At 34.6% G+C, this 115,343-nt stretch carries 111 protein-coding genes and 1 tRNA gene (2 of these 112 cut by a window edge); 71 read left to right on the forward strand and 41 right to left on the reverse strand.

Features of this window, described 5'->3' with window-relative positions; genetic code table 11:
- The 5 genes from ABJD27_RS13100 to ABJD27_RS13120 all read left to right on the forward strand — a co-directional run.
- Positions 1 to 237: the 3' end of a helix-turn-helix domain-containing protein gene (locus tag ABJD27_RS13100; protein WP_348165491.1), read on the forward strand. It extends 912 nt beyond the left edge of the window; 237 of the gene's 1,149 nt are visible here — the last part of the coding sequence; its start codon lies beyond the left edge, outside the window; the stop codon is at positions 235 to 237.
- A gap of 83 nt (positions 238 to 320) precedes the next feature.
- Positions 321 to 2,198, forward strand: coding sequence for a S8 family peptidase (locus ABJD27_RS13105; protein WP_348165494.1), 1,878 nt, complete (start codon positions 321 to 323; stop codon positions 2,196 to 2,198).
- 220 nt (positions 2,199 to 2,418) lie between these two features.
- Positions 2,419 to 3,972: a glycoside hydrolase family 32 protein gene (locus ABJD27_RS13110; protein ID WP_348165497.1), complete on the forward strand. Its 1,554-nt coding sequence runs from the start codon at positions 2,419 to 2,421 to the stop codon at positions 3,970 to 3,972.
- Positions 3,973 to 4,006: 34 nt separating this feature from the next.
- The gene (locus ABJD27_RS13115) at positions 4,007 to 5,374 is read left to right on the forward strand and encodes a sugar porter family MFS transporter (RefSeq protein ID WP_348165500.1); all 1,368 of its coding nucleotides are present in this window, start codon (positions 4,007 to 4,009) and stop codon (positions 5,372 to 5,374) included.
- Positions 5,367 to 6,260: a carbohydrate kinase gene (locus ABJD27_RS13120; protein ID WP_348165503.1), complete on the forward strand. Its 894-nt coding sequence runs from the start codon at positions 5,367 to 5,369 to the stop codon at positions 6,258 to 6,260. The genes ABJD27_RS13115 and ABJD27_RS13120 overlap by 8 nt, the downstream gene beginning before the upstream one ends.
- Here ABJD27_RS13120 and ABJD27_RS13125 read toward each other — a convergent pair.
- From ABJD27_RS13125 to ABJD27_RS13135, 3 genes are all read right to left on the reverse strand, one after another.
- Positions 6,257 to 6,484 (reverse strand): hypothetical protein, encoded by a 228-nt coding sequence (locus ABJD27_RS13125; RefSeq protein ID WP_348165506.1) that lies wholly within the window; start codon positions 6,482 to 6,484, stop codon positions 6,257 to 6,259. The genes ABJD27_RS13120 and ABJD27_RS13125 overlap by 4 nt on opposite strands.
- Positions 6,485 to 6,595: 111 nt before the next feature.
- Complete coding sequence (locus tag ABJD27_RS13130; RefSeq protein ID WP_348165509.1) at positions 6,596 to 7,417, reverse strand: M23 family metallopeptidase; 822 nt, start codon at positions 7,415 to 7,417, stop codon at positions 6,596 to 6,598.
- Positions 7,418 to 7,482: 65 nt separating this feature from the next.
- Positions 7,483 to 8,673, reverse strand: a complete 1,191-nt coding sequence (locus tag ABJD27_RS13135; RefSeq protein ID WP_348165512.1) for a hypothetical protein — start codon at positions 8,671 to 8,673, stop codon at positions 7,483 to 7,485.
- 221 nt (positions 8,674 to 8,894) lie between these two features.
- On the opposite strand from ABJD27_RS13135, the gene ABJD27_RS13140 reads away from it, so the two are divergent.
- The 11 genes from ABJD27_RS13140 to ABJD27_RS13190 all read left to right on the forward strand — a co-directional run bounded on the left by ABJD27_RS13140 (position 8,895) and on the right by ABJD27_RS13190 (position 17,914).
- Complete coding sequence (locus ABJD27_RS13140) at positions 8,895 to 9,911, forward strand: histidine kinase (RefSeq protein WP_348165515.1); 1,017 nt, start codon at positions 8,895 to 8,897, stop codon at positions 9,909 to 9,911.
- Position 9,912: 1 nt separating this feature from the next.
- A complete protein-coding gene (locus ABJD27_RS13145) occupies positions 9,913 to 10,680 on the forward strand; it encodes a LytTR family DNA-binding domain-containing protein (RefSeq protein ID WP_348165518.1) in 768 nt (255 codons plus the stop codon).
- A gap of 141 nt (positions 10,681 to 10,821) precedes the next feature.
- Positions 10,822 to 11,340 (forward strand): hypothetical protein, encoded by a 519-nt coding sequence (locus tag ABJD27_RS13150; protein WP_348165521.1) that lies wholly within the window; start codon positions 10,822 to 10,824, stop codon positions 11,338 to 11,340.
- 44 nt (positions 11,341 to 11,384) lie between these two features.
- Positions 11,385 to 11,825 (forward strand): pYEATS domain-containing protein, encoded by a 441-nt coding sequence (locus tag ABJD27_RS13155; protein ID WP_348165524.1) that lies wholly within the window; start codon positions 11,385 to 11,387, stop codon positions 11,823 to 11,825.
- 114 nt (positions 11,826 to 11,939) lie between these two features.
- Positions 11,940 to 12,506 (forward strand): TetR/AcrR family transcriptional regulator, encoded by a 567-nt coding sequence (locus tag ABJD27_RS13160; protein ID WP_348165526.1) that lies wholly within the window; start codon positions 11,940 to 11,942, stop codon positions 12,504 to 12,506.
- A gap of 9 nt (positions 12,507 to 12,515) precedes the next feature.
- Positions 12,516 to 12,926: a nuclear transport factor 2 family protein gene (locus ABJD27_RS13165; protein WP_348165529.1), complete on the forward strand. Its 411-nt coding sequence runs from the start codon at positions 12,516 to 12,518 to the stop codon at positions 12,924 to 12,926.
- Positions 12,927 to 12,936: 10 nt separating this feature from the next.
- Entirely contained in the window at positions 12,937 to 13,926 is a 990-nt protein-coding gene (gene gap / locus ABJD27_RS13170; RefSeq protein ID WP_348165531.1) for a type I glyceraldehyde-3-phosphate dehydrogenase, read from the forward strand.
- 185 nt (positions 13,927 to 14,111) lie between these two features.
- Entirely contained in the window at positions 14,112 to 15,401 is a 1,290-nt protein-coding gene (locus ABJD27_RS13175; protein WP_348165534.1) for an amino acid permease, read from the forward strand.
- Positions 15,402 to 15,410: 9 nt separating this feature from the next.
- Positions 15,411 to 16,499 (forward strand): aromatic ring-hydroxylating dioxygenase subunit alpha, encoded by a 1,089-nt coding sequence (locus ABJD27_RS13180; protein ID WP_348165537.1) that lies wholly within the window; start codon positions 15,411 to 15,413, stop codon positions 16,497 to 16,499.
- Between the two features lie 557 nt (positions 16,500 to 17,056).
- A complete protein-coding gene (locus ABJD27_RS13185; protein WP_348165540.1) occupies positions 17,057 to 17,410 on the forward strand; it encodes a hypothetical protein in 354 nt (117 codons plus the stop codon).
- Positions 17,411 to 17,440: 30 nt separating this feature from the next.
- Positions 17,441 to 17,914 (forward strand): YHS domain-containing (seleno)protein, encoded by a 474-nt coding sequence (locus ABJD27_RS13190; RefSeq protein WP_348165543.1) that lies wholly within the window; start codon positions 17,441 to 17,443, stop codon positions 17,912 to 17,914.
- 219 nt (positions 17,915 to 18,133) lie between these two features.
- Here ABJD27_RS13190 and ABJD27_RS13195 read toward each other — a convergent pair whose 3' ends face one another.
- Positions 18,134 to 18,757, reverse strand: a complete 624-nt coding sequence (locus ABJD27_RS13195) for a hypothetical protein (protein WP_348165546.1) — start codon at positions 18,755 to 18,757, stop codon at positions 18,134 to 18,136.
- 235 nt (positions 18,758 to 18,992) lie between these two features.
- On the opposite strand from ABJD27_RS13195, the gene ABJD27_RS13200 reads away from it, so the two are divergent.
- The 3 genes from ABJD27_RS13200 (at position 18,993) to ABJD27_RS13210 (ending at position 22,215) form a co-directional block, all read left to right on the forward strand.
- Positions 18,993 to 19,973 (forward strand): alpha/beta hydrolase, encoded by a 981-nt coding sequence (locus ABJD27_RS13200; protein ID WP_348165549.1) that lies wholly within the window; start codon positions 18,993 to 18,995, stop codon positions 19,971 to 19,973.
- A 134-nt stretch (positions 19,974 to 20,107) separates the two neighbouring features.
- Complete coding sequence (locus ABJD27_RS13205) at positions 20,108 to 21,070, forward strand: DJ-1/PfpI family protein (protein WP_348165551.1); 963 nt, start codon at positions 20,108 to 20,110, stop codon at positions 21,068 to 21,070.
- 80 nt (positions 21,071 to 21,150) lie between these two features.
- Complete coding sequence (locus ABJD27_RS13210) at positions 21,151 to 22,215, forward strand: DJ-1/PfpI family protein (protein WP_348165554.1); 1,065 nt, start codon at positions 21,151 to 21,153, stop codon at positions 22,213 to 22,215.
- A gap of 228 nt (positions 22,216 to 22,443) precedes the next feature.
- Here the strand turns inward: ABJD27_RS13210 and ABJD27_RS13215 are convergent, their stop codons facing one another.
- From ABJD27_RS13215 to ABJD27_RS13230, 4 genes are all read right to left on the reverse strand, one after another.
- Positions 22,444 to 25,449 carry a M43 family zinc metalloprotease gene (locus ABJD27_RS13215; protein ID WP_348165557.1) on the reverse strand — a complete coding sequence of 1,002 codons (3,006 nt, stop codon included), beginning with the start codon at positions 25,447 to 25,449 and terminating at the stop codon, positions 22,444 to 22,446.
- A 472-nt stretch (positions 25,450 to 25,921) separates the two neighbouring features.
- Positions 25,922 to 26,563 carry an MOSC domain-containing protein gene (locus tag ABJD27_RS13220; RefSeq protein ID WP_348165560.1) on the reverse strand — a complete coding sequence of 214 codons (642 nt, stop codon included), beginning with the start codon at positions 26,561 to 26,563 and terminating at the stop codon, positions 25,922 to 25,924.
- A gap of 217 nt (positions 26,564 to 26,780) precedes the next feature.
- Positions 26,781 to 26,862: transfer RNA gene (locus ABJD27_RS13225), tRNA-Leu, on the reverse strand.
- Between the two features lie 108 nt (positions 26,863 to 26,970).
- On the reverse strand, positions 26,971 to 27,657 hold the full coding sequence (locus tag ABJD27_RS13230) for an aspartyl/asparaginyl beta-hydroxylase domain-containing protein (RefSeq protein ID WP_348165563.1): 687 nt from the start codon (positions 27,655 to 27,657) through the stop codon (positions 26,971 to 26,973).
- 71 nt (positions 27,658 to 27,728) lie between these two features.
- Here ABJD27_RS13230 and ABJD27_RS13235 point away from each other — a divergent pair, with 71 nt between their 5' ends.
- The 12 genes from ABJD27_RS13235 (at position 27,729) to ABJD27_RS13290 (ending at position 42,534) form a co-directional block, all read left to right on the forward strand.
- Entirely contained in the window at positions 27,729 to 29,120 is a 1,392-nt protein-coding gene (locus ABJD27_RS13235) for a dipeptidase (RefSeq protein ID WP_348165566.1), read from the forward strand.
- Positions 29,121 to 29,210: 90 nt separating this feature from the next.
- Positions 29,211 to 30,464, forward strand: a complete 1,254-nt coding sequence (locus tag ABJD27_RS13240) for a hypothetical protein (RefSeq protein ID WP_348165569.1) — start codon at positions 29,211 to 29,213, stop codon at positions 30,462 to 30,464.
- Position 30,465: 1 nt separating this feature from the next.
- Positions 30,466 to 31,188 (forward strand): DNA alkylation repair protein, encoded by a 723-nt coding sequence (locus ABJD27_RS13245; RefSeq protein ID WP_348202051.1) that lies wholly within the window; start codon positions 30,466 to 30,468, stop codon positions 31,186 to 31,188.
- Positions 31,172 to 32,059, forward strand: coding sequence for a radical SAM protein (locus tag ABJD27_RS13250; RefSeq protein WP_348165575.1), 888 nt, complete (start codon positions 31,172 to 31,174; stop codon positions 32,057 to 32,059). The genes ABJD27_RS13245 and ABJD27_RS13250 overlap by 17 nt, the downstream gene beginning before the upstream one ends.
- Positions 32,060 to 32,134: 75 nt before the next feature.
- Positions 32,135 to 32,695: a TetR/AcrR family transcriptional regulator gene (locus ABJD27_RS13255; protein WP_348165578.1), complete on the forward strand. Its 561-nt coding sequence runs from the start codon at positions 32,135 to 32,137 to the stop codon at positions 32,693 to 32,695.
- Between the two features lie 67 nt (positions 32,696 to 32,762).
- Positions 32,763 to 33,500, forward strand: coding sequence for an SDR family oxidoreductase (locus ABJD27_RS13260; protein WP_348165581.1), 738 nt, complete (start codon positions 32,763 to 32,765; stop codon positions 33,498 to 33,500).
- Between the two features lie 229 nt (positions 33,501 to 33,729).
- Positions 33,730 to 34,101 (forward strand): BlaI/MecI/CopY family transcriptional regulator, encoded by a 372-nt coding sequence (locus tag ABJD27_RS13265; RefSeq protein WP_348165584.1) that lies wholly within the window; start codon positions 33,730 to 33,732, stop codon positions 34,099 to 34,101.
- A complete protein-coding gene (locus ABJD27_RS13270; protein ID WP_348165587.1) occupies positions 34,098 to 37,397 on the forward strand; it encodes a M56 family metallopeptidase in 3,300 nt (1,099 codons plus the stop codon). Before ABJD27_RS13265 ends, ABJD27_RS13270 begins: the two co-directional genes overlap by 4 nt.
- Positions 37,398 to 37,654: 257 nt before the next feature.
- Entirely contained in the window at positions 37,655 to 39,370 is a 1,716-nt protein-coding gene (locus tag ABJD27_RS13275; protein ID WP_348165590.1) for a serine hydrolase domain-containing protein, read from the forward strand.
- Between the two features lie 33 nt (positions 39,371 to 39,403).
- Positions 39,404 to 40,579 (forward strand): heparan-alpha-glucosaminide N-acetyltransferase domain-containing protein, encoded by a 1,176-nt coding sequence (locus tag ABJD27_RS13280; RefSeq protein ID WP_348165593.1) that lies wholly within the window; start codon positions 39,404 to 39,406, stop codon positions 40,577 to 40,579.
- Between the two features lie 40 nt (positions 40,580 to 40,619).
- Positions 40,620 to 41,237 carry a DUF2306 domain-containing protein gene (locus tag ABJD27_RS13285; RefSeq protein WP_348165595.1) on the forward strand — a complete coding sequence of 206 codons (618 nt, stop codon included), beginning with the start codon at positions 40,620 to 40,622 and terminating at the stop codon, positions 41,235 to 41,237.
- Between the two features lie 193 nt (positions 41,238 to 41,430).
- Positions 41,431 to 42,534 carry a DUF4407 domain-containing protein gene (locus ABJD27_RS13290; RefSeq protein ID WP_348165598.1) on the forward strand — a complete coding sequence of 368 codons (1,104 nt, stop codon included), beginning with the start codon at positions 41,431 to 41,433 and terminating at the stop codon, positions 42,532 to 42,534.
- Between the two features lie 106 nt (positions 42,535 to 42,640).
- Here ABJD27_RS13290 and ABJD27_RS13295 read toward each other — a convergent pair whose 3' ends face one another.
- Together ABJD27_RS13295 and ABJD27_RS13300 are read right to left on the reverse strand one after the other, a co-directional pair.
- On the reverse strand, positions 42,641 to 43,606 hold the full coding sequence (locus ABJD27_RS13295; protein ID WP_348165601.1) for a type I phosphomannose isomerase catalytic subunit: 966 nt from the start codon (positions 43,604 to 43,606) through the stop codon (positions 42,641 to 42,643).
- A gap of 49 nt (positions 43,607 to 43,655) precedes the next feature.
- Complete coding sequence (locus ABJD27_RS13300) at positions 43,656 to 44,477, reverse strand: dolichyl-phosphate beta-glucosyltransferase (RefSeq protein WP_348165604.1); 822 nt, start codon at positions 44,475 to 44,477, stop codon at positions 43,656 to 43,658.
- Between the two features lie 194 nt (positions 44,478 to 44,671).
- Between ABJD27_RS13300 and ABJD27_RS13305 the strand changes: the two genes are divergently transcribed.
- Genes ABJD27_RS13305 through ABJD27_RS13315 form a run of 3 tightly spaced genes read left to right on the forward strand, consistent with a single transcriptional unit; the run spans position 44,672 to position 50,525 of the window.
- Positions 44,672 to 47,782, forward strand: a complete 3,111-nt coding sequence (locus ABJD27_RS13305) for a hypothetical protein (protein WP_348165607.1) — start codon at positions 44,672 to 44,674, stop codon at positions 47,780 to 47,782.
- Entirely contained in the window at positions 47,779 to 49,017 is a 1,239-nt protein-coding gene (locus ABJD27_RS13310) for a hypothetical protein (protein WP_348165610.1), read from the forward strand. The genes ABJD27_RS13305 and ABJD27_RS13310 overlap by 4 nt, the downstream gene beginning before the upstream one ends.
- On the forward strand, positions 49,014 to 50,525 hold the full coding sequence (locus tag ABJD27_RS13315) for a cellulase family glycosylhydrolase (protein WP_348165613.1): 1,512 nt from the start codon (positions 49,014 to 49,016) through the stop codon (positions 50,523 to 50,525). Before ABJD27_RS13310 ends, ABJD27_RS13315 begins: the two co-directional genes overlap by 4 nt.
- 160 nt (positions 50,526 to 50,685) lie before the next feature.
- Here ABJD27_RS13315 and ABJD27_RS13320 read toward each other — a convergent pair whose 3' ends face one another.
- The 4 genes from ABJD27_RS13320 to ABJD27_RS13335 all read right to left on the reverse strand — a co-directional run bounded on the left by ABJD27_RS13320 (position 50,686) and on the right by ABJD27_RS13335 (position 55,046).
- Positions 50,686 to 51,591 carry a trypsin-like peptidase domain-containing protein gene (locus tag ABJD27_RS13320; protein ID WP_348165616.1) on the reverse strand — a complete coding sequence of 302 codons (906 nt, stop codon included), beginning with the start codon at positions 51,589 to 51,591 and terminating at the stop codon, positions 50,686 to 50,688.
- Positions 51,592 to 51,978: 387 nt separating this feature from the next.
- On the reverse strand, positions 51,979 to 53,181 hold the full coding sequence (locus ABJD27_RS13325) for a glycosyltransferase (protein ID WP_348165619.1): 1,203 nt from the start codon (positions 53,179 to 53,181) through the stop codon (positions 51,979 to 51,981).
- A gap of 89 nt (positions 53,182 to 53,270) precedes the next feature.
- On the reverse strand, positions 53,271 to 53,567 hold the full coding sequence (locus ABJD27_RS13330; protein WP_348165622.1) for a hypothetical protein: 297 nt from the start codon (positions 53,565 to 53,567) through the stop codon (positions 53,271 to 53,273).
- A 408-nt stretch (positions 53,568 to 53,975) separates the two neighbouring features.
- Positions 53,976 to 55,046, reverse strand: a complete 1,071-nt coding sequence (locus ABJD27_RS13335) for an aminotransferase class V-fold PLP-dependent enzyme (RefSeq protein WP_348165625.1) — start codon at positions 55,044 to 55,046, stop codon at positions 53,976 to 53,978.
- Positions 55,047 to 55,096: 50 nt separating this feature from the next.
- Here ABJD27_RS13335 and ABJD27_RS13340 point away from each other — a divergent pair, with 50 nt between their 5' ends.
- The 7 genes from ABJD27_RS13340 (at position 55,097) to fabD (ending at position 59,341) form a co-directional block, all read left to right on the forward strand.
- Positions 55,097 to 55,543, forward strand: coding sequence for a 2TM domain-containing protein (locus ABJD27_RS13340; RefSeq protein ID WP_348202052.1), 447 nt, complete (start codon positions 55,097 to 55,099; stop codon positions 55,541 to 55,543).
- The gene (locus tag ABJD27_RS13345; RefSeq protein ID WP_348162134.1) at positions 55,540 to 56,022 is read left to right on the forward strand and encodes a dihydrofolate reductase; all 483 of its coding nucleotides are present in this window, start codon (positions 55,540 to 55,542) and stop codon (positions 56,020 to 56,022) included. Before ABJD27_RS13340 ends, ABJD27_RS13345 begins: the two co-directional genes overlap by 4 nt.
- 61 nt (positions 56,023 to 56,083) lie before the next feature.
- Entirely contained in the window at positions 56,084 to 56,701 is a 618-nt protein-coding gene (locus ABJD27_RS13350; protein ID WP_348162132.1) for a class I SAM-dependent methyltransferase, read from the forward strand.
- Between the two features lie 85 nt (positions 56,702 to 56,786).
- Positions 56,787 to 57,005: an immunity 17 family protein gene (locus ABJD27_RS13355; protein ID WP_348162130.1), complete on the forward strand. Its 219-nt coding sequence runs from the start codon at positions 56,787 to 56,789 to the stop codon at positions 57,003 to 57,005.
- Between the two features lie 133 nt (positions 57,006 to 57,138).
- Complete coding sequence (locus ABJD27_RS13360; protein ID WP_348162128.1) at positions 57,139 to 57,606, forward strand: Dps family protein; 468 nt, start codon at positions 57,139 to 57,141, stop codon at positions 57,604 to 57,606.
- Positions 57,607 to 57,611: 5 nt separating this feature from the next.
- Entirely contained in the window at positions 57,612 to 58,178 is a 567-nt protein-coding gene (locus ABJD27_RS13365) for a cysteine hydrolase family protein (protein WP_348162126.1), read from the forward strand.
- Between the two features lie 275 nt (positions 58,179 to 58,453).
- The gene (gene fabD / locus ABJD27_RS13370) at positions 58,454 to 59,341 is read left to right on the forward strand and encodes an ACP S-malonyltransferase (protein WP_348162124.1); all 888 of its coding nucleotides are present in this window, start codon (positions 58,454 to 58,456) and stop codon (positions 59,339 to 59,341) included.
- Positions 59,342 to 59,410: 69 nt separating this feature from the next.
- On the opposite strand, the gene ABJD27_RS13375 is transcribed toward fabD, so the two are convergent.
- Entirely contained in the window at positions 59,411 to 59,851 is a 441-nt protein-coding gene (locus ABJD27_RS13375) for a hypothetical protein (protein WP_348162122.1), read from the reverse strand.
- 252 nt (positions 59,852 to 60,103) lie between these two features.
- Here ABJD27_RS13375 and ABJD27_RS13380 point away from each other — a divergent pair, with 252 nt between their 5' ends.
- The 5 genes from ABJD27_RS13380 (at position 60,104) to ABJD27_RS13400 (ending at position 63,408) form a co-directional block, all read left to right on the forward strand.
- Positions 60,104 to 60,874, forward strand: a complete 771-nt coding sequence (locus ABJD27_RS13380) for a LexA family transcriptional regulator (protein WP_348162120.1) — start codon at positions 60,104 to 60,106, stop codon at positions 60,872 to 60,874.
- A gap of 7 nt (positions 60,875 to 60,881) precedes the next feature.
- Positions 60,882 to 61,538 carry a DUF2461 domain-containing protein gene (locus tag ABJD27_RS13385; RefSeq protein ID WP_348202053.1) on the forward strand — a complete coding sequence of 219 codons (657 nt, stop codon included), beginning with the start codon at positions 60,882 to 60,884 and terminating at the stop codon, positions 61,536 to 61,538.
- Positions 61,539 to 61,739: 201 nt separating this feature from the next.
- Positions 61,740 to 62,411 (forward strand): 50S ribosomal protein L21, encoded by a 672-nt coding sequence (rplU, locus tag ABJD27_RS13390; RefSeq protein ID WP_348169996.1) that lies wholly within the window; start codon positions 61,740 to 61,742, stop codon positions 62,409 to 62,411.
- A gap of 36 nt (positions 62,412 to 62,447) precedes the next feature.
- The gene (gene rpmA, locus ABJD27_RS13395) at positions 62,448 to 62,708 is read left to right on the forward strand and encodes a 50S ribosomal protein L27 (protein WP_348169999.1); all 261 of its coding nucleotides are present in this window, start codon (positions 62,448 to 62,450) and stop codon (positions 62,706 to 62,708) included.
- 151 nt (positions 62,709 to 62,859) lie between these two features.
- The gene (locus ABJD27_RS13400) at positions 62,860 to 63,408 is read left to right on the forward strand and encodes a hypothetical protein (RefSeq protein WP_348170002.1); all 549 of its coding nucleotides are present in this window, start codon (positions 62,860 to 62,862) and stop codon (positions 63,406 to 63,408) included.
- Between the two features lie 19 nt (positions 63,409 to 63,427).
- Here ABJD27_RS13400 and ABJD27_RS13405 read toward each other — a convergent pair whose 3' ends face one another.
- The 10 genes from ABJD27_RS13405 to ABJD27_RS13450 form a co-directional block, all read right to left on the reverse strand.
- A complete protein-coding gene (locus ABJD27_RS13405) occupies positions 63,428 to 65,440 on the reverse strand; it encodes a T9SS type A sorting domain-containing protein (RefSeq protein ID WP_348170005.1) in 2,013 nt (670 codons plus the stop codon).
- Positions 65,441 to 65,610: 170 nt separating this feature from the next.
- Positions 65,611 to 66,309 (reverse strand): DUF6503 family protein, encoded by a 699-nt coding sequence (locus ABJD27_RS13410; RefSeq protein WP_348170008.1) that lies wholly within the window; start codon positions 66,307 to 66,309, stop codon positions 65,611 to 65,613.
- A 112-nt stretch (positions 66,310 to 66,421) separates the two neighbouring features.
- Positions 66,422 to 66,892, reverse strand: a complete 471-nt coding sequence (locus ABJD27_RS13415; protein ID WP_348170011.1) for a RidA family protein — start codon at positions 66,890 to 66,892, stop codon at positions 66,422 to 66,424.
- The gene (locus tag ABJD27_RS13420) at positions 66,879 to 67,967 is read right to left on the reverse strand and encodes an asparaginase (protein WP_348170014.1); all 1,089 of its coding nucleotides are present in this window, start codon (positions 67,965 to 67,967) and stop codon (positions 66,879 to 66,881) included. Before ABJD27_RS13420 ends, ABJD27_RS13415 begins: the two co-directional genes overlap by 14 nt.
- Complete coding sequence (locus ABJD27_RS13425) at positions 67,957 to 68,571, reverse strand: YbaK/EbsC family protein (protein WP_348170017.1); 615 nt, start codon at positions 68,569 to 68,571, stop codon at positions 67,957 to 67,959. The genes ABJD27_RS13420 and ABJD27_RS13425 overlap by 11 nt, the downstream gene beginning before the upstream one ends.
- Positions 68,571 to 69,704: a TIR domain-containing protein gene (locus ABJD27_RS13430; protein WP_348170020.1), complete on the reverse strand. Its 1,134-nt coding sequence runs from the start codon at positions 69,702 to 69,704 to the stop codon at positions 68,571 to 68,573. Before ABJD27_RS13430 ends, ABJD27_RS13425 begins: the two co-directional genes overlap by 1 nt.
- Before the next feature lie 15 nt (positions 69,705 to 69,719).
- Positions 69,720 to 71,021, reverse strand: coding sequence for a TIR domain-containing protein (locus tag ABJD27_RS13435; RefSeq protein WP_348170023.1), 1,302 nt, complete (start codon positions 71,019 to 71,021; stop codon positions 69,720 to 69,722).
- Between the two features lies 1 nt (position 71,022).
- Positions 71,023 to 71,739, reverse strand: coding sequence for a DUF6879 family protein (locus tag ABJD27_RS13440; protein WP_348170026.1), 717 nt, complete (start codon positions 71,737 to 71,739; stop codon positions 71,023 to 71,025).
- The gene (locus ABJD27_RS13445; RefSeq protein ID WP_348170029.1) at positions 71,729 to 73,084 is read right to left on the reverse strand and encodes an FAD-dependent oxidoreductase; all 1,356 of its coding nucleotides are present in this window, start codon (positions 73,082 to 73,084) and stop codon (positions 71,729 to 71,731) included. Before ABJD27_RS13445 ends, ABJD27_RS13440 begins: the two co-directional genes overlap by 11 nt.
- Before the next feature lie 10 nt (positions 73,085 to 73,094).
- Entirely contained in the window at positions 73,095 to 73,616 is a 522-nt protein-coding gene (locus tag ABJD27_RS13450; protein ID WP_348170032.1) for a TIR domain-containing protein, read from the reverse strand.
- 181 nt (positions 73,617 to 73,797) lie between these two features.
- Between ABJD27_RS13450 and ABJD27_RS13455 the strand changes: the two genes are divergently transcribed.
- The 7 genes from ABJD27_RS13455 to ABJD27_RS13485 all read left to right on the forward strand — a co-directional run bounded on the left by ABJD27_RS13455 (position 73,798) and on the right by ABJD27_RS13485 (position 80,590).
- Complete coding sequence (locus ABJD27_RS13455; RefSeq protein WP_348170035.1) at positions 73,798 to 73,995, forward strand: hypothetical protein; 198 nt, start codon at positions 73,798 to 73,800, stop codon at positions 73,993 to 73,995.
- Positions 73,996 to 74,174: 179 nt separating this feature from the next.
- A complete protein-coding gene (locus ABJD27_RS13460) occupies positions 74,175 to 76,136 on the forward strand; it encodes a sensor histidine kinase (protein WP_348170038.1) in 1,962 nt (653 codons plus the stop codon).
- Positions 76,129 to 76,770 carry a response regulator transcription factor gene (locus ABJD27_RS13465; RefSeq protein WP_348170041.1) on the forward strand — a complete coding sequence of 214 codons (642 nt, stop codon included), beginning with the start codon at positions 76,129 to 76,131 and terminating at the stop codon, positions 76,768 to 76,770. The genes ABJD27_RS13460 and ABJD27_RS13465 overlap by 8 nt, the downstream gene beginning before the upstream one ends.
- A 177-nt stretch (positions 76,771 to 76,947) precedes the next feature.
- A complete protein-coding gene (locus ABJD27_RS13470) occupies positions 76,948 to 78,207 on the forward strand; it encodes a tetratricopeptide repeat-containing protein (protein WP_348170044.1) in 1,260 nt (419 codons plus the stop codon).
- A 7-nt stretch (positions 78,208 to 78,214) separates the two neighbouring features.
- Complete coding sequence (locus ABJD27_RS13475; RefSeq protein ID WP_348170047.1) at positions 78,215 to 79,174, forward strand: caspase family protein; 960 nt, start codon at positions 78,215 to 78,217, stop codon at positions 79,172 to 79,174.
- Between the two features lie 3 nt (positions 79,175 to 79,177).
- Positions 79,178 to 79,762 carry a TIR domain-containing protein gene (locus ABJD27_RS13480; RefSeq protein ID WP_348170050.1) on the forward strand — a complete coding sequence of 195 codons (585 nt, stop codon included), beginning with the start codon at positions 79,178 to 79,180 and terminating at the stop codon, positions 79,760 to 79,762.
- Between the two features lie 66 nt (positions 79,763 to 79,828).
- Positions 79,829 to 80,590, forward strand: coding sequence for a hypothetical protein (locus ABJD27_RS13485; RefSeq protein ID WP_348170053.1), 762 nt, complete (start codon positions 79,829 to 79,831; stop codon positions 80,588 to 80,590).
- Positions 80,591 to 80,736: 146 nt separating this feature from the next.
- Here the strand turns inward: ABJD27_RS13485 and dnaE are convergent, their stop codons facing one another.
- Both dnaE and ABJD27_RS13495 read right to left on the reverse strand, forming a co-directional pair.
- Positions 80,737 to 85,122: a DNA polymerase III subunit alpha gene (gene dnaE, locus ABJD27_RS13490; protein ID WP_348170056.1), complete on the reverse strand. Its 4,386-nt coding sequence runs from the start codon at positions 85,120 to 85,122 to the stop codon at positions 80,737 to 80,739.
- Positions 85,123 to 85,286: 164 nt separating this feature from the next.
- Positions 85,287 to 86,105 carry a DUF6252 family protein gene (locus ABJD27_RS13495; RefSeq protein WP_348170059.1) on the reverse strand — a complete coding sequence of 273 codons (819 nt, stop codon included), beginning with the start codon at positions 86,103 to 86,105 and terminating at the stop codon, positions 85,287 to 85,289.
- A 139-nt stretch (positions 86,106 to 86,244) separates the two neighbouring features.
- Between ABJD27_RS13495 and ABJD27_RS13500 the strand changes: the two genes are divergently transcribed.
- From ABJD27_RS13500 to ABJD27_RS13520, 5 genes are all read left to right on the forward strand, one after another.
- Positions 86,245 to 86,766: a 30S ribosomal protein S16 gene (locus ABJD27_RS13500; RefSeq protein WP_348170062.1), complete on the forward strand. Its 522-nt coding sequence runs from the start codon at positions 86,245 to 86,247 to the stop codon at positions 86,764 to 86,766.
- Between the two features lie 18 nt (positions 86,767 to 86,784).
- Entirely contained in the window at positions 86,785 to 87,309 is a 525-nt protein-coding gene (gene rimM, locus ABJD27_RS13505) for a ribosome maturation factor RimM (RefSeq protein ID WP_348170065.1), read from the forward strand.
- A 17-nt stretch (positions 87,310 to 87,326) separates the two neighbouring features.
- On the forward strand, positions 87,327 to 88,115 hold the full coding sequence (locus ABJD27_RS13510) for a methyltransferase (RefSeq protein WP_348170068.1): 789 nt from the start codon (positions 87,327 to 87,329) through the stop codon (positions 88,113 to 88,115).
- A gap of 60 nt (positions 88,116 to 88,175) precedes the next feature.
- Positions 88,176 to 89,354, forward strand: a complete 1,179-nt coding sequence (locus tag ABJD27_RS13515; protein WP_348170071.1) for an acyl-CoA dehydrogenase family protein — start codon at positions 88,176 to 88,178, stop codon at positions 89,352 to 89,354.
- Between the two features lie 70 nt (positions 89,355 to 89,424).
- The gene (locus ABJD27_RS13520; protein WP_348170074.1) at positions 89,425 to 90,333 is read left to right on the forward strand and encodes a serine/threonine protein phosphatase; all 909 of its coding nucleotides are present in this window, start codon (positions 89,425 to 89,427) and stop codon (positions 90,331 to 90,333) included.
- Between the two features lie 11 nt (positions 90,334 to 90,344).
- Here ABJD27_RS13520 and ABJD27_RS13525 read toward each other — a convergent pair whose 3' ends face one another.
- The 4 genes from ABJD27_RS13525 to ABJD27_RS13540 all read right to left on the reverse strand — a co-directional run bounded on the left by ABJD27_RS13525 (position 90,345) and on the right by ABJD27_RS13540 (position 93,395).
- A complete protein-coding gene (locus tag ABJD27_RS13525) occupies positions 90,345 to 90,674 on the reverse strand; it encodes a 2Fe-2S iron-sulfur cluster-binding protein (RefSeq protein ID WP_348170077.1) in 330 nt (109 codons plus the stop codon).
- A gap of 223 nt (positions 90,675 to 90,897) precedes the next feature.
- Complete coding sequence (locus ABJD27_RS13530) at positions 90,898 to 91,950, reverse strand: NAD(P)/FAD-dependent oxidoreductase (RefSeq protein ID WP_348170080.1); 1,053 nt, start codon at positions 91,948 to 91,950, stop codon at positions 90,898 to 90,900.
- Between the two features lie 62 nt (positions 91,951 to 92,012).
- Entirely contained in the window at positions 92,013 to 92,255 is a 243-nt protein-coding gene (locus tag ABJD27_RS13535) for a NifU family protein (protein ID WP_348170083.1), read from the reverse strand.
- Between the two features lie 3 nt (positions 92,256 to 92,258).
- A complete protein-coding gene (locus ABJD27_RS13540; RefSeq protein WP_348170086.1) occupies positions 92,259 to 93,395 on the reverse strand; it encodes an Mrp/NBP35 family ATP-binding protein in 1,137 nt (378 codons plus the stop codon).
- Positions 93,396 to 93,670: 275 nt separating this feature from the next.
- Between ABJD27_RS13540 and ABJD27_RS13545 the strand changes: the two genes are divergently transcribed.
- Both ABJD27_RS13545 and ABJD27_RS13550 read left to right on the forward strand, forming a co-directional pair.
- A complete protein-coding gene (locus ABJD27_RS13545) occupies positions 93,671 to 95,470 on the forward strand; it encodes a T9SS type A sorting domain-containing protein (RefSeq protein ID WP_348170089.1) in 1,800 nt (599 codons plus the stop codon).
- A gap of 142 nt (positions 95,471 to 95,612) precedes the next feature.
- Positions 95,613 to 96,467, forward strand: a complete 855-nt coding sequence (locus tag ABJD27_RS13550) for a CPBP family intramembrane glutamic endopeptidase (protein ID WP_348170092.1) — start codon at positions 95,613 to 95,615, stop codon at positions 96,465 to 96,467.
- Positions 96,468 to 96,539: 72 nt separating this feature from the next.
- On the opposite strand, the gene ABJD27_RS13555 is transcribed toward ABJD27_RS13550, so the two are convergent.
- The 3 genes from ABJD27_RS13555 to trmB are packed head-to-tail and all read right to left on the reverse strand — an operon-like array spanning position 96,540 to position 98,220.
- The gene (locus tag ABJD27_RS13555; protein WP_348170095.1) at positions 96,540 to 96,887 is read right to left on the reverse strand and encodes an MGMT family protein; all 348 of its coding nucleotides are present in this window, start codon (positions 96,885 to 96,887) and stop codon (positions 96,540 to 96,542) included.
- Positions 96,888 to 96,906: 19 nt separating this feature from the next.
- Positions 96,907 to 97,536 carry a LysE family transporter gene (locus tag ABJD27_RS13560; RefSeq protein WP_348170098.1) on the reverse strand — a complete coding sequence of 210 codons (630 nt, stop codon included), beginning with the start codon at positions 97,534 to 97,536 and terminating at the stop codon, positions 96,907 to 96,909.
- 9 nt (positions 97,537 to 97,545) lie between these two features.
- Positions 97,546 to 98,220, reverse strand: a complete 675-nt coding sequence (gene trmB, locus ABJD27_RS13565; protein WP_348170101.1) for a tRNA (guanosine(46)-N7)-methyltransferase TrmB — start codon at positions 98,218 to 98,220, stop codon at positions 97,546 to 97,548.
- 72 nt (positions 98,221 to 98,292) lie between these two features.
- Between trmB and ABJD27_RS13570 the strand changes: the two genes are divergently transcribed.
- On the forward strand, positions 98,293 to 99,354 hold the full coding sequence (locus ABJD27_RS13570) for a glycosyltransferase (protein ID WP_348170103.1): 1,062 nt from the start codon (positions 98,293 to 98,295) through the stop codon (positions 99,352 to 99,354).
- Here ABJD27_RS13570 and ABJD27_RS13575 read toward each other — a convergent pair.
- The gene (locus ABJD27_RS13575) at positions 99,319 to 100,371 is read right to left on the reverse strand and encodes an ATP-binding protein (protein ID WP_348170106.1); all 1,053 of its coding nucleotides are present in this window, start codon (positions 100,369 to 100,371) and stop codon (positions 99,319 to 99,321) included. The two genes, ABJD27_RS13570 and ABJD27_RS13575, sit on opposite strands and share 36 nt — an antisense overlap.
- Positions 100,371 to 101,054 carry a response regulator transcription factor gene (locus tag ABJD27_RS13580; RefSeq protein ID WP_348170109.1) on the reverse strand — a complete coding sequence of 228 codons (684 nt, stop codon included), beginning with the start codon at positions 101,052 to 101,054 and terminating at the stop codon, positions 100,371 to 100,373. Before ABJD27_RS13580 ends, ABJD27_RS13575 begins: the two co-directional genes overlap by 1 nt.
- A gap of 208 nt (positions 101,055 to 101,262) precedes the next feature.
- Between ABJD27_RS13580 and ABJD27_RS13585 the strand changes: the two genes are divergently transcribed.
- The 4 genes from ABJD27_RS13585 (at position 101,263) to ABJD27_RS13600 (ending at position 106,123) form a co-directional block, all read left to right on the forward strand.
- Positions 101,263 to 103,818: a DUF5689 domain-containing protein gene (locus ABJD27_RS13585; protein ID WP_348170112.1), complete on the forward strand. Its 2,556-nt coding sequence runs from the start codon at positions 101,263 to 101,265 to the stop codon at positions 103,816 to 103,818.
- Between the two features lie 115 nt (positions 103,819 to 103,933).
- On the forward strand, positions 103,934 to 104,911 hold the full coding sequence (locus ABJD27_RS13590; RefSeq protein ID WP_348170114.1) for an acyl transferase: 978 nt from the start codon (positions 103,934 to 103,936) through the stop codon (positions 104,909 to 104,911).
- A gap of 81 nt (positions 104,912 to 104,992) precedes the next feature.
- Positions 104,993 to 105,442 (forward strand): YHS domain-containing (seleno)protein, encoded by a 450-nt coding sequence (locus ABJD27_RS13595; RefSeq protein WP_348170216.1) that lies wholly within the window; start codon positions 104,993 to 104,995, stop codon positions 105,440 to 105,442.
- Between the two features lie 228 nt (positions 105,443 to 105,670).
- Positions 105,671 to 106,123 carry a YHS domain-containing (seleno)protein gene (locus tag ABJD27_RS13600; RefSeq protein ID WP_348170117.1) on the forward strand — a complete coding sequence of 151 codons (453 nt, stop codon included), beginning with the start codon at positions 105,671 to 105,673 and terminating at the stop codon, positions 106,121 to 106,123.
- Positions 106,124 to 106,201: 78 nt separating this feature from the next.
- Here ABJD27_RS13600 and tyrS read toward each other — a convergent pair whose 3' ends face one another.
- On the reverse strand, positions 106,202 to 107,497 hold the full coding sequence (tyrS, locus tag ABJD27_RS13605) for a tyrosine--tRNA ligase (RefSeq protein WP_348202054.1): 1,296 nt from the start codon (positions 107,495 to 107,497) through the stop codon (positions 106,202 to 106,204).
- An 83-nt stretch (positions 107,498 to 107,580) separates the two neighbouring features.
- On the opposite strand from tyrS, the gene ABJD27_RS13610 reads away from it, so the two are divergent.
- Positions 107,581 to 108,579 (forward strand): NAD-dependent epimerase/dehydratase family protein, encoded by a 999-nt coding sequence (locus ABJD27_RS13610; protein ID WP_348170123.1) that lies wholly within the window; start codon positions 107,581 to 107,583, stop codon positions 108,577 to 108,579.
- Here the strand turns inward: ABJD27_RS13610 and ABJD27_RS13615 are convergent.
- From ABJD27_RS13615 to ABJD27_RS13625, 3 genes are read right to left on the reverse strand one after another with little or no spacing between them, the layout of a single operon-like run.
- On the reverse strand, positions 108,563 to 109,081 hold the full coding sequence (locus ABJD27_RS13615; RefSeq protein ID WP_348170126.1) for a DUF4296 domain-containing protein: 519 nt from the start codon (positions 109,079 to 109,081) through the stop codon (positions 108,563 to 108,565). The genes ABJD27_RS13610 and ABJD27_RS13615 overlap by 17 nt on opposite strands.
- Entirely contained in the window at positions 109,081 to 110,421 is a 1,341-nt protein-coding gene (locus tag ABJD27_RS13620; RefSeq protein WP_348170129.1) for a dihydroorotase, read from the reverse strand. Before ABJD27_RS13620 ends, ABJD27_RS13615 begins: the two co-directional genes overlap by 1 nt.
- A gap of 2 nt (positions 110,422 to 110,423) precedes the next feature.
- Complete coding sequence (locus ABJD27_RS13625) at positions 110,424 to 111,152, reverse strand: polyprenol monophosphomannose synthase (RefSeq protein WP_348170219.1); 729 nt, start codon at positions 111,150 to 111,152, stop codon at positions 110,424 to 110,426.
- A gap of 108 nt (positions 111,153 to 111,260) precedes the next feature.
- On the opposite strand from ABJD27_RS13625, the gene ABJD27_RS13630 reads away from it, so the two are divergent.
- The 5 genes from ABJD27_RS13630 (at position 111,261) to ABJD27_RS13650 (ending at position 115,141) form a co-directional block, all read left to right on the forward strand.
- The gene (locus ABJD27_RS13630) at positions 111,261 to 111,917 is read left to right on the forward strand and encodes a DUF4271 domain-containing protein (RefSeq protein WP_348170132.1); all 657 of its coding nucleotides are present in this window, start codon (positions 111,261 to 111,263) and stop codon (positions 111,915 to 111,917) included.
- A 28-nt stretch (positions 111,918 to 111,945) separates the two neighbouring features.
- Positions 111,946 to 112,692 (forward strand): uroporphyrinogen-III synthase, encoded by a 747-nt coding sequence (locus ABJD27_RS13635; RefSeq protein WP_348170135.1) that lies wholly within the window; start codon positions 111,946 to 111,948, stop codon positions 112,690 to 112,692.
- 161 nt (positions 112,693 to 112,853) lie between these two features.
- Positions 112,854 to 114,602 (forward strand): aspartate--tRNA ligase, encoded by a 1,749-nt coding sequence (aspS, locus tag ABJD27_RS13640; RefSeq protein ID WP_348170138.1) that lies wholly within the window; start codon positions 112,854 to 112,856, stop codon positions 114,600 to 114,602.
- The gene (locus tag ABJD27_RS13645) at positions 114,595 to 114,855 is read left to right on the forward strand and encodes a hypothetical protein (RefSeq protein WP_348170140.1); all 261 of its coding nucleotides are present in this window, start codon (positions 114,595 to 114,597) and stop codon (positions 114,853 to 114,855) included. The genes aspS and ABJD27_RS13645 overlap by 8 nt, the downstream gene beginning before the upstream one ends.
- 94 nt (positions 114,856 to 114,949) lie before the next feature.
- Positions 114,950 to 115,141: a cold-shock protein gene (locus ABJD27_RS13650; protein ID WP_121917541.1), complete on the forward strand. Its 192-nt coding sequence runs from the start codon at positions 114,950 to 114,952 to the stop codon at positions 115,139 to 115,141.
- Positions 115,142 to 115,214: 73 nt separating this feature from the next.
- Here the strand turns inward: ABJD27_RS13650 and ABJD27_RS13655 are convergent, their stop codons facing one another.
- Positions 115,215 to 115,343, reverse strand: partial view of a nucleoside deaminase gene (locus tag ABJD27_RS13655; protein ID WP_348170144.1) — the 3' portion only. It continues 321 nt past the right edge of the window; the window shows 129 of its 450 coding nt (coding positions 322-450); its start codon lies beyond the right edge, outside the window; its stop codon occupies positions 115,215 to 115,217.

Genomic DNA, 115,343 nt, shown 5'->3' on the forward strand with positions numbered 1-115,343 from the left:
AAAAGTTATCTTTCTAGAATTATTAATCATGAACTTGGCACTAGTTTTTCAGAATATATCAATTCCCTGCGTGTTGAAGAAGCCAAAACACATCTTAGAAATCCTGAATTTTCAAGATACACCGTAGTTGCTATTGGTCTTGAAGCTGGTTTTAATTCAAAGACCACCTTCAATAATGCTTTTAAAAAATTTACAGGGCTTACCCCTTCTCAATTCAGAAAAAACCCTACAAATTAGTTCCAATAATTGCGTACTAGCAATAAATGAAACGTCTTAAACAGAAACAATATATACATTGGATTCAATTATAAAACTATAATATGAATCGTCTTCTTCTATTTATCGTAATCTTTTTTTGTTTCATTTTACATAGCAATGCTCAAGGTATTCCACCTAGAGAAGAAGTTAATCTAGATGACGTTTACACACAATATGATCTTAATGGTGAAGCTGTTCTAGTTATAATGCTAGATAGAGGTATTGATTATCGTCATCCAGATTTTATTGATGAAAACGGAAATACACGTATTGCATATATCTATGATATGATTGATCCCACAGGAGCAAGCGATCCAGAAAATCCTTATGGAGTAGGAACTATTTTTACTCAGGATCAGATTAACACTTCGTTAGATACTGGTGGGGATCCTCTGTCTACAGACCGAGGAGGTCATGGAACAGCAACGACAGGCATTATTGCAGGTGACGGGAGTGGGACTACTTCTGGAGAATTTCAAGGAGTTGCGCCTAATGCTACCATTATAAGCATAAAGATTGTACTTGATGGCTTTCCTGCTTTTGGAGATCAACCTGCACAACAAGGGTTTTATAATCCAGCATATATTCCTATTGCCTTAGCGTTTGCCGCAGATAAAATTCAGGAACTTAACCTCCCATCTGTAACACTTATGAATATTGGTTCTATAGGAGGCCCTACAGATGGAACGAGTTTATTGTGCCGTTCTATAGACGATTTTGTAGCCTTAGGAAATACTTTTGTATGTGGCGTAGGTGATGATGGCGGTAGTGATAATGCTGCCTCTGGTGATATTACACAAGGACAATCTGTTGATATTGAAATTCAGAAAGGAGAAGCGGGAAATCTACGTTTTGATATGTGGTATAGTGAGTCTGATCGCTTTACAGTGAGTCTAGAACGTCCTGATGGAACTATAGAGGGACCGTTTGCAGCTCCCGCAAATGCATCTACTGCGGTCGATCAAACCCTGGGAGATATAAGTATGTTTCACAGAGGTGCCGATGTTGAATTTTTTGGAGCAACCAGCAATAGACGTGAATTATTAATTGATTTTTCTGGTGCCATAGGTACCTACAAAGTTATTCTGGAAGGAACTCAGGTAAATGACGGTAATTTTAAAGCCTCTTTGAATCCTGCTCTTTACAGTAATGAAAATAAATTCTTAAGTTTTGTAACCGCCGGGGCAAGCATTAATGACTTTGCCAGTGCAAATTCACTCATCACTCCAGGGGATTATGTAGTCCAGAATGACTGGACAGATATCAATGGAGTATTTAGGGATATTACTGGTCAAGGAGAAACAGGAGAACTTTGGATAGGCTCTAGTGAAGGCCCTACACAAGATGGCCGTTTAGGAATTGACTTTGTAGCACCAGGAGAAGTATGTCACGCACCATACGCAGCAAATACATTTTACGAAAGCTTTAGTTTTAATATACTCCAAAACAGTAACGGATTATATGGTATTCAAAATGCAGTAAGTGCTTCTGCACCATTATCTACAGGTGTTATTGCACTGATGTTAGAAGTAAATCCTGAACTAACACCCAATCAAATCAGAGACATTTTAAGAGACACGAGTCGAGCAGATTCCTTTACAGGAAGCGTTCCTAACAATACTTGGGGGTATGGAAAATTAGATGCCTTAGCAGCCATAGATGCTACTTTTGAAACGCTAGCTCTTGAAGACAATACCGTAAACATATCTCCCCACTTATTTCCTAATCCCACACAAGGAGACATCCGTATAGATTTGGGCAAAACCTATCCAGAAATAGATCTTACAGTTACTAATATCCTTGGACAATTTATCTCACTAGAACAATTTGTAAATACCAACACCCTTGATCTCACGATCAAGGGGAGTTCGGGAATTTATTTTGTGTCTATAGTAGATCCTCAAGGAATGCATACTACATTAAAGGTTATTAAAAAATAGAAAAGAATCTTCCTACTATATAAAAGTAATGCTACTCGCTCGAGCGTTGTCAAAACTCCCTTTAATCAACAGATTGTTAATTAAGTTTTCGACCACGCTCAAAGGAGTATTTTGAAAGAGTCAATCTTGTAGACACTTACTTTTATCATTCCGAAACGTTATTTTATATAGCAATTTTACAAGTTCGAATGGTATTGTTATATTTAGACAAACAAAACCCATGCGATTTCTATCTCTTTTATTTCTTTTATTAGTGTGTGTCGGTTGTAAAAAAGAAAAAACTCCCGCTATAGAAAAAGAAGAAATCACAGTAAAAAATGACGTCGTACGCTTTCGCGAAAGCTACCGCCCACAATACCACTTTACACCGCCAGAAAAATGGATGAATGATCCTAACGGTCTTTTATTTTACAAAGACACCTATCATCTATTTTATCAATATTACCCAGACGATATTGTTTGGGGGCCGATGCATTGGGGGCATGCAACCAGTAAAGATTTAGTCTCTTGGAAACATCAACCTATTGCTTTATATCCTGATGAACTAGGTTATATATTTTCTGGAAGTGCAGTGATGGATCTTGAGAATACTTCTGGACTTGGCACCAAAGACAACCCACCTATGGTGGCTATTTTTACACATCATGAACCCAAAGGAGAAAAAGAAGGTCGTAATGACTTTCAATATCAAAGTATCGCATACAGTTTAGATGAAGGTACAACGTGGACCAAATATGAAGGAAATCCCGTCATTGGGAATCCAACGAGTATCCGCGATTTTAGAGATCCAAAAGTAATGTGGCATGAAACCTCTCAGAAATGGATTCTTACACTCGTTGCTGGAGATCATGCAAAATTTTATAGCAGCCCTGATTTAAAATCATGGACATATCTTAGTGATTTTGGCAAAGACAAAGGTGCTCATGGAGGTGTTTGGGAATGTCCTGATTTGTTTCAAATTGCTGTCGAAGGAACCGATGAGAAAAGATGGGTGTTACTTGTAAGCATCAATCCTGGTGCACCTAATGGAGGTTCAGGGACACAATACTTTATAGGAGATTTTGATGGCACAACCTTTACCACAACACAAAAAGAAAATAAATGGATAGATTATGGCACCGATAATTATGCGGGTGTTACTTATAATGGATTGCCAGATAGCGATCGTACTTTTATAGGATGGATGAGCAACTGGAATTATGCTCAAATAACCCCTACCGAAAATTGGAGAAGTGCAATGACGCTTTCGCGAAAGCTTACCCTACATAAAGACAATTCTTATTATCTTAAGAGTTATCCTGTACCAGCGATAGATAAATACACCTATGCGACACAGACCTATGATAGCATCACCAATAACTACTCTCTTACATCCGAAAATTTTAATGAGATGCGTATTGATTTTGAGATCGAAGGGGAGTTGCAAGATTTTAAATTAAAGTTTTCAAACATTCCTAATGACCAGTTATTTGTAGGTTATCATAAAGACAACAATGCATTTTACATAGATCGTAAGAAATCTGGAAAGATCGATTTTGAACCTAGATTTGCCGAAAAAGTGCATATGGCTCCTGCTATTATAGAAGGAAACGGTAAGACAACATTCAGTATTTTTATGGATACCTCATCACTTGAATTTTTTGTAGATCGGGGAGCTACGGTTATGACAGACCAACTATTTCCGAATAAACCCTATACGGTGATGACTTTTATGAGTAAAGATCATAAAATGACAAATGTGAAGGTTTCAAAAATGAAACGTATCTGGAAGTAAAACAAGACCACTAACCATTAAAAAGACCTCCCTTTTGGAGAGGCTCATAAACCAAATGAAAGAAATTACAAAATGGAGTATTACGGTTGCCCTCGCTGGGTTTCTGTTTGGATTTGACACTGTTGTTATAAGTGGTGCCAACCAACCTATAAAAGACATCTGGGAACTATCTCCTCTTTTTCATGGGACGTTTATTATGAGTATGGCTTTATGGGGAACCGTAGCTGGTTCTCTATTTGGCGGGATTCCAACCAAGAAATTAGGACGTAAGAAGACGTTGTTTTGGATAGGGATTTTATTTTTTGTTTCTGCTATTGGTAGTGCTGTTGCACCAGATCCTTATTCGTTTTCCTTATTTAGGTTTATAGGAGGTGTTGGTGTTGGTATTTCATCTGTGGCAGCTCCAATTTATATTTCTGAAATTACCACAGGTGCCAATCGTGGTAAGATGGGAGGGCTCTATCAGTTTTGTTTGGTATTTGGAATCTTAATTGCTTTTGTATCCAATTATCTTCTTAAAGGTTTTGATGGTGCCAATGACTGGCGATGGATGCTCGGTATAGAGGCTGTTCCTGCATTAGTATATACCCTTATGGTATTAAAAGTACCTAATAGTCCTAGATGGTTAGCCCTACAGAAAAAAGATGATCAAGGTGCATTAGCCGTACTTAATGAAATATACACTCCTGAAGATGCACAAGCACAACTAGATGAGATCAAAACAGATCTTATAAAACCAAAAAGTGGTGATAATTTATTCCAGAAAAAATACAGTCGTGTATTATGGTTAGGGTTTCTGATTGCATTTTTTAATCAGTTATCTGGGATTAACTTTGTATTATACTATGCACCAGAAATTCTTGAAAACGCAGGACTTGGAGGTTCCGAATCTTTATTTAACTCGATTGCTATTGGAATTGTAAATTTAGTATTTACCATTATAGGGGTTCGATTATTAGATAAATTAGGTCGTAAACAGCTTATTATTATTGGTTCTATAGGTTATATCTTTAGTTTGATTATGGTAGGTGTTTGTTTCCAACAAGACTTAGGTCCAACATATACATTATTCTTTATTTGCTTATTTATAGCTTCTCATGCCATTGGTCAAGGTGCAGTGATTTGGGTATTTATTTCAGAAATATTCCCAAATCGTGTTCGCGCTTATGGACAATCTTGGGGGACGAGTACCCACTGGGTATTTGCTGCAATCATTACCTTAATTACTCCTTTCTTTTTAGATGATAAAGAAGGTGTTTTAAAAGATGCTGTATGGTATATTTATTATTTCTTTGCAGGAATGATGGTGCTACAATTGATTTGGGCATTTACAAAAATGCCAGAAACCAAAGGGGTTTCTTTAGAAGCACTTGAAAAAGAACTAATACCCGAAGATGAGTAAAACACCCCATATTGCCAGTTATGGCGAAGTACTCTGGGACGTATTTCCAGATAAGAAAAGACTTGGTGGAGCACCTCTTAATGTAGCGTTGCGTTTGCATTCGTTTGGTGCAAAAATGACCATGATTAGTGCTATAGGAAAAGATACATTAGGCACAGAAACCTTAGAAGAATTAAAAGCGACTGGCTTAGACATTTCTCATATTCAAAAGAACAAGCACGCTACAGGACAAGTTATTGTTTCTCTAAACAGTCAAGGTAGTGCTACCTATGATATTAAAAAGGGTGCTGCGTGGGATCATATAGAAGCAACGCCTGAAGCCATTGAGGAAGTAAAAAAAGCCGATGCCTTTGTATTTGGAAGTCTTGCGTTGCGAGAAGGTTATAATCAAGAACAATTTGAAGCCTTAGTATCTGAAGCAAAATATACAGTATTTGACCTCAACTTGAGAGATCCACATTATGATATAGATATTATTGGATCTTTAATGGAAATCGCTGATTGTATCAAGCTTAATGACGAAGAGTTAGAACTCATTGTTATCTTATTGGGTATTGAAGGAGAAAGTCTAGAGGACGAGCTAAAAGCAATTGCCAAAGCAACTCATACGGATACGATCTGTGTTACTCTGGGCGCCGATGGTGCGATGCTCTTTCATAAAGAAAAAATATATACTCAGGTAGGTTTTCCTACCAAGGTAGTAGATACCGTAGGTGCTGGTGATTCTTTTCTCGCTGGACTTATTTATGGATTACTAACAGAACAATCTCCAGAAGAGACCTTAGAGGTAGCTGCAGCTTTAGGAAGCCTCGTTGCTGGAAAAGCAGGCGCTAATGCTACAGTAACTAATGATGAGATAGATGATTTGTTGTTTGAGGATGACTAAAACAAAGTCATCTCGACCTTAGGAGAGATCGCAGAAGTAACTCCTTTTTTAAGTTCAAATTCGATTTCAGGTTCAGATTCAAGTTCAAATATGTGTGATTTCTCGTCACTCGTGCCTCGCTCTGTCGAAATGACGACTGTCATCTCGACCTTAGGAGAGATCGCACATATATTTAGTAGACGGTAATTTCGATACAATTTTCGCGAAAAGCGAAAACTACTCAATCACCTTGCATTCGTTAAAAACAAAAATAGAGTAATGCTCTATTTACACACAACTACATTCACTCCATAACAGTTCCTTCTCCCTCTGGGAGAAGGTTAGGATGAGGGGTTTTAATGCTTTCTTTTATATCTCTTACCTCGTTTTAAAACTAGCCCTTCATATCCTTCAAAATAGATAGGTACAGAAATATCTCCAGGCTCGCGTACCACAAAATGTAAGTGAGGGCCTCCACTGTAACCTGTACTTCCAGAGTAGCCTATATGTTGTCCTTTAGTCACGCTATCTCCTTTCTTAACTAGTGTACCTTTATGCATTAAATGAGCATATGCTCCTAGTGTTCCATCTGCATGGAGAATGACAATTTTATTGGCCTTTCTTGTAAGTTCTTTTCGTTTACCTCCTTCTGTAAAATGGTCTAGTGCAAAGACAACAATTCCTTCTCGAGCTGCATATACTTTATCTCCTGTACGCATGCCGAAATCAATGGCATATCGGGACGCAATACTTTTGTGTGATGATTTTCCAAAAAAAGTTTGTTGTATTTCTACCTTCTTGCCTTTCTTAAAAGGAAACGTATACACATAAGTACTGTCATGTTTTGCGTTTCTGCGATCGCCATAATGTGCTTCGACTGTATAAATGTCTCGCTCTCTTCTGGCTTGTTTTAATTTTTCAAAATCATCTATGTGTACTCTAATGAACCCTCGCACACTGTCATAAGGTTGTACAGTTACTAGTTCTTTATAAACTACTTTTGAAAAAAGGGTATCTACTTGTTTACTCACCACATCTATAGGGATTATGGCAGTGCTTTTTACTTGAAAAATAATAGAGTCATTTTCTTCAACATATTGTAATTCTACCTCAGTATTTTGTGCATAGATATAATTACATAGAAACGAAAGTAATAGTGCTAGAACAACCTTGGTCATGTATTTGTGTATTAATATATAAAGACTTTGTTTACCAAATTTTCGCTACAATTAGGATACCAAGCTTAAAACGAAGTTAGTGCTTTTGCATCTTTCACAAGAATAATCACATCATACTTAAAAATAATGTCTCTCACCTCTTCTGAAAATGTACGTGCCTCTGGTCGCAATGCCTTGGTATTTATAATTTGATACTTATGCGCTGTCGTGATCGCAAGATCAATAAATTCTTTGGGAAGTGTCTTAGAGGCATCTATAGGTTGTACTGCTTTTTCTGGTTCAAAAGGATTGGCAACATTTTGAGTCCCCGAAATTCCCATACACAATATATGAAGGGATTCCATACCATTAGTAATAGCAAGTTCTGATCCTAGATTTGCAATATCATATACTTTTGTTCTTGTGAGTCCTCTTGCGGCATGATTCCCTCCTAATTTAAACAATACTTTAGGTGTTGGTTCTACCTTTTGAGCCTCCTTATAATACTTCATAAAATTACGTTTCATAAGGCGTGCTCTCACTTCGTTATTTAGATAATATTGCCCTCTAAAATTGTATTCATAAATCTCTTTTGTATTCTTGAAATTTTCTAAGACTTCTTTCTCTTCTGCCATCGTAGCAACTGCTATTAAATCCTGATGTGTTTGCGTATCATACTTAAAAATATAAGGCGCCATAAAATCTTTTTCGGCAATTGTTTTTTCAAAAGCTGTCATTGCTTTTTCTTTTAATGGAATCAATTTTGATTTGAATGCTTCGCTTTTTGTATGAGTAATCATATAGTCAAAATTTAAGCGAAACTGCGTCATTAATGTTTGATCAATACCCCATAGTGTTCCTCCAGAACGCAACACATTTTCAAACATTTTAAAATCTTCTTCATTTGCATAGAATGGAATAGAAAAGGGATATTTTATATTCAGTTGTTGTGCTGTTTTTACAGCATCTTCTGTATCAAAAAAAGAAGTAATTGTCTTGGCTGCAATAGCATCCGTCTCAATACAAAGGGTATGATAGCCAAAAGGACGTGCCATATCATATAGGACGTGTGTGGCTTGTCCTACTTCTATAATGCCATGTTGTTCTCCAAAGAAAATGAATTGACTTTCTTGTATTTGAGGTTGTATAAAATCCTTAAAGGCTACATCAGAAAGGTTTGAAACCGAAAAACTATGCTTCTCAATTCCTTCACTATTTTGTGCTTGTATAGATACTACACTTAGATAAATAAACAGGCGGCTTATAAAATACTTCATAGGAGAATTGTTTCCTCAAAACTAGGAATTCATAGCGGTGAATATCTCTCCAGTTTTGGTGAACGTTAAGAAATCATATATGAATATATAGTAACGTATAATGAATGTGCATACAAGCCTGATGAACCAACTTTAAAACCTTTATAAATCATACAAATCAAGACGATTTCAAGATTCTTAGTTTAAAAAATAGCCTACTTTTGATATAATCAGCTAGGCATATGAAGCGTTTTTCAATATATAAAAGACTCCTTATCTCTATAGTCATCTCGACTATTTTAGTAACTACGATATGGCTTAGCTCTCAGTTTAAAGAACCTCCACAAATAAACTTCTTGACTGTAGTTTGGTTTTTTATGATCTATCTTACTTTTGAGAGTATATTCTCTTTTCAAAAAAGTAAGCGTGTTACAATATGGTTACAGAAGGGTACTACATATCAATTGCTAGTATTACTAAGTAGTATCCTGATCGGAACAATCATTTATGTTATACAATTCTATGGTTTTAAATGGATAGATCACTGGTATTATTATAGTGAAGCACCAAGATTAAGACATATGACGTTGGCATTTCTAATAGGCTTGTCGGTATCTATTATCTTTTCTCTTATAGAGTTTTTATCCAACTTAAGGAGTAAACATTATACAACCTTAGTCGAAAACGAAAAGTACAAACACGAGATTACAGAAGCTAATCTTAGTATTTTAAAAAATCAATTAGATCCGCACTTTCTCTTTAATAACCTCAACACATTGTACTATCTAATAGATGAAGACACCACACTTGCTAAAAGTTTTTTAAAAAACATTTCAGGAATATATCGGCAGATATTACAAAACAAACAACATATCACTATAGATGCTATAGAAGAATATACCATGGCACAACAATATGTAAACATCATAAAACAACGATATCAAGATGCTTTATTGATTAAAAATACGATTTCGGAAACAATATTAAAGGGCAAAAAACTTCCTCCTTTGGTATTGCAACAATTAATTGAGAATGCTATAAAGCATAATAAGATCGATGTGCATACAACCCTAACGATTGCTTTTTCAAATACATCTGACACACTCACACTCACCACTATTGGGCATAAAAAAAGTGTAACAAATACCAATGGTACGGGTCTTATAAATATCAAAAAAAGATATCAATATCTTACGCATCAAGAAGTCATTATTGTTTCAGAAAGTAATACCTTTAAAGTAACTCTCCCTCTTTTATAATATGAAGATCAAAACCCTTATTATCGAAGACGAAATCATTGCTACAAAGCATCTTTTAAAGATGCTCACTTCCTTACCTCAAGCGTTTGACATTCTCAACACAGTGACTTCTATTCAGGATGCAGTGCATTGGTTAGAACATAATGATATGCCTCAGTTAATCTTTATGGACATTCATCTATCTGATGGGAATTCTTTTGATATCATCGCTCAAACCACCATAACGTGTCCCATTATCTTTATCACTGCTTATGATCAATATGCCATACAGGCCTTCAAAACAACTGGTATTGATTATTTATTAAAACCCATCTCTGAAGAAGATGTCTCGCTAGCTATTCAAAAATTCCTTAATCAAAGAAAAGAACCTACCATCGACTGGCTTATAAAAAATACAGATCTTTTACATCACCTTACTCCCCAAAACACTACTGATTACAAACAACGATTTCTTTTAAAAAGTGGTAAAAAACACATTCCCGTACATATAGATCAAGTTGCTTATTTTTATAGAGATGACCTTGTATTTGTAACTCTTTTTGATGGTACTTCCTACATTATAGATGAATCCTTAGAACAGATTCACAAAACCATAAATCCCACACATTTCATACGATTGCACAGGAAAATTATTGCACATACAACAGCTATAAAAAGTTTAAAAACTTATAAACCTGGCAGGTTTATTGTCGAGTTACAACCACCTTTTACAGAACCTATTTACCTAAGTCAAGAACGTTCTAGCTGGATTCGTACATACTACAAATAATATGGTTAGAGTATGTTGTTAAGTACGCTTTCGCGAAAGCGGAAACAACAAACATCCCATGTGTTATTTACAAAATAGACTCTCTACCAATCCTTTATCTTAATTTTACTATCTTTAAAAATCGCATTAAACTTTTTTTAAATGGAAGCATTTTTTACCTTCTTAGAAACCCATAGCACGGGTGTTATGTTACTTATCTTATTGCTTGTTACTTTTGTGGTAATCATTAGGTGGTTATTTCAAATCTTTGCTATTGGAAAATATAGCAATAGAAAAATAGATAGAGAACAGGACACAAGTATTACGTATATTATAACACGCTCTCTAGTAAACATTGTAGATGACTTTAGGCATTTCTTGGCATTACTTATCGTTATCCTATTTGTTATTTTAATTATTGCTTCTATGTGGGCAGGAAGGGGTAATTTTGATAATGTCATGGAAGCGATGCAACTCGTTATTGCTTCATTAGGAGGTTTATTAGGATCTATTATTGGATACTATTATGGTGAATCTGCAGCTAGAAGCAAAGATAAAACTGGCGTCACTACCGATGCCGGTGCCGAAGAAATTACAAATGAAGGAGGAGAAATTGTAGAACCCGAAGTAGAAGAAGTGATAGAAGAAATTGTAGCGCCCGATGTAGAAGAGACTGAATAATTCCCTTTAATAAAAAGATACGTACTCAACGATATTATAACCCTATGAAACTAAGAACGTACAGCCTTAAAGTAAATGACATGTTATTGGATTCTGAAGAACCCATAGATGATAATAGCAATAACACTAATAGTAGCGGAACTCGCTCTCGTACTCGAATTATATATTATAAAGAAAGTACACGAAGTAAGAAGAAACTCTATAAAGTAAAAATCTATGTAGAAGGCAAAGACTTACCCTATGTTAAGCAAGTAAAGTATACCCTTCACAGTACTTTTGGAAAAAACAGAGTCAAGATTATTACAAGAAAACCAGGCAATTTACAATGTGGTTTGGTTATCTGGACTTGGGGTGTTTTTACAGTACAGGTTGAAATAGAAGATATCAGAGGGAATATTATAAAAATGGACCATCGCTTAACCTTTGGAGATCAGCTTAGAGAAACCAGTGTAAAGGTTAGAAACATTATTCATAAAAAGAGCTAATACTAGCCTTTTAATTCAACATGAGATACGCATACATTCCTTGCAAATGAGGCATCATTCGTAAGGAATTTTATTTTTTCAGACTATTATACCGAACGTTAATTAATTACTGTTATGAGACCTCAAAAAATTGAGAACGCCGTTCTTTTAGAAAGGCTTACTGAAGTATTCAGATCCAAGGGGTATGAAGGCTCAAGTCTTAATGATCTTGCTACATCGGCAGGTTTAAAAAAAGCAAGTCTCTATCATAGATTTCCTGGCGGAAAAGAAGAAATCGCTGCCGCTGTATTACAATTTACAGAAGTTTGGAGTAAAAAACACGTAGAAGATATTATACGTGACACGAAGAAACCTGCTAGACAACGTTTACAAGAAGTAGTACACAATATAGATATCTTATATGCTCAAGGAGAAAAAACGTGTATTTTACGTGCATTATCTACAGATACAGGTATTGACTCCTTAGGAGAACTTATTCAAGAAACTATGAATAAGTGGTTAGGTAGCTTTGCATTTTTTGCAGAAGACATAGGATATACTCCCAAAGAAGCAACACAAAAGGCTACTCAGACATTAATAAATATACAAGGCTCTTTGATCATTTCAAAAGGACTTAATGATAGACGCATTTTTAAAAATGCATTAAATAGCATAACAACTTTATATTATCCAATTACATAATAAATCAATATGGAACAGAAACATCCTTTGCCTCCTTTCACTCTTGAAACTGCAAAACAAAAAATACAAATGGCAGAAGATGCCTGGAATAGTAAAAATCCTGATAAAGTAGCCATGGCCTACACGATAGATAGTGAATGGCGCAACAGGTCTCAGTTTGTTAACGGACGTGAAGAAATACGTCAATTCTTATCTGGAAAATGGGACCATGAACTGGATTACAAACTCAAAAAAGAATATTGGGCACATGCAGGAAACCGTATCGCAGTACGTTTTGAATATGAATATCATACTCCAGAAGGTAACTGGTATAGAGCTTACGGAAATGAAAATTGGGAATTTGATGCCAATGGATTAATGGCCAAACGATTTGCAAGTATTAATGATGTAGCTATCAAAGAACAAGATAGAAAATTATAAAAGGAACACTATGAAAAAAATTGCTATCAATGGGATGGGCCGCATAGGACGTGCTGCTCTAAAAGTTATTTTAGACACCCCAGAACTAGATGTCGTTGCTGTAAACGATCTTGTTACTGTAGACAATATTGCTTATTTACTTAAATACGACTCTGTATATGGTGTCTATGAAAAAGAGATAACACATGATGAAAACCATCTTATTATAGATGGAAAGAAAATCAAATACTACTCTAATCGCAATCCAGAAGAACTCCCATGGTCGGAAAATAAGATTGATATTGTGATAGAAAGTACGGGTTTCTTTACCAATACTGATGATGCTACAAAACATATCACAGCAGGAGCAAAAACCGTAGTGATCTCTGCACCTACAAAAAGTGTAGATGTGCCAACCATTGTACACGGTGTAAATTCAGATCAAGGGAAAACGTCTGTTTTTTCTTGCGCTAGTTGTACGACTAATAATATAAGTCCGGTCGTTGAAGTATTAGGAAGGCGTATTGGAATTAAAAAGGCCATTATGACTACTGTACATGCGTATACAGCTTCTCAAAACATGGTGGATTCTGTATCTAAAAAGAATTATAGAATGGGACGCGCGGGCGCTGCAAATATTGTCCCTACCTCAACAGGTGCCGCTATTGCTACCACAAAAGCATTACCAGAATACAAAGGTAAATTTGACGGTGTTGCTTTACGAGTTCCTATTCCTGTAGGTTCTATTTCTGATATGACGTTTGTGACAGAAAGACCGGTTACGGTAGAGGAGGTAAATGCCATCCTAGAAGAAGAAGCACAAACAGATCGATATGCTAAGGTATTAGACACTACGTATGCACCCATTGTTTCTTCTGATATTGTAAAAAGTCCATATGCTTCTACAGCCGATTTAAGTATGACTCGTGTTGTAGACGGAGACTTATTAAAAGTCATGACATGGTATGATAATGAATGGGGATTCACTAATCAAATGATACGTCAGATTCTGGAAATCTAATGTATATATACGCTTTCGCGAAAGCGTAAAAAACCTACTAAAACGGAGTCATTGTACTCCGTTTTTTATGTCAAAATAAATGCTCAAGAGACAACTCAACAAACCTCTTTTTATATCACTTAAATACAAAATGTCATTTTCCGATAGTTTATACGTACATTACAAAGACGTAGAAAACAATCATATTGAGTACAAAAAAAATAGGGTTTTGGTCTAGCACATCACTTGTCGTAGGAAACATGATTGGGTCTGGTGTCTTTCTATTACCAGCATCTCTAGCTGCTTATGGTGCTATCAGTATTGTGGGTTGGATTTGTTCTTCTTTAGGAGCGATTGTACTTGCCATTATTTTTGGAAACTTAGGAAAACTTGCTCCAGAAACAACAGGAGGCCCTTATGCATACACTCGATTAGGGTTGGGTAGATTTCCAGCGTATCTGGTGGCTTGGGGATATTGGATCTCTATTTGGTGTACAAATGCGGCCATTGCTGTTGCATTAGTTGGATACTTAGAAGTATTCTTCCCTATTCTTGGAAAAAACCAACTCCTCGCTGTACTTACAGGGTTGGGCTTTATATGGTTATTTACCTGGGTAAATTCTAAACCTATAAAAACAGTCGCCTTTGTTCAGTTAGTGACCACAATTCTTAAAATTGTTCCTATACTCCTTATTGCTTTTATTGGGATCGCTTATATAAAAATGGATCATTTTACGCCATTTAATCTCAGTGGAGAGTCTAGCTTATCTGCTATCACAGCAACAACAACACTAACACTCTTTGCGTTTTTAGGAATGGAAACGGCTACTGTACCTAGTTCATCTATTAAAAATGCCGCGAGTACCATAAAGAGAGCTACCGTTTTTGGTACGTTGATTACCATTATCGTATACATTTTGAGTTCTGTGGCTATTATGGGAATTATTCCTCCTGACGTTCTCGTTACTTCAAATGCTCCTTTTGCAGATGCTGCTGCCTTATTTTGGGGAGAATCTGCCAAGTATATCGTAGCTGCCGGTGCGGTTATCGCAACCTTAGGCGCCTTAAATGGTTGGATCTTAATACAAGGACAAATCCCAATGGCGGCATCTCAAGACAAGCTCTTTCCAAAAATATTTGGAAAAATAAATAAGAACAGATCCCCTATTATAGGGATTGTACTATCAAGTATTTTGGCTTCTATTTTAATGGGATTAAACTATACAAAAAGTCTTGTGGACGCTTTTACATTTATGATGAAACTCTCTACACTTTCTGTACTAACCCCCTATATATTGTCGACCATAAGTTTATTGATTTTACTTCACAAAAAGGAAGGGTTTATCCCTTTACCTAAAATGATTCTATCCAGTCTAAGTATCTTATTTTGTATATGGGTTATTATAGGTTGTGGTACCGAAACAATACTTTGGGGACTTGTTTTATTAATTATAGGAATTCCATTTTATGTATATCTAACCAAAAAAAGTTCTTAATTTAGTGATATGGAACAGTTTTACATTCACCCAGATATTGCTCAAGCCGAAACATTACCAGCCTCTTTTTACCGTAGTCAAGAAGTTTTTGATGCTATAAAAGAAAGGATATTTGAAACAACTTGGCAATGGATAGGTGATGCAAATACGTGTATCCCATTAACAGAAAGTGTCTACCCTTTTGTGTTGTTAGACAATTACCTTACAGAACCTATGATGGTTGTAAGAGATAAAGACAATACCATTATATGTCTTAGTAATGTATGTACGCATCGTGGAAATATTGTAGTACATCACCCAGGAAAAGCAAAAAACTTTATGTGTATGTACCACGGAAGGCGATTTGAGTTAGACGGAAGTTTTAAATCAATGCCTGAGTTTACAGAAGCTCAAGATTTTCCTAGACCTTGTGATAGTTTACATACATTTAAACTACGAGAATGGGGGTCACATCTATTTGTGGGGCTCAATCCTGCTTTTGACTTTTCTGAAGTTATTGACGTGATGAAAGAGCGTGTTGGTTTTTTGCCTCTTAACGAGTTTAAGCTTGATGCTACACTTAATAAAGATTATATCATTAATTGTCATTGGGCTTTGTATTGTGACAACTATTTAGAAGGGTTTCATATTCCATTTGTACACGAAGATTTAAATGATGCTTTAGACTATGGGCAGTATAAGACAGAAATCTATGATCACGTAAATCTACAAATCGGATATACAGATGGAGGTGAAGAGGTTTTTACACTTCCCGAAGGGCATCCAGATCAAGGAAAACATGTAGCCGCCTATTACTACTGGATATTCCCAAATATGATGTTTAACTTCTACCCATGGGGGTTATCTATAAACATTGTGAAGCCTTTTAGCCTCAATAAAACAAAAGTGTCTTTTATCACCTATGTATATGATGAGACAAAACTACATGCTGGTGCTGGTGCTTTATTAGATAAAGTAGAGCGTGAAGATGAGTTTGTTGTAGAAGGAGTACATAAAGGGTTACAATCTAAGTTTTACAAAGCAGGAAGGTTCTCACCAACACGCGAAAAAGGCGTACATCATTTCCATAGTTTACTTGCAAAGTATCTTAATCAGTAAACATTCTGAGATACATTAGCCTTCAAAAAATAGGTCATACAATTCTTAATTTATGAATTGATAATTAGTAATATTTATATGTACATTATACTATAAATAAAGATTATTGACATGTAAAAAAGAAGAATCGAACATGTCCTTTACTTCATCTACCCATCTTATCAGAAAACAACAATGATAGATTATTTTTAAAATAAATATCACATGCTACGATCTGCTCTAAATCTTAAAAAATAAAGGTGCATTTTAATAGAATTATATGTTTTCCTAAAATAATTAGTAATAATCAAGATTTCTTTTTTGATTAAATAAAGGCGTATTTACAAAGTATAATAATCATTTACTTAATAAATCATTATCTACTTATAATCAGATATCTATATTTATTTATGCATACCTATTTTGTGTAGCAATCTGATACTACCTCTTCAGTTTTCATTTTAAAAAGTACAATTTTTCGTGTTTTTTTGGTAGCATTCATAAGGGAAACCCGTGGTAAGTTTGTACCATAATTATTCGCAAAAACATAAATAATTTAATCTAATAAAACATTTAAAATGAACATTAAAGATCAAGCAACAAAAATGGATAGCATCGTAGCTCAAGGAGCAATTGTAGATGCTGTAAAACAATTTTTCGCAGACAATGCAACAACTTCAGATTACAATGGTGGAGGAACATCTGACAAACAACAGATGATTGAAAAAATGGAAGGATTTGCAGGAAGCATTGCTGCTGTAAATGGAATTACGCATCATCATACACTTGTAGATGGTAATGTATCTGCTTCAGAATTTACGTTCGATTTTGATATGAAAGACGACAGTAAAATCTACTGGCACGAAATCATTCGTCGTGTATGGAATGACAACGGCGAAGTAGTACAAGAAGAATATTTTAACGCACAATAACACAATAATTAATTTATAATACTTAATAACATGAAGAATTTAATAAAAACCTCAGTATTAATACTTGCACTCGTAGTAAGTACAGTAACATTTGCTCAAGATAGAATGGCAAACAACGTAGATAACAGTACTATTCATTTACAAGGATATAGTCCAGTATCTTACTTAGATTTAGGAATTGCTCAAAAAGGATTAAAAGAGTTTAAATCTGTGCACCAGAAAATAACATACTACTTTACATCTGCTGAGCAAAAAGCAACTTTTGACAAGAATCCAGAAAGGTATAAGCCTCAATATGGTGGGTTCTGTGCCTTTGGAACATATGCAGGTGCTAAATTCAGACCAGATCCGAATAAATTTATTGTAAAAGACGGAAAGTACTTCCTATACTTATATGATCTAAACTTAGATGCTCAACAGTTATGGTTAAATGAAAAAAACCACAATAAACTTGTTGCAGGAGCAGATAAAAACTGGAAAAAACTAAGTAAGACACATAACTAAATATTTGGTTACAGTTGATGTTTATCTATAAATGCCTTCGTTCATAATAGCGAAGGCATTTTACATTTCTATAATCTTTGATTCATGAGTTGTAGTTTCTCATATACATACTTAATTAAGCATATAATCTATGTGAGTCTGCTTTCGCGAAAGCGAACTTATTATTTTTATTTATCTCTAGGATAACGTATCTCGTTACTGTGTTATCAATGATCTACATTAACTTTGAATAATAAACATTCCTGTTTGTGTATCATAAGAAACAGACGTCTGACTTATACCTCCTCCAAATACTAATTCAGTCATTGGGGAAGTCACTGTAGTAACCACAGAATTACCTGTTACTTGAGATTGTAACCAAATATACAATGTTATACTAGGAGTCATAATAGTTGTACTGGCCAATAACACGGGTGCAGCAGACACTGCGTTTCTTATAATCTCAATGCCATTTACTATAGCATCTTGGTAAAGACCTACTGTGATATAATCTTGATTACTATACTGATTAAGTAACGCAAATGCATTTGCCATTCCTCCAGTATCTGGTCCTGAAATTACTCCTGATGGCTCCAAAGTATATAATTTCCCTGTAGCCGCTCCAATAGGTATACTTGAGAGTTGAGTCAAGGCTGCTCCATGTTGAGCTTGTGTATTAGACACATAAATTCCATATTCCTCAATCCAGTTCACTTGATTACTCTGAAAAGGGTTAAAACTTTGCCAAGCAACATGTGGTTCTCCTCCTCCTGCTTGCTTCCCTAAAATTACTCGTGTGTCCGTATTGTAGATGTCATTTAACTGTTCGTCTGTAAAATTAATAGTAAGTATGTAATCTGACATGATGCTTGTTTTTTTAAATAATGAGACTTCTATTATAATTGTTATTTGGATAGTACAAAAAACCCTAGCATTTAAAAATAATTAGAAACTTCATTTTAAATTCACGTGTTTTCACGTGATTATATCACTAATTGACAATTAATTATAAAAAAAAAATTCATATTGTAAGGAGTGAAAAAAGCTTCGACTTATTTACCGAACGATCGGTAAATTAATATTATTAAAATCAAATATCATGAAAACTAAAATTTCACTTATCATTATGGTTGCTGCTCTAGCAACATTTATACTCTCTTCCAACTCAAAAAAAGAAGAAGTCAACACTATTGTAAAAGAAAACACTTCTCTTAAATACCCTACTACTTATAACACCATAGAGGTTAACGGACTAGAAATATTTTACAGAGAGGCAGGACGTAAAGATGCCCCTACTCTTGTATTACTACACGGATATCCGACTTCTTCGTATATGTTCCGTAATCTTATAAAAGAACTGTCTTCAGAGTATCATTTAATCGCACCAGATTACCCAGGATTTGGACGTAGTGAACAGCCAGCTATGAAAGATTTTGAATATACTTTTGATGGAATGGCAGACATTGTAGATGGGTTTTTAGAAAAACTAAACATTCAAAAATACAGTCTTTATGTAATGGATTATGGAGCGCCTGTAGGTTATCGCGTATTTGCAGAACATCCAGAGCGTGTCACATCTTTTATTGTACAAAACGGAAATGCGTATGAAGAAGGTCTTACCGACTTCTGGAATCCATTAAAAAGTTATTGGAAAAAAAGAACTCCTGAACTAAGTAGTGCTTTAGAAAAATTTCATCAAGTAGATGGTTTAAAATGGCAATACTTACACGGTGTACAAGACAGTTCTAAAGTCAGTCCTGACAACTGGCTTCTGGATTTACAACATTTAAAAAGACCAGAAAACAATGAAATTCAGCTTCAGTTATTTTATGACTATGGAACTAATGTAAAGCACTATGCATCTTGGCAAAAGTTATTTAAACAACATCAACCTCCTATGCTTATTGTTTGGGGTAAAAATGATGTTATTTTCCCTCCATCTGGTGCCCATCCATATAAAGAAGATCTTAATAATATAGAATTCCATTTATTAGACACTGGACATTTTGCGCTGGAAGAAAAAGGGGATGAAATTGCAGGATATATTCAAGGTTTCCTAAAAAAGAATAAAATCAAGTAAGTATTACTAAACAAAAGCAAAAGAGCTAACTGATAGGAGTTGGCTCTTTTGTCAATACAAAGGAAGGTTCAAAAACTTGAAAACACAATTGCCTATATTTATCCTATTGTAGTGTATGCTTTAAATAAATTGTAATGCGAAAAATCATTTTTGTCATTCCTCCTAAAGTCCATTTGTTGGATATTAATGGCCCAGCCCATATCTTCTATGAAGCTAAAGAATATGGAGCAGATGTTGAACTACAATTTATCTCCTTAAACAATAAAACTGAAATTGAAAGTAGCGCTGGTCTGTACTTTAATCAACTTGTTACATTTAATCAGATAGAACTTCAAGAAAATGATGTGCTTTTTATTCCAGGGTTTGAGTTTAGTTTAATTTCAAATAAAACTTTTCTAGAAAGCATACAACCATTCTTAGATTGGGTTACTACTCAATATCATAAAGGTGTGCATATTTGTTCGGTATGTACGGGGAGCTTTATTCTTGCTGAAACGGGTTTGTTAAACCAAAAAATAGCTACTACTCATTGGAAATATTTTGATCAGTTTTCAAAAAAGTTTCCATACGTTGTATTGGCAAAAGATCGATTATTTACAAGTTCTAAAAACATCCATTCTAGTGCAGGAGTATCTTCTGGCATTGACCTTTCTCTTTTTCTAATTGAACAATTCTTTGGAACTAAATTTGCTTTAGATATAGCAAAAGAAGCTGTGGTTTATTTTAGAAGAAGTACTTCAGATCCACAATTGAGTATTTTTCTTCAATATCGAAATCATCTAGACCAACGCATACACAATGCGCAAGATTATTTGATGCATAATTTATCTAAAGCACCCACAGCAGAGGAGTTGGCCAACCAAGTCCATATGAGCAAGAGGAACCTAACGCGCTTGTTCAAAAAAACAGTTGGTATTACTATTGGAAAATACCTTGAAAAGTTGCGTGTGGAAAAAGCGATATCATTATTATCTGAAGGAAATAAGGTTGATTTTGTCGCTAAGCAGATCGGTTTTAAAAGTCCCAATCAAGTGCGTTTTATCTTAAAGAAGCACCAGGACATCTTACCTACTGAAATTTCTTCCCTTGATAAATAGTCCTTATTCTGCGTACTGTTGTCCTTTTCTTGCTATGTAATTAAAACTAGTTTTACAGCTCATCATTAAATCAACGAGCCATGCAACGAATAATCCTTTTTATGTTTTTACTTACCCTCCAATTAGCTTCTTCTCAAGAAGGTAATGGAGAAAAGCCAATATATGTTTGTATACCTTGCAATAATGAATGTGATGCGCTTCAATTTGATAAACCCGGAATATGTAATCATTGTTCTATGGAACTTATCAAAAAAGAAACGTTGAATACACATACTGAGAATAGAAATAAAAAAATTGCATTTTACCTTCAAGATGGTGTTGAAGTTCTGGATTTTGCTGGACCCATGGAAGTCTTTTCCTATGCTGGATTTGAAGTTTTTACAGTTTCAAAAACAAAAGCCCCTATCATATCACAAGGGATTCTTAAAATTATTCCTGATTATAGCTTGGCAGATGCACCGCAAGCAGATATTATAGCTTTTTTTGGAGGAAATGCTTCTAGAGCTTATCAAGATACTGAAGTCATTAATTGGGTTAAACAACAGGAAAATATTGAATATTATTTTTCAGTCTGTACTGGCGCTTTTATTCTTGCTGAAGCCGGACTATTAGAAAACAAAACAGCTACCACCTTTCATTCTGCCTTAAACGACTTGGAAAACAACTATCCAAAAATTAAAGTGCTTAAAGGTGTTCGGTATGTGGATAATGGGAATATTATTACCACGGCTGGGATTTCAGCAGGAATGGATGGAGCATTACATCTCGTTGCCAGAATTCAAGGATTTAACAATGCCAGAAAAGTTGCTTATAACATTGAGTATGATAAATGGACCCCAGGTGAAGGCTGCTTATTAACAGACAGTAATCCATATCAACACTTTATGGATATAAATAACCTGCCTGATTATTTGGGTGTCTATGAGTTCAAAAACAATTTAACATTGGAAATAAAATTTAATGAAAGAGAACATTCTATTTATGCACTTCTTGAAGGGGAAAACTTTCCTCTTTTCTATCTCAATAGAGATGTCTTTATGGGGGTCAATGGCCATCAAGTGACGTTTCAAAGAGATATCTCCAGTTCAATTTCTGGGTACCGAAGCTCTGAGGAAGAAACGATTTTTTATAAAAAATTGAAATAATATCATGTTATCGTTTTTAAGATATATGGTCATAATCTTCTCTCAATAAAAGCAACATTTAATATGCTAGATATGGTAAATGACACCAATTTGTAAAATACTACACAAATAAAGACAGAGCTTATTTAAAGAAATCAATATGTTGTACTAAACAAAAAAGCCAACTTAAATAAGTTGGCTTTTTCTTTATCTGTCAAAGAACTACGTTCAATAATTAAGGAAAATTTATTACTTTTTAATAAATCGCTTATGCAAACGCTTATCTCCTACTTGAACTTCTATGATATATACACCAGTTTTTAACTTTGAGACATTAATCATATTTGTATATACATCTGTCTGTATTGTTTGCCCTAAAACATTATAAATAGTGAACCTTTCTGCATCTTCCACTCCAACAAGACGAAGTTGACCTCCATTTACTGGATTAGGGAAAATACTAAAATTATATACTGAGTTTTGCAATACTGCACTTGGACCTGTAGTACCTGTGTTGATATTTACAATATAATCCTCTACCTCTCCATATTGGAAGTTTTCACAAGCAGTTGGTGCTCCATTATACTTCATAGACACACGCATACGCGTTGATCCTTGAGAAGCTCCAGCAGGTACTGTAATTGTTCCTGTAATAGAAGTCGCTTGTGTAGGTGCTTGAGAAAATGCTATTTCTCCTGTATCATTAAAATCACCATCATGATTCCAATCTATAAATACAGCATATGCTTCATTGTATACGGTAGTTCTCCATTGTGGTGTAATTGTAATAGAAGCACTTCCATTTAGGTTTGTAGAAAGGTTTGTAAAATCTTGATACCCGTTTGTACCTCCTGTTGAAGAGTTATCAATATTACCAATTTGCACTCTACTGATATATTCATCATTTGAACTTGTAGCATTAGAAGTACAATATCCAGCCGGAGGGTTGGGGTCAGTACCACCATCAGCAATAAGTCTTACATTATCAATAGCAACATCAGATTGCCAAGTACCACCAGTTATACGGTTAAATCGTAACTGAACAGAAGTTCCAATATATGAAGCAAGATCAATAGTTATTGTATTCCATTGATTGCCTTGATTACCTGTTTGGTTCCATATACTAATCCATGTAGCCCCATTATCATCGCTCACTTCTAAATCTATGCGACCTGCGTCTTCATCTCCAAACATATGATAATCAAATACAAAGGAAGCTTCTGTTTCATTACTTAAATCAAAACAAGGAGAGTTTAATATCGCACGCTTGTTTGGAAATCCTGTATTATTCCCAGAAGCTTCTACATACATATAGAAAGTTCCATCTGCTCCTGAAGAAGGCCCTGTATTATTAGAAGGCGTTCCTCCAGAGTTACGTGTCCAGTTAAGGTCATCTCCACCTCCTTGAGACCAGAGTCCAATATTAGCTTCGAAACTTTCAGTGTAAGGAACATTTTCTCCATTTATACATCCACTAGTAGGTGGTGTAATATCAGTAGCAGCCGATACGGCATTACTATTAATCGATACATTCCCTGCAGCATCCGTAGCACTCACTGTATACTGATATGTAGTTCCTTCAGCAAGTCCCGTATCTTGATATGTTGTACCAGCTACAGTTCCTACATTAGTTCCTCCTCTAAATACATTATATCCAGTAACTCCAACATTATCAGTAGAAGCAATCCAAGATAAACTCACTGTACTTGTTGTTACTCCAGTTACAGTAAGATTAGTTGGCACACTAGGAGCTTGGGTATCTCCAGCTTGTGCTCCAGCAATACCAAAAGCATCAATAGCAATATCTCCTTGCCAGGATGTATTTGTTGTTCCTCTAAGACGTAATTGTACTGTATTACCACTAAGATCTACATTAGCTTCTTGCCAAGCAGCGCCTTGATCTCCAGTTTGTGACCATATTTCTGCCCAAGTCATTTCTCCATCTACTCTAGCTTCTAATCTAATAGTTCCTACTGAATTACCTGTCATTTGATAATGGAAATTAACAGTAGGAGTACTTACACCTATAAGATCAAAACAAGGAGAATTTAAGATCGTTGTTTTCCCTCCAAAATTTGGATCAGAAGCTTCTACATATATATAGTGAGTTCCTTCAAAAGCTCCTGAAGGTCCTGTACTACTTGAAGGTGTCGTTCCTGTTCTAAGAGTCCAGTCAAAATCATTTCCAGCATCTTGTGTCCAATTACCTAGTGTATTCTCAAAACCTTCATTATATGGAAAATTAGATACCGTTGTATTACAAGAGACGACAACAGTATCATTTACTCCTGTGTCGTTTAGATTATTCTCTTGCCATAATGGTTGTCTTGCTGGATGATTTAATGCTGCAAGCATTCTATTAACTTGTCCTACTGTAAACATTTTATAACATCCCGCAGCACCATTATACCCCATATAATTCTCATAATTGATATTGTTGCCACAATCAAATGTTTCACTACAATCTCCTCCTACATTTTCTGCAGGCGTATCTGCTACTTGATCCCCGTTTGAGCAACCGCCTTCATGAGTATGAATTAGATTTAACCAGTGACCAAATTCGTGAGTTAATACAGATGCAAACTCATTGGATGTATTTCCTGTAAGATATTGACCATTATATACTACCCTAGCAATATCTAAATTAGACATGGTAGTATCTGGATACCAAGCTACTCCTGAATTATTTGAAACTCCATCTCCATAAAGATCTGCGGTTATATATACATTCATATATTTATAATTGTCCCAGGCATCTGCAGCCACTACTGGACTACTATAATTACCATGTCCAGAAGCAACAGGATGAAAAACAACTCCATCTGTAGTATTTCCATTAGGATCTATTTGCGCAAGTTTAAATGAGATATCCATAGTAGATCTAATCCCTAAAAAATTTGAATCTACTGTATTGTAATCCGCATTTAATCCTTGAAATTCTTCATTTACTTGATTTAGGGAGTTCACTATGGTATTAAAGTTTACTGCATCTCCATTTTGAACAGTTCCGTATACGTGAAATACAACAGGTATTACATATGTCGTTTGTAATTGAGCTCTATTTTGATCTATATTTTGAACAAAATCTCGGGTATATTCATTAAAATTTTGATATTGCTGTAATGCATCAGGGTCTGATTGGAAAAACGCATCTGTAGCCTCTTTAGAACGACAGTTAATTTCGGGGGTTTGACTATAAATAAATCCACAATTTATCAATGCCAAATATATCAGCACATGTAATCTTATCTTCATGATTGGTTAGGTTTTAAAATTAATTAATTCGCAAGCATAAATATTTAGCTTACAACATCTTGCGCAAAAAACTCAACATGCATTAACACATGTCGTTATAAAGACATCTTCGAATAATTGCAATTTTTCATCCTATATAGTTAGTATAAAATTAATGTATTACATACTGACATTATCCCTCTATTTTATCCAAAAATATGATTATATACTCCTTAAAATGGATATTTAATTAAATATTCGTAATTATTTAGGATAATTAATAAGAATACTTAAATAAATCACGAAATAAAGTGTTGATTCTATATTCTATCTAAAGAAGGTTACTATATTCAATAGTAATATGACAGAATTTACAGTTATTTAATTTGTAATTTCAAGTTATGTTCTAATTTGGAGTATTACCGAAACAGCAATAATATATATGATTTTACAAATCAATAATTGATTTACGTTATCATAATTTAATATGTAGTTAATTCATTTTAACAAATCGAAGTAATTGTTTTCTTTTTTTAGGAGGAAGATCTTCATTAGCCAAAGCCAGTGCTATGAGTTTACGATCTTTTTCTTTTGCATATAGCAATTCATATAATTGCTTTATACTTAACACATTATCAGACTCTTTTTCTAAAATAAAATTATCTCCAACTTTTACTGTTCCACTTTTTAAAACCTGTACATAAACTCCTGGGCAACCGTGTTCAATAAATTCATGTAAAATTTTTTGATTCCCAAATCGAATTCCAAGCTTAAAACAAGGCTCTCTTGGTTGTGTAATCTTGACAAGAGCAGTCCCTATTTTATAAATATTTCCAATTCTAATTAAAGATTCATCAAGCCCTTCAACAGTAAGGTTTTCTCCAAACATACCCCAATCCCAAGATAAATCGGGATACTTATTTTTCCAGTAAGAATAATTATCTGCTGAAAACAAATAACAAGCCATATAAACACCACCATGGACTCGTCTATCACTAACAGTATCATTCAATACATTTTCTCTCTCTAAGTCTATAGGACCAGAAATAGGAGACTTATAGATTCCTGTCTGTTGTTCTTTCCCATTCCAAACAATCTTAGTAGGATTTCCAATATTTGTTGAAATTACTTTCATAGTCAAACGTCGTTATAATCTATAGTTTAATAACACGTAAATCTAATACTATTTTTAACCTCTATAATCATCAAAGTACATTTAAAAACACCTCAACACCAAAATGCAATGTTGGCATTTTATATTATTAAAACTTACCCTTTTATGAAGAAGTTGAAGTAAGATTAGAAAATTATACAAACAAAAAAGCTCATCATTTCTGATGAGCTTTCCTCTGTACGGGCGGAGAGACTCGAACTCTCACACCTCGCGGCACTAGATCCTAAGTCTAGCGTGTCTACCAATTCCACCACGCCCGCATTCAATAAATCGTTACGCATCTCTTTGTAACGGGGTGCAAATATAAGAATTGTTTTTAATTGCAAACAACATAAAACATTTTTTTTATGTTTTTAATAAACTCCCTTTTAGTCCTTCTTAAATTGATCAATTAATCCCTCAGGAATAGAGATTCCTTGGTGTTTAAATTCTTCTATCATGCGTTGTTTTTCTTCATCAGAATATACCGGTGGTAATGTTTCTTTTTCAAAATCATATCCTATTTTTTTAAATAAGATATCACTCCATGCATTTCGTTTACAATCCATGACCAGATGTATACGATCTGAAGTTCCATTATTCTCTACAGCATGCGGTAAATTAAAATTACCATACCAACAACTCCCTACCTTCATAGTTACCAATTCTTTATTGATATAAAACCGCACATCTTTATTAGTTGTAATAGGCACATGTACTCTAAACAACCCATCCTCATATCCTAAATCAAGATCTGTATGCTCATGAATCCGACTTCCCGCACTTAAATTCAGTAGTCTAATAGATTCCTTCTCGCATTCAAATTGAGTGATAATCTCCTTAAAATACGTGCACTTTTCTAATAAAGGAGTATCTACAAATCCTCCTGTAAGAGAGAAAGCACGTACATTATTTGTCGCTCCATCCATAGAGCGAAGCGCAATCAATTTCCAACTCCCTTCATAATCGTCATTATTATAATGTTCTGAAAAAGCAAAAGCTTCACAAATCTTATAATCTTCTATAAGTCGATCTTCAGAAAAAGTAAAAGAGAAACGTGCACTTGATAAACTCATGTATCTTGATATTTTATACCCATAAATGTAGTTCTATTTTAGTACATTTAAGCAAAAATTTACAATCCCATATGGAATCTATTACATCCTATATAGAAGAACACAAACAACGATTTATTGACGAACTTGTCGAGTTATTAAAAATACCTAGCATTAGTGCTGATTCCGCTTTCGCGAAAGCGACCACGCAAACCGCCACAGCTGTAGCCGATAGTCTTCGCGCCGCAGGATGTGACACTGTAGAAATATGCGAAACCCCTGGATATCCTATCGTATATGCCGATAAGATGATAGATCCTAATCTACCTACCGTACTCGTATATGGACATTATGATGTACAACCACCAGACCCATTAGATTTATGGGATTCGCCACCATTTGAGCCTGTCATTAAAAAGACAGACAAACATCCTGACGGAGCCATCTTTGCACGTGGTGCTTGTGATGACAAAGGGCAAATGTATATGCATGTAAAAGCCATGGAATACATGACAGCAAATGGGAAATTACCTTGTAATGTGAAGTTTATGATCGAAGGTGAAGAAGAAGTAGGAAGTGTGAATCTCGCTTGGTATGTAGCGCGTAATCAAGAAAAACTAGCCAATGATGTGATCCTTATTTCGGATACAGGAATGATTGCAAATGATATTCCTAGTATCACAACAGGACTTCGCGGATTAAGTTATGTAGAAGTAGAAGTTACAGGACCAAATCGTGATTTACATAGTGGTCTTTATGGAGGTGCTGTCGCAAATCCGATTAATATCCTATCAAAAATGATTGCTTCACTACACGATGAAAATAATCATATTACGGTAAAAGGGTTTTATGATAAAGTAGAAGAGCTTACTGCTGCCGAACGTGCAAAAATGGGGGAAGCTCCTTTTAGTTTAGAAAATTATAAAGAAGCGCTTGATATTGCCGCTGTATATGGAGAAAAAGGATATACAACTAATGAGCGTAATTCTATACGCCCTACTCTAGATGTAAACGGAATTTGGGGAGGATATACAGGCGAAGGCGCAAAAACAGTCATTGCGAGTAAAGCCTATGCAAAAATATCCATGCGCCTTGTACCACATCAAGATTGGGAAGAAATCACCGAATTATTCAAAACACATTTTGAAAATATTGCTCCAGAAGGAGTGACTATAAAAGTAACACCTCATCACGGAGGACAAGGATATGTAACTCCTATAGATAGTTTAGGATATCAAGCTGCCGAAAAAGCGTACGAGAAAACGTTTGGAAAAACACCAATCCCGCAACGTAGTGGAGGAAGTATTCCTATTGTAGCACTCTTTGAAAAAGAATTAAAAAGCAAAACAATCCTTATGGGATTTGGATTAGATAGCGATGCAATACACTCTCCAAATGAACATTTTGGCATCTGGAACTATTTAAAAGGAATAGAAACTATTCCTTATTTTTATGAGTACTTTACAGCGTTAAAGAACTCATAAAAATCACTTTATAAATTGCCAAAGTCCCTTAAGTCTCCAAAGACTTAAGGGACTTTTTATATTTTAGATAGAACTAACAACACTACCCATATGATACTCTCTAGAGAATTAAGATCAGATTGGACTATTGCCAGCAAGGTTATCTTTCGTTTTATAGCCTTGTATTTTTTAATCTACATCCTTTTTATGTTTTTAGGAAAAGGCATCTTCCAATCACTCTTTGCGTGGATTGGTCAAGATGTATTACACGTAAAGGGTCGTTTAGAATATTTTCCAACTGGAAGTGGGGATACAACGATGGCATATGTAAGTTTATTTACACAAACAGTTTTAGCATGTATAGGAACAATTATATGGTCATTTTTAGATAGAAAACGACCTTCTTATAACCAATTTTTTTATTGGACACTTATCATACTTCGCATTTTTCTAATTTTCTTTATGTTTAGTTATGGATTTGTAAAAATCTTCAAAGGTCAGTTTCCAGGGCCTTCATTAGGTCGTTTATTACAACCTCTTGGAGAGATGTCTCCTATGGGACTTGCCTGGACGTATATGGGACATAGTGAAGGGTTTAATATGTTTGTAGGAGGTATGGAGGTATTAGGTGGCTTATTATTAATCCCACGTAAAACATTAACCTTAGGTGCTTTTATTACCGTAGGAGTTATGACTCAAGTTGCTATGATGAATTTCTTTTATGACATTCCTGTCAAGTTATTTTCGGTACACTTAGCGCTAATGGCGCTGGTTATTTTTCTTGCAGATTGGAAACGATTTACACAAGTCTTTATCAAAAATCAAACAGCTCTTGCTATTCAGTATTATAAAGTCTCAGATGATAAACTTTATAAAAACTTCATTATTGGATTTAAAATTATTGCTATGCTATTTCTTATAGGAAGTATGTCTTGGAGAGGATATAATGCAGAACGTCAATATGGAGATAAGAGAGAAAAACCAGTTTTGTATGGCATTTGGGAAACAACTACATTTATAAAAAATAGAGATACAATACCTCCTCTACTCACAGATACAAATAGATGGAGACGTCTTATCATAAGTTACAAAGAACGTGCAAACATACAAGTGATGAATGATAGTATGACACGTACTTCTTTTATTGTAGATACTACTAATGCTAAAATTTATATTGACTCAAAAAGAGGAGTAGATGATGTTTTAATGTATACACTCTCTGGTAAAAATCATGATGAACTATATTTGGAGGGAGTATCCAATGGGGATTCTTTAAAAATATACCTCAAAGCAAAAGACCTAAGCAAAATTGAATTGACAAATCGTGGTTTTCATTGGATAAATGAAACTCCGTATAATAGATAATATGCGACTCATTACAAGAAAATCTGATGTAAGAATACGACTTGAAGAATGCATCCTTGCATATGATCGAGATGGTCTTATAGCCTGTTGTGATACGGTATACAAAACGCTGTTGTTACATAAAGTAAAATTTCCTTTACTAGAGTTTTGTGGTACTCAACTGTATGATACGCTTCTTGAAATAGATCAAATTCCGTTTTGTGATCAAATCCAAGCCTTAAAAACCGAAGGTGGTAATGTGATTCTTGGTATCATGCTTCAAAAGCGTTTAGAACATCATTATGACCAATCTATACAAAGAGCAACTCAGTATATTGCAGATGCAGATATTTGGTATGTATGTGACATTATAGGAGAACGTGTATGGGGTGTATCCCTTTTGCAAACCCCAGAAAAGACAATTTCTGTTATAGAAAAAAAGACACATCACGAGAGTAACTGGGTCATTAGATCTCTAGGAGCAGGAATACATTATGCCATCAAAAAAGGATTACCGAAGGAACATGTAAAAACACTATTTGATCTTTTATTAACGTGTGCAAATACCAATGATAAAGAAATACGACAAGGTATCGGGTGGGCTGCAAAAACAACAGCCAAATTTCATCCAGATATTATACGCTTTCGCGAAAGCGAACTAAATAACACTCAAGATGTGGCCGCATGGTTTAGAAAAAAAGTAGAAATAGGACTTCAAAGACATCAGTATGCCAAGAGAAATTGAAGTTAAATCCATACTTAATAAAACCAAAAAACGTGATTCTTGGTTTCTAGATGACTATACTATAAATATGTATAGTAGTTGCTCTTTTAATTGTCTATATTGTTATATACGTGGCAGTAAATATGGCGAGAATCTGGAGACTAGTTTATCTGCCAAAATTAATGCCATTGAGATTCTAGATCGCCAGTTATATAATAGAGCAAAGAAAGAGCAATACGGAATTATTGTGTTATCATCTGCCACAGATCCATACCTACAGATCGAAAAAAAATACGAACTCACGCGACAAGCACTAGAGCTCATTGCAAAGTATCGTTTCCCTGTACATATCATTACAAAATCTGATATGATCTCACGTGATTACGATCTTTTGCATCAGATAGATACTACGGCAATCTTACCTTATGACTTACAACAATCATTAGGTAGAGGCACTATTATATCCTATTCTTTTTCTACGCTTGATGATCAGGTAGCCCGTATCTTTGAACCAGGTGCTACACCGCCATCTTTACGTTTGCAGAGTATAGAAAGCACTATTAAAGAAGGGTTTTTATCTGGTGTGAGTATGATGCCTTTACTCCCTTTTATCTCCGATACAACAGCACACTTAGAACTGTTATTCTCTACATTTAAAAAAATGCAAGCGCATTATGTATTACCAGCGACCATTACATTGTTTGGTTCTGGAAAAGCAGATAGCAAAACACTAATACTTCAAGCTATAGAAAAACATTTTCCAGAATTACTCTCGCGATATCAAACATATTTCCAGTATGGATCAGAAATGCCTGCCTATTACAAAACTGCTTTTGCAAAAAAAATGAAGGAGCTTTCTCTAGAATATGCGATCAAACAATCCATTTTGTAAGGAATAGAAAAGTTAAAAGACTATTGAAAATGAACAGACTTGTCTGTTTTTAAAAAATTGCTTTATATTTGCATTATGAAACACAACCTTGTCAGACAAACTATTGTTGAAACTGCTTCTCGTTTATTTTACGAGAATGGGTATAATCTGACAGGTATTAATGAAATCATTAAAGAAGCTGGTATTGCAAAAGCCACTTTATATAATCATTTTCGATCTAAAGAAGAGATCTGCATCGCTTATTTACACTATAAAGATCAAGTCTTTTTTGAACAACTCAAAGCCTTCTTAAACACCTATCCAAAAGGGAAGAAAAGGGTTGTAGGCCTGTTTGATTTTCTAACAAAGTTTTATGAAGGAGATAACTTTAACGGTTGTTGGTGCTTAAATACAGTTTCGGAAATTCCTAAAGAAAATGAGCAAATTAGAAAAGTGATTCAAGACGGAAAAGAAGTCTTAATTAATTACATAGAAGAACTTGTAGGCGATAGTCTTGAACTAGACAAAGAAGGAATCAAAGTAATTGCAAAGCAAATCTATTTATTATATGAAGGAGGTTTATCAGAGAGTCATTTACATCAAGATGTATGGCCTATTAAAACGGCATATTCACTTTGCGAAAAATTAATAGCATAAAAAAATTTATAACAAAAAAGACAGACTTGTCTGTTCATAATTTAAACTTTAAAACAAATAACACACAATGGAAAACAAAACAGCATTAGTTATAGGCGGTACAAGTGGTATCGGTCTAGCAACAGTAGAAAATTTATTAGCACAAGGAGCGACAGTACATATTGCAGGTCGTAATCCTAGTAAAGTAGCAGATGCACCAAATCTTGTAAAACATCAACTTGACATTACAGATACTGCAGCTGTTCAAAACTTTGCAAATGAAGTTAATAGTTGGGGTAACTTAGATTATTTAGTCAATGCTTCAGGGATTTTTGGCCCAAAACCATTTTTAGATCATACACAAGCAGATTATGATTCATACCAAGATCTAAACAGAGGGTTTTTCTTTATCACACAAGCCGCTGCAAAAAAGATGAAAGATACACAAGGAGGTGCTATCGTAAATGTGGGATCTATGTGGGCAAAGCAAGCTGTAAAAGCAACACCTTCATCTGCATACTCTATGCAAAAAGCAGGATTACACTCGCTTACACAACACCTAGCTATGGAGCTTGCCGATGATAATATCAGAGTTAATGCAGTATCTCCTGCGGTCGTATCTACACCCGTATATCACGGTGTTTTTGGAGGAAAAGAAGAAGCAGAAAAAGCCTTAGAAGGTTTTAACGCATTCCACCCTATAGGACGTAATGGTACTCCTCAAGATGTAGCAAATAGTATTACATTCTTATTGTCTGACAAAGCCTCATGGGTAACTGGAGCGATCTGGGATATTGATGGTGGTGTACGTGCTGGACGTAATTAATACATTATACTAATACACACCTTAAAAAAGGCATTAAAAAGTATTAAAAACTGTCATCTTGAACCTCTCGAAAAAGTTTTGATTATCAAATCATTAAAAACTTCGACAAGCTTAGTTTGACAAATCTGATATTTTTTTAATGCCTTTTTTGTTAAAATTTTGCTCTACACTTGTAGAATCAAAATTTTATTCTACATTTGTAGAGTTAATTCTAAAAACGTAGAGCAACATGGCCTTATCCGCTACAGAAGAACAACTCATGCAACTCCTTTGGAAACAAGAGCGTGCTTTTATGAAAGATCTTATAGAAGCATATCCAGACCCTAAACCTGCAACGACCACTATTGCGACCTTGCTCAAAAGAATGCAGGATAAAAATTTTGTAGACTATACGCAGTACGGTCGTTCTAGAGAATACTTCCCGCTAGTTAAGAAAACTGATTATTTTTCAAAGCACGTAAATGGCCTTATTAAAAACTTCTTTAATGACTCTGCTTCACAGTTTGCTTCTTTCTTTACACAAGAAACCGACCTCAGCGAGAAAGAGCTTGAAGAACTACGCGGTATTATAGATAACCAACTTAAAAAAAGAAAGCAATGATAGTTACATATCTTATCAAGAGTACCTTGTGCCTTGCTGTCTTGTTTGGTTTTTATAAGATAGCATTAGAGGGTAAAGCATTACATCACTTTAAGCGTTTTTATTTATTGGTGAGTCTTATTTTCTCACTCACTATTCCGTTAGTCACTTTTACATATACAACAGCAGAGGTATCACAAGATATTTGGGTAGAAGGGTTTGCACAAGCTTGGGATCAACATGTGATTACTTCACCTCCTTCTATTGTAAAGGAGGAAACTAATTACCTTCCCTATATACTATGGAGTATCTATGGAGGAGGAATCTTGTTTTTTGGAGGGAGATTTATATTAAATTTATTTCGCTTAAAGCGAAAAATCACTCAGGCAGAAACCCTCGAGCAGCCAGATTTTACGCTAGCGCTCTTATCTCAGTCTATTATTCCGCATTCATTTTTGAAATACATTTTTCTTTCGCGGAAGCGGTATCAAAACAGAGAAATACCTTCAGAAGTTATTGCTCATGAGGCAACTCACGTGCGTCAAAAACACTCTTTGGACATCTTATTTATAGAATTTTTACAGGTGATCTTTTGGTTTAATCCGTTGTTTTGGATTACTAAGAAATCGATCACTCTTAATCACGAATTTCTAGCAGATCAAGGCGCCATAAAAGAACAACACGATATTTATCAATACCAACACATACTCTTGAATTATGCAGGCAGTACTCATCACACTTCCCTCGAGAGTCCATTTAATTATTCATCAACAAAAAAACGAATTCTTATGTTATCACAATCATTTAGCCGAAAGCGACTCGCTATAAGCGCGCTATTACTAATCCCTATAATTGTAGGGTGTGTATTAGTCTTTAATCAAGGGATTATTGCACAACCTAGCTCAAAAAGCCTTGCTATAGAAGGCCATTGGATAGACCACGCCAATGAAAATCAAGATGTCTATATTTACGAAGAGGACGAAACATTATGGTGGGATCAAAAAGTTGTAAAAGCTCCTATTATAATTAAAGATGATTCTTATTTCTTAGCTTCTAGTAATGTTCCTGGTAGTGAGTTATGGGAATTATCTATAGCAGAAAATGGCTTCTTAAAATTAGGTGAAAGTACTTATTTTACGCCGCCAGAAGATACCGTAAGTTATCGCATAGATGGTATTTGGACTACTCCAGATGGTAAAACAAAATATCATTTTATTACTAAAAATGGAGGGCCTACCTGTGATGTTATTGATGTCTCTAAAAATAAAAGCACACGATACTATCCAAAGCTCGTTGATAATGGAATGACATTTACAATAGATAATGACTGGCATACATTTACTTTTGATAAAGGAAGACTCACAATGCATGATGGAAGCGAACTTAAACGTATTGAAAACCATTCTGTATATGGAGTTGAAAATATTACCTTAGAAATATTAGAAAACGGTAGTTACAGTGTAAATGGAACATTTGCTACAGACGAAAATCTATCTGAAGTATTACATACATTTAATACTGATCTTACCAAAGAAGAACGTCAAAATCAAATTGAAGTGCTTATCACAGCTCCTAAACAAATACATGTTGATCAAATAAAAAAACTTAGAGATAAACTTACGCAATATGGTATACACCAAATTCAAATTCCAGGTGGTCTTATTGTTCCTAGTACTGTTTCTAAAAATTATTTAAAAGTAAATCATCCAACAAAGCAAGATCTTGTAAGATGGCTAGATGCAAGTCAATATGGTGTATGGTTAGACGGAGTGCAAATTAAAAACGACCTTTTAAAAGAGTATCACTCAGATGACCTTCCTTATTATATAGAAAGTAAATTAGAAAAGAATGCTGCTAACTATGGGAAACATTATGTTCAGGTAAATATTATGACAAACCCATATTGGCAAGAAAAACGTAATGTAGGACTCCCATCTACATTTAATGTAAATTTAAATACAGCAGAAAATGTAATTTTAAAGCCAGCAAATCAAAATCAACAAACATCAAACTACGCAACAGCGTTTGTAAAAGGAGCTCAAAGAAATGGGAAAGAAGCTTTTGTTATTGAGATTAAAAACAAGAGTGTACGTGTAAATGGAAAGGAATCTTCAATAACTACACTTCGTAAAGATATAGATGCTATTACTAAAGATTGGGAAGAAACTGATTACACAGAAACGTACCCTTCTATATTGATAAAAAACCCTAACAAAGAATTTCTTAAAGAATTAAATAAGGAATTTTTAAAGACTCATTATTCAAAAGCAAATGGAGGAATGGATTTGATACCACCGCCACCACCTGCTCCGCCAGCACCAAAATCTCAATTACCACCACCACCGCCACCACCTAGTGTTGAAGATCATCTTACAAGCATGAATGAAATAGGAGGAGTATTTTATTATGAAAAGAAAGAGATTTCTTTTGATAGAGCGATACAACTTGTAAAATCAAATGAGCATCTTAATGTACAAACAAGACACCCATATACAAATGCACCTAAAACGTATATCTCTAAAGAGCCTATAACATTCTCTCCTAAAGATCAAAACAAAAAACCAGTAACAAAAGGAGATATTAAAGTATATAACAAACTTGCAAAGAAGTATAACAAAAATATAAACGGGCAAATTCTTAAAACTGAAGTCTCTTTTATGTATGATATATACAATAGGATGACAGAAAAGCAAAAGAAAAATGCAGAACCATATCCTGCAATACCACCACCGCCGCCACCAGCTCCAAAAGCTCCAAAAGCATCTAAAAAAGGTGGGGCTCCTGCTCCTGCTCCTGCTCCTGCTCCTAAAAGTGATCATAAACTTGCATCTACACAAGAAATACTTGGGATACAAACTATTCAGGAGCAAACAAAAGCACATTTGGATAAAGGAGGTGTTTTTGTACTAAATGATAAAACGGTATCAAAAAAAGAAATACTTGATTTTTATTCCTCTGCAACAACAGAAACTACACGTGTACGTGTAGATAAAAAATCAAAACCAGCCGTCATGTATGTAAGTAACATTCCTAAAGAAATGGCATACACACCAATGACTCAAAAAGATATTCAAGCATATAATAAACTTGCAAAGAAATACAATGCTAATCCTAATGGGAAAATTAAGAAACAAGAGGTCCGCAAACTATATCATGTGTATGTTAACATGACTGAAGCTCAACGCACTACTGCCGAGCCATATCCTGCATTACCTTCACCACCACAAAAGAAGGGAAAAAGAGAATCTCTAGTTGGGGTAAAAGGAGAACCTTTAAAAAGTAAAAGAGAGCCTTTAATAGGTGTAAAAGGAGTTTAAAATAGATAATCATTTAAAAATGAATTAAGAGGAAGTTACAACCTAATTACAATGAACAATCTTTGATGGAGATTGTGTAAGTAATGTTATTATTTGCTTTATAATTCTATTTCATAAAACCTACCCTGTGTAGGTTTTATGTTTTATCTGTATTAAATGATCTGCTTCATTTTTATATATTTACATAGAATCTCTTTTATAAACAGGACTAATCATCTTGTTGAATTCATTATTTATCATACATAAAACCATTCATCATGAATTTCAAATCAATTATTTTTTCTGTTTTCTTGATATTCGCTTTCGCGAGGACAGTCTCAGGGCAAATAAAAACACCTCCCACACACACTAAAATCACTCCAGAGCATGCTGCGCAAGTAGATTCTATATTTATAGACACTGACAAGCCAAACCATCCGGGAGCAGCTTTAGGCATCTTTAAAGATGGGAAAATCATTTATGCAAAAGGGTACGGTTATGCAAATTTAGAATATGATATTCCTATCTCATCAACATCTGTATTTAGAATTGCCTCTACATCAAAACAATTTACAGCAGCTTGCATTGTCTTACTCGCTCAGCAAGAGAAATTATCATTAGACACAACGCTCGATACCTTCTTTCCAGCATTTCCAAGCTATGCAAAAACAATCACTGTAAGACACCTCCTTAATCATACCAGTGGTATCCGTGACTATCTAACACTTGCTTCTCTCAGTGGGCTAGGTGATGAAGATTTTTATACAGATCAAGACGTTATGAAGTGGCTCACAAACCAAGAAGAGCTTAATTTCAACCCTGGCGATGAACATTTATATAGCAATTCTGGATACTGGTTACTTGGACAAATTGTTCAGAAAGTGACAAAAACATCCATGGCAGATTATGCTATGAATGAAATTTTCAAACCTCTAGGAATGAATAACACGCATTTTCATAACGATTATACATCCATTGTAAAAAACCGTGCTTCTGGATATTATCCTACACAAGAAGGAGGTTTTCAAATCAGTATGACAACACTTAACATGATAGGTGATGGAGGAATATTTACAACAATAGAAGATTTAAAAAAATGGGATGACGCGTATTATGACTCTAAAATTCTTACACGTGATTTCTGGAAAACCATGACCACAACAACCATACTTAATGATGGAACGCCCAATGAGTACGCTTCAGGTCTTAGCGTAAGTGTATATAATGGTCATAAAATCATTCAACATGGTGGTGCCTTTGTAGGATTTCGCGCTCAAAAATTTCAATTCCCAGATGATCATTTTACCGTTGTTGTTCTTGCAAATCGAGGTGATGCAAATCCTAATGACCTTGCTTCCAGAGTTACTGATTTATTTTTAGACCCTATTGAGATACCAGCAAACAATGAAGGTACAGATACTGCTGTTTCTAATAACGCTTTCGCGAAAGCAAAATCCATACAACTCCCAATATCTGATCTTAAAAAACTAGAAGGGTCATATTGGAATGCCGATTCAAAAACAAGTAGAAATCTCACACTAGTTAATGATACACTGGTCTATGATCGTGGACGCGGACGAGTTACAAAAATGGAACCTGTTTCAAAAAATGCTTTTAGGTGGATAGGTCCTGATATTCCTATCATTCTCACTTTAGACAATCCAAATACGCCTTCTAGTTTTACATTAGAAATTCCAGGACAAGGGGTTTTCAATTATCAAAAATATGAACCCATAACACAACTTACTTCAGAGCAAATAGAGCGTTATGAGGGTGATTACTATAGTAAAGAACTTGATGTTACCTACACCTTCAAAAAAGAAGACAACGGATTAACTTTATACATTAATGGAGAACCCCTTGCCCCTATGGAACCCATTATGAAAGATCGATTTAATGTCGCTGGATACATCGTTTTTGATTTCACAAAAGATCAGCAAGAATTTAGAGCTTCTGCTGGACGCGTTCAAAACTTACATTTTATAAAAAAATAAGTGCTCGTATAACATATAATTAAGTAGATCATCATGACCCAAGTGCTTTCAAAACGTATAGAATCTATAGATATCTTAAGAGGTGTAGTCATGGTCATTATGGCATTAGATCATGTACGAGATTATTATCACTTTAATGCATTGGCTGGAAACTTTCCAGAAAATTTAGAAACCACAACACTGTCTTTATTTTTTACTCGTTTTATAACACATTATTGCGCTCCTGTATTTGTATTTCTAGCTGGGACTTCTGCTTTTTTATATGGCTCAAAAAGGACATCTAGAGCGCTTTCAAAGTTTTTGATCACACGAGGGATATGGCTTATTATTATTGAGATCATACTTAATAATTTCTTGTGGTGGTTTGATATCTCATTTGGGTTTACAAATCTTCAGGTGATATGGGCCATTGGGTTTTCTATGATTGTATTAGGAGGTGCTATACATCTCCCCAAACGAATCATTTTAATTATAGGACTCCTTATCGTATTTGGCCATAATATGCTAGATGGTATTACCTTTAAGGGGCAAGGAATTATGACTGTTTTATGGAATATGTTACACCTTCCCGGTGGTTTTAGTCTTTCAAAAAATCATTTTGTATGGTTTGCATATCCAGTATTACCTTGGATTGGAGTTATGCTACTAGGGTATTGTTTTGGTTCCTTTTATAAAACTGGCAGTTCGGTAACATTACGTAAAAAATGGTTGTTATATTTAGGTGTTAGCGCTATTATCTTATTCTTTATTTTAAGAATATTTAATATCTATGGAGATAGTTCTCATTGGGCAACAGGAGACACATTAACTAAGACCATAGCATCTTTCCTTAAAGTATCCAAATACCCACCATCTCTTCTATTCTTATTAATCACATTAGGTCCTGCATTTTTATTTTTATATGCTATTGAAAACATTAAAAATAAAATAACTGACTTCTTATTGGTTTTTGGAAGGGTCCCTTTTTTCTATTACATACTACATATCTTAGTTGTTCATGTAGGAGCAATAATAGGTCTATTAATTACAGGTAAAGACTGGCGACTCATGATATTTGACTCTAACAGAAGTTTATCCGATTACGGATATTCTCTTTTTACCGTATATATTATCTGGATTGTTATCGTAGCATTACTATATCCTATTTGTAAACGGTATATGAAATACAAGGCAAACAATAAAGACAAATGGTGGTTAAGCTATCTGTAACAGCTATAGATTACAATATTAAAACATCCGTAAAACACACATGAATACATCCAAAGAATCTCGTAATATAAGCCTTATCCTTATGGCAATCCTTGCTATCATTGTAAGTTTATACGGATTAGGTTTTGCATTTATCCCTGGAGTTGATGGCATTTTTAAAAGTAAATCTCCAGAATTAATCGCAAGTACTTTTTACATCACTATGTTTTACACACATACAGGACTAGGAGGACTTGCCTTGCTTGTAGGGTTTTCACAATTTTTCAAAAAACTTCGTCTCAAACGTCTTAAACTCCACAAGACATTAGGGAAGATATATGTCATCTCTGTTCTCATCAGTGGTGCTACAGGTTTATATATTGCTTATTATGCAACAGGAGGAATTGTTTCTATTACTGGGTTTTCAGCACTTGCAATCTTATGGTTATATACAACGATCATGGCATTTATAAGTATTAGAAAAGGAAATATAGATGCACACCAACGATGGATGATCTGTAGTTATGCATTGTGTTTTGCTGCCGTGACTTTACGTATTTACCTTGGTTTAAGTGTTGCTTTAGGGATTGCTTTTGCAACTTCGTATCCTATTATTTCTTGGCTATGCTGGGTTCCAAACATGGTATTTGCTCTTTATAAAATTAAAAAGATAGGGTAGTTATTATACGCTTTCGCGAAAGCGTAAACTTTACATATAAAATACATCTAGATATACCATAATGTGAGGAAAAAGCGCATACTCCCTATTTCTTCTTATCATAAAGTGTAACATTCTTATACTTTTTGCGTTCTTATAGGCACAGCATCATCAATCAACCAGTTCGCATCTAGCGAATACAAAACATACTTTTATGATACAACAATTTTTCATTCTCTGTTCGGGGGCAGACAGAGATGTACTAGACACTTGTTCTCGAGGCGAGAAAAATAAATATGCAGGTATAGGTGCTACCGTATTTTTTACAGCTGTACTAGCAGCAATTGCAGCATCGTATGCCTTATACACTATTTTTGATAATGGATATCGTGCGATTCTTTTTGGAATCCTTTGGGGTGTTGTTATTTTTAATCTAGACCGTTTTATTGTCTCTACCCTTAAAAAACGAGATCAGTGGTGGAAAGAATTTGGTATGGCAATCCCTAGGCTCATTCTAGCTGTGATTATTGCAATTGTCATCTCAAAGCCCTTGGAACTAAAGATTTTTGAGAAAGAAATTGACCGCGTTATGCTCAGTCAAAAGAACGAATTTACAGTCCAAAATCAAGGAGAGATCTTAGCTGCATATACACCAGAAATAAACAAATTAGATACTCAAATAGCAGATCTTAAAACAGAAATTGCCACCAAAGAAACAGAGGTAAATAACTTATATGAAATCTATATAGCCGAAGCAGAAGGAACTGCTGGCACTGAACTCTTAGGTAAAGGTCCTGTATACCAAGAAAAACGAGATAAACACGATGCTGCCTTAGCAGAACTCACAGCGCTCAAAGCGGCAAGTGCAGATAAAATAGCTGTCGCCGAAACAGAAAAAACACGTTTACGTGATGAGTTTAATACGACTGTAAGTACAAGCCAACCTATCATTAATAATTTTGATGGCCTTATGGCACGTATAGATGCGATGAAGGAATTGCCATGGCTTCCGTCTTTATTTATATTCTTATTATTCTTAGCCATAGAAACAGCTCCTATTTTTTCAAAGCTTATCTCTCCTATGGGAGAATATGATATCAAACTAGCAGATCATGAGGAAACCATAAAAGCATGGAGTGCTCAAAAAGCAGCACAACGTAAAATTCTCACAGAGACAGATCACATTATAAATGATCGTATCTACACAGATATGGCGAATGAAGAGGAGCTTTATAGCTACAAAAAGAAGATGGCCAAAGAGATTATGAAACGACAACAAGACGCCTTTTATCGTAGGCAAACAAAGATCTTAGGATAAAAACACTTTGCTGTATACAGAATCAAGATTGCTTCACTATTTAGACTACATACTAGACTAAGATAGAATCTTGATTCTTTTTTTGCCTACTACGATCTTTAAGACCTTAGATATATACCTCTAATAATTTTGCGTTATGCGATGTAAAGAATACATTGTTTACACAGGCAGGAATCAAGACAGTTTCACCGGTATGAAGAACTTCTGTCTTACCATTTGCTCCTATAGTTACAGTGCCTTCTACACACATAAAAATCACAAAAGAATCTATATTGCTATAATCTTTTGTATGGCAATATGATATACGCATCATATTGGTAGTAAAGTAATCGCAGTGCACTAGATCTACTTCTTCATTAGGACCTATAGCATACTCTTTTCTTGATTTATGAGGCATTTTTTTTGTCGCAGCTATTGCCTGTTCTGTATGTAATTCACGGAGTTTTCCAGAGGCATCTGGACGATCCCAGTCATACACTCGATATGTAATATCTGATGTTTGCTGAATTTCGGCAGCGAGAACACCTGCACCTATGGCATGTATTTTACCCGCAGGAATATAATAGGTGTCTCCTTTATGTACTTTTTCTGTATTAAAAACAGTATTTACATTGGATGCTGTAATGTTAGAAAGTATGCTAAGATCATCTAGTGTTTCCTTAAGTCCTAATACAATCTCTGCATCTTCTTCGTGATCTATGATATACCACATTTCTGTTTTTCCAAATGAGTTATGATTTGTTTTTGCCATGGCATCATCTGGATGTACTTGAACAGATAAGTCTTTTTTTGCATCTAGAAATTTGATGAGTAATGGGAAGGTATTTCCAAATACTTTATAATGAGATTTCCCTAGAAATTGTTCTTTATAATTTTGCAGTAATTCATTAAGTGTTTTTCCTTTATAAATTCCATTTACCACCTTAGAGATATTATCTTTTACTCCAGATATTTCCCAACTCTCTCCTATGGCTTCTCGCAATGATGATTTATTAAACAAGGTGTTTAGTTTACGGCCACCCCATACTTTTTCTTTAAGTATCGGAGCAAATTTAATTGGATATGCGATCATGGTGGTATAGGCTTTTAAGAGTAATTATTAGTGTATAGGCAAATAGATATTAAGCAGCGATTGATAATTCTGGAGTTGTATTTTCTAAACTAAATACTTGAGAAGAATACGTACTTGCTACTAGGTTATTTTTTGTATTAAAACGATATGTCATCCATATATGAGCTAGACGAGCTGGAATTTCTAAAGCATCTTTTGCTCCCAATTTTGAGTCATCTACATGAACCCATCTCATAAGAGGTTGTTCAAAAATTTGAGACATTACATTTGACTTTCCTAAATGTTTTTTTAATCTCAAGAAAATCTCAACATCAAATAACCATCTACTTACAAATGCTTGACCATATACAATAGGAATAATATGCTTCTTGAAGACTTTTGCGCCACATTGTGTATCACGTATAGGCAATCCTAAAATCATTAAAATGAATTGTTTCACGCATTTTGAAAATATATTTCTAAAGAAATCTCTTTGTATTCCTCTACTCTTCCCTTTATTACGAGAACCAAAAACAACTGATAATTTATCTTCTGATTTTAGCGTCTTTACTAAATCTTTAAAATCTCTAAAATCAGTAGATAAATCGGCATCTATAAATCCTATATAGGATACAGAATCCATACTATATAAGAAACGTACACCTGCACGCACAGCCGTTGCTTTACCAGAATTTTTCTTTACGTCAACAACACTTATTTGGTGAGGGACTTGATTCTTCATCGCATGAAGTACATCTAATGTACTGTCCTTACTTCCATCATTTACAAAACATAAATGATAGTCTTGGTGTTCTTTAATAAAAGAGATAAATGCTTCTTGGTTAAGCCTTTTTTCTTCATTATAACATGGTATGATAATTCCTGTTTTCATAATTATTGGGGTTTATATTTTAACTATTTATTTGTTACTTACAGGACAAACATATCGTGAGAACGCCGATAATTTTCTCCCTTTTCGATAGGCTGTTGTAAAGTGTCGTTCAATACCGTTCATCGACAGATGAACCATTTACCGAAACACGTATCTTTGAGAAGAACAAGGAGATACCTTCTTCAATCCCAAATATGTGGCAATCAAAAACAAATAAATACCTCATCACAGCAGTACTCCTAGGAATGATCTTCCATGGGACATCGATGTTTTTTACATTAGAAAAAACATATGATGCGCTTATTCATTTGTTTTTTGCAAATCACTATGCAACAAGCTGGTTTGAACCATGGAATTATAGTTGGTATACTGGTTTTACGGTCATGGGATATCCTCCTCTTGTACATCAGAGTATCGCACTGTTATCTTATATAGGGGGTTTAAAATTTGGCATGTTTACGGTTGCGCTTATAGGTGTTGTCTTATTTATTACAGGAGTTTATCGATTTACACAAGTTCTCATTCCTAATAAACGAGTAGCGGGGTATGCTGCTATACTCGCAGTATTTTCTTCTTCATTTGTAGAGACCCTCCATATCTTTGGTCAATTACCTAGTATCATCGGGATTTCTGTTTTATTACATGCGTTACCAGAAATCTATCTATGGCTCAAGACAGGACGTTTACGTACATTGCTCAAAGCACTTGCTTTATTAGCGGTTACTGTGACATCACATCATGTCACTCCTATTTTCGGGATGGTCTTTTTTATTTTTCCGCTTATTGGGATGGTGGTTATGGATGTTGCAAGAGGCTCAAGAGATTCTTATCGGGATGTTACATTTTTTGCTTTCGCGAAAGCGTTAAAAACCCATTTTAAACGCATCATCATATTTGGAGTTTCGTCACTAGCCTTAATCATAGGATGCATTTTACCGTATTGGATCAACACCAAAAACAATCCTATCACACAAGTTCCTATTCCTCATGGATCGAGAGATAATTTTCTAGAAGTAACCTCATCAGGACTTGTCTTTTTTGTCATCCCTTGGGGAATATTATTATTTTTACTCCCCTATTTTATCTATCGTTTTTATAGCAAACGTTTCTTATTTTTTGGAATCTCGTTTACACTTCTCTTTATTTTAGGAACAGGCGGCACAACTCCTTTCCCTTTAAAAATGCTAGGAGAAAATGCATTTAATATTCTCACATTAGATCGTTTTACCTTATGGGCATCTATAATGGCATTGCCTGTTTTTGGAGAGTTTACCTATCGATTTATAGAAGGCGATTTAAAAACCTATTTGCAATCCAAATGGGGAAGCGTATGGCACAGAATCGCTGGTGGATTTCTTGCTTCGCTATTTATCTTTATTGCCATATTTACAACCACATTAGGAACCTTTAGACCATCACAACCTGATGCTATTAATATGTTGCCTATCGTTAATTTCCTAAATCAGGATGATCATGACAAATGGCGTTATTTACCTTTAGGATTTGGTGACCAGATGGCATGGCTCTCTACCCAGACCAAAGCAACAACTGTAGATGGGAATTACCATTCTGCGAGACGATTACCCGAACTCACATCAAGAGCAGTAGAACGATTAGAAAATTCAAAATATAGAGGAATAGAAGGATTGGGTTCTCTGCAACAGTTTCTCACAGCTCCCGAAAAGTACCATTTAAAATATGTGTTTTCTAATGACAAATTTTATGACCCTCTCCTTTATTTTACGGGTTGGCATCGATTAAGTGTTTTAGAAAATGGTATTGCTGTATGGGAAAAAGCAGGAATCATACCACTACCATCACTTTTACCTAAAGATGATGTGCCTTTATTTCAAAAGTTACTTTGGGGTATTATCCCAATACTCACTGTCATTTTGGTCCTTTTTATAACGCTTCGTTCTTTATGGAAAACTACCTCACGTGCTAAAACTTTTGAAACTCCAGCCTACTTTAAATATATCCCTACGTACTCACCGCTTCTTAAAAGCGTGTATAGAAGCTCATTGCTTTGGACCATACTTCTTTCGGGTATCTGTGTATATGGAGGATATCAGTTTTATATAAAAAACACAGCACAGCTTCGCCCAGAAAATGTAATCAAAGCGTATTATGATGCTATAGACTTTAAAGAATTTGAAACAGCGCATACGTATCTGAACCCTAAGAGTGGTAAAACTTTATCTCAATTTATGCTTGAGATCTCGGTGTCCGATGGTCTTTTAAGTTCGTATGCAAAACTAGATGCTATTACTATAGATCGTCTAGACATCCTACCTACAACTGCAAAAGCAGTCGTAACGACAAACTGGATTACGCCTCTAAAAGAGATCAAAACAACAGAAACACATGCTCTTACTAAAGAAAAAGGGAAATGGTATCTCGTCCCCAAAACAATAGACCCAGATACTCCGCCAGATCAATTATTTTCTCAAAATACCACCACATTTTATAATCACGGGAAGCGTCGTATTACTTCTGGTAAAACACATCATGAAGATATTCTTAAACAACCTGTGGTTGAGGTACTATCTGCTAGATTAATTCGTGCAAATGACCAGTATGTTATTGTGGGAGAAATTCAAAATATAGATAATGTCCCTGCAGATATATCGGTTACAGGAACTTTATACAGCGAGGAAAATCGTATGCTAGCGACCTTTAATGCAAAAGATGTGATTAAGCATAAACTATTACCTAAAGAAACCACGCCTTTTAGAGTCAATTTTGAAGATATTGCTTGGAAAAATGCAAGTGACCGTAAGCCTACTCAATATACACCAGATGCATTTACTGAAATTGTATTAGAAGAAATTCCTGTTACTTTTGACCTACAAATAAAAGCAAATGTAGCAACGACAGATTTACATCAACCGCTTGTTCTTTCTGATGTGTATCTAGAATACAACCTTTTAGCACAAGAAGAAATTCTTTCTGGATTCTTATTTAATCAGAGTGTTCAAGATGCCACCATTCCTCAATTATTAATAGGATACTATAACGATCAAAAAGAACTTATTTGGGCAAATGCCACCTATATAGAAGCTAGTGTTCGCCAGCAACGCAAAGAGGATTTTGCAATATCTCTAGATGCACAACAACATATACGCCTTATAGAAAAAGGACTCGTAAATGTTTCTGTAAATGGCTTACCTAATGAAGAAATTTCTAAAAAAGTAGTTCCTAATCGTAACATAGGGATTCAAGACCCAAGCTTTATTAAAATAGAACACCCTATCTATTCGTATATCAAAATCAAACCTAATGTATATGTAGGCAACCCTTTATGATGCACTTTAAAAAACGATATATCATCCTTATTTGCATTGCTTTTATAAGCGGTATAGGAATATTATTGTCTTTTCAGGAACAGGAAACACCTACTTTTCCTGAATCTAATGCAAGTGCAAAAGTACTCCTTCCTTCAGATCGTATTATTGCAGGTCGCCCATTAGTCCTTGATATAGAAACCGATGCAATATACCCTCAACTACTACTGGAAGGTAGTTACGGCACCACAATACTCCTTGTTGATATTGAAAGTATAGGTACCACCGTAATCATCCCTGAATCTTATACAAAACATGCAGGAATGCTGCAGTACACCGTGATCGAAAATGAAACCATACTAGATCAAGGTTCTTTTTATGTACATCCAGACACTTCTCAACTAGCCGCTATAGAAAACTATGTAGGACCTCGAAGCATTATGGCTAATGAGCGAGATTATAGTATGCTTGTAAGCATTCCAACAGATCATCTGGATAATATGTTGCCTGATGGTACCACTGTAAATATCAACACTCATTTTAAAGAAACAACGACACCTCTAGTTCACGAATTAAAAAACAATATTGCTTGGCAACGTATTCCCGCACCATTACAATCAGGACGTATCACAATAGCAGGGACATTACAAGACGTCTCTTCAAAAGAATTGGTGATCGATGTCTTTCCAGATATCGCAACCGACTTTACCATCACCACAGATCGCATTCACCCGTATGCAGACGGTAATGAAGTGATGACTCTTCAGAGTTCGCAAATCAAAGATACTCATGGCAATGTGATCTCAGATGGAACCCTTGTTACTTTTTATATAAAAGATAGTCTTGGGAGATATTGGGAAACTACTGGGAGCACTATTCAAGGGTACGCTTTCGCGAAAGCGTTACATCCACAAATCCCTTCTTCGTGGACAATCAAAGCTGGTATCGAAGGAATCGCACAAAGTGATCCTGTCAAAGTCACTTTTGATTCCTTCCTAAAAGAAATACCGGTAACCTCTTCAAAAAATGGCCAAGAGATTGTTGTGGGTCCCATCACAAGTTATCTAGGGCAAATTATTCAAGATGGAATCGAAATACAATTAAGTACCGCTCCTATCGAATATGTTTCAACAATGCTATCAGAAAGTGGGATGGCCTATTTTACAATTCCTCAGGAAACTTTTACAAATACCTCTGGACAGATTACTATTGAAGCTTTAGGAATTTCTAAAACCATAACCATACTACCTGAATGAAAATCAATAAACTTACATATCGTTCATTGATCATCATCGTGTTTGTTATACTCAATGCAGGTGTTTTATATGGCATTGGTCAAGTACTAGCGTTTCTAAATACGGGTGCAGATCGTTCTCAAATCTTGCATCTCGATCTTACTAGAGAACAGTATTATACCCCAGAAATCACTTGGGAATCTATAGAAAATCCAGGAAGACCTTTAGAACCGTTTAATCAAACCAAAATAGAACAAGATTATCTGGATGCTTGGTATGTGCGTAATACGGCATTTATGTCCTATGACCAAACTGCCATCGAAGATCACTATACACAAAATGCCCGCATAAAAATATATGAAAGCCTTCAGGAGAATATAGATAAACAGATTAAAATCGAGAATACTACACTCACTCATGATCTCTCCTTAGAAATGTATAGTGCAGACGGTACGCTGGCTGTTCTTACCGATCGTAATGTAACATCATACCAACGTGTTTTCCAAGAGGAACAATTGCAATATGAAGGATATACCCTATCAGATTATCGAGTTGTTCTTTTACTAGAAGACGGGGTTTGGAGAGTACGACATATCGAAAAAATAAAAACGGGTCAAGTTAGCAACATATCCTCAAAAAAAATCAAGCTTTCTACGACTATAGAAGGTATGAATTACTATCCTCAAGATTCACCTTGGAACACCTTTGGGGCCGATTTTGATTCGACAATTATTAGAGAAGATTTCAAGATCATAAAAGATCTTCGGCTTAATACCATTCGGATTTTTATAGGATATGAAGATTTTGGAGGCCCTACGGTTTCTCAAGAAAAACTAGATAAATTACAGCAACTTCTTGACGAAGCTTCTCAAGCCAATCTACAAGTTATAATTACCTTATTTGATTTTTATGGGGACTACAGAGTCTCCGATTGGACACGAACTCAAAAGCACCTCAGCACTATAGTAAATGTTATAAAAGACCATCCTGCCTTATACGCTTGGGATCTTAAAAACGAAGCCGATCTTGATTTTGAAACCAGAGGAGCATCACTAGTTACAGCTTGGTTACAACAGATGACTCAATCCCTTAGATCTATAGATCCTGATCATCCTATTACCATAGGTTGGTCTTCCCCAGAAGCAGCATTAACTTTAGAAAAAGAAGTCGATTATGTCTCATTTCATTATTACAAAGACTTAACAGATTTATCAAAAGTATTTACTGAATTACAACAACAAACAGATAAACCGATTGTTCTTGAAGAAATAGGGCTTTCTAGTTATCGCGGTCTTTGGAATCCATTTGGATATTCAGAAAAAGATCAAACAGCATTTTACACAGAACTATTAACTATTCAAAAAAACAACAACATATCATTTCTCTCCTGGACCTTATATGATTTTAAAGAGATTCCACAACAAGTTGCTGGACGTTATCCTTGGCGAAGAAACAAGCAATTATATTTTGGACTTATAGATACAAATGGAGAAAAAGAAGATGCGTATCAGATTGTTAAGGATAGGTGATATATATTTAAATTGCGTTTAACTTATTTAAAAAACTGATTAATCCCTAATGATAAAAATTAATCTAAAATCTTGCTTCTCAACGTTTAGGTTAGTTTAAATAAAAGCGGTTCAGGTTAGTATCCAAACCGCCATTACTATATATATTATTTCAAAAATTTTAATTCGAACTTAATATCTTAACGATACTATCAAATAAAGGGATACTAATTCTAGTTGCTCCATTACCTGAAATATGACCAGTAGTATGAATACCACATACATGATAAGGTGGGTGATTTTCAAACTTACTCCAAATACCGCTTCCGCTTTGTCCTCCCATAGTGTCTATATTATATATTAACCTTTGAGACGATGTTGATTTAATAATATCAGAATGAGTCCACATTTGTTTTCCTCCTTTATCACCAGGGTAACCAGTGACATTCACTCGATGCCTCAAAAGTTTTCTATGATCTCGATAAGCTATAATACCCAAATGTCCTGTTTTTTTTGATATATCTTGATTAAGTCTAAGCATACCGAAATCCCAATTTCTATCAGTCCTTTCAGTCCACCCTTTAACACTCCACAATTGCACAACAGGTATTCCTCCATAAGGTAAACTATTATCATTTTGTGCAGGATAGAACATTACGGATTTGGCCCAACCACCATCTCTTTTAGAATAGACACAATGACCAGCTGTAATTACATGTTGTTTATTTATTATAGTTCCAGAACCTATATACACTTTATTATTTGGAAACTTCATGACCATATGTCCATGTGTTCTATAAGGCCATGAGGTAGTATTTGTTATTCTAGTTCTATCATCTTGACCAATTATTATTTCAGCAATTTGGTCATTTGGAAAGTCGTTGAAATTATATCCTTTGTTAATTTCATCTAATTCATTTAGATTTAATTCTTCTTCTTCAGCATAACCAATAACAGGCATAGGGTTTTGTTCATCCAATTTGCTATCCTCAATCCTATTAGGAAGGATTGACACTGAATCGGAATCTGAAGAAATCTCAAATGAATCTCCTGTTGTTACAAAATCAAGAAGAGTATTACTGACCACTTTATCATTGTTGTTTTTTTCTGAAAATTCCATAATTAATTATTTAAGGTTTATCTATCTTCATAATTCTCTATTGTTCGAAGATTATTGAAACTAAAAATAATTTCTAATGGACTATAGTAAAATACCCAATAATGGGTATTTTTATAATGAAGTACAACAATAACATATACTCAAACAAAAAAAGAGAGACAGCAAGTGCTATCTCTCTTGGACACTATATTTGATTTAGGGAGATCAATATAGTGTAGTGGGGCTCTAGTAAATCTAGATTACATAATCTAGGGTAAAGGAAAAACAACAGGTCTTTTTTGGACTTCATTGTTTAAATTTGGGGTGAAAGACGACGAAGCCTATTCCATCATCATATGATGACTTCATTGAGTGTTAGGCTGCCATAGACAATGTTGTTTTCCCTTCTTTTTTTAATGCTGCAAAAGCATCTAGATACATACCCGTAATGGCACTCATAGGCAATGCTGTTGCGGCTTGATAATTTGCTTTTGCTAATTTATTTCTATATGATGTATCGATAACTAATTCTTGAATTGCTGCAGCAAGACTATCTATATCTCCAGGCTTAAAAAAAGCACCTCGATATCCTTCTTCTTTTACAAGAATACTCAGGTCACCTAAGTCTGGCATGACAACTGCCTTCCCATAACTTCCTGCTTGGTGTAATACTCCCGAACTTCCAGTTGTAGAAGTATACGGAAACACAACCATCGCACTCTCAGAAAAAATCACTGGAACATCTTCTTCTTCTACATAGCCCGTAAAGGTAAGATTAGGGACATGTGCATATAATTTTTTAATACGATCTAAATACCCTAGTGTATTTGGGTTATCTGTACCAGCAATAACCACTTCTATATCTTTGCGAGTTCTCTGTCTTACTTTTTCTACAGCTTCTATTAATATTTCTACTTTTTTATAAGTTCCAAACTTTCCAAAAGTCATTACTTTAAGCGATCCTTCTTTAAGGTCATAAGAAGGTTCTTCTGGAATTTCAAAAGTCCCATGCGGAATCAATATCCCTTTATCACTCTTATATTTTTCTTGTAATACCTCTAAGTATTTACTTATGGTTACAGCTACTGTGTCTGCTTTCAAAACAACTTTGGTCAGTAATGTTCCTATTTTTTGAAATACCTTAATTTTTAATTTATTGGTTGTAAACCCTGCACTTGTCAGGTCTACGGTTTCCATAATATTATGAAGTAACACGATGGTAGGCACCTTCATTAATTTTGACATCCAAGGAGAGAATAATCCTAATGCTGCGGGTATTTTTTTATCTCCAAACTTCATAAATTGTAAATTATAAAGTATCGCACCTGGTTGTACTTGACGTACTGCTTTTGCTATAGAAAACACATTGGTATAACTATTAAAACGCCAGCAAGGAACAACGGTGACTTTACACCCATCTTCTTCAAAAGTGACATCAGCTTCTTCTGGTATGACATCTGTTAAGAGTACAACTTCGGTTACTTCGTTGTGTTGTCTAAAGTGTTTTACCAAGTGATATGCATACTCATTAAGAGTTACTTTACTTGGAGGATACGCAGTTACAATTGCTAGTTTCATAATAAGTGTTTTTTATCATAGGAGCTTCGATACATTTTTGTTATAAGCAAAAACACTCAGCTACCGTACATTATTTTTTAGTATAAGATTTAGGCAGCATAACGATATGTCGTTCTATCGTTTATAAGATCATATTGACGTGCGGCAGCTTCTGGAGTGAAACTATAAAATGTAAATTCTTGATCTTTCTTAAGGTCTTTCTTAAGAACGTCTAATGCTTTTTCTACTTCGTTTACCCCTTGATACACTCCACATAGATTAACCAAAACGGTATTTGTGCATTGTAATAGTGCTTTAAAAAACTGTTGAACTTCGACCGCCTGAGAAGCCGTTGCTTTTCCGTTTACACAAAAAACGTTATCTATTTTTTTAATTTGAAGTGCCATAACTATCTTGTTTTTAAATTAGTACACTACAAATATGAGACATCAACCTCATAAAAAAAGACAAGACCCGATGGATCGACCGTATCTGTAGACGAATGGAATTTTAGGTTCGACAAAGGGGTTTTGGAGTTTAATACAATGATCTGTATACAAATCACTTATACATAGGGAAGCATTGTTTTTTATTAAAACATACGCATTCCGTCCCTCTTCTTAAAAGAAGAAACTTAGATGTAAAAAATAGCGTACTGTTCTATTTTAGAGTACTACGCTATCTTTCAAATATGTTCTAATGAATATAAGAAAACGTTTTCGGCAGGCTCAGACTGACAAAGCCTCGTGATTTCAATACAATTTTGTCTATGACAAAATCACTCAATCATCTTGCATTGAGCAAGAAATTAGCAATTATAGAGCGCTGAGAAGTGTCTCTAGATCTTCTTCTGTATTAAAATATTGGAACCCCACACGAACGCCTTCTCCCCGAATCATACACACGATCCCCTTTTCTTCCAATTGCTTCACGAGTGCTTGATCTCCTTTAAGATTAAAGATAGATGAATGCTGTGTACGCATTGCGACAGCCTCTTCTAGCAATCCTTTTTCTATAAAGGCTGTTTTTGCTTTTGCAGAAAGAGATTGGATACGATCGTGTATGGTATCGATGCCTATCTCGTTTATAATATCAATAGCAACTCCAAGGCTACCATAGTTTAAGGTGTCTTGATGTCCGGGTTCAAAACGTCCTATAAAACTTCCTTCTTGTTGTTTATACTTCCCATATTGAGAGTTAAATCCTGTGGTTTTTGGGGCTACTTTTTGAGCTACTTCTTCTTTAAAGAGAAAGATTCCGTTTCCATAACCGGCATTCATCCATTTATAACAACTTCCGCCTAGGACATCAATACCTGAATTGTCAAAGTCAAAAGGTTCGGTTCCTATATACTGAGTGGCATCGGCAAAAAATAAGGTCTCTGGGTATTTGGTTTTTAATTTTTTGAGGAAATCAAGATTTATTTTGATTCCGTTGATATATTGTACGACAGAAAATGCGAATATATCTGGTTGCGCTTTCGCGAAAGCGGCCTCCACATTCTTCTCCAAATGTCCATTAATTTGTGCATATGCAATCTCAAAATCACGTGTCTCAAACGGCCAATTTACAGAAGGGTAATCTTCCTCCAGTAAGAGTACCTTTTTGGGCGTATCAATCCCTTCTAGTAGGGTATTAAATCCATAGGAGAAGTTAGGCACAAGCGCTACACGATTAGGTGCGCAAGAAAACAAGGCCCCTACTTTTTCTCTAACATTTGTAAGTAACTCACCTCGACCATCCTTAATAGCGCTTCCCATCACAAAAAAGTCAAGATCATGTTCTTGCCTATATTCTAAAACAGGTGCTGGTAACAACCCAGAAGAAGGGCTATTAAAGTATATGCATTGCTTTGTAATTGGGAAATATTTTTTAAATGACGTCATAACTTTTCTGTGCGCTTGAAAAACAGTAATTTTGAGTAAAGGTCGTATATATGTCTATATTCTCAAAGAAAACACAGCCTACAATTGATCCAGAACAGCGTGCATTAATAGAAAATGCACAAACGCGTGTGCGTCAAAAAAAGAAGCTGTATCGTCACTTTGTACTATTTCTTGCAGGAGCTATCTTACTTATTGTAATCAATGAATTACTTGGGATAGGAAAAGAATTTAAGATTTTTGGTAAGGATTGGTTCATTTGGGCGATCTTATTATGGATTTTCTTCTTTCTCGTGCATGGGATTAATGTTTTTGTTCTAAATCGTTTTATGAACAAGGAATGGGAAGAGAAGCAAATGAATAAACTCGTAAAAAAACAACAGGATAGAATTGCTGAATTGGAAGAAAAGGTAGCTGTTGCGCATCCATTACCTGAAAAAAAAACGCTACCCGACACCTCAGAAACAGCCACTCCTATAGACCCGAATACTCCCCTATGATAACAATGATCGCTGCTGCCGCAGAAAACAATGCTTTAGGAAAAGACAATGATCTCGTATGGCATTTACCAGATGATTTTAAACGTTTTAAAACACTCACTACAGGACACCATATTATTATGGGGCGTAAGACGTGGGAGTCATTTCCGCACCCACTTCCTAATCGTACACATCTTGTGATCTCTCGTAATACTGATTATAAAGTAGATGGTGGCATTGTCGTACATTCTATGGAGGATGCGCTCGCTTTCGCGAAAGATGACTCCAATACATACATCATAGGTGGTGGTGAGATTTATAAGATAGGGCTTGACTTTGCTACGCATATAGAACTTACTCGTGTACATGGTACTTTTGAAGCCGATGCTTTTTTTCCTGAAATCGATACAGGCGTATGGGAATTGCAAGAAAGTGTTTTTCATGATACAGATGATAGACACGAGTTTGGGTTTACGTATGAGACTTGGAAGAGACGGTAGGCTAAGATAATTCTTAAAGATTTAGACTCAATTCTTATGCTTATTCCTATCTTTAAGCATCATGAATATCATTGACAAGCAGACAGTTAAACATTTTCATAAAGCTCGGATACAAGAATTTGATACGAATCTTGCAAAAGCGCAAGGATGGAGTAATCTAGAAGCACAACAAGCACGTTTTGAAACGATCTTCAAGTTGGCAGTTTTTAATAATGCTTCTGTACTAGATGTAGGTTGTGGGTATGGAGACTTTAAAGCCTTTCTAGATAAAAAACAGATCTCTTGCGAGTATATTGGTTTAGATCAGCAAACCGATTTTATTTCTCATGCTCAAGAACAGTACAAAGAACAAGAAAACACACAATTTTATGAAGTAGATTTTAGCAAGTGTCAATTACCAAAGGCAGATGTTGTTATCGCTTGTGGTGTGTTATCTTATCACAGCACAGATCCAAACTACTATATAGATATGATCCAACGGTTTTATGATGTTGCAGAAAAAACATTCATTTTTAATATGCTAGATCATAAAACATTTACTTCAGGACCATTAATTGTCGCTCACGATATGGAAGAGATCTATCAGAAATGTTTAGAAATCTGCCCAAACACACAACTCAAAACTGGATATCTTGAGAATGACTTTACCATCAAAATGTCCAAAATAAAAAACAATTAAACCTTCTTTTAAACAAACTATTATATTTGAGTTCTTATAAACAATCTATAAGGAATCAAAAAATCAAATAACAATCCAACATCTTATGGAAGAAAACAGAGAATTAATAGGGATTATCCTTTCTATTGTAGTAGGGATATTTACTTTATCGGCAAGTATTTTTAATTGGAATTTTTTCTTTGAAAGTAGGAAAGCAAGCTTGTTTCTGAAGATGTTTGGCCGTAATGGGGCTCGTATTTTTTATGGCCTTCTTGGACTTGTTTTTTTCTTTCTTGCTTATAAAATGTATACCGAAGGGTACTAACTGACTCATACAAAAATGGCAATCCCTAAAAAAGAACAGATGATTGTTACTTAAAAATTTCATAAGAACATAGTGCTTTTAAACAAAGACATTTACCTTTGTATATCTACTACAAATACTAAAACCTACCGCTATGAAAAACCTAATAGGCATAGATAAAGATAAAGCTGCCGAGCTTACACAACGATTAAATCACCTCCTTGCCGACTACCAATTATTTTACCAGAACCTACGTGGTTTTCACTGGAACATTAAAGGACGTGAATTTTTTGAATTGCACTTAAAATTTGAAGAATTATACAATGATGCTGTCATCAAAATAGATGAAATCGCAGAACGTATTCTCACCTTAGAAGGAGAACCTCTTCATACATTTACTGAATATGTCAACCTATCTGATGTAAGAGAAGAAAAAGGAGTGACTAATGGAATAGAAGGGATACAGATCATTGTAAAAAACTTTGCAACCATCATTCTAAAAGAAAGAGCTATTTTAAATCTAGCATCAGAGGCAGAAGATGAAGGAACTGTTTCTTTAATGAGTGATTATATTTCTCAAACGGAGAAGACACTTTGGATGTTAAACTCTTATTTACAGTAACAATTATGAAATTAAGAGATCAAAACACGGCATTACTATTAATAGATCTTCAAAAAGGATTTTCTGAAGAAGCCCATTGGGGTGGAAATAGAAACAACAGAGATGCCGAAGAAAAAGCATTGCATCTACTAGAAACTTGGAGATCTCTTGACCTTCCTATTTTCCATATCATTCATAGTTCGCAAGAACCAGATTCCTTATTACATGAATCGCATCCTGGATTTGAGATGATAGACGCTTTAAAACCTAAAAATGAAGAGCCTCTCATTATTAAAAATGTCAATAGTGCCTTTATAGGAACTGATTTAAAAGAACGTCTTGATGCACAAAGTATTAACAATCTTGTTATTGTAGGGCTTACAACAAATCATTGCATCTCTACCACCACAAGGATGGCGGGTAATTTAGGATTTGATGTATTGCTTATCTCTGATGCCACTGCAACTTTTGATAGACAAGGACTCAACGGACAAACGTATACTTCAGATATGATTCATGAAACGGCACTTGCAAGTTTACATAAAGAATTTGCAGAAGTGATGGATAGTACTACATTATTAGAAATGGTATAAAAGCGTTCTTAATATATTATAAGGCTACCATATAAGAAAGTTAAATTTACGTCAAACTGAACTTGTTTCAGTTTCTCATTACATCTATCTACTAATTTGATGAGATTCTGAAATAAATTCAGAATGACACATGAAGCTACTTTCATATCACATCTCTTTTTTACGCTTTCGCGAAAGCGTATATAACCCTAAAATGTATAGGTACGGAATGCTTGTTTACAATACTCCTATACTTTCTGTACTTTTGCAATCACAACTAAATAAACAGACTATACATGAATGCATACATTTTTCCAGGACAAGGGGCTCAATTCTCAGGAATGGGACTTGACTTATTTGAAGCTTCTGGACTTGCACAAGATTTGTTTCACCAAGCAAATGACATTTTAGGTTTTAACATTACAGACATTATGTTTGAAGGAGAAGCCGAAGATTTAAAACAAACTAAAGTAACACAACCTGCAATCTTTTTGCATTCTGTGATCTTAAGTAAAGTATTGGGCGACACTTTTAAACCAGATATGGTTGCTGGACATTCTCTAGGAGAATTAAGTGCTCTTGTAGCAAATGGCACATTAAATTTTGAGGATGGTTTAAAACTGGTATCACAACGCGCACTTGCTATGCAAAAAGCATGTGAATTACAACCCTCTACAATGGCTGCCGTACTAGGACTTGAAGATCAAGTGGTAGAAGATGTATGTAAAACAACTGAAGGTATTGTCGTTGCTGCAAATTATAATTGCCCAGGGCAATTAGTGATTTCTGGAGATATTCCTGCTATAGAAACTGCCTGTGAGACCTTAAAAGAAAAAGGAGCTCGTCGTGCATTAATATTACCTGTAGGTGGTGCTTTTCATTCTCCATTAATGGAGCCTGCTCGTGAAGAACTAGCAGCAGCTATTGAGAATACGGCATTTAATACACCAAACTGTCCTATATATCAAAACGTATCTACAACGGCTATCAACGATCCAAAAGCAATCAAAGAGAATTTAATGGCACAGCTTACTGCTCCTGTAAAATGGACACAAAGCATGCAACAGATGATTACAGATGGGGCAACAAACTTTATAGAAGTGGGTCCAGGAAAAGTATTACAAGGACTTATGCGCAAAATAGATCGTTCTGTAACGGCAACTGGTGCTACCCTTCCTGAATAAAATATAATACATATTAAATAATAAAAGCCCAGCAATACTGGGCTTTTATGTTATCGCTAGTTATAAATACTAATGATCTGTAAGGCTTTTTACCTTTGTAGCACCATCTTTTACAGCATCTTTGGCAGCTTTTCCAGCTTTATCCATAGCATCACCAGCTTTTTCTTTTGCTCCTTCTACAGCTTCACCAGCAGCGTTTTTTACTCCTTCTACAGCTTCTCCAGCAGCATTTTTCACTCCTTCTACAGCTTCTCCAGCAGCATTTGTTGCATTCTCAACAGCTTCACCAGCAGAGTTTGTCGCATTCTCTACAGCTTCACCAGCAGCGTTTGTTGCGTTCTCTACAGCTTCTCCTGCAGTATTAGCAGCATTTTCTGCAGCTTCACCAGCAGCATTTGCTGCATTCTCAACAGCATTACCTGTTTCTTCTGCTTTTTCCTTTACTTCTCTACAAGAAGTAACATTGAGTACTAATGCTATTGCTGCAATACTTAAAAAAAATTGTTTCATCTAATTATATTTTTGATAGTTAGTTAATAGCCAAAATTAACATTTAAATCCTACACAGACCTCTATTTAGGACGAATGTTTTATTTTTGACGATGAAATACACAAATTACCCCTTAAAAAACATGTTTAACGTTTAAATTGTTTTTTATATACGTATATATGGTATCATATGGATCACACTACGTAAGAAAAAAATGGAAATATTCCTATTTAATAATTAGGAAATATTCCTAATTTTCTTATATTCACCATATGGGAACAAATGAATTACCTTCAGAAATACGTCGTTTTAAAGAAATACGAGAAGATCACGATTTTACACAATCAGAATTTGCAGAGCAATTAGGTATCAAACATTCTACTGCAGATATAGAGCGAGGACGTACAAAGCTTTCTGGTCGTATTGTCACAGAGTTATTACGTCTTTTTCATGTAAACCCATTATGGTTATTTGGATACAGTAATCAAAAGCATTTAAATACAGACACTGGAGATATCAGTCCAAAGGTAGTTATTGTAGATAAAGAAGATCAAGAAAATATGATTCTTGTCAATCAAAAAGCAGCTGCAGGATATCCTAATAATATACAAGATGTAGAGTGGTATCAAAAATTACCTGCATTTGATCTTCCCTTACCGCAATATCGTAATGCCACTTATCGCGGTTTCCAAGTAGAAGGTGATAGTATGCTTCCCAATTTTAGGCCTGATGACTGGGTGCTTGCCAAAGGCGTTGAAAGTTTTGAATACGCGAGTGATAATAAAATCTATGTTATTGTCATGCAAGATGCCGTAGTCGTTAAAAAACTTCAAAAACTACCTGACTCTTCAAAAGTAGTCTTAGTTTCTCTTAATGAAGAATATGTTCCATATGAAGTATCCGTAAGTGATATTCAAGAAATATGGCAAGTTAATAGTAAGCTCACGTTTAATTTAGATTCAGGATCAGAACACACGCTTTTACGAGAATTACAAGCTTCTATGGTAGAACTTAAAAGTCAAATCAATAAATTAAATACATAAAAAATCTATGGGTTTTCCCGATTTATTTGACTTCTTAGGACGCCTACAAAAAAACAATACGAAAGAATGGATGGATGCACATCGCAAAGAATACCATGCACACCGTTCCTTTTTTGTGAGTTGGCTAGATCAACTAAATACAAAACTTACTACTGTTGATCCAGCTTATTTTGATACACCTGGTAAAAAGGGCATTAATCGCATTAACAATAATCTCATGTTTGCGCCTAATAAACCTATTTACAAAGATCATTTTGCAGCAGGACTTGATCAACTTACCAAACAAGGTGATTTCTATATAGAAGTAGGTCTGAAACAATGCTTACTCGCAGGCGGATTTTGGCGTCCAGAAAAAACATTACTGCGAAGTATTCGAGATGCGATAGATTATAATGGAGAAGAGCTAGCTGGTATTTTAGAAAAACCATCATTTAAAAAAATGTTTGGAACACTATATTATGATGACCCTTTAAAAACAGCTCCCAAAGGTTTTTCTAAAGAACACCCATATATTGAATTACTGAGACATAAAACGTTTGGTGTTGAGATTGCGCTTTCGCGAAAACAAGTACTCGATCCCAACTATCAAGAATATTGTACAGAAGTGTATTTAGAAATGCTTCCTTTTAGACGTTATTTACGAGAAGCAGTCACGGTGCAATAATCATATAAAGACACCTATTATAGTATTATAAATTGATTTTATGTTTTGAAGCCTTGTTTTGCTGGAGTTTATGCTGAGCTAGTCGAAGTATGAAAGCATAATAAAAAATAGTTTGTGCCCTTGTAAATTAATAGATTAGTGGTATATTTGCACCCGCTTAAATCGAAAGATTAAGTTATTTTTAATCATTAATTAATCGCTATGTACGCAATTGTAGAGATAGCAGGGCAGCAATTTAAAGTTGCAAAAGACCAGAAAGTCTTTGTACACCGCCTAGCAACCGAAGAAGGAAAGAAAGTGTCTTTTGACAATGTTCTTTTAATCGGTGACGGTGACAAAGTAACGATCGGCGCCCCGGCTATAGACGGAGCTCAAGTAGGAGCAAAAGTCATTAAACACCTTAAAGGTGACAAAGTAATCGTTTTCAAGAAAAAGAGACGTAAAGGATACCGTGTTAAAAACGGACACCGTCAGTCACTTACTGAAATCGTAATCGAAAACATCACTGCATCTGGAGCTAAGAAAGCTGCTCCTGCAAAAAAAGCTGCTCCTAAAGCTGCCGCTCCTGTAAAAGAAGCTGCTCCTAAAGTTGAAGCAAAAAAAGCTGCACCAGCTAAGAAAGCTGCAAAAGGTGATGATCTTAAGAAAATAGAAGGTATCGGACCAAAAATTGCTCAGACATTAACAGACGCTGGAATTGCAACGTTTGCTGAACTAGCAAAATCTGACCCTGCAAAAATTTCTGAAATCATAGCAGGTGTACGTGGAAATCACGTAACAGACACTTGGCCAGCACAAGCACAACTTGCTGCCGATGGGAAGTGGGACGAGCTTAAAAAATGGCAAGACGAATTAGACGGCGGAAAAGCATAAGCTTCCCGTTAAGTATAACAATAAAACCGAAACAAGATGGCTCATAAAAAAGGAGTTGGTAGTTCTAAAAACGGTCGTGAATCTGCATCAAAACGTTTAGGCGTTAAGATCTTTGGAGGACAAGCTGCAATCGCAGGGAACATTATCATACGTCAAAGAGGAAATACACATCACCCAGGTGAAAATGTATACGGTGGAAAAGATCACACACTTCACGCAAAAGTGGATGGTGTTGTAAAATTCACTAAAAAGAAAGATAACAAATCTTACGTTTCAATCATTCCGTTTGAAGCATAAGACTGTTTTATTCCTTATAAAAAGAAAACCCTTTTCTATATGAAAAGGGTTTTTTTATGCTTCTAAAAATAATTTTACCTGAAGGTAAAATTATTTTCTTTTCTCAAAAGGTATAGTTTTTGATAAATACTACAAACACTAAGCTACACTGATGAAAAAACTATCCTATCTCCTCATTATACTTTTTATATCTTCTTGTTTTCCTATTAGCATCCCTCCTAATTTAGAGAACGGGAAATTAATGGAGGCAAAAAAGTTTAAGCGTAAATTACCTGATCAATATGCGTATATTTTTACGGATCCTAAACAAGCAGACGATTTTTATTACTACTTAAGTGCAAAATATCCACCTAATCAAACCGGAGATTCTGAAGGCAATGTTCCAATCAAGATAAATAATAGAGATTATTACATCTCTTTTTATGAGACAGAAAAGAAATCACGTGTAGTAAATTTACTTCCAGCTCTTGCAAATGAACTCCTTGACCAACAAAACATTGCTATAGAATTTGACGAACCACCTATTGTTAGAGATGGTACTTGGTATATTGCACTCACGGTTTCTAATACGGATTTTGAAGATGGGCTATCCCCAAACTCTAAAGATCAAAAAGAAATTTTAAACTTTGTAAAAGCATTACACAACAAATATCTTTCAATACATAATTACAATAGTCTTTTACTAAAAAAGTCTCCCTGATTACTGATAAAACACGTTGTTATTTAACAGTAACTTTCTTGACAATTTGTGTTTGTCCATCACTTATTGTTAATAGATAAACACCAGATGAAATAGTACTAATAGGCAACACATAATGTGATTGTTCTTGTTTGGTAATTATATTTTGAGCAACCAACTTACCATCTATACTATACATCTCATAAGACACCTCTTGTGCTGATTGCCAATCAATAGCTAAGGTAATTGGGTTCTCTCTATTTAGATTGTAATATACCTGAACATCATTTGTATTCTGAGCAATATCTTCTACAGAAAGCGTAAGCGGGTCTCCTTCATGTACTTTTATATTACCTACATTCACATCATAGTTCGTCGTACCTTCTGACGAAAGGAACTCTAGACCTATGGTATCAATTTCTTCTCCTATAAATTCGTCTAAAAAGAAGGTAATTCCCGACCATCCATTATCATCGTCTGTATTTACAAAAAACCGTGCATCATCTATAGACTCATCTGCAAAAGAAACCCTTACAATAAGACTTGCCCCATCAGTAGCCACTTGATCATAAATAATATCAATTTTTGTCTCTCCCGTAATGGCAAGTTGTGTTTTGTACAATACTAAGTCTATAGGTTCTCCTGCATTTAAATTTCCTTCTAGATGTAACGAGCTTCCTCCATTATATGCATTTTCAAAATCCCAATCTGCAGAAAGCAATCCATTTTCAGAAAAAGCAAATTGCCACGTAGGAAGTATATCTTGTTCATTCATATTATGCCACGGATTACTATTTACAAGTATTCCTTCCTCAAATCTATTAAGTCCATGTCCTGTATTAAAATTGGTTTCAAATGGCACTTCTGTAATTGTAGATGCAGCTGGCACCCAGTTTGAATATCCTCTAAATCCAGAAGCATCTACAATTCTTGGATTTCTGTTTGCTCCAGCAAACATATGCCGTTCTTCACTATAAAAACTCGCATAATCATTTGGATCATTATTAAAATTAGAATATTCGCCATTATTAAAAACGCAATTAGGCGCAAACAATCCAAAAGAAGTGATTGGAGATTCAGGATTATCATGCATAAGTGACATCCAGTTATTACCACCCGTTTGGAAACGTGCTTGATTCCTTCCTGGCCAAACATCTACTCCCGTAAATACATCAAAAGAAGATCTTCCTATCGCGTTTGCTCTGTTTCTTGAAGCATTTGGGAATGCCATAGAATTCCAGAAAAAATTAATGAATATATTACTACTTATACGATCCTCAAAACCATTAGAAGTATCACCATCTGTATCATTTTGCACAAAGACACTATTGCTCGTGCTAAGCCTATTCTGCCAAGATACATTACCACTTAAGAGCATTGCATCATACCACATCACTTCTTTTCCTAGTGCTTCCACCTCTGCTGTTAGATCCTTAAGAAAGTCTTGCATAAGTCCAGCTGTTGTTGAGTTTGTATTGGTCTCTTCATTAATAAACCAACCGTCAAACCCATAATATTCCATAATCTCAACCATAATAGGAATCACAATAAAATCCCCTCCGCTATCTTGCTCTAAAAAATTATTCAATGTCGCTGTACTTCCTCCAAACTGATTGGGAGCAAAAAACACATTCCCAAACACCTCAACACCATTGCGATGTGCTGCATTTACCCATGGAGCAGACGGTAATTGTATCGTCTGACTTGCTGTTCCTCCAAACCAAACTAGCTTATCTATATATGACCAATTAGTAAAATTATAGAGATTAAACTGCGATTGCTCTTCTCCATAATTACCAAAATTATTCATCCCATCTGGCAAATAAGCGATTTCCATATCATTAGGAAGATTTGGATTTAATTGTGTTTCTACATTTTGAAATCGCGTTGCAAGAGGTTCACTCGCTATAAGAATAGGATCTGCAGTAGCTCCATCTTGCGTCCACTCCTTGAGCTCATCAACCGTTAAAATATATGGAGGTTGGTTTATAATTTGTGCACTCGCAAGTACACTACACAATAATAGTGTGATAAGGGTAATTTTTCGAATCATAGTGTTTTTTTATCATCAATATATAGCTTTCGCGAAAGCAAAGTCTTTATATTATCTATTTTAAACGTAAATATAACAGGTGAACAAGTAATTGTTTCCAAAGAGCAGATAAGCAATTTTAAAAATAGTTAAATATGTTGTAATGCCTTTTTATACGCTTTCGCGAAAGCTTACTCTTGCACCAATTTATCTATCCCTAAATACCCATCATCTTTATTGTAGTACCAAGCACGGTCTTTAGGCATTTTAACACCTTTAATTGTCATTTCATCTGTAAGTAAGATATACTCTCCCGTCTTTTCATCTGGACCTTTAAAAAACTGATATACCTCCATCGCATAGGTATTAGGGTTAAAGTAAAATTGCCAGATATCAGAACCAACTTCTTGATCGTATGTTACACGAAGCACCAAATATTCCTTGCCTTTAAACGTCTTTTTCTGGACAGTAGGATCAATATGAGTTCCTGAGTCTTTGAGCTTCATTGGGAGTCCATAGAGATACGTATAGTAATTTTTAAACATGACTGTACGCGCACAGGCTTCATCTGAAGTTGTAGTTTCAGTTGTAGTACTATCTTCATTTGAAAAGCGACAGTTTGCATTACTTATTTCGCGAAAACTAACCTTTCCGTCTTGTGTTGTAGATACATTAAAATACTGCTTAGGCAAATCAATTGTTATCACACTTTTACGTTCTTTTTTATCAGGTGTTTCTAATAACACTGTAAACTCTTCCGCAAATGTTTCCCAATTTCCTTGAGGATCATGATACGCTATTGTCTTTTCTAGGAGTTCATTTGCTGTTAAGATTTGCCCTACTACTGTAAAAGACATAAGGACTAATAAAAGAGTAAAAATCGTTTTCATATGAGATTAATTATAGTTGAAATATACAATTAATCTTTCCACTTGCATAACGTGTGGGTAAGCTTGTAAAGAGAGTTATTCAATATCTATTGAAACATTCTTACAAATAGAATTATTTCACTTCAACAATCATTTCAATTTCTACTGCAAAATTTCTAGGCAATGTCATCCCAACAGCACTTCTTGCATGTTCTCCTGCTTCTCCAAAAATTTCATACAACAAGTCACTACAACCATTAATTACTTTTGAAGTGTCATTATATATCGAATCATTAAAGTCATTAGAAACATTTACCATTCCTAATACTTTTACAATTTTAGTAATTTTATCCAGTGACCCAATAACAGTTTTAATAGCCGATAAGCAATTAAGAGTTGCCTGTCTTGCTGCTTCCTGACCTTCTGCTATCGTTAAGTCCTCGCCAACTTTACCTTTAATATCTATCCCATTTTTTATTGAGAGTTGTCCTGATGTGTATACTAAATTCCCTGTTCGGACTGCTTTTAAGGGTTTTCCTTTTACTTGCTTTGCAGGCTCTATTTTACATCCTAACTCAATGGCTTTTTGTTCAAATGTCATCATACTTTTTTTTAGTTAATTCTACATGTATTTCTCCTCTATAATCTATAATCATTTCTTCCATGATTTCTGAGTAGGAATAGTTTTGTCCTAATAACCAAGAAAGTTTTACCGTTTGTGATTCTATACTCATATCCCAAGCAGGGATTGCTAATTTATTTTTATACAATCGTAGCCCTGGTTTATTTACCTGAAAATTACTTATTGCATTAGGTGCTTGCGAGGTAATGACAATAGGTATTTTTTTTTCTTTTAAATATTGAAGCCCTTTTTCTAAATTATTACTTACATCTCCAGCTCCAAAAGATCTTAAAATAAAACCTCTCGTATTATTTTCTTCTACTAAGGCCTTAAAGACACTTGAAGACATTCCAGGAAACTCCGTAAGTGAAACTACATGCATATCAAAACAATTATTTTTAATCAACTTGTTTTCTGATATAGTAGACGTTGACTTTTTTAGATACGATACATGCTTAGCTAGATGTAATTCATTAATCATAATTTCTCGACCGATCCTACCAATACTAGAAGCAGTATAACTTTTAAAAGCATCATAATCAAAATCGGTAATTTTCTTTGCTCTTACCCCTGATATTATATGACTTCCAAATACAACTACTACACCTTTTATTGAAGGAGAAATCCCTATCGCTACTCTAATAGAGTTTTCTAGATTCATTACTGCATCAGAACCAGAATTCCCATAAGGTATTTGTGAACCCGTTAGTACTATTGATTTTTCTAAATTCTCAAATGAAAAAGAAAGTGCCGTAGCTGTATATGCTAATGTGTTAGTGCCATGAGTTATAATAAATGCATCAAATTGATCATACTCTTCAAATATCTTATCACCAATAGCAATCCAATGTTCTGGAAGAATGTCTGAACTATCAACTTCACATAATTCAAATACATCAATACTAACGTTTATATTGGTCTCAAGTTCAATAGTTTTTAAAGAAGTTTGTATTATTTTTTGAACTTGAATTGTAGGTTGATTATCTTTCTTATTTGCGTATTCACCTGCAATAGTACCTCCTGTCGTAATTAATAATATGTTTTTTTTAGTTTTCATCTTCTATAATCTTTATAAATGATTTATCGTATATAACTTCAGAAAAAGAATATACTACATTTACAAGACTAAATTCTATACCCCAACTCAACTCACCAGCATTGGTCATCATCGTAGATTTTTCAATTTGCAAATCTTTATCAAATAAAACAGTCAAGCTTCCAAATACGTTAAAGGTTTTAGAGTTATAAAAAAGCTCATGGATTAAAAAAGGATTTACTTGCCCATATTCTATATTGAATAACTCCATGGTCTCTTTACTTGCCAAACGTATACCTTTAGATATTTTGAGTATCGATCGAATTTTTTTAAAATCGATTCGATCTTGCCCTGACAGATTTATCAAAATAAGATGTTTCTCGTATTTTGAAACTTTATATTCTCCGAAATATGTTTTTAATTCATCTTTTAAAGGTATTCCCACTTCACCATCTCTATATCGTTTTTGTGCTGCATCAACACAACTAAAAGCTTCTTTGTTTCTAGATAGTTTAAAATCAAGTTTATTTTTTTCAAAAAAGGTAATCGTCTTTTTTACTTTATCTGGGTACATCTTTTGATCAATATATAATAACTGATCATTAAGCTCCTTTTCTCTCTCCATCACTCTCTTAATTTTCTAAGGAAACGACTTATCGCATCTTCTAATTGAACTCCTATTTTTATGTTTCTTATAAAAGTCGGTATCATATGACCACTCATATTGGAGCCAATAGATACCCCTTCTTCCTTTAAACATAAAACTCTATTAGGGAATCTTACTTGTGCTAATCCTAACTCTATTAAAACATTAGGCCTTGGGCGCCATTCTCCTTCAATTTGTTCATCCTTGGTTAAAATGATAATAGCAGCGCTACATTCATTAAGCATCTCTTTGATAATATTAGGAATAATACCATCTGAAGACTTAGATTGAGCACTTGTATTATAATCTTTAGGAATAAATTTTTGATCTCGACAAATAGACTTAACAATATCCTTTAAGTTATCATCGTGATAGGCTATAAAAACCTTATTGTTTTTAAGAGGTTTAAAAATGTCATTTAACGATTTTTTTGCAGAAGATTTAAAGTGCTCTTTATCTAGTTTAAAAGACTCTCTCCATATTTCGTCAAAATGATTGATAAAATTAGAATATTGATCTTCAGATTCATTAATGTCATTCACCCAAAAACACCAAGGAGATTCTGAAGCTGAGGCAAAATCTAAAAAATGACCAGAACAAGCATATTGCCCAAATAGATATAATGGAAAACGGCCTACAGTAGTAAATCGTAATTCAAGATTTATATATTTATTTTCATTTTTAAGATTTTCAATCTGTTTAATTTGTTTAAATATATAATTCTTATTCCTACATTTACTTAAGTATTCCGGCTCCTTATCACCTAACCCTCCTAAAGCTTTTTTAATTTTAGATAATCCTAAATTGATTCGATTAATTCTAGATCTATTACTTAGATGTTTTGCTCTCTCTATGGCAGATTCAGAAAAAGGATTTAATAAAACTATTTTAACCGAAAAATCAAGTTCTCTCGATTTCTCAAGAATAAATTTTAATACGTCATCGTGTAATGTATCTGAAAAAAAAGTATCTATAATACAAATATCTTGATAGACATTGCTTTTCCCCTCAATTACTTTATGGAATAGTTGCTCAAAGCCTTTGTTAAGGTTTGATGATCCTCCGACAATATCTACTAGTCCGGCATACGATTTATGTGATTCGCTAGTCATAATAATTGATTTTTATTAATTCAAATAGCCACTTAGATCGTCGATATTCTTAATAGGTATCCACTCTTTTTCAATTTGCGTTTTTGTAGAGTTTAGTTTATCTAATTCTTTATCATAATCCTCGAATTTTAACTCCTTAATAAAGTAAGATTCTCTGTCAATAATGGTTTTATAAGCATATTGATTATCAATAATCATAAAGTCAAGAATAGTTGTCTCATGAACAGCATTGTCTATGCTTTTATTAAAATTCTCTTGAGTTATAATATATACAAGGATTCCTACCTCGAGTTGTTCTTTTATTACTTTCTTTAAATCATTACAATCTTGATTATCTTCTGGAGAAAAGACAAAAACTCTCGAGATAGAAACTCCTCTTTTTATAGCCTTTTTTTGTACATCAATAAACTCATTTTTATTTTTTCTACCATTAGTGCCTCGTAAATTTGTTGTCCAAATAGTTTGTGACACTCTTGTCATAATCTCTTTTGTCCAAAAATGAGTTATATGATAAGTATCAAAAATGTTAATTGTTCTTCCATTAATTTTAGTCAAATTATTGGTCAAACTTTTTACTTGCTGTTCAGCGATATCTTTCCAGATGTTTTTCCAGTTGCCTTTGTCGTGAAGATTAGGTCTTTCACTTTGTTTCAATGCATTTCCAATATCACTTAAATGTGATGTTATAGATAAATCGGAAGCATATCCCCAATATTCTTTATAAATAGTAATTCCTTCTTTACCTAAGTTGTTTTTTTTACCTGCTTTATGAATGTCAACATTTATAGATTTATGAAACATATCAATATTTTCATATGAGTTTTCAGAGTCGGAGATTCCTTTATTAAAGTCATCTATGAGTTGCTTAACATCTTCAGACCATAATTTATATCTTTTATCAGATTGCTTAATATTAAAATCTTCATATATTCTTTTAAATAAGGATTTAAAAAAATCTTCATCAAAACTTTTTATTTGGTAATCTTTAATAATATCTGACTCAAAAAAATCTCCAATTTTTATTGGATATAAGTTGCTTTCTATTTTCTCTTCATTTAACTGGGCTCCAACGAAACAGCCAAATTCAAATCTGCACCATTCTGAATCCATAAATGAATGATCTAAAAGTGTTATTAAACAATCCATTTCTTTTACCTCAATTATCTTTTTTTTCCAATTTACTCCTATAGCTATTTCTTCAGAAGTAAATACATTCACGTATTCAGAAAAATGATTATTCAAGAAATTTTTAATTAAGGTTGCAACATGTCCTCCATCTCTTCCAGATTTTGAAATAAACACTTTAACTTTTTCCATTTTATATTACCTTATTAAATTTATTGACATTTCCATAAGTTACCTTGATTGAATTTTCTACAATCCTTTCCCAAATTCCCTTTTTAATTGATAATTCTTTAGCATCTTGTATTAGATTATTTCGATACGATTGATTTTTTTTGTCGTAATATGTTTCATAAATAAATGTATCATCAATAATCATAAAATCTTCTTTTTCAATTATATTAGATTGCCATATTCTATCACTTCTAAAAATAGATTCTTCTAAAACATAGACTTTTATGCCACAGAGCAACTGAGTTGAAAGGGTAGAAATTAATTGACTTATTTGTCGTTTGTTCTTTTGATCATAAATAAACACGCGATGAATTTCAATACCTTTCTCAACAACTTCTTTCTGCTTTAACAATAATTCATTGTTCAAAATATTTCCATACGATTGAACATTAACAATATTGGTAGTTTTTATGGATCCTTGCACGGTATCCATAATACTTAACCAAAATGGCAAAGGATCTATAGTAGGGTCTGAAACCTGCATTTTATTACGAGTAAGAGTTGACATACGTTCACTAAAATTGAGTAGTGTTTGTTCTGTTTTATATAACCAAAATTTCCCCCACTCTTTATCTACAGCTGTTTTTGCCTGTTTACTCATTTTACTGTAATAAGCAATTGCTTTTTTACTATCAATCATTAATTGATCGAGTAATTTTTCTATTTCATTAGTTTTCATCTGCTAAGGGTGTGAATTTTTTTCGATTGCGATCTATGTATTCTTCTACAACCAAATCGATTAATATTTGTCTCATAGAATCAAAATAATTTTTTGCCATTCCAGAGGTCCTATCAATTTCTATTTCAGGATCTAACTCTTGCTCTATAATTCTTAAGACTTCGTAGGCACTTCCCCATGAAAGCGTATACCCTGCTCCTCCATGTCCATAATTGTGAATCAGCAATTTATTTTTATCATTCAATTCGTCTCCTTTTTCAATTCGAATTGGATTTCGACCAAAACGATATCCTATATAGGAGTGACTTCTATATTTTTCATCAGCAATATCAAGCCCCGTAATATCTAACAATAACTCCCTATTCAATGTCCATATAGGTTTTGGGATTTCTAATTCCCAGTTATCCTTTTTATAAGACTCGCCCTTGTATTGTTCATCTTCTGCTCTCCAAGCTTCTCCTATATCTGGATCCCCTACTTGCCGACTTCCTCCCAAAAGCCATCCATCAGAACGTGGATAGAAGTATACATCTGCTTTAAATTTGATTAATTTCCCTTCATTATCGTACTGAACACCATCATCGTTTTGGCTCCTTGAATACACCTTTAAGTCAGGTGCATAATTATAAGAGAAGTACTGATCTCGTTCATCTCGCGGTACCTCATGAATTCCTACTTTTACCATATGACCACGAATGATTTTTGTATTCTTTCTATCTTTTTTAAAGATATCTACTGCCCAACGTCCCATACAGTTTACAATAACATCAGTCTCCTTTATACCATCAATTTCTTTTATATCACGAATCTCTATGTCATCTCTTAACCTCCCATCAAACAATTCATATAGAGCCTTCATATAGGTAGGTACTTCAGCGAAAAAGGCATTAAAATACCAACCCCAAACACCATCTGCTCCTTTTCTTCTAGGAATACTTTTATCATTTACCCAACTAGTCCCTTCTGAGTCTAGTAAGGTGAAATCCTTAACAACTCTGGCATATTCTGGAGGGGAAACTAATTTTTCAAACAATTCATAATGTCGTTGCACACGCACTCCAAAGCCTGCGGAAAAAGACAATCGATGAAAAAACTTTTGAGAAATTGTTAATATTTCTTTTTCGCTTGGATGGTCAACAGAATGAGGAATCACAGAAGCAGCTGCATGAATACTTGCCAATTCAGGAGGACGATCCGAAAGCTGTTCACTATATATTTTATCAAAATTATGTTTAGAAACAACTGTCACTTTAAATCCGTGCAGTTTAAGGATAAGCGCTGTGGTTATCCCAATAACTCCTCCTCCTAAGACAACTACTTTTGTTTTAGATGTTTTCTTTCCCATACTCCTTTTATTATTTGTTCTCTATCATCTGAGCTCGACTATTAATTCTTTTATTCCCATGAGAGTTTCTTCTATAAAATGCCTCATGAATCCAATTTTCCAAAGCATTCCTATCTCCTGACCAATCATAAATCTTAGCATATCCAGAATCTAAATTATCTACCAAGCGAGCTGGGATATTATTAGCATTATATTTATGGTCACCTATTCCATGATCAGAATGCGAAGGCAACCTAATACCTAACAATCCAGCATAAATATCTCCAACACCTCTATTTAATGCTCCAGAAATTTCCCAATCCACATGTTTTCTAGAATAGGTTTTCGCACCTACGAGAACTACTAATACTGTAGCATCTTTAAGGTTATTTTGTTGAATAAATTCTTTGATATTTTGGTCATGTATATTACTTCCTATAGCGCCTTCTATAACAGATTTATTAACTATTGTATGTTGAGTAAGTGATATGAACTTATGATAGAATGCTACATCTTTATGATGATAACTTATAAATGCCTTCCTCTTTTTCATATTACTTTTCCCTTTTAAGATTCTAGAACTGCAATCTATATGGAATCTTGTTTCTGTAGTTACACACTTAAAATGATTTTTTCTCTCCCCAGAAATGAGGATATAAAAACAAGTTTTTCTGGGGAAGAATTTGGAAATAGAAATATAGAATTTAGATGTCTAAATTTTAATAACATAAATCATGGAAGACAAAGTACAAGAAGAAACAGATCAGGGGTTACACGACATGCGAATGGATGATTCAAATTCAGAAACGGTAACAACGACAACCACTACCACTACAACGACAACCACAGGACCAACATCAACAACTCAACACGAAGATGCTGATGAAGTAATCAAACCTGGTAGTGGAAATATTCCAAAAGGAGAAGATTAGTTTTCTCTAAAAGCAATTATAATTAAAAGGCTTTACTTATCTTTAGTTTATGTAAAGCCTTTTCTATGAATAAGATACGATTTCCCAAATCACCCTTTACAAAGAAAATGACATACCTACTATTTTTGTTTTTCACACCTATATGTTTATTATATGGGCAAAATAAAACTATTGACAGTTTGCTTTTATCCTTAAGCAAGCAAAACTCCATATACCAACAGGTAGACACCTATAATGAATTAGCATGGGAAAATAAAGACATTGACATCATTAAAGCTTTAAACTATGCCAATAAAGCAAGGCATATAAGTGATTCTTTAAATTATAAAGATGGGTACCTAACTAGCTTAAATAGGATAGGTGCTGTCTATATTAATGAGCATCGCTATAAAGAAGCTAGCGTTATTTATAAAGAGGTCTTACTCTTAGAAGAAGAGAAGAAGGACACTCTTGGTATTGCTCGAACTCAAAATAATTTAGGCATTATTTATAAAGGACTAGGAGATTATAATACTTCCATTAAACACGCAGAAAATAGTTTTATTTTATTTGAAACTATAGGAAATGAGAAGTTTATGGCAATGGCCGCTAATAATCTAGGGTCATCCTACAAAAACTTAGGTAACTATAAAAAAGCTCAGGAATATTATCTTAAAAGTCTGAGTATCAAGGAGAACTTAGGTAATACAAAAGATATAGCTAATAGTCACTTAAATTTAGGAGGGTTTCATGAAGAATTAGAAAATTATGAATTAGCACTTAGTCATCTAAAAAAAAGCGAAACACTTTTTAAAAATTTAAAAAATAATTTAAGCCTTTCCAAAGTATATAATAGCTTTGGTATTGTGTATGAAGCTAAAGCTGATTTAGATAAGGCATTAAATTACTATCAAAAAAGTCTAGATCTTAAAAATCATAATAACATAGACGTACTCTACAATAACATGGGTATTGTTTATGAAAAGAAAAATGATTTAGAAAAAGCATTAAATTACTATCAAAAGAGCTTAGACATTAAAAAGCAAAATGGACTAAACACTAGTGCTGAAGTTTATAATAACATAGGAAATCTAATGCTTAGACAAAAAGCCTATCAAAAAGCATTAGACTATTATCACAAAAGTTTGAATGAAGCACAACAAAATAATCAGCCAACTGCACAATTACCAGTGCTTAGAAATCTAATAAGAACTTCTAACATATTAAAAGAATATGATAAATCTGTTTCTTACAATACTAAATATAATGCATTAAGAGACAGTATTGAATCCAGTTATAAAAATGCTTTTGAACTCCGAGTACTATATGAAGAAGAAAAGAAAAGAGGAGTTCTTCTCGAAATACAACAAGCCAATCTTGCCAAAATTGCAGCCAACAACAAACAACAGCGCACGCTTATTATAGCACTTACGGGAGGGATTTTTTTGTTAAGTCTTATATACTATTTCTCCAAAAGAGTCTCTAAACAGAAAGCAAGTATCGATGACCTAATAAAAGATCAAGAGATTAAATCCATTAATACTATGATCTCTACTCAAGATAGTGAGCGAAAACGCATAGCAAAAGAATTACACGATAGTTTAGGAATTAAGTTATCCGTAGTAAAGATTCATTTCAAAACCGTAGAAGAACATTTAGAACAATTAGACACAGAAGAAATTAACAACTATCAAATGGCTAATAATTTACTAGATGATGCCTGCGAAGAAATTCGTAAAATAGCATACGATATGTCATCTGGAATACTTTCTAACTTTGGTCTTTCTCAAGCAGTACAAGACCTTGTTACCTCTATTGAAACGGCTAACCAAATAGATATTGAATATGTAGATCATAACTTAGAAGATCGTTTGGATAGCAAAGTAGAACTTAATGTATATCGAATCGTCCAAGAACTCGTAAGTAATATATTGCGACATGCCAAAGCTACTGAAATGACACTTCAAATTTTAAGAAACAAAGAAGGCATACATGTTATGACCATAGATGATGGTGTTGGTTTTAATAGTAAACGGGTTACAAAAGGAATGGGTTTACAAAATATTCAAACCAGAGTAGAAGAACTAGAAGGCGAATTAAATATAGATTCTAGAAAAGGAAACGGCACAACCATAACCATACAAATACCTATAGATGAATAGCCAAAACACCATACGTATATTACTAGTAGATGACCATGAACTTATCCTCGATGGGCTTAAATCTTTAATAAAAGTAGAGAAAGGATTAGAAATTGTTTCAACAGCTACCAATGGCATTGAAGCCTTAGATCGCTTGAGAGAAACTCAAATTGATGTTGTTATTCTTGACATTGATATGCCCATAATGAATGGACTAGAAGCAGCAAAAAGAATAAGAGAACATTACCAACAAGTAAAAGTATTAATCCTGACCATGCATAACGATATAAAATATATCAAAGCAATTATCGCTACTGGAGCACATGGCTATATTCTTAAAAATAGAGGAAAAGAAGAGTTAGTAACTGCAATTAAAGTCATTATCTCAGGAGAAGAATACTTTGGTGAAGCTGTTACAAGGTCTATTATAAACGACATGAAAGATGATGAAAAAAAGAAAGAGGTCAGACTTACAAAACGAGAAATTGATGTCCTCAAATTAATTGCAGATGGCAAAACAACACCTCAAATATCTAAAATGCTTTTTATTGCGCCATCTACGGTAGAAACACACCGTCGCAATCTTCTTGACAAAACAGGAGTAATTAACTCAAAAGGCCTTGTAAAATATGCTATAGAAAAAGGATATACCTAAACTACATTATTACATAAAATGGTTTCCAGTTTTAGTACGCTTTCGCGAAAGCGTATACTTTTTATTCACACTATGTATCCTCAAAAACAAGGAGGCAAATATCAGTAATTTAGAGGTTTTATAGTTTATTAAATTGATTGAATTTTGAATGTACTTAAAATCAATCAATTATAAGTTATGAAAGAAAAAACATGCTTTGTCATTATGGGATTTGGCGAAAAAACCAATTACAAAACCAGCCAAACATTTAATCTTGATAAAACCTATAAAAACATTATTAAACCTGTATTTGAAGATTTAGGGTTTTTCTGCTTTAGAGCTGATGATCGCCCCCCTTCTGGAAATATAGATAAAGTAATGTATAGCAATATACTTAAAGCAGACTTTGTCGTGGCAGACTTATCTACTTTAAATCCAAATGCACTCTATGAACTAGGGATACGACACGCACTCAAGAAAAACACAACAATTCTTATTGCAGAAGAAGGCACTGAATTTCCGTTTGATCTAAATCATAATTATATCCATAAATATGAACATTTAGGCAAAGATATAGGAGTAGATGAATCAAGAAGATTCAAATTACACCTAACAGAAACTGTAGAAAGATTACTTAAAAAACCAGAAATAGACAGTCCAATCTACACCTATCTACCTACGCTAGAATCTCCTTCTTTTACTGATCAAGAAATAAAAGACATCAAAGAAGAAATAAAAGAGGAAGATACATCTGTTTCTGATTTTATGGAGCTTGCCGAAGAAGCAAAACAAAGGCAAGATTATAAAATGGCCTTAAAATATTTAGAAAAAGCGATGGAAATATATCCTCATGACAATTTTATACGACAACGTCGTGTCCTGATTACTTATAAATGGAAACAACCCAATGAAAAAGCAGCACTCAACACTGCTCTAGACATTCTAAAAAAAGAGTTACGACTTGAAACTACTACAGATACAGAAACACTAGGGCTAGCTGGAGCTGTATATAAACGTTTCTATTTCCTCACGAAGGAAGACATTTATTTTAAAAAATCCTTATGGAATTATAGCCGAGGGTTTTATATCAGACAAGATTATTACAATGGTATTAACCTCTCTTTTTTACATTTTTTTAGGGCCTCACAAATGGACAACAAACTTAAAGCATTTGCCCACTTCGGGCAAGCCTTAGAAATAGGAGAAAAAGTAGAAGAGTTATGTAAAAAAATAATAGCTCTTAAGAACTTTAAGGATCGAGAAGATAAAGTTTGGATCTACCAAACCTTAGCAGAAGTTGCCTATAGTAAAGGAGATCTAAATGATGAAAGCACATACCTCAACCTAGCACAAATCAATGCAAAAGGCAACTCTTTTTTTAAAGATTCTTATGATGAACAACATAAAAAACTAACTAAAGCCATTCAAAAATTTAATTCAAAATTTAATTCAAAATAAAACTGATATGAGAAGAGCATTACTTGTAGGAATAGATCATTATACATGGGCGCCATTACAAGGCTGTATAAACGATGTACATAATATAGCACCCATTTTAGAGGAGCATTATGACAAGACAACTAATTTTCACTGTAAAAAACTAGTGTCTTCTAAAAAAAAGAGAGTGACCAAACATAAGTTAATGGAGCATATTAAAGATCTTTTTTCAAGAGAAGCAGATATGGCGTTATTTTATTTTTCTGGACATGGGATGTATAATGAACTAGGAGGACTGTTAGTAACCCAAGATGCAGTACAACACAATGAAGGAGTTACAGTAAGTGATATTATCACACTAGCTAACAAAGCAACTAATATCAGACAAATACTTATTATTCTAGATTGTTGTCATGGCGGAAATGCTGGTGCTGCACCTATTCTTAATGACAATATTGCTATGTTGAGAAAAGGAGTGTCTATCCTTACTGCAAGTCTTCATGATCAATATGCTGTAGAAAAAAGAGCAACTAAAGAAGGTTTATTTACCAGTATTCTAGTTGAAGGACTTAAAGGAGGAGCCGCAGATATTTTAGGGGATATTACTCCTGCTAGTCTATATAATTATGCAGAAAAAATATTAGGTCCATGGGATCAGCGACCTGTTTTCAAAACACATACTTCTGCCATGGCAACAATACGGAATAATAAGCCTAAAATAGATATAACAACACTTAAAGAAATCATTAATTATTTTCCAAAATCTAATTATCAATATCATCTAGACCCTTCTTATGATCCTGAACTTGAACCTAAAGACCAAAAGAATGAACATATCATGGGGCACTTTAGACAATTTTTAGCAGAAGGACTACTTAAGCCTGTAGGAGAAAAACACTTATATCACGCAGCAAAGTATAGTGAAAGTTGTCAATTGACTCCATTAGGAATATTCTATTGGCAAATAATAAATAAGAATAAAACTTAAAATATGAAAAGAACATGTTTTATATCCTTTAAAACTGAGGATATCCAATATAAAGAAATTATCCAAAATGATCTTAAAATCGAAATGATAGACAAATCTTTAAATGAATCTATAGTATCAGAAAATGAAGACTATATCATGCAGAGGATAAGAGAAGATTATCTATCCCATTCTACAGTAACTATTCACCTTATTGGAGCCTATAGTGCCGAAAATCTTGGCCAAGAAGAACAAAAATATATTAAGAGAGAACTACAAGCCTCTCTATATGATGGAGTAAATAACACAAAAAATGGAATTTTAGGAATTGTATTACCCGAAATATATGATGATGTATATACAGGAAATGGTGTATGTTCTACTTGTGGAGAAACACTTAATTACGTAAGTATTAATGATCGAACAGCAATTAGAGAATTTAGCTACAACTATCATATTCCAAATGGAAAATGTCATTGGACAGAAGAAGACAGGTATGGTGTACTGGTAAAATGGGATGATTTTGTAGCTGATTCTAAAAAATATATAGAGCAAGCTTTTGAAAAGCGTACAGCTCCTATTGCAAAAAAAACAAAAGTATACCCATAAACAAATTAGTCATTAAAAATCAAGAAACTAAAAAAATAATCCCCCATTCCTACACGTTATCATTATATGATAAAGTACATCGCACTGCTCTTATTCTCAACAAGTGTACTAGCTCAAAACACATTACCTAAAACGGCACATATATTTGTAGCTCTTTGCGACAATGTGAACCAAGGCATTATTCCCGTTCCTAAAACATTAGGTAACGGACAAAACCCTAAAACCAATTTGTATTGGGGTGCTTTATATGGAGTGAAAACGCATTTTAAAAAAAGTAAGGACTGGACATTTATACAATCTATTCCATCCGATAATCCACAAATTTTAGAACGTGTTCTTTTTAAACACGCTACAACAAACACCTACCTACTAGCAGATGCTTATAACGGAAAATACATCAAGCAGACTACTATTGATTTTTTAAAAGCATCTTCAGGGGGTTTTTCTACAACGATTACTATAAATAATAAACAAGTTGCTTTTGGAGGAAAAGTCGATCTCGTAAGTTACATAGGACACGATGGCCTTATGGAATTTCAATTGGATATTGATCTCAAAAAGGACACTTCATCTACCAAAGATGCTATTATATTAGCCTGTTATAGTAAAGATTTTTTTAAACCTTACTTTTCAAAAACAGGTGCCAATCCATTAGTTTGGAGCACAGGACTTATGGCACCAGAAGCGTACACCTTAAAATGGGCATTGGATGGTTGGATTCAAGAAAAGAGCAATAGCGAAATAAGAGAGCTTGCTGCACAAGCCTATAATCACTATCAAAAATGTGGTATCCGCGGTGCCCGTAATTTATTGGTGACTGGATATTAATAGCTTTAACGCTACGCTCTCCCTTTTGGTCGTGAACCTCGCACGCTCGATTTCGCGAAAGCGTACTTCAACTTAACACTTCAACAGATTCAGCGTGGGGTACCAGCATAGACTCCAACGTACAATTTCAACATAAAAAACGAATTCTAGTTCAATTTATAATGCACCGCATTTTCATCAAGCGTATCTAGTAACTCCTGTGTGATTTTTACTTTCTGCTTTTTGCTAGGCATACGCACATACAATTTCTCTTTAGGCTCAAATACTTGAAAGTGTAACTTCCCATCACCTACATGCGCATCAAGAATCGTTTTTATTTCTTGGATACGTGCTTCTGCAATTTCATTAATATCAATATTGATTGTCAATTTTTTTGCAAGAGTTCCCATCACATCTTGTAATTGCTGGATACTATTAAACTGTGTACGAGGATCGCTTTTACGTCCCGTTTCTCTATTGACAAAACCTTCTCGTATAAATACTTTTGCGTGTATAAATGTATTAGGAATTAAGAAGTGACGTAATTTTAAATACTCTTCTCCAAACATTCTAAACTCAAAAGTATCTGTAAAATCTTCTATTGAAAATGCTGCCCAACCTTTTCCATTTTTAGAAATACGATGTTGTACATCTGTAATCACACCTCCAAAAATGAGTTCGCGATTTACATATTCTTCCATTCTATTAAAATGGGTTACTGTAGCATTACAGAAGGTTTTCATTTCTGTTTTAAAATCATCAAGTGGATGGCCTGAGATATAGACTCCTACTACTTCTTTTTCTCTACGAAGTTTTTCCATAGTCCCCCACTCTTCACATGGAGGCACAACAGGTTCTGGAATCTGTACTTCACTTGCTTCGCCAAAAAGGCTTACTTGAGCACTATTTTCGTTTTCCTGAAAACGAGCTCCATACTTTACTGCTTTTTCCAAGAAGGTAATTCCATCACCTTCATTATGAAAAAACTGTGCGCGATGTGTGTTTCCAAGTTCGTCAAATCCTCCAGCAAGAGCTAGACTTTCGAATGCTTTTTTATTTGCCGCTCGTAAATCTATACGGCGTGCAAAATCAAATACCGATTTGTATTTACTTTCCTGTCTATGTTCTACAATAGTAGCTACAGCTCCAGTTCCTACTCCTTTTACAGCTCCCATTCCAAAACGAATCGCTCCATTATCATTTACCGTAAATTTTCTGAAAGATTCATTTACATCTGGACCCAATACTTCCATCCCCATGCGCTTGCATTCTTCCATAAAGAAAGTTACCTGCTTGATATCATTCATATTGTTAGAAAGTACTGCCGCAAGATATTCGGCTGGATAATGTGCTTTTAAATACGCTGTTTGATAAGCAATCCAAGCATAACACGTTGAGTGTGATTTATTAAAGGCATAGGCCGCAAATGCTTCCCAATCCTTCCATATTTTTTCTAATTTTTCAGGATCATGTCCTTTTGCAGAAGCCTGTTCAATAAACTTAGGCTTCATTTTATCTAGTACCGCAATTTGCTTTTTACCCATAGCCTTACGAAGGACATCGGCTTCACCTTTGGTAAAATCGGCTAGCTTTTGAGAAAGCAACATCACTTGCTCTTGATATACTGTAATTCCGTACGTTTCTTTAAGGTATTCTTCCATCGCAGGAAGATCATATTCTATATCTTCTTCTCCGTGCTTACGTCTTACAAACGACGGGATATATTCCATCGGTCCTGGACGATACAAAGCATTCATTGCAATTAAATCTTCAAAAACGGTAGGCTTAAGCGCTTGCATATGTTTTTGCATTCCAGGAGATTCATATTGGAAAATCCCTACAGTATCTCCTCTTTGAAATAGCTCATACGTTTTCTCATCATCTAGCGGGAAGTTCTCTGGATCGAGATCTACATCATGACGGTACTTTACAAGTTTTACAGTATCTTTTATAAGCGTTAACGTTTTAAGGCCCAAGAAATCCATCTTAAGCAGTCCCGCTTCTTCTACCACTGAGTTGTCAAACTGCGTTACATATAAATCAGAATCTTTTGCCGTGGCTACAGGGACAAATTTGGTAATATCATCTGGTGTAATGATTACTCCACAGGCATGAATTCCTGTGTTACGCATAGAACCTTCTAGTTCTTTTGCTTTACGCAACATTCTTCCTTCTAGATCATCTCCTTCAGAAAGGTTAATCAGTTCATTGACCTTAACAAGATCATCTGCTCTAAACTTAGACTTTAATTCTTTCTCACTCTTGCCTAAAATCTTATTAAGCTTAGACATGTTAGGAATAAGTTTTGCAATACGATCGGCATCACCTAACGGCAAGTCTAATGCTCTAGAAGTATCACGTATAGATGACTTTGCTGCCATAGTACCATACGTAATAATTTGAGCTACTTGGTTTGCTCCATATTTATCAATTACATATTGCATTACACGACCACGACCTTCATCATCAAAATCAATATCGATATCCGGCATACTCACACGATCCGGATTTAAGAATCTCTCAAAAAGCAAATCATACTTTAACGGGTCTATATTTGTAATCCAAAGACAATAGGCAACCACACTTCCTGCTGCCGACCCACGTCCAGGACCTACGGACACATCCATATTACGAGCTTCTCGTATAAAATCTTCTACAATTAAGAAATATCCAGGATATCCTGTTTTTTCAATAACATCAAGTTCAAAATCAAGACGCTCTATAACCTCTTCGGTAAGAGGTTCTCCGTATCTCTTTTTTGCTCCTTCAAACGTAAGGTGTTTTAAAAATTTATTTTCACCACGCTTACCTCCATCTTCTTTATCTTCTTCAAAAAGGAATTCTGAAGGAATATCAAAGGCAGGTAAGAGTACATCACGAGCCAATTCAAAAGGTTCTACTTTATCAACGACTTCCTGCACATTAAGAATTGCTTCTGGAAGGTCATTAAAAAGCGCTTTCATCTCATCACCGCTCTTGAAGTAATATTCATTATTAGGCAGTCCATAACGATACCCACGACCGCGACCTTTTGGAGTTGCTACTTTTTCTCCATCTTTTACGCACAATAAGATATCATGTGCTTCGGCATCATCCTTATCTACATAAAATGTATTATTAGAGGCTATAAGTTTAATGTTATGCTTTCGCGAAAGCGTAACAAGTACGGGCATTACTCTATCTTCATCTTCCTGCTGATGTCGCATCAACTCGATGTATAGGTCATCTCCAAACTGCTCTTTCCACCAAACCAGTGCTTCTTCTGCTTGTTTCTCTCCTACATTAAGAATCTTACTCGGCACTTCCCCATAGAGATTTCCTGTAAGCACAATTACATCTTCTTTGTATTGCTCTACAACTTCCTTATCGATACGTGGGACATAATAAAAACCATCTGTATACGCAATAGAAGCCATTTTTGCTAGATTATGATACCCGTTTTTATTTTTGGCGAGCATCACTATTTGATATCCATTATCTTTTTGACTCTTATTGGTATGATCTACACACACATTAAATTCACATCCTACAATGGCTTTAATCTCTGTTGCTTCTGGATCATTCCCTTCGGCTAGTGCAGCTTCATTTTTTGCCTTAGCTCCTTTATTATAATTCTTGACCGCTTTTACAAAATGAAATGCCCCCATCATATTACCTGTGTCGGTCATAGCTACCGCGGGCATATTATATTTTGAAGCTGCATCTACAAGGTTTTGAATATTTGTTGTAGACTGTAAAATAGAGAACTGTGTATGATTATGAAGATGTGCAAATGGGGCTTCTGCCATTTGCGCTTCATTGTCTGCTATTTCTGTTTTTGAAATCTCAGGAACTTCTTGCTTTTGAAGCGATTTTCTAATCTTATCAGAAGCTTGTTTGAGATTAATATGCTTAAGTCCTATAAACTGTATAGGCTGTGGGTTCTCTTGTGAGAAATTTTCAAAATAATCTGGTTGTACATCCAGTTCTTCTTGCGTAAATACACGCGTACGAATAAGTTCAAAAAAACATCGTGTCGTTGCCTCTACATCTGCTGTAGCATTATGAGCTTCACCAAAACCTTCTCCAAATAAATGTTTATGTAATTCTGTAAGTGTAGGTAGTTTAAATCTCCCCCCTCTACCTCCAGGGATTTGACATAGCTTTGCCGTAGTTTCGGTACAAGTATCTAATACTGGAAGTTCTTGAAGGTCATTAGGAAGTGATTGTCTATGAAACTCAGCGCCCATAATATTAACATCAAACCCTACATTTTGACCTACGACATATTTTGTTTTTGATAATGCAATATTGAATTTCTCTAGTACTTCTTGGAGAGAAATCCCATCACGTGCAGCTAGTTCTGTAGAGATTCCATGAATACGTTCTGCATCATAAGGAATATCAAATCCTTCTGGTTTTATCAAATAGTCTTGATGCTCAATAACATTTCCTAAGGCATCATGCAATTGCCAAGCAATTTGTATGGCACGTGGCCAGTTATCAGAATCTGTTATAGGGGCATTCCAGTTTTTAGGTAATCCAGTGGTTTCTGTATCAAAAATAAGGTACATCTGCTAGCTATTTTGCAAATAGAAATGTACGGAAAATCTTAAGATAGAACACCTCTCAAAACGCGTGAGTTATTAAATGTTATACACCAAAAAAGGGCTTCCAAATGGAAGCCCTTTTTAAAGATCTATCTAGATCTCATATATGTTTTAGAATAAAGTAGTTTCTAGTAACTTACAGAAAACTCTCCATCTGTGATTGAGAATCCATCGACTTCAAAAATAAAATCTCCAGAAATTTCTCTATTTACTGTATCATTTGTAATAATAGTCAAGGTACCCGATTGTGCTTGTAGTCCCATTGCATCTGCAAGAATTCTATAGGTAGCAAAAATATCCGTTCCTTCCATAATATCATATGTTCCCGGTGCTGTATTTGTTGGGAATATAACAGATATGGATGCTTGCTGTGTTTGTCCAGCTACTGTTAATGAATTTCCAGATTCTACAGAAGTAATTACTGTAGGATTAAAAATCACAGAGTTTACTCTTGCTGTAAAAGAATCATTAGACCCTACATCTGGGGTATCTCCTAATTCTGATAAGATTGGAATTCCAAACATAAACCCTCTACTAAAAGTAAGGGTATCATTAATTCCATTACGCAATGCTGTAAAATTAAAAGTTCCTGATACTGTATTATCACTATTAATTTGATAATTTACTTGACCATCTGCACTAGAAGAAGCTGTAGAAAAGATATTCCCAAATTCATCTGTAAAAGATGCAATATTTACATTAGGGCTATCTCCACCTAATTCAACTTGAGATTGATTTGTAGAGTTAATTAATATATTTAATGTTTCTGTCTCAGAAGTTCCTTGTATGGTAAGACTTCCGTTATCGTTAAAAATGGCACTACTACTTGCAGATCTAAAAAGAAGACTATCCTTAACTCCTTGGAATGCAGGTATACTATCTTGGATTTCATTAGAACAAGAAAAGATAGATAACGATACTAATAGAATTGGTAATAAGCGTTTCATAATGACATGTAGGTTAAAGTAGGTTTAAAAGCAAATGTACTATAAAAAAGTAAATAACGTAATTTAGGCTAAAAAATTGTGTTATCTTTGCACGCCTAATTAAATCTGAGGTCGGGTACCTCAAAAATTAATTCAAATTATGTCAGTTAAAATTAGATTACAAAGACACGGTAAAAAAGGAAAACCTTTTTACTGGATCGTAGCAGCAGATGCTCGTTCAAAGAGAGATGGTAAATTCTTAGAAAAGTTAGGAATTTATAATCCAAACACAAATCCAGCAACTATCGAATTGGATATGGATGGATCTGTAAAATGGTTACAGAATGGTGCACAACCTACTGAAACTGCAAAACGTCTTCTTTCATACAAAGGAGCAATGCTTAAGAATCACCTAGCTGGTGGTGTACGTAAAGGAGCACTTACTGAAGAGCAAGCAGAAGAGAAATTTACTGCTTGGTTAGAAGAAAAAGCTTCAAAAATTTCTTCTAAAGAAGGAGATCTTTCTAAAGCTGCAGAAAAAGCAAAAGCAGATGCTCTTAAGGCTGAGCAAGCTGTAAACGAAGCTCGTATAGCAGCAGCACAACCTGAGCCAGAAGTAGTAGCAGACGCAGAAGACGCGCCAGCTGAAACTGCTGAAGCAGCAGCAGATTCTGAAGAATAACATTATAATTTTCTAACGATGAAGAAAGAAGATTGCTTCTATCTAGGTAAAATCGTACGAAAATATAGTTTCAAAGGGGAACTCCTAGCAAAGCTAGATACAGACGAACCCGAAATGTATACAAAAATGGAATCAGTATTCGTGGATTTTAGCACGAATTTGGTTCCATTTTTTATTGAATCTTCTCAACTTCACAAATCCACCTTACTACGTTTCAAATTTGAAGATGTAGAGACAGAACAAGACGCAGAAGATCTTATAGGCGCCAGCTTATATCTTCCCCTTGATATGCTTCCTGAACTAGACGGAGATAAATTTTACTTTCATGAGGTTATAGGATTTACAGCTATCGATGAAAGTTTTGGAGAGATTGGTATTATCAAAGGAATTAACGATACTACTTCTCAAGCTATTTTTGAGATAGAGCGAGACGGAAAAGAAGTTCTTATTCCTATGATAGACGATTTTATCAAAAAACTAGATCGTAAAGAAAAGACCATCTTACTAGATGTACCAGATGGCCTTATCGATTTATACATTTAGTTTTATGCCTATTTGATATGGCAAACACTCCTTTCAAATTCAAACAATTTTCTATTGCGCAAGATCGGTGTGCTGCAAAAATAGGAACCGATGGTGTCTTATTAGGCGCGTGGACTTCTATTACACATGATCCTGAATCTATTTTAGACATAGGAACAGGAACAGGCATTATTGCCATGATGCTTGCTCAACGCAGTTTTGCTCACACTATAGACGCTTTAGAGCTAGATGATAATGCTTATGAGCAAGCTGCAGAAAATTTTGAAAATAGTGATTGGGGAGATCGTCTTTTTTGCTATCACGCACATTTGTACGAGTTTGCTACAGAAATAGAAGAAACCTACGATCTTATCGTAAGCAATCCTCCTTTTTACGAAACCTCCTCTCTACCATTGGAATCTCTCCCAGAAGGAGAAAAAATATCTGATGCCAGAAAGCAAGCCCGATTTGAAGATGCAATGCCTTTTGAGTTACTTGTAGGCGCTGTTGCAAAATTACTTTCGATGAACGGTACTTTCAACATTATTATACCGCGCCATAGGGAAGATGATTTTATTATACTTGCCTCAAAAGCACATTTAGTCCTTACGCGTATCACTCATGTTCAAGGAAATTCTGAAAGTCCTATAAAAAGGAGTTTACTAGAGTTTCAACGTCAGGAATATCTTCAAGAAATTAAAGGAGAAGCTGGTTTTATACGCTTTCGCGAAAGCGTACTTCCACAGAAAATCATTATTGAACATGCGAGGCATGAATACACAGAAGAATATATCGCATTAGTTAAAGATTTTTACTTAAAAATGTAGATGTGATTTTGGGGCATAGAAAACGTTTTCGTTACATTTGCTACTACTAAAAATAAAACCATGCGACCAGATCTTTTTGAAGCGCCAGATTATTACAATCTTGACGATCTTTTAACTGAAGAACATAAACTTATACGTGATGCTGCCCGTGCTTGGGTAAAACGTGATGTATCACCTATTATAGAAGAAGCTGCTCAAAATGCAGAGTTTCCAAAATCTATTATCCCAGGACTTTCAGAAATAGGTGCTTTTGGCCCATATATTCCGGAAGAATATGGAGGTGCAGGACTTGATCAAATTTCTTACGGACTCATCATGCAAGAAATTGAGCGTGGAGATTCTGGAGTACGATCTACCGCCTCTGTACAATCATCACTTGTGATGTATCCTATCTGGAAATATGGTAGTGAGGAACAACGTAAAAAATATTTACCCAAACTTGCTTCTGGAGAATGGATGGGATCTTTTGGTCTTACAGAACCCGATCATGGGTCTAATCCATCAGGAATGATAACTCATTATAAAGATATGGGGGACCATTATCTTTTAAATGGTGCAAAACTTTGGATATCTAATTCGCCGTTTTGTAATGTCGCTGTTGTTTGGGCAAAAAATGAAGAAGGACGTATCCACGGACTTATCGTTGAGCGTGGGATGGAAGGTTTTTCTACACCAGAGACACACAACAAATGGTCATTACGTGCGAGTGCAACTGGAGAATTAATTTTCCAAGATGTAAAAGTGCCTAAAGAAAATTTACTTCCTAACAAATCAGGCCTTGGAGCACCACTAGGATGTTTAGATTCTGCACGATTTGGAATTGCTTGGGGAGCTATAGGAGCTGCTATGGATTGTTATGATACTGCTTTGCGTTATGCAAAAGAGCGTATCCAATTTGGGAAACCAATTGCAGCATTCCAATTACAACAAAAGAAACTTGCAGAAATGATCACAGAGATCACAAAAGCACAACTTCTTGCATTCCGCCTTGGGCAACTTAAAAATGAAGGTCGTGCTACTTCTGCACAGATCTCTATGGCTAAGCGTAACAATGTAGATATGGCTATAAAAATTGCTCGTGAAGCTCGTCAAATACTAGGTGGTATGGGTATCACTGGTGAATACAGTATTATGAGACATATGATGAATCTAGAAAGTGTTATTACCTATGAGGGTACGCACGATATCCACTTATTAATTACGGGTCTAGATATTACTGGAGAAAACGCGTTTAAATAGAAAGCGCACATTTTATAAAATTAAAAGCCCGAGTCTTACAGATTCGGGCTTTTTTATGCATCTTTACGATATGAACTCTAAAAAACGACTAGACAGAGCTTATAAGAATGCCAAAGTAGTCAACTATGGTAATCAGGATAAAATGATCTTTTTTTCTGACTGTCATCGTGGAGATAAGAGTTTTGCAGATGATTTTGCGCGTAATGAAAACATCTATTTTCATGCACTTAAGCATTATTACAAGGAAGGGTTCACTTATCTTGAATTAGGGGATGGTGATGAACTATGGGAGAATTCTTCTTTTGAGAGCATTCTTAAAGCACATAAAAACGTATATCATTTACTCCAGAAATTTCACTTAGAAAACAGATTACATTTAATTTGGGGAAATCACGATATGGTCTATCGCGATCCTAAATATGTTCAAAAACATTTAACCACTTATTTTGATCCAAAAGACAATCGTGAAGAGATTCTTTTTAAAAATTTAAAATATCATGAAGCCATTGTTTTAAAACATTGTGATACGGATCAAGAACTCTTTTTATGCCATGGTCATCAAGCTGACTGGATGAATTATCACGGGTGGCGTTTTAATCGATTTCTTGTTCGTGTTTTATGGAAACCATTACAGATTTTTGGTATTTCTGACCCTACAAGTCCTGCAAAAAACTATAAAGAACTCATCAAAGTAGAACGACGCCTTAAAAAATGGATATCAGATAATAACAATCTTATGACCATTGTAGGTCATACGCATAGGCCTCGATTTCCAGAACCTGGAGATATTGCTTTTTTTAATGATGGAAGTTGTGTACACCCTCGAAGTATTACTGGTATAGAAATAGAAAACGGAAAAATAGCATTAATAAAATGGCATATTGCCACTCATAGTGATGGCACATTACGAGTTATGCGAGTGTTACTTGAAGGGCCAAAAAACATTCTAGATTACAAAACTGAAGGGCTTACGAAGTAGTGGTAATACTATTATGATTCTGGAGCTAATTTTATTTTTAGTCCTTCTAATTCTGGTGAGATGTGTATTTGACATCCTAAGCGACTATTATCTTCTGTATAAAACGCCTCAGCAAGCATAGCGTCTTCATCATCACTCATTTCTGGAAGTTCATGATCAGACTCTACATAACACTGGCAAGAAGCACACATAGCCATTCCTCCACACACACCGATAGTACCTTCTGGAGCAAGTTCATACATACGTACAATTTCCATCAAATTCATATTCATATCTGTAGGAGCTTCTATCTTATGAGTCGTTCCCTCACGGTCTGTAACGTGTATATGTATGTCTGACATTCTTATAAACTTATTAATTTAATCGCACCAAAAATAACGATCAAAACGATATATAATAGCAATAATAATATACTTACATATAAGATTCTTGCAACACATCCTTGTCCTTTCACCTTTCTTAGGTATACCTTCTTTTTTGAAAGTATACGATGAAGCAAGTATCCTAATGTTATGACAATTACAAAAAAACCTATACTACTAGCAATACTAAAACCTTGCATACCTACTCTATAGCTTTAACAACAGCCTTTGGGGCCTCTTTTTTTGTACCATCAAATCCAGTTACTCCACCTACTGTTGTGTATTTCATCACGTATCTTTTATCTGGAAAAATACGTTGATATGCACTCTGACACATTAATGTGGCTTCATGAAAACCACAAAGGATTAATTTTAATTTACCCGGATATGTATTTACATCTCCTATAGCATAAACACCAGGAATATTGGTTTGATAATCTAAGCTATTATCTACTTTAATAGCATTCTTTTCTATCTCAAGTCCCCAATCTGCAATTGGTCCTAATTTAGGGGATAATCCAAAAAGAGGGATAAAATGATCAACAGCAATTTCTATGGCCTCTTCTCCTTTTTGCACGGTAACACTTTCTAGTTTTTGATCTCCAGTAAGTGCTGTAATTTCTGCTGGGGTGATTAGTTTTATTTTTCCGCTATCCTTAAGGTCTTGTACTTTTTCTACACTATCTAGTGCCCCTCTAAACTCATTGCGACGATGCACTAATGTTACTTCACTAGCAACATCAGACAAGAAAATACTCCAATCTAATGCGCTATCTCCTCCACCTGCAATGACTACTTTTTTATCACGATATAATTCGGGATCTCTTATGATATACTCTACTCCTTTGTCTTCAAACTGCGCAATGTTTTCTAATAAAGGTTTACGGGGTTCAAAACTTCCTAGACCTCCAGCAATAGCAACAATAGGTGCTTGATGTTTTGTTCCTTTATTTGTTGTTACAATAAAGGAATCATCATCTTGTTTTTCTATAGTTTGTGCACGCTCTCCTAATGTAAACCCTGGTTGGAATGGCTCAATCTGTTTCATTAGATTATCTACCAAATCTCCTGCTAGCACTTCTGGAAAAGCTGGGATATCGTATATAGGTTTTTTGGGATATATTTCAGAACACTGTCCACCTGGTTGTGGCAAAGCATCTATAAGATGACATTTTAGTTTTAAAAGTCCTGCTTCAAAAACAGTAAAGAGCCCTGTTGGTCCTGCTCCTATGATGAGTATATCTGTCTTTATCATATGTGTTTTTCCGCGAAGGCGGAAATTTTTTAATTCTTCCTTAATATGCTTTCGCGAAAGCGTTATGCTTCTACATTAATTACACTTTCTATTTGTGGAGCATGTTTTTTGATCGTCATCTCTACGCCACTTTTAAGTGTCATTTGATTTACAGAACATCCTACACAAGCTCCTTCTAATTGAACACGAACAGTCTTCCCTTCTTCAATTCCTAATAAGGTAATATCACCTCCATCACTCTGAAGAAATGGTCGAATCTCGTTTAATGCGTCTTCTACTTTTTGAGTTAACTCTTGATCTGTCATACCTTAATTTTTAACGGCGCTACATCCTGCCATTGTTGTTATCTTAATTGCCTCGGTAGGAGGCAAATTATCATTACGACGTACTGTTTCTTCTACAACATTTCTGGCTAGTTCTTCAAAAGCTTTTGAAAGAGGAGTCCCATCTTGTAATGCGGCAGGACGCCCAACATCTCCAGCTTCTCTTATACTCTGTACTAAAGGAATTTCTCCTAACAAACGTACATCTAGATCTTGAGCAAGGTTTTTTGCTCCTTCTTTTCCAAAGATATAATACTTATTATCTGGCAATTCTTCTGGAGTAAAATATGCCATGTTTTCTAAAATACCAAGGACGGGAACATTAATACTTTCTTGTTGAAACATCGCTACTCCTTTCTTTGCATCTGCAAGTGCAACCGTTTGTGGTGTACTTACAATGACTGCTCCTGTTATAGGTAAAGATTGCATGATGCTTAAGTGTATATCTCCTGTACCTGGAGGTAGATCTAACAGAAGAAAATCTAATTCTCCCCAAGCTGCATCAAAAATCATTTGATTTAATGCTTTTGCAGCCATAGGTCCTCTCCAAACAACAGCTTGATCTGGTTTTGTAAAAAATCCTATAGATAAGATTTTAACTCCGTAACTTTCTACAGGTTTCATTTTAGACTTCCCATCTATAGTTACAGATAGTGGGCGTTCATTTACTACATCAAACATGATAGGCGCAGATGGCCCATAAATATCGGCATCTAGCAGTCCTACCTTAAATCCCATTTTCACAAGACTTACGGCTATATTTGCTGTGGTTGTAGATTTCCCTACACCTCCTTTTCCAGAGGCAATAGCTACTATATTTTTAATCCCAGGAATTGCTTTTCCTTTGATTTCTACTTTTTCCGATGGCGCAGGGGCATCTACTTTAAGGTTGATTTTAACCTGTGCTTTTTGCGCTACTTTCTCATGGATCGCTTTCATAATCTCAACCTCAGTCTTCTTACGAGCTTGTAGTGTTGGGTTTTTTATTGTAATATCTACAATTACCTCATCTCCAAATGTAAGTACATTTGTGACTGCACCACTATCTACCATGTTTTCTCCAGCACCCGGAACTGTGATTGTTTTAAGTGCATCTAGTATATCCTTCTTATTCAGTTTCATCTCTTTTTTTAAGCAATAAGTCTACAAAAGAATCTAGCCTTACTTAGACTAAATCTAAATGCAAAGATACCGCTTAAAGTAAGAAGAACAAAGTGTAAATAGTGTCATAAAAACTTTTGAAATAAAGGAGATTACGCTTTCGCGAAAGCGTACTAAAAACATATAGAATCTATTGTCATTTTGATACCATATACCTATGAATCTATTTCTACACCTCTTTCTTTATTATTTATCATGTAAATTAATCTTCCAGAAACCGACCTATTCATTTACATATGAAGACTTTCTTAACATGGATCATCTTATTAATTCCGTTTATTGGAATTGCACAGAATGACAACAATTGTGTACTACTCGCTGGCGGTCCTGCTCCGGATGATGAAGCAGGAGTATATAGCAGATCTGTAGATGAAGACTTTCTAGCTACGTTTGAGCCTGTCACATTCACCATCTTCTTTTGGGGAATTAATAATGATGATGTGAGTAATACACCTACCATTAATGAAGCCACTGTTCAGGAAGCAATTACCAGAATAAATAATGATTTTAACCCCTTTAATATCTTTTTTAGATTAAAGGGATTTGATAACCAATCATTTAATTCTTCAGAACATCATATTGGAGCAGATCTTGAAGAAATAGGCTCCTATGCAAAGCAACATGGTTTTTTCGCTCCCAATACTTTTAACGTCTATATCCCAGAAAATCATGGCCCTGGCGGTGGCGAGGCTAGATTTAATAGTACGATATGCGCTGTAGAAAGAGATAATTTCCAAGATTACACACTAACTCATGAGCTTGCTCACGACTTTTTTATTTTTCACACAAGAGAGTTTTTTAATACTCCAGAGTGTGAGCATGTCACGAGAGATCCTAATGATTCAAATTATAATGCTCTTACGGCGGGTGATCGTATTGCAGATACCGCAGCTTCTCCTCGATATAATCTTGCGACCATAGATCAAGAACTAGATGAAGTAAATTGTTTATACATCGGTGATTTAACAGATTGTGAAGGGACTCCTTATGAGATATTTCAAGAAGATATTTTAAATTTTATGAGTGCTTTTGCTTTTTCTTGCCGAAGTATATTTTCTACAGGACAAAAAATAAGAATGCATGAATCTATCCTAGCCGATGTAAATGACGTCTTTACTAAAGCCAAAATCACCTTTATTCCAGACCCTTATTTTGAGCAGGCATTAATCGATCAAGGTATAGATTCTGATCAAACTCTTAATGGAGAAGTATTTACCGCAGACATCTATACTTTAACAGATCTAGACATAAGTAATCAAAATATACAAGATATAACAGGTATTCAAGATTTTACTGCTTTACAAAAACTAGATATTAGTTTTAATAATGATCTCACAGCGATTTCTTTGTTAAGAAATATCTTTTTAGAAGAACTAATGGCAAACAATACTTCATTAGAAAATCTAATTATCACGACCAATGAGCAACTTCGTTTATTAAGTGTACGTCAAAACAATCTCACAAATCTTGATGTTTCTAATAATGTGTTACTAGAAACACTTGATATTTCCAATCCAAGTCTAGGTACATTACCAAGAAATGAAATTACAGATCTTGATCTTACTACAAATACAGCTTTAGCTTCCATAATTGCTTTTAACTCCAACATCACAAATCTTACTATCCAAAACGGAAATAATAGTATTATCACAGAGTTCTCTACCCTAGAAAATCCAAATCTTACTTGTATACAAGTAGACGATGCAACTACTGCAAATAACAGAGAGCAACCTTATGACAATTGGTTAACAGATTTTCAAACATTCTTTTCTGAAGATTGTAGTTTAAACAATGAGGATGCCTTCTTGTCTTCTTTTAAAATATTCCCAAATCCTGTGCAGGAAGAGATTACTATTATCCCTCCACAAGAAGTTCAACTATTAAAAATCGAAGTGTTTGACATCTCAGGCAAAAGGGTCTTATTACAGGAAAGTGATTTTAATAGGGTTCGTGTTTTCACCTTACCTAAAGGAGTATTTTTTCTTAGAGTAGACACTCAAAACAGTTCTATTGTAAGACGTTTTATAAAAGGATAAATATTATATACGCTTTCGCGAAAGCGTATTATGAACAATACTAGCCTAAACTACTTTTCATTTAAAATAGACAGGCAACCTTTTTACAAAACAAAACGTCTTTATAAGTATACCACTTCATGGTACTCCTAAAAAAAGACAGATGTATTCAATCAAAAACAGCAATCCATTTATCACTTCTTTATGTCTAATCTTGCTTATCGCTCTTATTTTTTCTTTACCTATTGATACATTATTTTCTACAGATTATTTTTCAGAATTTCAAATCGAGTACTTTGTCTTAACATTAAAAATGCTACTCCTTTTTATCATTGGTTTTATAGGTATAAAAAAAGTGGACTTACTATCTTTAAGTGGTATTTCTCGCACAGACAAATGGTCTTTTAAACTGCTTAACGCAATACCTATCTATCTTTTTATAGTAGGTATTTTATCTTTTATAGGCAATGACATATCTCAAGTACATGGTAGTAATGTCTTGTTGTTACTAACTGCTTGTCTTATGGTTGGTTTTGCCGAAGAGTTTATTTTTAGAGGGTTATTACTACCTCTTTTTATAAAAAAATATCAGGGTCACAAAAAAGGTGTTTTTCTAAGTATTTTCTTTTCTGCTTTATTTTTTGGGCTTTCGCATTTGATAAATCTATCTGTAAATGACAATATTCCTCAGGTACTTGCGCAAGTAATTTTTGCAACATTTATGGGCATCTTCTTTGCTACTGTTTTATTAAAAACCAACAAATTAGTCCCAATAGCAATAACACACGGTCTTATAAATTTCTTTTTTTTAATTGGTACTTTACCAGCTATAAACAACAATGTAACTATTGTTCCTACGACACAAAGTATCTCCGATCAAATAGCAGGGGTCATCCCTTCTATACTCATATTTTCTCCATTATTAATTGTAGGCATCATCATTTCAAAAAGAATAGATCGAGAAGTCACGCTTCAAAAATTGCCTAAACAAAATACCACGAAGGTTGTTAAGTTGTAAATAGTAGTATAAATAGATTTTTCTATTTTGAAAGACTGTTTATCCACAAATAGAAGTGTATAAGAAGGATGATTATTCCATCCCCAATTCTATCACTGGATCCCAAAAGAGTTTTTTGAAGTCTACTACTTTGTCATCTTCAACTTCAATTCCTTCTTCTCCTAACATTTGTTCCATAGCAGTACTACTTCCAAAATGCATTTTACCAGTAAGCATTCCCACTCTATTTACCACACGATGCGCTGGGACGTCTGGATGTTTTCCAGCACCGTTCATAGCCCATCCGACCATACGGCTACTACGAGCTGCTCCTAGGTATCTAGCAATGGCTCCATAATTAGTCACGCGTCCATACGGGATAAGCTTTGTCACCTCATAAACTTTGTCAAAGAAATTTTCTGTATCTGTAGAGTACTTCACTTCTATCTTATATTAATCTTTATTCAAAATAAACAGTTCTTATCAATGTAATTATCACCAATACGAGCATTAAGCCTGCCATAAAGTAATTAGAATACTTTGCAAAAGAAGCACTCTTATTTTCTATCCTAGCAAAGAAAATCACATACAGATATAAAGTAGTAAATGTTCCTAAAACTGCTGCTGCTATAAAAAAGCTAATAGCAACAATATCATACTCTACTTTTCCGCTTACATTAAGAGCAGCTCCTAAGGCACAGAAATATGGTATTGGTAATACATTAAGCACCGAAATCATCATGCCTTTCCCAAGACTTCGTATACCTGCATGTTTTGGGATTTTTACTTTCTTAACCCGACTACGCTTTGCCTTTATAAAGAAAAAAATAGCCATGATTAAGAAAATCACCAATCCAGTACGAAGTAACATATTCTGTACAAAGGGATTTCCAAAAATATATCGTGCAAGTAAAATAGCAATAAGTGCTTGAAATGCAACAACAACAGAGGCTCCTATCGCGACTAAAACACCATCCTTCTTTCCATGTTGTACACATGTCTTTGCCACAGACATATTAATAAGTCCGGGAGGTATTACTCCGGCTAATGCAGCAAAATAGGTAATAAAAAAGAGTTTGGTTGTTTCCAAATGGGTTGGTTATTTAACTCTAAATTTAATATAAGTTATTGGTTTTCCTTCTGCAAGGTATTGTTTTTCATAAAATGTTTGAATGCCCGTCACTTCTTTTGGAGAATATTCGTTTTTATATACATGATGATTTGCATGTAAAATCTCATGCCCTTCTCCATGTAAAAGTCCTAACGTATATCCATGCATAAACTCAGAATCTGTTTTAAGATTAATCGTTCCTTCTGACTCTAGAATTCCTTTATATTTTTGAAGAAATTCAGAATTTGTCATTCTGTGCTTAGTACGTTTATACTTAATTTGCGGATCAGGAAAGGTGATCCATATCTCTGCTATTTCTGCTTTCGCGAAAGCGTGATCAACAAGTTCTATCTGTGTACGCATAAACCCTACATTGGTCAAGTTTTCTTCTAATGCAGTCTTAGCACCTCTCCAAAAACGCGCTCCTTTAATATCTATTCCAAGAAAGTTTTTATCAGGATTAGCCTGAGCTAATCCAACAGAATACTCTCCTTTACCACAACCTAATTCTAAAACAATAGGGTTATTATTTTTGAAAAAATCAGTTTTCCACTTACCTTTAAGAGGAAAATCACCATTAACTAATTCCTCTCGACTAGGCTGAATGACATTACTAAAAGTATCGTTTTCACGAAAACGTTTTAATTTATTTTTACTTCCCAAAAAAATGCTATTTAATATTTTGGTAAAATTAAGGAAACTTTCAGTAGGTATAACTGTCTGATATTTGCATTTATGAGCGAATCTATAAATATATTGGTAGCCCCTCTTAATTGGGGATTAGGTCACGCAACTCGCTGTATTCCAATTATAAGAACGCTACAACAAGAAGGGTATACGGTTATTATAGCAAGTGATGGGGAGGCATTAACTTTATTAGACAAAGAATTTCCTGAATTATCAAAAGTATCATTACCATCTTATGATATAGAATATGCCAAAAAAAAGCAGCATTTTAAACGTAAAATGATCTCTAGTATTCCTAAGATATCAAGAGCTATACGTAAAGAACACAAGGCACTAAAACAGATCATAGCCACCTACAACATCAAAGGTGTTATTTCTGATAATAGGTTAGGGTTATACACCTCAAAGATTCCTACTATTTTTATCACACATCAATTACAAATCTTAAGCGGCAAAACAACTGCTACGACTACTTTTTTACATAAACGTTTTATAAAACGTTTTAATGAATGTTGGGTTCCTGATTATATGGGTAGTTCTAATTTAAGCGGAATTCTAGGACATCCTACAAAAGGAAATTACAATGTGAATTACATAGGTCCTTTAAGCAGAATGAAAAAAAGAACATTACAACAACGCTATGATGTCCTAGTGGTTTTATCTGGTCCAGAGCCTCAAAAATCAATACTTGAAGCTATCTTACTTAAGGAATTAAAAAAGTATAATGGTTCCGTTCTATTTATACAGGGACGTATTAAAGAAGAAGAACAAAGATCTACACAAAAGAATATAGAAATCGTAAATTTCTTAACGTCCGAAAAACTATCTGAAGCCATAAATAGTGCTGGTTTTATAATAGCTCGATCTGGATACACAACAATTATGGACCTAGCTGCTTTACAGAAAAAAGCTTTTTTCATCCCTACACCAGGACAAACAGAACAAGAGTATCTTGCACAACGTTTAAAAGAAAAAGGAATCGCCCCATATTCAAGTCAAGACACATTCAAGGTAAAAGATCTTACAAAAATTGAGGTGTATAGCGGTTTCAACAAACCTCAAGAAACAATAGATTTAAAGAAGTTTTTCGGCCTTTTCAAGAGTGAATGAAAACTCAGAACCAACTCCAAATTCGCTCTCAACATAGATCTTCTCCTCATGCGCTTCAATAATATGCTTGACAATAGAAAGACCTAGTCCAGAACCTCCCACTTTACGATTACCCGATTTATCTACACGATAAAAGCGTTCAAAAAGTCGAGGGATATGATCACTCTCAATTCCCTCCCCATTATCCGTAACACGGATCAATACTTTATTTTGAATTAAATCCTGTATACTGACTTCTGTTGTTCCATCTTTTTTTCCGTATTTGATAGAATTTTCTATAAGATTTGTAAGCAATTGCTGTATACGTTCTTCATCTGCATTTACAACGATAGGAGTTTCATATTCTACGTCAAAAGTTAAGGTTACATTCTTTTTTGTTGCTTTCATTTCAAGCAATTCAAATGTATTTTTAACCAATGCCACCACATCAAAATAAGTGTAATTGAGATTTAAATCTCCTACTTCTAGTTTTGTAATCATATCTAGGTCATTTACCAGATAGATAAGACGTTCTACTCCTTTATCTGCTCTTTCTAAATACCTTTTTCTAACAGATTTATCTTTGATAGCTCCATCTAATAAAGTAAGAATATATCCTTGTACTGTAAATAATGGCGTTTTGAGTTCGTGAGCTACATTTCCTAAAAAGTCTTTACGATACTCATCTTTAATTTTAAGTGTTTCTATTTCAAGTTTTTTACTTGTTGCATAACGCTCTACTTCTTCTGTAAGAGATTTTATATCTGTAGTAATTCTAGCAGGTTTAAGTTCTGCATCTTCAAGAAGCGTAACCTCATCATAGATTTTTTTTACCCGTTGATAAATAAATATTCTAGTTCGGAAATATATAATAGCAAAAAGAAATACAAAACTAAAGACTGCGACCGCGCAGATTAATCCCCAATCTATATATCCTTGCCTGTATCCTATGAATATAAGTATTCCAGAAAAAAAAAGCGTTACATAAAGAGCCGTAACTATCGAAAAACCATATGACCTCCTAAAGTCGCTTGTCATTAAACTACAAATTTATACCCTACTCCTTTAATTGTTTTAAAAGACTCATCCCCTATTTTCTCTCTTAGTTTACGTATGTGTACATCTATCGTACGACCACCTACAACTACTTCATTCCCCCACACTCTATCTAGAATATCTTCTCTTTTAAAAACTTTTCCTGGCTTTGAAGCCAGTAACGAAAGTAATTCAAACTCTTTTCTCGGTAAAACAATTTCTTCTTTTCCCTTAAGTATTTTATACTCTTCTCTATCAATAACAATATTTCCAACCTTTATCACCTCAGAAGATTCATCTTCTTCCTTAAGTCTACGTAATAATGCTTTTACTTTACTTATAAGAACTTTAGGCTTTATAGGTTTTGTAATATAATCATCTGCCCCAGCATCAAATCCTGCAACCTGAGAATAATCTTCTCCTCTAGCTGTAAAAAATGTAATAATTGTACTTGACAAATCAGGATTTTTACGCAATAATTCGCAGGCCTCTATCCCATCCATTTCTGGCATCATTACATCTAAAATAACAAGGTGAGGTTTATGTTTTTTACCCAACTTAACAGCTTCTACACCATTTGCCCCAGTAATCACTTGGTATCCTTCATTAGATAAATTATACCCAACAATCTCCAATATGTCTGGCTCATCATCAATCAATAATATTTTGATGTCTTTATTCTTCATAGTCTTATAATATGATTTAGACTTTATAAATATAGTCTTTTATCTATTTTTATTAAATGACTAAGATAATTCATTAGGTATGTTACTAAGTATATCCCAATATTAAGAATGGGTTAAATATTTACGCTTTCGCGAAAGCAAAAAAACAAAAACAAATCTCATCAATTACATTTTGTACATTTGCACCTTATTATTCAAACAACTAATTATGAAAAAAATTACTTTTTTAATTGCATTATTAATCTCTAGCTTTTCTTTTGGACAAGTGGTTATAAACGAGGTTGATGCAGATCAAACAGGAACAGACACCATGGAGTTTGTTGAACTCTTTTCTGAGACACCAAATCAATCTCTTGATGGACTCGTTCTTGTTTTATTTAATGGATCTGATGACGCCAGTTATAATGCAATAGATTTAACAGGTTTTTCTACAGATGCCGATGGATTTTTTATTGTAGGAGGAGATGAAGTTATGGGTGCAGACATTATGATAGGCGCAAATAACACCATTCAAAATGGAGCCGATGGAGTTGGAGTTTACACTGGAAACATTGTCGATTTTCCAAATGACACTCCGGCAACAACAACAAATCTTATAGACGCTATCGTTTATGGAACAAATGATGCTGATGATGTAGATTTATTAGCCGCTTTAGGAGAAACAGTACAATACAATGAAGACAATGTAGATGCAGACATAGAGTCATTACAACGTCGTAACGACGGGACGTTTTGTACAGCAACACCTACGCCACGTGCAACAAATGGATGTTCTGCTTGTGCACTTGTTTTTAGTTTTAATGACGCTACTTGTGATGCCGTAACTGGTGGACAAGATGCTGTTACCTACCTAGTAGATTTTACTGGTGGAGGTGGAGAAACTGTTACTTTAGCACTTGATGAAACAGGTACAATATCTGGAGATGATCCAAGTACTCAAGCAACTGGAACTATTTCTATAAGTGTTAGTGAAGGTCTTGATTTTGCACTAACTGCAACTGGAGCTACGTGTGATGTTTCTATCGATTTATTTGCCGTAAACTGTGCTCCTACTGCAGATGTTGCAGACATTGCCACTTTAAGAGCTAGTACAGAAGGAGCAGAGTATGTCCTTACTGGAGAAGCGATTCTTACTTTCCAACAAGACTTTAGAAATCAAAAATTCATAGAAGATTCAACTGGAGCGATCCTTATAGATGACTCAGCAGGAACAATTACAACTATGTATGCTATAGGTGATGGTATCACAGGTATCTTAGGAACGTTAACTTCTTTCCAAGGAATGTTACAATTTGTTCCTTCTCAAGATTCTGGAGCAGCAAGTTCTACTGGAAATGCTGTTACTCCACAAATGGTTACAATTACAGCGCTTAATGCAAACCCGAATGATTTTGAATCTGAGTATGTACAAATAGCAGACGTTACTGTAGATAACTCTGCAAATTCAACATGGGTCACTGGAACAGAATACCCACTTTCAAATCCTGATGGAGATTATGTATTTAGAACTTCATTTTTTGATGTAGACTACATTGGAGAAAACGTTCCTACAGAAGCAACTATAGCTGGTATCATTACTGAGCGTAACAATGGAGATTTCTTCATCACTGCACGTGATATGAATGATATAGAAAACACATCTTCTTGCTCACTAGTTCTAGGAGCTATCACAACAACATGTGATACTGCTACATCTGGTCAAGATGCAACAACAACAACGATCGCATTTACAGGAGGTGGTACAGAAACATATACACTTAACTTAGTAGGAGGAGGAACCATTGGAGGAGATGATCCTTCTAGTGTTGCTACTGGTACTATCACTTTAAATGCAGTTTCTGAAGCAACAACTGTTACTCTAGAAATTACGAGTGCAAACTGTGATCTTTCTACAGATGTTACGACTCCTGCATGTGAAGAAGCTCCAGAAGTAGCTACGATAGCAGCTTTAAGAGCTGAAGTTGAAGGAGAAGAATACGTACTATCTTCAGAAGCAATCTTAACATTCCAACAGACACAACGTAATCAAAAATGGATAGAAGATGCAACAGGTGCTATTGTTATTGATGATTCTGCCGGAATTATCACTACAGCATACAATGAAGGAGATGGCCTTACAGGAGTAAGAGGAGTTTTAGGATCTTTTAATGGCCTTTTACAATTTGTTCCTACACAAGATCCTGGCGCTGCAACTTCAACTGGAAACCCAGTAGAGCCGCAAGTAGTGACGATAACACAACTTAATGCAGACAGTGAAGCATATGAGTCTGAATATGTTGCTGTAGCATCTGTAACTGTTACAAATACTACAGGAGACACCAACTGGCTTATGGATACAAACTATGAAATCACAAATGCTGATGGTACTTTCATATTACGTACAAACTTTGATGAGGCCGATTATGTAGTAAATCCAGATGTTATACCTACGACTACAGTAAATATTGCTGGACTTATTGGTCAATTTAATGCAGATTATCAGATTACTCCTAGAAATTCTGGAGATATTGACATTACGCTTTCTGTAGGTGAAAACACAATCGAAGGATTATCTATATATCCTAATCCTGCTCAAGACATAGTTACTATCACTACTGCTTCAAATACAGAAAAAGAAGTAACTGTATTTGATATTACAGGAAAACTAGTATTAAGTACAACAACTGTAAATACAATTGATGTACGTAATTTACAAACAGGTATCTATCTTATGACTATTAAGGAGAACGATACCCTTGCTACTGCAAAGTTGATTATTAGATAAAATCAAACAATAGTTATATATTTTAAAAAGCGTCCTATTAGTATAGGACGCTTTTGTTTTATACAATGTGAATCAAATTCATTAGGGATTAATACCTTTGCCATAAATATACCCTATGGAATACCAAGATATTTTTGCAATACAAAACTCTCAAGAATTTGAGCAAAAAGCCCTTGACGTATTTAGGTATCAATTTGAACATAATACAGTATATCGTTCTTTTTGTGATCTTCTTTACAAACACCCAAGCGATATTAAATCTATAGAAGACATTCCTTTTTTACCAATTGATTTTTTTAAATCTCACGAAGTAATTTCTTCTCAAAAAGAAACACAAGCTATATTTACAAGTAGTGGAACTACTGGAAGTATCGTAAGTAAGCATTATGTAAAAGACCTTTCTATTTACGAAACTAGTTTTCATAAAGGGTTCACACAAGATTATGGAGATATAAAAGATTATGTAATACTTGCTTTACTCCCTTCATACCTTGAGCGCAATGGTTCCTCTCTTGTCTATATGGTTGACAAACTCATTAAAGCAAGTCATCACGACGATAGTGGGTTTTATCTTGATGATCACCTTGCCTTAAGTAAGAAACTAAAAGAACTTGATGCTTCTGGACAGAAAGTACTCCTTATAGGAGTTAGTTTTGCCCTTCTAGATATTATAGAAAAATACACATTTACATTAAAGAACACCATTATTATGGAAACTGGTGGGATGAAAGGAAAACGTAAAGAACTAATACGACAAGAACTTCATGCTATTCTCAAAGAAGGATTTGGTGTTTCGACAATACATAGTGAGTATGGCATGACAGAATTGTTATCTCAAGCATATTCAAAAGGAAATGGCCTTTTTACAACGCCACCATGGATGCGTGTACTTACTAGAGACACAGAAGATCCATTATGCATACTATCCAGTTTAAAAACTGGAGGTCTCAATATTATAGACTTAGCAAATATACACTCTTGTTCATTTATAGCCACTCAAGATCTAGGTAGTGTCCATACTGACGGAAGCTTTACTGTTATAGGACGATTTGACGATTCTGATATAAGAGGATGCAATCTTATGGCACTATAAATATTCTTAAAAATCTTATAATTATGTTAAAAATGTAATGTTCTTTATTTTTAACGACCTAACCCATGTAAAGTTTTAATGATGAAAAACATTTTAATAGTATTAATTGCCTTTGTAAGTTTTAGCACTTTTGCGCAACAAACAGATTATTATCTTAAGAAAGGATATGTTGCTGAAGGATATGACGTTACTGAATATTTTAATAATAAAGCAGTAGAAGGTAATAAAGAATTTACAACAACATATGACGGAGTCAAATTCAAATTTGCAAGTCAAGCAAATCTAGACAAATTCAAAGCAAGTCCAGATATGTTTCTTCCTCAATATGGCGGATACTGTGCATACGCAGTTGCAGATAAAGGAAAAAAAGTAAGTGTTGATCCTGAAACATTTGAAATAAGAGATGGAAAGTTATATCTCTTTTACAATTCTTGGGGAACTAATACACTTGAAAAATGGATTGAAGAAGGTCCTGAAAAATTAAAAGGTCAAGCAGATGCTGCTTGGAATAAAGTAAAATATAACAAATAGAAGATATTCATAATTGATTGGTTAGTTAGTTAGAAAACCCTAGTCGTGCACCTTGCCGCTAGGGTTTTTGCATATATACTATTTTGACATTCTACAACAAAGTTACTTCAAACGACATTACTTGTCTAAAATATTATAATAAAGAAAAATTGACATTTTTTAGTAAGGTTTTCTTTTTACATCGACAGAGACGATATAAATTATAAACCAATAAATAAAAGAACTCGCATGAAAAAGTTAGCATTCTTACTTATATTATCATTTATCGGAGTATCTTCACAAGCGCAGCAAATTGACTATTATTTAGATAGCGGTTATGTTGCAGAAGGATATGATGTGACAGAATACTTTAACAACAAATCTGTAGAAGGAAGTAAAAGTTTTACAACCACTCACGATGGCGCAAAATTCAAGTTTAACTCTCAAGCAAACCTTGATAAATTTAAAGCAAATCCAAACAAATACATCCCTCAATATGGAGGCTATTGTGCTTACGCTCTAGCTACTAGTGGAAAAAAAGTAGATGCAGATCCAGAGACATTTGAAATACGTGATGGAAAATTATACATGTTTTATAATTCTTGGGGCACAAATACGTTTAAGAAATGGAAAGCTGGAGATCCTACAGTATTACGTCCTAAAGCTGACAAACGTTGGAGCGTAGTAAAATATAAAAGTTAATTTCACCCCTAAATACCAGAACCCCCCATTAGAACTTTTCTAATGGGGGGTTCGTTTTTTTATAAAGAAGTACGATTTTTAAATCACCTTGATGAGATACTTGTTTTTCTTCCCTCTTTGCACTAAAACAAAACGATCGTTAATTAAGTCACTTTCTTGTATCATAAAACCTTCTTGAACTTTTACAAAATTTACAGATACTGAGTTTTCCTTAAGTGCTCTTCTTGCTTCACCATTAGATTTTAAAAACTTTGTTTTCTCTGCCAATGCACCTATTACATCCAATCCGTTTTCAAACTCTGTTCTTGGTAGTTCTGCTGTAGGAACGCCCTCAAAAATACTTAAGAATGTTTCTTCATCTACTTTTTTTATGTCTTCTGCAGCAGTTTTACTAAAAAGGATATTTGAAGCTTCCTCTGCCTTTGTATAAGCATCCTCACTGTGTACTGTAATAGTTACTTCTTTAGCCAGACGCTTTTGAAGGGTTTTTCTATGCTCTTGACCGCTATGCTCTTCAATCAAAGCCTCTATTTCTTCTTGAGATAAGAACGTAAAGATTTTAATATATTTTTTAGCATCATCATCGCTCGTATTTAACCAGTATTGGTAAAACTTATAAGGAGAAGTACGCTTAGCATCTAACCACACATTACCCCCTTCACTTTTTCCAAATTTTGTCCCATCAGATTTTGTGATTAATGGGCATGTAAGCGCATATCCTTTTCCGCCGCCTATACGACGAATAAGTTCTGTACCTGTAGTAATATTCCCCCATTGATCACTACCTCCCATCTGTAAAGAGCACTCATGATTTTGATAGAGATGTAAAAAATCATATCCCTGTACAAGTTGATATGTAAATTCTGTAAAAGACATTCCATCGGCAGATTCTCCAGACAAGCGATTTTTTACAGAATCTTTTGCCATCATATAATTTACTGTAATGTGCTTTCCTACATCACGTATAAAGTCTAAAAACGAGATCTCCTTCATCCAGTCATAGTTATTTACCATCACCGCTTCATTTTCTGCTCCCGAAGTAAAATCTAAAAACTGTGATAATTGCTCACGAACACATTCTTGATTATGACGAAGTGTTTCTTCATCCAGCAAGTTACGCTCAGACGATTTCCCTGAAGGATCTCCTATCATTCCCGTAGCACCTCCTACAAGGGCTACTGGTTTATGCCCTGCTCTTTGAAAATGTGCAAGTAGCATAATAGGCACGAGATTTCCTATATGCAAAGAATCTGCTGTAGGGTCAAAACCCACATATGCACTACGCATAGCTTCCATAAGGTGTTCTTCCGTATTAGGCATTGCATCGTGCACCATACCTCTCCATTGCAGTTCTTGAACAAAATTTTTAATCATTTACTTTCTTTTTGAAGATGCAAAGATAAAAATTAAAGTGGCGTTATTCGCGTACCTAAGCAGAGTAGATTATATTTATACTCATGATTTTAGTTACTGGAGGAACAGGTCTCGTCGGAATGCATCTATTACTTGAACTTACTCAAGAAAATAAACCTGTGCGCGCACTATTCAGATCGCTGGATAAAGTAAAGGGGGTGGAGGCTTTTTTTGCTTTCGCGAAAGCGCAAACACATTTTAAAACCATACATTGGGTAGAGGCAGATATCACAGATGTACCATCACTCACATCTGCTTTTAAAGACATAACTCACGTCTATCATTGTGCTGCACTTATTTCTTTTGACCCCTATGATTTTCAAAAATTATTAAAAACCAATGTTGAAGGCACTGCAAATGTGGTTAATCTATGCCTATCCCATGAAGTAGATAAACTTTGCCACTTAAGTTCTGTTGCTACATTAAGCAAGTTGCCTGATAACCCTATAACAGAAGAAAATGTATGGGATCCAAATGATAACAACTCTGTATACGCAATCTCAAAATACGGAGCCGAAATGGAAGTATGGCGAGCAACTCAAGAGGGTTTAAAAGCGATTATTTTTAATCCTGCAATTATTTTAGGCGAAGGTGACTACACTAAAGGGAGTGGTATATTAATAGATCGCGTCTTAAAAGAAAAATCTTTTTTCCCTAAAGGCGGTTGTGGTTTTATAGACGTAAAAGATGTGGTTAGACTTATGATTGCTGGATTATCTAGTGACATCACAAAAGAGCGATATATCTTAGCAGGACATAACATGCCCTATAAAGATATTTTAGAACTCATGGCACAACATCTTTCTAAGAAACCACCCAAAAAACCTCTTTCTAATGGGATACTTAAAGCACTTGTCATAGGTGATCTTTTAATAGGAATATATACTCGTAAAAGAAAATTTACCCGTATAGGAGTCGCCTCCATACAAGAAACATCATATTACAATTCATCTAAAGCAAAAGAGCAATTATCATACATCCCTACTCCTATAGGAAAAACACTAGATAGAATTAAATTACATCTTTCTACAAAGAATCAATAACTACTTCCTTAGCACTTTTAGATGGAAACGTAGTAATTGTTTGTTTTTTCTCTTTCTTACCAATGATTGTATCTAGACCTTTTGATTTTAAACTATCTTTTTTCTTTCTTAGTGATTTTGCCTTCTCGGTGCGTAAAGAATCTTTAACCTTTTTTTCTACCTTTGCTATAGAGTCAAAATGTAAAAACTCTTCATCTACCCGTTTTTGAATATCTAGATACATTTCCTTATAACTTTCTATATCTGAAGAATAGTATGTTACATTTTCTGCAAATTGCAGACTATCAATATTATATTTATCAAATATGTATGTCTCAGGAGTCACTCCATATTTACTAAGCTTTTGCACATCATATCCCCTTGCACCATTTATAATGGCTACATCATAAATAATTTCTTGCATTGTTGTCCTTTCAATAAGGTTTGCAGGTTTTTCAACAGATGGTATATCCTGACAGGATATGACAACACAAACTAAAAGAAAATATAAAATAGACTTCATTATCGTTCAAAAGTTAATCGTTCTCCAAAAGTATCATCATATACTTTAAAGTTCTTGTATGCAAGCCTACCATTTACGAAGGTATGTGTTATACGTGACTTAAATGTTGTTCCTTCAAAAGGAGACCATCCGCATTTATATAAAATATTCTCTTTCTGTACAGTCCAAGGAGCATTTAAATCAACCAAAACCAAATCTGCCTTATACCCTTCTTTTATATAACCACGACCTTCTACTTGAAATAAAATGGCAGGATTATGGCACATTTTTTCAACTATTTTTTCTAAAGAAATACGCCCTTGATGATAAAACTCTAACATCGCTGGCAATGCGTGTTGCACAAGAGGTCCTCCACTTGGTGCTTTTGTATACACTTGACTTTTTTCTTCTATAGTATGAGGTGCGTGATCTGTTGCTATTACATCTAATTTATCATCCAACAAGGCTTTAAAAAGTGTCTCTCTATCTGCAGCTGTTTTGACAGCAGGATTCCATTTGATAAGTGTTCCCTTTTCTTCATAATCTTCATTAGAAAACCACAAATGATGAATACATACCTCTGCTGTTATCTTTTTTTCTTTTAATGGGATTTTATTATCAAACAATTCTGTTTCTTTCCCTGTAGATACATGGAATACATGAAGTCGTGCGCCTGTCTTTTTTGCCAATTCAATAGCTCTAGAAGACGAGATATAGCAAGCTTCTTCACTTCGAATAACAGGATGTAAATGCACAGGAATATCATCTCCGTAACGTTCTGTATAAACAGCAAGATTATTCTTTATAGTATCCTCATCCTCACAATGTACTGAGATTAATAAATCTGTAGCAGAAAATATTTTTTCTAAAACCTTCTCATTATCTACTAGCATATTCCCTGTAGAACTTCCTAAAAACAACTTTAACCCTGCAACTTTCTTCTTATCTACTTTTAAAACCTCATCAAGGTTATCATTAGTTCCCCCAAACATAAAGGAATAATTAGCGTGAGAAGTTTTGCTCGCAATTGTAAATTTCTCTTCTAATTTCTCTATCGTTGTTGTTTGAGGATTTGTATTAGGCATTTCTATAAACGAAGTGATTCCTCCCGCAACAGCAGCCTTAGACTCACTATGTATAGTTGCTTTATGCGTAAGCCCAGGTTCCCTAAAATGTACTTGATCGTCTATAACACCAGGCAACAAATACTTCCCTTCGGCATCAAAAACGTGCACATCAGAAGACTTTGCACTTATACTTTCCCCTATTTCTTTAATAACCCCTTGATGTATGAGAATGTCTCCGCGTACAATACTACCCTCATTTACTATATGTACATCTTTTATTAATATTTTCTCCATAGTTAGTGTTTCCCCTTAAAAAGATGGTTTAATCGTAATCGTATTACTCCAAAAACAGCTTCAGAGATAATTCCTTTACTCATTTTACTTTGCCCCTTAGTCCTGTCTGTAAATACAACAGGAATTTCTACAATAGCAAACTTCTTTATATATGCTTTATATTTCATTTCTATTTGGAAAGCATATCCTACAAAACGTATTTTATTTAAATCTATGGCCTCAAGAACCTCTTTTTTATAACAAATAAAGCCAGCGGTTGTATCATGTATGTTCATCCCGGTTATTAAACGCACATATTTTGAGGCTCCCCAGGAAAGCAAAACTCTACCCATAGGCCAGTTTACAACATTAACCCCAGTAACATATCGTGATCCTATAGAAACCGAAGCATTATCTTTTGCACAAGCATTATACAAACGGATAAGGTCATTAGGGTTATGTGAAAAATCGGCATCCATTTCAAAGATATACATATACTCCTTTTGCAATGCCCATTTAAATCCTGCAATATACGCCGTTCCTAATCCTAATTTCTTTTCTCGTTCTATAATAAACAAACGCTCATCATAATCTACTTGTAGCTCTCTTATCTTATGAGCAGTACCATCTGGCGACCCATCGTCTACAACAAGAATATGAAAAGCACGTTGTAGTGCAAAAATATTACGCACAAGTCGTTCTATATTTTCAATTTCATTATATGTAGGTATTACCACTAAAGCATTTGCCATTCTTATTGCTTTCGGCAAATGTACTTATTTTCTAGGTGTAGAAAATATCAAGTTGGTGGCTTTTACACTTAATTTATGGTATTTTTAACGCATCTTAAACATCTCTATTTGGAAACCACCTTAAAAACAATCATTAATAAAGACTGGATAGCACTACTTCTTATCCTATCATTTATTGTGATAGCAGTGGCCAAATTTTTTTATGGACAACGATTTCTGAACTTAATTCCATTTTTAGGTTCTGACAAATATGTTATGACTCGATCAAAAGACAAAGGGTTTTTCAACCTCTTTACTATCTTATTATCGGTGCATCAAATCGTTTTAATATCACTATTCCTTTTTTTATGGTATACTATCAGTTTAGGAATAAACTATTCAGAATCTCCTGATTTATATATCAAAATCCTCATAGGATATGCTGTTTTTGAGGTTATAAGAACACTTATAGATAAAATAATAGGGTATTTATTAAACATTCAAGGGATAATGAATATTTATCTTTTTAGAAAACTCAACTTCAAAAACTTTTTAAGCATCCTCATCCTGGCGCTATGTTTCTTCATTATTTATAGCGATTACACGACGACTCGTTTCTTATATATAAGCCTCGGAATTATCATTATTGCATACTTCATATCGTTAGTATTGACAATAAGTAAACATCAAGAGCAAATTCTTTCGTTGCCGTCTTATTTTATTTTGTATTTTTGCACTCTCGAAATAGCACCCTACTATATTTTGTATCATTTAACAACAAATTAAAGTAGTGTTTTATAAATAAAGAGCATCTATGAAAGTGAAAACTATTTTGGTCTCGCAACCCAAGCCAAAGGTTGAAAACTCCCCTTATTTTGAGTTAGAACAAAGGCAACGCGTAAAGATAGATTTCATCCCATTTATCCATGTGGAGGGAGTCTCTAGTAAAGAGGTGCGATTACAAAAAGTAGACCTCAAAGACTACACAGCTATCATCTTAACAAGTCGTAATGCTGTAGATCATTTTTTCAGAATTGCTGAAGAAATGCGTTTTAAAGTACCAGACACTATGAAGTATTTCTGTCAAAGTGAAGCTGTTGCTTTTTACCTCCAAAAGTATGTCGTCTACCGTAAACGTAAAATTTATGTTGGTAAGCGTACATTTATAGAAATGACGCCACTTATTAAAAAACATAAGACTGAAAAATTCTTACTACCATCTTCAGATAAGCTTAAAGATATCATTCCTGAGAGTTTAAATGACCTAGGTGTCGACTGGAAACAATCTACATTCTACAAGACTGTTGTAAGTGACCTCTCTCATCTAGAAGATGTATTTTATGATGTCTTAGTATTCTTTAGTCCTAGTGGGATAGAATCATTGCTTCATAATTTTCCTGACTTCAAGCAAAATGACACTCGTATTGCTGTATTTGGGAATACAACAATAAAAGCTGCCGAAAAAGCAGGTCTTAAAATAGATATTCAAGCACCTACTCCACAGACACCGTCTATGACGATGGCTCTAGAAAAATACATAAAAGAGGTAAATAAAAAATAACAACCTTCTTTACAATATCACAAACCCGCAGAAGAATACTGTGGGTTTTTTTATACGCTTTCGCGAAAGCGTAACACTCACTATCAAAAATTATCAGGAGATAGCCTGTAACAAATGATATCTTCCTATTTTTGCAATCAAGAAAAAAGCATCAAAAATACATGTACAGAAGTCACAACAACGGAAGCTTAAGAGCTAGCGATATTAATACAGAAGTTACGTTATCTGGATGGGTTCAGAAATCTAGAGATAAAGGATTTATGATATGGGTTGATTTACGGGATCGTTACGGGATCACTCAACTTATTTTTGACGAAGATCGCACCTCTAAAGTAATTATGGAACACGCTCGCACATTAGGGCGTGAGTTTGTTATCCAAGTAAAAGGAACTGTTATCGAGCGTGCTTCAAAAAACCCCAATCTTCCTACTGGAGATATTGAGATTTTGGTTTCCGAACTCACCGTTCTTAATGAAGCACTACTTCCTCCTTTTACTATAGAAGATGAAACCGATGGAGGAGAAGATGTGCGTATGAAATACCGATACTTAGACATACGAAGAAACCCTGTGAAAAACAGTTTGATTTTTCGTCATAAAGTAGCGATAGAAGTGCGCAAATACCTTTCTAATCAAGATTTTATAGAAGTAGAAACACCATACCTTATTAAATCTACTCCAGAAGGTGCTCGTGATTTTGTAGTTCCTTCTCGTATGAATGAAGGACAATTTTATGCGTTACCACAATCACCGCAAACCTTCAAACAGCTCCTTATGGTAGGAGGTATGGATAAGTACTTCCAAATTGTAAAATGCTTTAGAGATGAAGATTTAAGAGCAGATCGCCAACCAGAGTTTACTCAAATAGACTGCGAGATGACTTTTGTAGAACAAGAAGACATCTTAAGTATTTTTGAAGGCTTGACACGTCATTTACTTAAAGAGATAAACGATGTTGTCGTAGATAAATTCCCAAGAATGTTATACGATGATGCTATGCGTCTATATGGGAATGACAAACCAGATATCCGTTTTGGAATGGAGTTTGGAGAACTTAATGCCGTTGCACAACACAAAGAATTTAATGTATTTAACAATGCAGAACTTGTTGTAGGAATTGCAGTTCCTGGTGGTAATAGCTATACTCGCAAAGAGATTGATAAACTTATAGATTGGGTAAAACGCCCACAAGTAGGTGCCTTAGGGATGGTATATTCACGTTGCAATGACGACGGGTCATATAAATCTTCTGTAGATAAGTTTTATGATCAAGATGATCTTGCAAAATGGGCTGAAGTTACTGGAGCAAAACCAGGAGACCTCATCTGCGTACTTTCTGGTAATGTAAATAAAGTAAGAGCACAATTAAGCGCATTACGTATGGAGCTTGCAGAACGTTTAGGACTTAGAGATCCAAAAGTATTTGCGCCATTATGGGTTATTGACTTCCCATTATTAGAACTTGATGAAGAAACAGGTCATTACCATGCAATGCACCACCCATTTACATCACCTAAACCTGGACAAATTGAATTACTGTCTACAGATCCTGGTGCAGTAAAAGCAAATGCTTATGATCTTGTTCTTAATGGAAACGAAATAGGCGGAGGTTCTATTAGAATACATGACAAAGCGACACAAGCATTAATGTTTGATTATTTAGGGTTTACTCCAGAAGAAGCAAAAGCACAATTTGGCTTCTTAATGGACGCTTTTCAATACGGAGCTCCTCCACATGGAGGTCTTGCTTTTGGATTAGATAGACTTGTTGCAATATTAGGCGGCCAAGAAACGATACGTGATTTTATTGCATTTCCTAAAAACAACAGTGGTCGTGATGTAATGATCGATGCTCCATCTGCAATAGATCAAGAACAACTTAAAGAATTACACTTAAAATTAGATGCATAAAGCAAGGCGCATATTCATCATTATTTTATTCTTTCTCCTCGCAGGATTACTTTCTTATGGCTATTATTATAAAATATCTGTTAATGAAATAATAGGCAATAAAATGATTGGTTTTGCTATTGCTGGAGGCTTTTTTGTGCTCATGCCTACGTTTATTTATCACAGATGGAAAGACAAGGATGTGAAAGATTATATGCTTACAAAAGAGAATATTATGAAAATGAAGGAGTATAATGACTCGAAAGAGCCTTGAATTTCATTAGATTACAAAAATAAAACACTGCAAAAACAATATGTTAAAAATAAAAACGTAAGTTTGCGCTTTATTAATATTTTTATTTTTTATAATGGAAGGAACAGTTAAATTTTTCAATGAGTCAAAAGGTTATGGTTTTATAACTAACGACGATACTGGTAAAGACATCTTTGTACACGTTACAGGTCTTAACGGTGAAACTATCAACGAAGGTGACAAAGTTGAGTACGTAGAAGAAGAAGGAAGAAAAGGAATGACAGCTGCACAAGTACGTGTACTGTAATGATATAGATATTATCTTTTTACGATTATGAAGCCTGCTTTTAGCAGGCTTTTCTATTTCTAAACACTATTTTCTAGCTCAAATTACGTCTTTCAGCAAAGAAGCGTTTTAGTAAATCTTCTGATTCTTTTGCGAGCACACCTCCTTCTATTTTGGTTTTGGGATGTAGCGTAGTTCCCATCGTTCCATATCCTCGTTGTGC

Origin of the sequence: Dokdonia sp. (genome assembly GCF_039945015.1) — a bacterium.
In the GTDB taxonomy this organism is placed as follows: domain Bacteria; phylum Bacteroidota; class Bacteroidia; order Flavobacteriales; family Flavobacteriaceae; genus Dokdonia.

What these genes read in the sequence shown, in the direction of transcription:
- ABJD27_RS13105 (WP_348165494.1), top strand. Translation starts at nt 321, where the DNA reads ATGAATCGTCTTCTTCTATTTATCGTAATCTTTTTTTGTTTCATTTTA.
- ABJD27_RS13110 (WP_348165497.1), top strand. Translation starts at nt 2,419, where the DNA reads ATGCGATTTCTATCTCTTTTATTTCTTTTATTAGTGTGTGTCGGTTGT.
- ABJD27_RS13120 (WP_348165503.1), top strand. Translation starts at nt 5,367, where the DNA reads ATGAGTAAAACACCCCATATTGCCAGTTATGGCGAAGTACTCTGGGAC.
- ABJD27_RS13130 (WP_348165509.1), bottom strand. Translation starts at nt 7,417, where the DNA reads ATGACCAAGGTTGTTCTAGCACTATTACTTTCGTTTCTATGTAATTAT.
- ABJD27_RS13135 (WP_348165512.1), bottom strand. Translation starts at nt 8,673, where the DNA reads ATGAAGTATTTTATAAGCCGCCTGTTTATTTATCTAAGTGTAGTATCT.
- ABJD27_RS13140 (WP_348165515.1), top strand. Translation starts at nt 8,895, where the DNA reads ATGAAGCGTTTTTCAATATATAAAAGACTCCTTATCTCTATAGTCATC.
- ABJD27_RS13145 (WP_348165518.1), top strand. Translation starts at nt 9,913, where the DNA reads ATGAAGATCAAAACCCTTATTATCGAAGACGAAATCATTGCTACAAAG.
- ABJD27_RS13150 (WP_348165521.1), top strand. Translation starts at nt 10,822, where the DNA reads ATGGAAGCATTTTTTACCTTCTTAGAAACCCATAGCACGGGTGTTATG.
- ABJD27_RS13155 (WP_348165524.1), top strand. Translation starts at nt 11,385, where the DNA reads ATGAAACTAAGAACGTACAGCCTTAAAGTAAATGACATGTTATTGGAT.
- ABJD27_RS13160 (WP_348165526.1), top strand. Translation starts at nt 11,940, where the DNA reads ATGAGACCTCAAAAAATTGAGAACGCCGTTCTTTTAGAAAGGCTTACT.
- ABJD27_RS13165 (WP_348165529.1), top strand. Translation starts at nt 12,516, where the DNA reads ATGGAACAGAAACATCCTTTGCCTCCTTTCACTCTTGAAACTGCAAAA.
- gap (WP_348165531.1), top strand. Translation starts at nt 12,937, where the DNA reads ATGAAAAAAATTGCTATCAATGGGATGGGCCGCATAGGACGTGCTGCT.
- ABJD27_RS13180 (WP_348165537.1), top strand. Translation starts at nt 15,411, where the DNA reads ATGGAACAGTTTTACATTCACCCAGATATTGCTCAAGCCGAAACATTA.
- ABJD27_RS13185 (WP_348165540.1), top strand. Translation starts at nt 17,057, where the DNA reads ATGAACATTAAAGATCAAGCAACAAAAATGGATAGCATCGTAGCTCAA.
- ABJD27_RS13190 (WP_348165543.1), top strand. Translation starts at nt 17,441, where the DNA reads ATGAAGAATTTAATAAAAACCTCAGTATTAATACTTGCACTCGTAGTA.
- ABJD27_RS13195 (WP_348165546.1), bottom strand. Translation starts at nt 18,757, where the DNA reads ATGTCAGATTACATACTTACTATTAATTTTACAGACGAACAGTTAAAT.
- ABJD27_RS13200 (WP_348165549.1), top strand. Translation starts at nt 18,993, where the DNA reads ATGAAAACTAAAATTTCACTTATCATTATGGTTGCTGCTCTAGCAACA.
- ABJD27_RS13205 (WP_348165551.1), top strand. Translation starts at nt 20,108, where the DNA reads ATGCGAAAAATCATTTTTGTCATTCCTCCTAAAGTCCATTTGTTGGAT.
- ABJD27_RS13210 (WP_348165554.1), top strand. Translation starts at nt 21,151, where the DNA reads ATGCAACGAATAATCCTTTTTATGTTTTTACTTACCCTCCAATTAGCT.
- ABJD27_RS13215 (WP_348165557.1), bottom strand. Translation starts at nt 25,449, where the DNA reads ATGAAGATAAGATTACATGTGCTGATATATTTGGCATTGATAAATTGT.
- ABJD27_RS13220 (WP_348165560.1), bottom strand. Translation starts at nt 26,563, where the DNA reads ATGAAAGTAATTTCAACAAATATTGGAAATCCTACTAAGATTGTTTGG.
- ABJD27_RS13230 (WP_348165563.1), bottom strand. Translation starts at nt 27,657, where the DNA reads ATGAGTTTATCAAGTGCACGTTTCTCTTTTACTTTTTCTGAAGATCGA.
- ABJD27_RS13235 (WP_348165566.1), top strand. Translation starts at nt 27,729, where the DNA reads ATGGAATCTATTACATCCTATATAGAAGAACACAAACAACGATTTATT.
- ABJD27_RS13240 (WP_348165569.1), top strand. Translation starts at nt 29,211, where the DNA reads ATGATACTCTCTAGAGAATTAAGATCAGATTGGACTATTGCCAGCAAG.
- ABJD27_RS13245 (WP_348202051.1), top strand. Translation starts at nt 30,466, where the DNA reads ATGCGACTCATTACAAGAAAATCTGATGTAAGAATACGACTTGAAGAA.
- ABJD27_RS13250 (WP_348165575.1), top strand. Translation starts at nt 31,172, where the DNA reads ATGCCAAGAGAAATTGAAGTTAAATCCATACTTAATAAAACCAAAAAA.
- ABJD27_RS13255 (WP_348165578.1), top strand. Translation starts at nt 32,135, where the DNA reads ATGAAACACAACCTTGTCAGACAAACTATTGTTGAAACTGCTTCTCGT.
- ABJD27_RS13260 (WP_348165581.1), top strand. Translation starts at nt 32,763, where the DNA reads ATGGAAAACAAAACAGCATTAGTTATAGGCGGTACAAGTGGTATCGGT.
- ABJD27_RS13265 (WP_348165584.1), top strand. Translation starts at nt 33,730, where the DNA reads ATGGCCTTATCCGCTACAGAAGAACAACTCATGCAACTCCTTTGGAAA.
- ABJD27_RS13270 (WP_348165587.1), top strand. Translation starts at nt 34,098, where the DNA reads ATGATAGTTACATATCTTATCAAGAGTACCTTGTGCCTTGCTGTCTTG.
- ABJD27_RS13275 (WP_348165590.1), top strand. Translation starts at nt 37,655, where the DNA reads ATGAATTTCAAATCAATTATTTTTTCTGTTTTCTTGATATTCGCTTTC.
- ABJD27_RS13280 (WP_348165593.1), top strand. Translation starts at nt 39,404, where the DNA reads ATGACCCAAGTGCTTTCAAAACGTATAGAATCTATAGATATCTTAAGA.
- ABJD27_RS13285 (WP_348165595.1), top strand. Translation starts at nt 40,620, where the DNA reads ATGAATACATCCAAAGAATCTCGTAATATAAGCCTTATCCTTATGGCA.
- ABJD27_RS13290 (WP_348165598.1), top strand. Translation starts at nt 41,431, where the DNA reads ATGATACAACAATTTTTCATTCTCTGTTCGGGGGCAGACAGAGATGTA.
- ABJD27_RS13295 (WP_348165601.1), bottom strand. Translation starts at nt 43,606, where the DNA reads ATGATCGCATATCCAATTAAATTTGCTCCGATACTTAAAGAAAAAGTA.
- ABJD27_RS13300 (WP_348165604.1), bottom strand. Translation starts at nt 44,477, where the DNA reads ATGAAAACAGGAATTATCATACCATGTTATAATGAAGAAAAAAGGCTT.
- ABJD27_RS13305 (WP_348165607.1), top strand. Translation starts at nt 44,672, where the DNA reads ATGTGGCAATCAAAAACAAATAAATACCTCATCACAGCAGTACTCCTA.
- ABJD27_RS13310 (WP_348165610.1), top strand. Translation starts at nt 47,779, where the DNA reads ATGATGCACTTTAAAAAACGATATATCATCCTTATTTGCATTGCTTTT.
- ABJD27_RS13315 (WP_348165613.1), top strand. Translation starts at nt 49,014, where the DNA reads ATGAAAATCAATAAACTTACATATCGTTCATTGATCATCATCGTGTTT.
- ABJD27_RS13325 (WP_348165619.1), bottom strand. Translation starts at nt 53,181, where the DNA reads ATGAAACTAGCAATTGTAACTGCGTATCCTCCAAGTAAAGTAACTCTT.
- ABJD27_RS13330 (WP_348165622.1), bottom strand. Translation starts at nt 53,567, where the DNA reads ATGGCACTTCAAATTAAAAAAATAGATAACGTTTTTTGTGTAAACGGA.
- ABJD27_RS13335 (WP_348165625.1), bottom strand. Translation starts at nt 55,046, where the DNA reads ATGACGTCATTTAAAAAATATTTCCCAATTACAAAGCAATGCATATAC.
- ABJD27_RS13340 (WP_348202052.1), top strand. Translation starts at nt 55,097, where the DNA reads ATGTCTATATTCTCAAAGAAAACACAGCCTACAATTGATCCAGAACAG.
- ABJD27_RS13345 (WP_348162134.1), top strand. Translation starts at nt 55,540, where the DNA reads ATGATAACAATGATCGCTGCTGCCGCAGAAAACAATGCTTTAGGAAAA.
- ABJD27_RS13350 (WP_348162132.1), top strand. Translation starts at nt 56,084, where the DNA reads ATGAATATCATTGACAAGCAGACAGTTAAACATTTTCATAAAGCTCGG.
- ABJD27_RS13355 (WP_348162130.1), top strand. Translation starts at nt 56,787, where the DNA reads ATGGAAGAAAACAGAGAATTAATAGGGATTATCCTTTCTATTGTAGTA.
- ABJD27_RS13360 (WP_348162128.1), top strand. Translation starts at nt 57,139, where the DNA reads ATGAAAAACCTAATAGGCATAGATAAAGATAAAGCTGCCGAGCTTACA.
- ABJD27_RS13365 (WP_348162126.1), top strand. Translation starts at nt 57,612, where the DNA reads ATGAAATTAAGAGATCAAAACACGGCATTACTATTAATAGATCTTCAA.
- fabD (WP_348162124.1), top strand. Translation starts at nt 58,454, where the DNA reads ATGAATGCATACATTTTTCCAGGACAAGGGGCTCAATTCTCAGGAATG.
- ABJD27_RS13375 (WP_348162122.1), bottom strand. Translation starts at nt 59,851, where the DNA reads ATGAAACAATTTTTTTTAAGTATTGCAGCAATAGCATTAGTACTCAAT.
- ABJD27_RS13380 (WP_348162120.1), top strand. Translation starts at nt 60,104, where the DNA reads ATGGGAACAAATGAATTACCTTCAGAAATACGTCGTTTTAAAGAAATA.
- ABJD27_RS13385 (WP_348202053.1), top strand. Translation starts at nt 60,882, where the DNA reads ATGGGTTTTCCCGATTTATTTGACTTCTTAGGACGCCTACAAAAAAAC.
- rplU (WP_348169996.1), top strand. Translation starts at nt 61,740, where the DNA reads ATGTACGCAATTGTAGAGATAGCAGGGCAGCAATTTAAAGTTGCAAAA.
- rpmA (WP_348169999.1), top strand. Translation starts at nt 62,448, where the DNA reads ATGGCTCATAAAAAAGGAGTTGGTAGTTCTAAAAACGGTCGTGAATCT.
- ABJD27_RS13400 (WP_348170002.1), top strand. Translation starts at nt 62,860, where the DNA reads ATGAAAAAACTATCCTATCTCCTCATTATACTTTTTATATCTTCTTGT.
- ABJD27_RS13405 (WP_348170005.1), bottom strand. Translation starts at nt 65,440, where the DNA reads ATGATTCGAAAAATTACCCTTATCACACTATTATTGTGTAGTGTACTT.
- ABJD27_RS13410 (WP_348170008.1), bottom strand. Translation starts at nt 66,309, where the DNA reads ATGAAAACGATTTTTACTCTTTTATTAGTCCTTATGTCTTTTACAGTA.
- ABJD27_RS13415 (WP_348170011.1), bottom strand. Translation starts at nt 66,892, where the DNA reads ATGATGACATTTGAACAAAAAGCCATTGAGTTAGGATGTAAAATAGAG.
- ABJD27_RS13420 (WP_348170014.1), bottom strand. Translation starts at nt 67,967, where the DNA reads ATGAAAACTAAAAAAAACATATTATTAATTACGACAGGAGGTACTATT.
- ABJD27_RS13425 (WP_348170017.1), bottom strand. Translation starts at nt 68,571, where the DNA reads ATGGAGAGAGAAAAGGAGCTTAATGATCAGTTATTATATATTGATCAA.
- ABJD27_RS13430 (WP_348170020.1), bottom strand. Translation starts at nt 69,704, where the DNA reads ATGACTAGCGAATCACATAAATCGTATGCCGGACTAGTAGATATTGTC.
- ABJD27_RS13435 (WP_348170023.1), bottom strand. Translation starts at nt 71,021, where the DNA reads ATGGAAAAAGTTAAAGTGTTTATTTCAAAATCTGGAAGAGATGGAGGA.
- ABJD27_RS13440 (WP_348170026.1), bottom strand. Translation starts at nt 71,739, where the DNA reads ATGAAAACTAATGAAATAGAAAAATTACTCGATCAATTAATGATTGAT.
- ABJD27_RS13445 (WP_348170029.1), bottom strand. Translation starts at nt 73,084, where the DNA reads ATGGGAAAGAAAACATCTAAAACAAAAGTAGTTGTCTTAGGAGGAGGA.
- ABJD27_RS13450 (WP_348170032.1), bottom strand. Translation starts at nt 73,616, where the DNA reads ATGAAAAAGAGGAAGGCATTTATAAGTTATCATCATAAAGATGTAGCA.
- ABJD27_RS13455 (WP_348170035.1), top strand. Translation starts at nt 73,798, where the DNA reads ATGGAAGACAAAGTACAAGAAGAAACAGATCAGGGGTTACACGACATG.
- ABJD27_RS13465 (WP_348170041.1), top strand. Translation starts at nt 76,129, where the DNA reads ATGAATAGCCAAAACACCATACGTATATTACTAGTAGATGACCATGAA.
- ABJD27_RS13470 (WP_348170044.1), top strand. Translation starts at nt 76,948, where the DNA reads ATGAAAGAAAAAACATGCTTTGTCATTATGGGATTTGGCGAAAAAACC.
- ABJD27_RS13475 (WP_348170047.1), top strand. Translation starts at nt 78,215, where the DNA reads ATGAGAAGAGCATTACTTGTAGGAATAGATCATTATACATGGGCGCCA.
- ABJD27_RS13480 (WP_348170050.1), top strand. Translation starts at nt 79,178, where the DNA reads ATGAAAAGAACATGTTTTATATCCTTTAAAACTGAGGATATCCAATAT.
- ABJD27_RS13485 (WP_348170053.1), top strand. Translation starts at nt 79,829, where the DNA reads ATGATAAAGTACATCGCACTGCTCTTATTCTCAACAAGTGTACTAGCT.
- dnaE (WP_348170056.1), bottom strand. Translation starts at nt 85,122, where the DNA reads ATGTACCTTATTTTTGATACAGAAACCACTGGATTACCTAAAAACTGG.
- ABJD27_RS13495 (WP_348170059.1), bottom strand. Translation starts at nt 86,105, where the DNA reads ATGAAACGCTTATTACCAATTCTATTAGTATCGTTATCTATCTTTTCT.
- ABJD27_RS13500 (WP_348170062.1), top strand. Translation starts at nt 86,245, where the DNA reads ATGTCAGTTAAAATTAGATTACAAAGACACGGTAAAAAAGGAAAACCT.
- rimM (WP_348170065.1), top strand. Translation starts at nt 86,785, where the DNA reads ATGAAGAAAGAAGATTGCTTCTATCTAGGTAAAATCGTACGAAAATAT.
- ABJD27_RS13510 (WP_348170068.1), top strand. Translation starts at nt 87,327, where the DNA reads ATGGCAAACACTCCTTTCAAATTCAAACAATTTTCTATTGCGCAAGAT.
- ABJD27_RS13515 (WP_348170071.1), top strand. Translation starts at nt 88,176, where the DNA reads ATGCGACCAGATCTTTTTGAAGCGCCAGATTATTACAATCTTGACGAT.
- ABJD27_RS13520 (WP_348170074.1), top strand. Translation starts at nt 89,425, where the DNA reads ATGAACTCTAAAAAACGACTAGACAGAGCTTATAAGAATGCCAAAGTA.
- ABJD27_RS13525 (WP_348170077.1), bottom strand. Translation starts at nt 90,674, where the DNA reads ATGTCAGACATACATATACACGTTACAGACCGTGAGGGAACGACTCAT.
- ABJD27_RS13530 (WP_348170080.1), bottom strand. Translation starts at nt 91,950, where the DNA reads ATGATAAAGACAGATATACTCATCATAGGAGCAGGACCAACAGGGCTC.
- ABJD27_RS13535 (WP_348170083.1), bottom strand. Translation starts at nt 92,255, where the DNA reads ATGACAGATCAAGAGTTAACTCAAAAAGTAGAAGACGCATTAAACGAG.
- ABJD27_RS13540 (WP_348170086.1), bottom strand. Translation starts at nt 93,395, where the DNA reads ATGAAACTGAATAAGAAGGATATACTAGATGCACTTAAAACAATCACA.
- ABJD27_RS13545 (WP_348170089.1), top strand. Translation starts at nt 93,671, where the DNA reads ATGAAGACTTTCTTAACATGGATCATCTTATTAATTCCGTTTATTGGA.
- ABJD27_RS13550 (WP_348170092.1), top strand. Translation starts at nt 95,613, where the DNA reads ATGTATTCAATCAAAAACAGCAATCCATTTATCACTTCTTTATGTCTA.
- ABJD27_RS13570 (WP_348170103.1), top strand. Translation starts at nt 98,293, where the DNA reads ATGAGCGAATCTATAAATATATTGGTAGCCCCTCTTAATTGGGGATTA.
- ABJD27_RS13575 (WP_348170106.1), bottom strand. Translation starts at nt 100,371, where the DNA reads ATGACAAGCGACTTTAGGAGGTCATATGGTTTTTCGATAGTTACGGCT.
- ABJD27_RS13580 (WP_348170109.1), bottom strand. Translation starts at nt 101,054, where the DNA reads ATGAAGAATAAAGACATCAAAATATTATTGATTGATGATGAGCCAGAC.
- ABJD27_RS13585 (WP_348170112.1), top strand. Translation starts at nt 101,263, where the DNA reads ATGAAAAAAATTACTTTTTTAATTGCATTATTAATCTCTAGCTTTTCT.
- ABJD27_RS13590 (WP_348170114.1), top strand. Translation starts at nt 103,934, where the DNA reads ATGGAATACCAAGATATTTTTGCAATACAAAACTCTCAAGAATTTGAG.
- ABJD27_RS13595 (WP_348170216.1), top strand. Translation starts at nt 104,993, where the DNA reads ATGAAAAACATTTTAATAGTATTAATTGCCTTTGTAAGTTTTAGCACT.
- ABJD27_RS13600 (WP_348170117.1), top strand. Translation starts at nt 105,671, where the DNA reads ATGAAAAAGTTAGCATTCTTACTTATATTATCATTTATCGGAGTATCT.
- tyrS (WP_348202054.1), bottom strand. Translation starts at nt 107,497, where the DNA reads ATGATTAAAAATTTTGTTCAAGAACTGCAATGGAGAGGTATGGTGCAC.
- ABJD27_RS13610 (WP_348170123.1), top strand. Translation starts at nt 107,581, where the DNA reads ATGATTTTAGTTACTGGAGGAACAGGTCTCGTCGGAATGCATCTATTA.
- ABJD27_RS13615 (WP_348170126.1), bottom strand. Translation starts at nt 109,081, where the DNA reads ATGAAGTCTATTTTATATTTTCTTTTAGTTTGTGTTGTCATATCCTGT.
- ABJD27_RS13620 (WP_348170129.1), bottom strand. Translation starts at nt 110,421, where the DNA reads ATGGAGAAAATATTAATAAAAGATGTACATATAGTAAATGAGGGTAGT.
- ABJD27_RS13625 (WP_348170219.1), bottom strand. Translation starts at nt 111,152, where the DNA reads ATGGCAAATGCTTTAGTGGTAATACCTACATATAATGAAATTGAAAAT.
- ABJD27_RS13635 (WP_348170135.1), top strand. Translation starts at nt 111,946, where the DNA reads ATGAAAGTGAAAACTATTTTGGTCTCGCAACCCAAGCCAAAGGTTGAA.
- aspS (WP_348170138.1), top strand. Translation starts at nt 112,854, where the DNA reads ATGTACAGAAGTCACAACAACGGAAGCTTAAGAGCTAGCGATATTAAT.
- ABJD27_RS13645 (WP_348170140.1), top strand. Translation starts at nt 114,595, where the DNA reads ATGCATAAAGCAAGGCGCATATTCATCATTATTTTATTCTTTCTCCTC.
- ABJD27_RS13650 (WP_121917541.1), top strand. Translation starts at nt 114,950, where the DNA reads ATGGAAGGAACAGTTAAATTTTTCAATGAGTCAAAAGGTTATGGTTTT.